Genomic DNA, 115,343 nt, shown 5'->3' with positions numbered 1-115,343 from the left:
CGGGGCGCGTCGGGCCAGGCCCTCGGCGCGCACGGCCTCCTCCGCGTACCACCGGACGTAGTCGGCCGCGTAGGCCACCTCGGCACGCGACTCGGCGAGCGGCTTGCCGCCCTCGGCGGTGACCAGCGCGGCGATGTCCTCCGTGTGCGCGGTGAGCACGTCGAAGACGGCCCGCAGGAGCTCCGAGCGCGTCCGCGGCGCGGTGGCCCGCCAGGCCGGGAAGGCGTCGTGCGCCGCGGCGAGCGCGTCGAGGGCGTCCTGCTCGTCGCCGTCGGCGACGTCGAACAGGGTCTCGCCCGTCGCCGGGTCGACGACCGGGAACGTCGCACCGCCGCGCGCCTGGCGCCACTCGCCCCCGATCAGCATCCCGGTGGGCACGTGTGCGGCGACGGACGGGGGCAGCGGCGCGGTCATGGCGCCAGTCTGGCCGCGTGCGCAGCCGGTGGCGCGTCGAGCGGGGGGCGCGCAGGCCGAAACCCGGGCGGCTGCCACGGTGGTGCCGGTCGGGCGGTAGCGTGTGCCCATGCCCACCGTCACGTCCGCGACGCACCCGTTCGGGTCCGTGCTCTCGGCCATGGTCACCCCGATGACCGCCGACGGCGCGGTCGACCTCGAGGCGACGGTCGCGCTGGCGAAGCACCTGGTGGACCACGGCCACGACGGGCTGGTGCTCAACGGCACGACCGGCGAGGCCCCGACGACGCACGCGCCCGAGAAGGCCGAGATCGTCGCGGCCGTCGTCGAGGCGGTCGGCGACCGCGCGTACGTCGTGGCCGGCGCCGGCTCCAACGACACCGCGCACGCGGTCCGCATGGCGGAGCAGGCCGCGGAGGCCGGTGCGCACGGCCTGCTCGTCGTCACCCCGTACTACTCGCGCCCCTCCCAGGAGGGCGTGATCCGGCACGTGACCGCGGTCGCCGACGCGACGCCGCTGCCCGTCATGCTCTACGACATCCCCGGCCGCACCGGCGTGCGGCTCGCACCGGCGACGATCGACCGCCTCGCCGCGCACGAGCAGGTCGTGGCCATGAAGGACGCCAGCGGGGACGTCGTCGGTGCCGCCTCGGCGATCCGGCGCACCGGCCTCGCCTGGTACAGCGGGGACGACGGCCTCGTGCTGGGCTTCCTCGCGCACGGCGCGGTCGGCCTGGTCGGGGTGACGACCCACGTGCTCGGCGACCAGTTCGCCGCCCTGGTCGACGCCTGGCGCCGCGGTGACACCGACGCGGCCCTCGACATCTTCCTCGCGGCACTGCCCGCGATCACCGCCCTCAACGGTGACGGCTTCCAGGCGGCTGCCGCGAAGGCCGCCCTCGTGGAGACCGGTGTGCTGCGCAGCCGCGCGACCCGTCTCCCGATCGTCCCCTACACCGACGACGAGGCCGCGCACGTGCGCGCCGGTCTGCAGGCCGCGGGCCTGCTGGACGTCGTCACGGCCTGATCGCACCGCTCGACGCAGCGGAGCGGGCCACGACCCACAGGAGCTCCATGAGTCACCCGCACCCCGACCTCACCCTGCCGCCGCCGCTGCCCGAGGGCGGCCTGCGGATCGTGCCGCTCGGCGGCCTGGGCGAGGTCGGGCGCAACATGGCCGTGCTCGAGCACGCCGGCCGCCTGCTCGTCATCGACTGCGGCGTCCTGTTCCCCGAGGACCACCAGCCGGGCGTGGACCTGATCCTCCCGGACTTCGACTACATCCGGGACCGGCTCGACGACATCGAGGCGATCGTCCTCACGCACGGGCACGAGGACCACATCGGGGCCGTGCCCTACCTGCTGCGCCTGCGCCGCGACATCCCGCTCGTCGGCTCGCAGCTGACGCTCGCGTTCGTCGAGGCGAAGCTCAAGGAGCACCGCATCACCCCGGTGACGCTCGCGGTGCGCGAGGGCCAGGTCGAGCAGCTCGGCGTGTTCGGCTGCGAGTTCGTCGCGGTCAACCACTCCATCCCCGACGCCCTCGCGGTCGCGGTGCGCACGAAGGCCGGCACGGTCCTGCACACCGGCGACTTCAAGATGGACCAGCTCCCGCTCGACGGCCGCATCACCGACCTGCGCGCGTTCGCGCGTCTCGGCGAGGAGGGGGTCGACCTGTTCATGGTCGACTCCACGAACGCGGAGGTGCCGGGCTTCGTCACGCCGGAGCGCGAGATCGGGCCGGTGCTCGACCAGGTCTTCGCCGAGTCGACCGGGCGCGTCGTCGTCGCGTCGTTCGCGTCCCACGTGCACCGCGTCCAGCAGGTCATCGACGCGGCCGTCGCGAACGAGCGTCTCGTCGCCCTCGTCGGGCGCTCGATGGTGCGCAACATGGGCATCGCCGCCGAGCTCGGCTACCTCAAGGTCCCGGACGGCGTGCTCGTCGACCTCAAGCAGATCGAGCAGCTGCCCGACGACCGGGTCGTGCTCATGTGCACCGGGTCGCAGGGCGAGCCGATGGCCGCGCTGTCGCGCATCGCGAACAACGACCACAAGGTGTCCGTGGGCCCGGGCGACACGGTCGTGCTCGCGTCGAGCCTGATCCCGGGCAACGAGAACGCGGTGTTCCGCGTGATCAACGGCCTGATGCGTCTCGGCGCGCGCGTCGTGCACTCGGGGAACGCGAAGGTGCACGTGTCCGGCCACGCGAGCGCCGGCGAGCTCCTCTACTGCTACAACATCCTGCGCCCGCGCAACGTCATGCCCGTGCACGGCGAGGTGCGCCACCTGATCGCGAACGCCGCGCTCGCGGTGCGGACGGGCGTGCCGGCCGACCGCGTCGTGCTCGCCGAGGACGGTGTGGTGGTCGACCTGGTCGACGGCCGGGCGCGGGTCGTCGGTGCCGTGCCGTGCGGCTACGTGTACGTCGACGGGTCGAGCGTCGGTGAGCTCACCGACGCGGAGCTCAAGGACCGCCGCATCCTCGGCGACGAGGGCTTCGTGTCGATCTTCGCGGTCGTGTCGTCCCAGGACGGCAAGGTGCTCGCCGGGCCGCAGATCCACGCCCGGGGCGTCGCGGAGCAGGACGACGTGTTCGACGAGATCCTCCCGCAGGTCACGGCGGCGCTCGAGGACGCCGTGCGCGGGGGAGCGACGGACACCCACCAGCTGCAGCAGGTGATGCGCCGGGTCGTCGGCCGCTGGGTGTCGAGCAGGCTGCGGCGCCGCCCGATGATCATCCCCGTCGTCGTGGAGGCCTGAGCCGCAGGCTCGGGCCGACCGCGGGGTCAGGGGCCTGAGCCGCAGCGCAGCGGACGGTGGGGGCGCGCAGCGCACCCGCCGGGAGCGGAGCGCAGGCTCGGGCCGGTTGCGGGTCACGGCCTGGGCTGCGCCCCCCCTCACGCCGCGTGGACGCCGCGGAACGCCGCGAGGCGTTCGTGCTCGGTGTCGACCGCGGCGCGGGTCGCGGCGTCCCACGGCTCCCACGGGTCGAGCTCGAGCGCGAGCCGTCGGCCGCGGGCGCGCGGGCGCCAGGTGCCGACGACCTCGCCGTCCCGCAGGACCGCCCCCGGTCGCCCGAGCGTGGGCCACAGGGCCCGGTGCCGGGCGGTGTCGGGGACGAGCAGCGTGCGGTCGCGCGCCTGCAGGAACAGGTCGAACGGGCCGAGCAGCCGCACGACGGGTCCGTCGGCGGCAGCGGTGGCCGTTCGCAGCGCGTCCAGGTCCTCGGCGAGCACGTCCGCGCGCTCGCCGTCGACGTCGACCTCGACGACGTCGTCCGGCCACCGTGCGGTGACGTCGCGCACGGGGGAGTCGAGGAACGCGGCGACCCGTCGCGGCGTGGTGGGGCCGAGGAACCGCAGGGCGGTCCGGACGAGGTCGTGCGGTCCGCCGGGCGGCGCGGCGTCGGTGCGGGCGACGGCGTCGTGGGGCCATCCCGGCACCCGGCGCAGCACGGGCGGTGACGTGCCGGGCTCGAGCTCGAGGCCGGCGTGCAGGGCGGCGAGCCGGAACGTCTGCTCGTACATGTGCGTCGTGCCGCAGGGACGGCACCAGCGCAGGTACGGCTCGGGCATGCGTGCGGTCATCGCGGTCGACACCTCACCCTTGGGGCGGGGCTCGTCGACGACGTCCCGCAGGGCGCGCGCGGCGGCGGCGAGGGCGTCGCGGGGGTCGATCCCCCCGGCGCGGAGCGGACGTGCCGCGTCGAACACCCGCTTCGCGGCGTCCTCGGCGGACCAGGGCCGCAGCGCCCGCTCGACGTCGACGAGGTCGGCGCGCCGGTAGGCGTGCGGCGCTCCACGGACGGTCCAGGCGAGCGCGAGCGCGTCGGGCCACGCACCGGCGCGCACGTCGAGGCCGCGCAGGGCGAGGGCCCACAGGGCGCCGTCGGGCCCGGTGTCCTGGACGCCGGCGTCGAGGACCGCGACGTCCTGCGGCCCGCGCGCGCAGGCGGGCGCGCGGTCGAGCTGCTGCACGTGCGTCCGGTACCGCAGGGCGGCGAGGCGCGGGACACGTGGTGCGGACATGCCGCCGATGCTGCCACCGGGCACCGACGCCGTCAGGGGGCCGGCGCCGGGCGTCAGGGCGGGGGCGGTCCGAGCAGCCCGGGACCGGCGGCGCGCAGCGCCGCGGCGTACCGCTCGTCGCGCTGCTCGCCGGGCCACGGCAGCAGGCCGTCGAGCTCGAGGGTGACCCAGCCGTGCGCGAGGGCCCACACGTGCGTGGCGGCCCGGGTCACGTCCGCGTCGCTCGCGCCCGCGGGCCCGTACGCGGTGGCGGCGGGGGGCTCGGTGAGGGCGTGCCGCACCGCGTCCCGCAGGACGAGGAAGGTGGGCGTCTCGGTGACGGGGCCGCTCGCGGGGTGGCCGGCGCCCGCCCCGGGCTCGTGAACATCACGCGGTAGGACTGCGGCTCCGCGAGGGCGAAGCGCCGGTAGGCGACGCCGAGCGCGAGCAGGTCCGCCGCGGCGTGCCCGGTGCGCGGCGTGGCGCGCAGGTGTACGGCGAAGCGGTCGGACGCGCGTGCGCCCACCGCCTCGAGGAGGGCGTCGCGGCCGCCGAACAGGGCGTACACGGCGCTGGAGGACGTGCCGGCGCGTGCGGCGACGTCGCGGACGGTGAGCGCACGCGTCCCGCCCTCCGCCACGACGCGCGTGGCCTCCTCGAGCAGCCGGTCGCGCAGGGCGTCGTCGTGCACGCGGGGCGGGGCATGGCACGAGGTTACGACCTTGACGGCGCGATCCGTGACGATGTTCCATAACACCGTTACGAAAGAGAGGCCCTGATGATCGAGCTCACCGAGGCAGCCCGGACCACCGCCGGCGTCGTCGCCCTCACGGTCGTCGCGATCGAGTCCGGCGGGTGGTTCCTCGTCCGCGTGGTGACCGGGCGCGTGCCGGCGACCGACTTCCAGCGGTCGTTCTTCCGCGCCGGCCACGCGCACGCGGGCGTCCTCGTCACGCTCGGCCTCGTCTGCCTGCTGCTCGGCGAGGCGACGGGTCTGGACGGGGGCTGGCGCTGGCTCGCGCAGACCGGCGTGCTCGTCGCGGCGGTCCTCCTTCCCGCCGGCTTCTTCCTCTCCGCCACGGGGCAGGGGCGCACGCGCCCGAACGGCTGGGTCGTGCTGCTGCCGCTCGGCGCGGGGTTCCTCGCCGCCGGTGTCGTGACGCTCGGTGTCGGGCTGCTGCGGGGGTGAGGGTCGCCGTCGGGCCACGGAGTGCCCGACACGGGCCCCGGGAGCGGGGGAGGCGTGCCTCGGGCGGCTACCGTGAGGACCATGGCGACCCGTACGACCCCGACCCCCGCGCGCTCGACGCGCTCCGGGGGTCGTCGTCGCGGGGCACCACGCGCGGCGGCTCGACGCGACCCGCCGGTCGTGCACCGGCCCCGCCCCCGCAGCCCGCCCTGCCGCTGCGCATCGTCCGCGGCATCTGGATGGGCGGTGCGCACCTCGTCGGCGGCACGGCGCGGCGCATCGGCCGGGGCGCGCGCGACCTGGACCCGGCACACCGCCGCGACGGGCTGGCGTTCACCCTGCTCGCGCTCGCGGTCGTCGTCGCGGCGCGCGAGTGGTGGGACCTGTCGGGGACCGCCGGGGACGTCGTGCACAACGTCGTCGCCGGCACGTTCGGCGTCGTCGGCGTGGTCGTCCCCGTGGTGCTGCTCGGCATCGCGGTGCGCCTCATGCGCCACCCCGACCGGGCCCAGGCCAACTCGCGCATCGGCATCGGCCTGACGGCGATCACCGTCGCCGTCTGCTCCATCGTGCACGTCGCGCACGGTCGCCCGGGCACGGACGACATGCCCGCCCTGCGCGAGGCGGGCGGGATCGTCGGCTTCGGCGTCGGCACCCCGCTCGCGACCCTGCTCACCCCGGTCGTCGCCGCGCTGCTGCTCGGCATCCTCGCGTTCTTCGGCGTGCTCGTCGTCACCGCCACGCCCGTGCACCAGATCGGGCCGCGCCTGTCGGCCCTCTACCGCCGGCTCACCGGCCAGCACGAGGCGGAGGCGGTCGAGGAGGACGACGACGCACCGCTCGTCATCGAGGCGCTGCACAGCGCGCGACCCGAGCCGGTGGACAAGCCGCGGCGCAAGCCGCGCCTGCTCTCGCGCCGTCCCCGGGCCGAGGAGCCCCCGGGACCCGACGACGACCGGCTGGACGAGTACGAGGGCGACGAGGCGTACCAGCGTGCCGCCGTCGTGGACCGCTCGGACGTGCCCGACGCCGTCGAGGACGCCGACGAGGCCCCGACGGCCCGCATGGCCCCCGCCCCGCCGACGGCGCCGACCGCGGCCGTGGCCGCCGTGGGGACCGCGCTCGAGGCGCCGCCCACCACGGGCGTGCCCCGCGGTGAGCAGCCGATGCTCGAGGGTGACGTCGTCTACGTGCTGCCGTCCGAGGACGCGCTCGCCAAGGGGGCGCCGCACAAGGTGCGCTCGGCCGCGAACGACCGCGTCGTCGACTCCCTCACGTCGGTCCTCGAGCAGTTCCAGATCGACGCCCAGGTCACGGGGTTCACGCGCGGTCCGACGGTCACGCGCTACGAGGTCGAGCTCGGCAACGGCGTCAAGGTCGAGCGGGTCACCGCGCTGAGCAAGAACATCGCGTACGCGGTCGCGAGCGCCGACGTGCGCATCCTGTCGCCCATCCCGGGCAAGTCCGCCATCGGCATCGAGATCCCGAACACGGACCGCGAGACCGTGGCGCTGGGCGACGTGCTGCGCTCGAGCGCGGCCAAGCGGACCGAGCACCCGATGGTCATCGGCGTCGGCAAGGACGTCGAGGGCGGCTACGTCGTCGCGAACCTCGCGAAGATGCCGCACCTGCTCGTCGCGGGCGCCACCGGCGCGGGCAAGTCGTCGTTCGTGAACTCGATGATCGTCTCGATCCTCATGCGCTCGACGCCCGACGAGGTCCGCATGATCCTCGTCGACCCCAAGCGCGTCGAGCTCACGCTCTACGAGGGCATCCCGCACCTCATCACGCCCATCATCACGAACCCGAAGAAGGCCGCGGAGGCCCTCGAGTGGGTCGTGAAGGAGATGGAGGCGCGCTACGACGACCTCGCGATGTTCGGCTACAAGCACATCGACGACTTCAACGCCGCCGTCCGCGCGGGCAAGGTCAAGCCGCTGCCGGGGTCCGAGCGCAAGATCGCGACGTACCCGTACCTGCTGGTGATCGTCGACGAGCTCGCCGACCTCATGATGGTCGCCCCGCGCGACGTCGAGGCGTCGATCCAGCGCATCACCCAGCTCGCGCGCGCCGCCGGCATCCACCTCGTGCTCGCGACGCAGCGACCGTCGGTCGACGTCGTCACGGGTCTCATCAAGGCGAACGTGCCGTCCCGGCTCGCGTTCGCCACGAGCTCGCTCACCGACTCGCGCGTCGTGCTCGACCAGCCCGGCGCCGAGAAGCTCATCGGCCAGGGTGACGCGCTGTTCCTGCCGATGGGCGCGGCGAAGCCCATGCGCACGCAGGGGCGTGGGTGTCCGAGTCGGAGATCCACGCGGTCGTCGAGCACGTGAAGTCGCAGCTCAAGCCGGTCTACCGCGAGGACGTCACCGTCCAGGCCGCGAAGAAGCAGGTGGACGAGGACATCGGCGACGACCTCGACCTGCTGCTGCAGGCGGCCGAGCTGGTCGTGACCACGCAGTTCGGGTCGACGTCCATGCTGCAGCGCAAGCTGCGGGTCGGCTTCGCCAAGGCCGGCCGCCTCATGGACCTGCTCGAGTCGCGGGAGATCGTCGGTCCGTCCGAGGGGTCGAAGGCGCGCGAGGTGCTCGTCCAGCCCGACGACCTGCCCGGCACGCTCGCGATGCTGCGGGGCGAGAGCGCCGCGCCCGCTGACGACGACGGACCCGACGACCCGGGGGAGGGCGACACCGGGTACGGGGCCGCCGACGCCGACTGAGCCAGCGGCGTGGACCTCGGCTCCCTCGCGCCCCTCGGCGCCGTCAGCACCGTGATCGCGGTCGTGGCGCTGGTCGCCCTCGTCGCGGTCCTCGTCCTGCTCCACCGCGAGCGGGCGCAGCGGCGGCGCGCGTCGGGCCTGCTGACCACGGCCCAGGAGCTGCGGCGCCGGTACGACGCCCTGCAGTCGGTGACGCGCGAGGGCGTGCTCGTGCAGTCCACGTCGGGGCACGTGCTCGACCTGTCGGAGCGGGCGGCCGAGATCCTCGGGCTCGACCGGCAGGCGGCCGTCGGCCGCCGCGTCGCCGACCTGCCCCTCGTCCTCGTCGACGAGCGCGGGCTCGCCACGAGCGCGGCGCTCGCGCTGGGCCCGCGTCCGGCGGACGACGACCCCCGCGTGGTCGGCGTCGTCCCGCCGGGACCGGGCGCGCGTCCCCGTCTCGTGCAGGTCGCGACCCTCCCGCTGCCCGAGGCCGAGGGCGCCCCGTCGGCGGTCCTGACGACGCTCGTCGACGTCACGCTGCGCCGTGAGGTCGAGGCCGCGCTGTCGCGCAGCGAGACGCAGTTCCGGGTCGCGATGGAGAACGCCCCGATCGGCATGGCGCTCGTCGACCTGGACTGGCGCGTCGCGGAGGCGAACGTCGCGCTCGCCGAGCTGCTCGGCACGCACGCGGCGGCGCTGCGGGGCTACCGGGTCGACGAGCTCACCGCGCCCGAGGACCGTGCGGCGCAGCGGCTCCAGCTCGACCGGCTGCTCAGCGGCGAGCAGCACCGCTTCTCCCTCGAGATGCGCTGCCGGCGTGCCGACGGCCAGCTCGTCTGGGTCGTGCTCGACGCGGCCCTCGTCCGTGCGCCGGACGGGCGGCCGGACCGGGTGGTCGTGCAGGTGCGGGACGCGACCGAGTCGCGCCTGCAGGCGGAGATGCTGACGCACCGGGCCATGCACGACCCGCTGACGGGGCTGGCCAACCGGACGCTGCTGCAGGAGGTGCTGCAGGCCGCGCTCGAGCAGCCCGGCGCCCTGCACCGCACGGCCGTGCTGGCGTGCGACCTCGACGGGTTCAAGGAGGTCAACGACCGGTACGGGCACGCGGCCGGGGACGCGCTGCTCGTGCACGTCGCGGGCGTGCTGCGGGCGGCGACCGGCAGCAGCGGCACGGTCGCGCGGCTCGGCGGCGACGAGTTCGTCGTCGTCGTGCAGGACGAGGACGCCGCGAAGGCCGTCTTCGACGTCGCGAACCAGATCCACGGCGGCCTGCGCGAGCCCGTGCGGCTGGGGCGTCGGCGGACGCGCGTCGCGGCGAGCGTCGGCGTGGCGCTGGCGGACGCCTCGCTCGTCGAGGGCGGTGCCCCGACGCTGCTCGCGGCGGCCGACGCGGCCCTGTACCGCGCGAAGGGCGCCGGCCGTGGTCGCACGGAGGTGTACGACCCGTCGATGGGCCTGTCCACGGCGACGACGACGCACCGCGAGCTCGTCCGGGCGGTCGAGGAGGACCAGCTGGTCGTGCACTACCAGCCGATCGTCGACCTGTCCGACGGGCACGTCGTCGGCTACGAGGCGCTCGTGCGCTGGCAGCACCCGCACCGCGGGCTCCTCCTGCCCGGCGCGTTCCTGCCGCACGCCCAGGAGGCCGGCGTGTCGGTCGCCCTCGCGCAGCTCGTGGCGACGCGCGTCGTGGAGTTCCTCGCCCGCACCGGCGACGACGGGCGGTGGGTGTCGGTCAACGTCTCCGCCGACCAGCTCGGCGACGGCGAGCTCGCGACCCGCCTGCTCGCGGAGCTGTCCCGGCACCGCGTGGCACCCGGGCGGCTCGTGCTCGAGCTGACGGAGTCCAGCCTCGTCGCGGCCGGCACCCGCATCCGGCACGAGCTGACGCAGCTGTCCGCCGCCGGCGTGCCGATCCTCCTCGACGACTTCGGCACCGGTGTCTCGCCCCTGTCCTACCTGCGCGACCTGCCCGTCGCCGGGGTGAAGCTCGACATGTCGTTCACCTCCGGCATCCCGCACGACCCGACCGCGGGCCGCGTGGTACGGGCCCTCGGGGCGCTCGCGCGCGAGCTGGCCATGGTGACCATCGCCGAGGGCATCGAGCACGAGGAGCAGGCCGTGCACCTGCGCCGCAGCGGCTGGCGGTACGGCCAGGGCTGGCTCTACGGCGCCGCGCAGCCGCAGGACTGACGCCCGCCGGGCCCCGGTGCCCGTGCACGGGAAGTGCCCCTCGCTGCAGGGGCACCCCGTCACCGGCCCTAGGCTGTGCGTCGTGGTCGGCGTCGCTGCTTCCGTGTGGACCCCGGCGAACGTCGTCACGATGCTGCGGATCGCGGTCGTGCCGGTGTTCGCCGTCGCCCTGCTGCTCGACGGCGGTCACACGGTCGGCGGCCGCCTGCTGGCGGTCGGGCTGTTCGTCGCCGCCGCGCTCACCGACCGGCTCGACGGCTGGCTCGCCCGTCGCTCGGGTCAGGTGACCGACCTCGGCAAGCTCCTCGACCCCATCGCCGACAAGCTCCTCGTGGGCACGGCGCTCGTGCTGCTCTCGTGGCTCGGGGAGCTGTGGTGGGCGGTCACGGCCGTGATCCTCGTGCGCGAGCTCGGCATCACGGTGATGCGGTTCTTCCTGCTGCGCTACGTCGTGCTGCCCGCCTCGCGCGGCGGCAAGCTCAAGACGGTCCTGCAGTCGGTCGCGATCGGCTTCTTCCTGCTCCCGCTCGACGCGCTGCCGGCGGTCGTCGGCGTGCTCGCGGCCGTGGTCATGGCCGGCGCGGTCGGGGTCACGCTCGTCACGGGTCTGGACTACGTGCGCACGGCGGTGCGGATCCGGCGCGCCGCCGGCGTGCCGCCCGCCGCGGGGCTGTGACGCAGGACCCGGCGGCGCGTGCCGCGGCGGACGCGCGGGCGCTCCTGACCGCGCTGGCCGGGCGCCGGCAGACGCTCGCCGTCGCCGAGTCGCTGACGGGCGGTCAGGTCGCCGCGACCCTGGTCGACGTGCCCGGCGCCTCGGTCGTCCTCCGCGGTGCGGTCGTCGCCTACGCGACCGACCTCAAGGCGTCCCTGCTCGGGGTCGACGCCGACCTGCTCGCTGCGCGCGGACCCGTCGACCCCGACGTCGCGCGCGCGATGGCCGAGGGCGTGCGCGCGCGCCTGGGCGCGGACGTCGGGCTGGCCACGACGGGCGTCGCCGGGCCGGGTGCGCAGGACGGGCACCCGGCGGGCACCGTCCACGTCGCGGTGGCCACGGCCGGCGGCACCGTGGCGCGGGCGCTGTTCCTGACGGGTGACCGTGCCGCGGTCCGCGCGGGCGCCACGGCCGCCGTGCTCGCGCTCGCCCTGCAGGTCGCGGGGCCCGCGTCCGACCCGGTCTGAGGGGTGGGCGCCGGTCCGGGCAGGCACGCCGCCGCGGCGGGGAACAACCGGGGGTGGCGGGGCGTTGGGAGGGACGTGATGAGCACTCGACCGCGCTTGCGCGGTGCCGACGCGCTCGTCGGCGGTGCGCGGTACGGTGGTCGTCTTCCGGCCGCACGCCGACCGGGAGCGGCAGCACGAGCGGTGGCTCCGGCCCCCGCCACGAGAGGGACGGGGACGCCGACCGCGGCTCCGTCCGGTGACCGAGGACGTGACGTGAAGGGGGGAGCCCAGATGGTCGTCCTGCGACGGGAGATCGGTGACGTCCTTCGGGACGCGCGCCAGCGCCAGGGCCGCACCCTGCGTGAGGTCTCCTCGGCCGCCCGCGTCTCGCTCGGGTACCTGAGCGAGGTCGAGCGCGGGCAGAAGGAGGCGTCGTCGGAGCTGCTCAGCAGCATCTGCGACGCGCTCGACGTCCCGCTGTCCCTCGTCCTGCGCGAGGTCAGCGACCGCGTCGCCGTCGCCGAGGGCCTGCTGGTCCCCGACACGGTGCCGGCCGACCTGGCCGCCGCGGTCGACGGGCCGTCGGACGCCGGCTGGGCGCTGTCCCGGTCGGAGCTGGCCCCCGTCGGCTGACGAGGGTTCTCAGGCCCCGGGACGGACCGGGGCCTGCACCGCGCGCCCGCGCGCCTGACACCGCGGGCACCAGAACACCGGACGCTGCATCGGCGGCGTCCCCACCTCGTCCCGGCGGATCGGTGTGCCGCAGCGGACGCAGGGTCGCCGGTCGCGCCCGTGGACGGACTCGACCGGGCGACCCGTCACCACGGACCGGCGCATCAGCTCGCGCGCGGTGCGCAGGATGCGCGCGGGGTCGTCGACCTCGTCGGCGGGCGTGAACGGCCACCACCGCTCGACGAAGAGCGACTCGGCCATGAAGATCGTGCCGATACCCGCGACCACCCGCTGGTCGAGCAGCAGCTCGCCGACCGGACGCGTGCCCTGCGCCGCCCACCGTCGCAGCGCCTCGTCGATGCCCGGTGCCGGCAGCTCGTGCACCGGGGCGCCGCCGACCGGGACCCCGGGGGTGGCGTCGAAGTCCTGGTCGAGGACGTCCGGGCCCAGGTGCCCCACGAGCGTGCGCTCGTCGCGCGTACGGACCACGTCGAGCATGCCGATGAGGTAGCCCATCGCGGTCCACCGCTCGTCGGCGAGCAGCGCCCGCAGCCGGGGCGAGCGACCGGCGGCGCGCGGGTCGTCGCTGGCGGCGACGCGCCAGTAGCCGTCCATCCGCAGGTGCGTGTGCAGCGTCGTGCCGTCGTCGAAGCGCGTCAGCAGGTGCTTGCCGTACGGACGCGTGCCGAGCACCGTGCGCCCGCGCAGGTCGACCGTCGCGGCCGTGGGCCAGCGCAGGTCCGCGCGCACGAGGCGTCGGCCCGCGAGGGCCTGGTCGAGGCGCGCCGCGGTCCGGCGCAGCACGTCACCCTCGGGCACGGCCCACCTCCGGCCGGGTCTGCGCCCTCACGACGCCTGCAGACGCAGGCCGCGCGGCGTCGTGGCGAAGCCGGCCCCGGTGAGCGCGGTGGCGGCGGGGGAGGACAGGACGTCGCCGGAGAGCACCTCGGCGCCGTCGATCCGCCCGACGGTGAGGCGGCCCGCGTGACGGCGGCGCGCGGCGTCCACGAGGGCGTCCGCCGCCGACGCGAGCACGGCCGCGTCGTCGGTGAAGGTGAGCAGCGTCCGCCCGCCGCGCTCGAGGTACAGCACGAGCGCGCCGTCGACGAGGACCACCAGCGCGCCCGCCTTGCGGCCGGGGCGGTGCCGCACGGTCACCTGCTCGGGTGGGTCCGGCCACGCGAGCGCCGCGCCGTAGGGGTTGGCAGGGTCGGTCGCCGCGAGCACGACCGCCCACGCGCCGGGCCCGACGGGCTCGTCGTCCCGGGCGGACGCCGGGTCCCACGGCGCCGGGCCCGCCGGCGCGGACCACGCCGGTGCCGGTACCTCCTGCCACGGCAGCAGCGCCGCCGCCTCGCCGGGCGCCTGCTCGCGGCGCAGCACCGCGCGCTCGCGTGCCCGGTCGACGACCTCCGCGTCGACGCGCAGCCGGTCCACCGCGCCGGGCAGCGCGAACTGCGACCCGCCCGACCGCTCGACGAAGTACCCCCGGCGCACCTGCCCCGACTGCTCGAGCGCCGACAGCACGCGGTACACGTCCGCGAACCGCCCGGCCACCTGCTCCGCCGGGGCGACGGCGCGCGTGAGCACGCCGTGCCGGTCGAGCAGCTGCGCGGCCAGCGCGTGCGCCCGCACCGTCGGGTCCGGCTCGCGCGCGGGGAGCAGGGACCAGCGCCCGGCGCCCGTGCCCGACCCACCCGCCGGGCCGGACGCGCGCGCACCCGCCGCCGAGGAGGAGCCGCCCCGCCGGGGAGCACGCCGAGCCGGGCACCGGCCCGCAGCCCGAGGCGCGGGCGCAGGGGGCGTCCGCGCGCCGGGGTCGTCCGGGTGCGGTGCGCGGTGCTGCCCGAGCCGAGCCAGGCGCGCAGCGGCCCGAGGCCGTCGTTCGTGACCCGCCCGGCCCACACGAGGTCCCACAGCGCGTCGAGGACGGCCGACGCGGGCGGGGCCACGTCCTCGTCGTCGGCGGGCAGCCAGAGCGCGGCCACACGCTCGACCAGGGGGCCGAGGAACCACGCACCGCCGCCCTCGAGCGCACCGAGCACGGCGCGGTGCACCGGACCGGAGGCCGGGGCGTCCGGGTCGTCGAGGTCGACGACGGGCGCCAGCGTCAGGTCGGCCACGGACGTCGGGTGCAGCGAGACCAGCCCGTCGTGCCCGGCGAGCGCCGCGTGCCCGGCCCACAGCACCTCGCCCGCGGCCGTGAGCTCGTCGAGCATGGCGGGCGCGTAGTCCGGCACCCGGGCCGGCAGCACGTGGGTCTCGAGAGCGGAGGCCGGGACGGCGAAGCCCGCGAGCTGCTCCACGGCGCGTGCGACGGCGTCGACCCCGCGCACGCCGCTGCCACCCCCTGCACGGCGCCCGCTCGGCTGGACGCCCTGCCACCGGGGGAGGAAGACACCGAGCGCCTGCGGGTCGACGGGCTCGACCTGCGCCCGCAGCGCCGCGAGGGAGCGCCGGCGCAGCGTGCGCAGCACGTCGGCGTCGCAGAACTCGTCGCCCGTGCCGCCCAGCACGTCGGGGCGCAGCCGGCCCTGCACGAGCACCCCCTGCGCCTCCAGCCGGCGCAGCGCCTCGGCGACGACCGCCACGCCGAGACCGAGTCGCGCGGCGACGGCGGTCGCGGGGAACGGCCCGTGCGTCCGGGCGTGCCGGCGCAGCAGGTCCCCGAGCGGGTCGGGCAGGACCTCGGTGAAGACCTCCGGCACCCCGACGGGCAGGGCGACGCCGAGCGCGTCGCGCAGCCGTCCCGCGTCCTCCACCGCCGCCCACTGCTCGGCGCGCTCGGGGGCCAGCCCGCCGAGGCGGACACGGATGGCACGCCGCGCCGCCTCGAGCTCCCGCAGCCACGCGGGTGCCTCGTCGCGCACCTCGGCACGGGTCCGCGCCAGCACCCCCGCGAGCGGCAGGGGGCCGTGCCGGCGCAGGACGTCCGCGAGCTGCTCAAGCGTGCCCGCCTGCCGGTCCGGCGCCGTCCCCGCGAGCTCGGCCTCCGTGCGCTCGACCGCCTCCGGGTCGAGGAGGTCCGCGAGCTGGGACTCCCCGCCCTGCCCCAGCAGCTCCGCGAGCAGCGTCGGGTCCAGGGTCAGCGCGGCGGCGCGCCGCTCCGCGAGCGGCGCGTCCCCCTCGTAGAGGAACTGCGCCGTGTAGCCGAACAGGAGGGACTGCGCGAACGGGCTCGGGTGCGGGGTGGTCACCTCCACGACCCGCACGCGACCGGTGCCGATGTCGCGCATGAGGGCCGTCAGGGCCTCGGTGTCGAAGTCGTCCTGCAGGCACTCGCGCACCGCCTCGAGCAGGATCGGGAAGTCCGGGTAGCGCGACGCCACCCCCAGGAGCTGCGCGGACCGCTGTCGCTGCTGCCACAGGGGCTGGCGCCGGTCCGGCCGGCGCCGGGGCAGCAGCAGCGCGCGTCCGGCGGCCTCGCGGAACCGTGCGGCGAACATGGCCGACGCGCCGAGCTCGTCGCGGACGGACGCGACCACCTCGTCGGGCTCCAGCAGCAGGTCCTCGAGGCGGACGGCGGGACCGTCGTCACGCCCGGTCGGCACGTCGCCCCACGGGTCGCCGGCGCCGTCGAGCAGGTCGGGCAGCCGCAGCACGATGCCGTCGTCGGCGTGCATGACGGCGGCGTCGACCCCGTACCGCTCCCGCAGGCGCGTGCCCAGCACCAGGGCCCACGGCGCGTGCACGCGGGCGCCGTACGGGGAGTGCACGACGATGCGCCAGTCGCCGAGCTCGTCCCGGAAGCGCTCGACCACCACGACCGTGTCGCTCGGCACCTGGCCGGTGGCCTCCTGCTGCTCGCGCAGGTACGCGAGGAGGTTGTCCGCCGCCCAGGGGTCGAGCCCCGCGCCCTCCACCCGGGCCCGCGCCCCCGCCGGCGGCAGCGCGAGCACCTCGCGCACCCACCCGCCGATCGCCCGGCCGAGCTCGGCGGGGCGGCCCGCCGCGTCGCCCTTCCAGAACGGGAGCCGTCCGGGCAGCCCCGGCGCGGGCGTGACGAGCACGCGGTCCGGGGTGATCTCCTCGATGCGCCACGTGCTCGACCCCAGGGTGAACGTGTCGCCCACGCGCGACTCGTAGACCATCTCCTCGTCGAGCTCGCCGACGCGCTTGCCGCCGCGCAGGCGCCCGCCCGTGCGCTCGGGGTCGACCGGCACGTCCGACGCGCCGCCGTCGCCCGCGAGGAAGACGCCGAACAGCCCGCGGTCGGGGATGGTCCCGCCGCTGGTCACCGCCAGGCGCAGCGCACCCGGCCGTCCGCTGAGCACGTCGCGCACGCGGTCCCACACGACGCGCGGGCGCAGCTCGGCGAACTCCTCCGAGGGGTAGCGGCCGGCGAGCATGTCGAGCACCGCGCGCAGGGTCGCCTCGCCGAGCGTCGCGAACGGCGCCGCCCGGCGCACCACGCGCGCGAGGTCGTCGACGGTCCAGTCCTCGACCGCCACCATCGCCACGACCTGCTGGGCCAGCACGTCCAGCGGGTTGGTCGGCACCGAGAGCGCCTCGAGCTCGCCCGCGCGCATCCGCAGCGCGGTCACGGCCGCGGGTACGAGCTCGCCCCGGTAGGTGGGGAACACCACGCCGTGCGACACCGCGCCCACCTGGTGCCCGGCGCGCCCCACGCGCTGCAGCCCGCTGGCGACCGACGGCGGCGCACCCACCTGGACGACGAGGTCCAGCGCGCCCATGTCGATGCCGAGCTCGAGCGAGCTCGTCGCGACCACCGCGGGCAGCCGCCCGGCCTTCAGCTCGGACTCGGTGCGGGTGCGCTCGGCGCGGCTCATCGACCCGTGGTGCGCGCGCGCGACGATCGTCGCCGCGTCGCGCGTGTCGACGCCCACGGCGGTGCCGCTCTGCGCGGGCGCCGCCGCGGGCTGCAGCACCCCGGGGTCCGGCACGTCCGCGCCCTGGCGCTCCGCCCAGACCTCGTTGATGCGCGCGGTGAGGCGCTCGGCGCCGCGCCGGGAGTTGGTGAACACCAGCGTGGACCGGTGCTGCGCCACGAGGTCGACCACGCGCTCCTCGACGTGCGGCCAGATCGAGGCGCGCGGGGCGCTGCGGTCGGCGTTCCCGCTGAGGTCGACGTCCCCGAACCCGTCGTCGCCGCTCGGCGCCGTCGGGGCGTCGCCCCGGGCCGCGGACGCCAGGTCCCGAGGTCGGGCACGGGGACGACGACGTCGACGTCGATGACCTTCTGCGACGGCGGCTGCACGACGCGCACGGGGCGCCCGCCCTCGGCGGGGGTGCGCGCGCCGCCGAGGAACGACGCGACCGCGTCGACGGGACGGACGGTGGCCGACAGCCCCACGCGCTGCGCCGGGCCGGGACCGCCCTCGCGCTCGAGCAGCGCGTCGAGGCGCTCGAGCGACAGCGCGAGGTGCGCACCCCGCTTGGTGCCGGCGACCGCGTGGATCTCGTCCAGCACGACGGTGCGCACGCCCGCCAGGCCCGCGCGCGCCCCGGAGGTCAGCACCAGGTACAGCGACTCGGGGGTCGTGATGAGGACGTCGGGCGGCGACGTCGCGAACGCCCGCCGCTCCGCGGGCGGCGTGTCGCCCGTGCGGATGCCGACGGTGACGTCCGGGAGCGTGCGGCCCTGGCGCGTCGCCGCCTGCCGGATGCCGACCAGAGGGGAGCGCAGGTTGCGCTCGACGTCCGTCGCCAGGGCCTTGAGGGGCGAGACGTACAGCACCCGGCAGCGCTGCGTCGGGTCCTCGGGAGGGGCGTCCGTGAGCAGGCCGTCGAGCGCCCACAGGAACGCCGCGAGCGTCTTGCCCGAGCCGGTGGGCGCCACGACGAGGGCGTGGTCGCCGCCCGCCACCGCCTCCCAGGCGCCGGCCTGCGCGGCCGTGGGCGCCGCGAACGCGCCGGTGAACCAGTCGCGCGTCGGGGCGGAGAAGCGGTCGAGCACCACCGGGCCATTGTGGTGGCAGGGTCCGACACGCGCGCGGGCGTGCCCCCGGCGGCGGTCCCGGCGGGCGCTCCCCGGGGGCGCGGTCGCGGCGACGCGTCGTCGCCGCCGGTGGCAGGCTGGTGGCGTGAGGTACCGCGAGCTGACCGACCTCGTCGACGACGTGCTGGGCCCCGTGCAGGGGCGCCTGCTGCTCGACGAGCTCGTCCTGGACGCGCTCGGCAACCGGACCGGGGCGCAGGCGCTCGCCGCGGGCGTCGAGCCCCGCGCCGTGTGGCACGCGCTGTGCGACGCGCTCGACGTGCCCGACGCCCGACGCTGGGGCACCGACCCGCACCGGCAGGCGCCGCCGCGACCCGCTGACCGCTGAGACCCGCCGAGCGCTGGGACGCGCTGACGGCTGGGACCCGCTGGTCCCCGCGACCCGCTGGTCCCCGGGACCCGCAGGTTCCCGGGACGCGTGGCGACCCCGGCCGCACGGTCGGCGTGTCGCGCGTCCCGGTCGAACAGGTGTTCGGCTAGCCTGAGGGCAGGTGACGACGACCGAGCCGTCCCCACCCCGTGCCGGACGCGTCGTCGTCCACGGGGGGCGGGGCGCCCGGCCGGGATGTCGGTGGTCGGGCATAGCGTCGCCTGCGACACCAGGACCAGCCCCGCAGGCGCAGCGCGACGCTGCTCGAGACGACGAGGTAGACATGCCCGCTCAGGACCGCGAGAAGGCCCTCGAGGCCGCACTCAGCCAGATCGACCGCCAGTTCGGCAAGGGATCGGTCATGCGACTCGGCGAGGAGGGTCGCGCACCGGTCGAGGTCATCCCGACCGGCTCGGTCGCGCTCGACGTGGCGCTCGGGATCGGCGGCCTGCCCAAGGGCCGCATCATCGAGGTGTACGGGCCGGAGTCGTCCGGCAAGACGACCGTCGCGCTGCACGCCGTGGCGAACGCGCAGAAGGCCGGCGGCATCGCGGCGTTCATCGACGCCGAGCACGCGCTCGACCCGGAGTACGCCAAGAAGCTCGGTGTCGACACCGACGCCCTCCTCGTCGCCCAGCCGGACAACGGCGAGCAGGCGCTGGAGATCATGGACACCCTGATCCGCTCCGGCGCGATCGACATCATCGTCATCGACTCGGTCGCGGCGCTCGTGCCCAAGGCCGAGATCGAGGGTGAGATGGGCGACTCGCACGTCGGCCTGCAGGCCCGCCTCATGTCGCAGGCCCTGCGCAAGATCACCGGTGCGCTCAACGCCTCCGGCACGACCGCGATCTTCATCAACCAGCTGCGCGAGAAGATCGGGGTGTTCTTCGGCAGTCCCGAGACGACGACCGGTGGCAAGGCGCTGAAGTTCTACGCCTCGGTCCGCATGGACATCCGCCGCATCGAGACCCTCAAGGAGGGCACCGACGCGGTCGGCAACCGCACGCGCGTCAAGGTCGTGAAGAACAAGATGGCCCCGCCGTTCAAGCAGGCGGAGTTCGACATCCTCTACGGCGTCGGCATCTCGCGCGAGGGCTCGCTGATCGACCTCGGCGTCGAGCACGGCTTCATCCGCAAGTCCGGTGCGTGGTTCACCTACGAGGGCGACCAGCTCGGGCAGGGCAAGGAGAACGCGCGGCGGTTCCTGCGCGACAACCCCGACCTCGCCGAGGAGATCGACAAGAAGATCAAGGAGAAGCTCGGCATCGGGGCGAAGGTCGACGCGCCCGCCGAGGTCGACTTCTGAGCCCGCGGACGGGCGAGGGGGAGGGGCGGCCCGCGGCGGCACGACGCCGCGGGCGGCCCGCCCCCGAGCCGCCCGACAGCGGCTCCGCAGCGGTCGACGCCGAGCCCGACCCGGAGCAGGTCGCGCGCGCGATCGTCCTGCGTCTGCTCACCGGTGCGCCGCGGAGCCGGGCCCAGCTCGAGGAGGCCCTCGCGAAGCGGGAGGTCCCAGCGGACGTGGCGGCGCGCGTGCTCGACCGGTTCACCGAGGTGGGGCTGGTCGACGACGAGGAGTACGCACGCATGCTGGTGCGCTCCCGGCACCGGGAGCGTGGCCTGTCCCGACGGGCCCTCGGCACCGAGCTGCGCCGCAAGGGCATCGACGACGAGGTCGCGGCCGCCGCGCTCGAGGAGGTCGAGCCCGAGGACGAGGAGTCCGCGGCGCGTGCGCTCGTGGTGAGGAAGCTGCGCGCCACCGCGTCCCTCGACACGGACGTACGCGTGCGGCGCACGTACGCGGCGCTGGCGCGCAAGGGGTACCCCCGGGTCTCGTGAGCCGTCTCGTCCGCGAGGCGCTCGCGGACGAAGGGGCGTCCGACGGTGCGCCGGACTGGTCCGACGCCGAGGGGTGATCGCTGGACGACGGGTGCTTCCCGGTCCTGCGCGACGCGCGGAGGCTCGGTGCCGGCCACGCTCGTGACCTGCGCGAGAATGGCACCACCCGTCGGCGCCCGGCCGGCCGGTACGGGAGGGCGCGTGGAGCAGGCAGCGATCGTCATCGTCGTGGGGCTGCTCGGCGCGTGCCTCGTCGCCCTCGTGCTGGTCCTCGTCGCCCGGCGCGAGGCCGATGCCCAGCGCCGGCAGGCTGCCGAGGACGTGGCGCGCATCAAGGACGAGGCGCGAGCGCTGCTCGCCGACGCCGAACGCCGCCAGCAGCGCATCGCGGACCGGGAGCGCGAGCTCGCGGCGGAGCGGAGCGAGCTCGTCGATCTGGAGCGCCGGGCCCGGAGCCAGGCGGACGCCGCCGCGGAGGCGCAGCGTGCCGGTGCCCGCGCGGTCGACAAGGCGGAGCGGGCCGCCGCGCGCACGCTCGCCGACGCCGAGCGCGCCGCCAACGAGCGGCTCGCCGCCGCGCGCGAGCAGGCCCGGCAGGAGCTCGAGGCCGCGAGCGGGCTCACGGAGGAGGAGGCGCGCGCCGAGCTGACCCGTCGCATCGCCGACCAGGCCGCCAACGACGCCGCCGCGCAGGTGCGACGCGCCGAGGCGGCCGCCCGCCGGACGGCGGACGCCCGCGCCCGGCGCATCGTCAGCGCGGCCGTGCAGCGGCTGGCCGTGCCGACGAGCGCGCAGCACGTCGTCTCGATCCTGCCCCTGCCCTCGGACGAGATGAAGGGCCGGATCATCGGCAAGGAGGGGCGCAACATCCGCCACTTCGAGGCCCTGACCGGCGTGAACGTCCTCATCGACGAGACCCCGGACTCGGTGGTCCTGTCCTGCTTCGACGCCGAGCGGCGCGAGGTCGCCCAGATCGCGCTCGAGGCGCTCATGGCCGACGGGCGCATCCACCCGCAGCGGATCGAGGCGGCGTACGCCGACGCGCTCGCCGGTGCCGACGAGCGGCACGACGCCGCCGGGCACGACGCCGCGGAACGCGCCGGGGTCGGGGGCCTGCACCCGGAGCTCGTGCGGACCATGGGGCGGCTGCGCCTGCGCACGTCCTACGGGCAGAACGTGCTCGAGCACCTCGTCGAGAGCGCGCAGGTCGCCGCCGTGGTCGCGGCCGAGCTCGGTGCCGACGTCGAGGTGGCGCGCCGCGGGGCCTTCCTCCACGACGTCGGGAAGGCGCTCACGGCCGAGGTCCCCGGGACGCACGCCACGGTCGGTGCGGACCTCGCCCGCCGGTGCGGTGAGTCGGACGCCGTCGTCAACGCGATCGCCGCGCACCACGACGAGGTACCGCCCGCGACGATCGAGGCGGTGCTCGTGCAGGTCGCGGACGCCGTCTCGGCGTCCCGTCCCGCCGCCCGCCGGCAGGACGTCGACCAGTACGTGGAGCGCATGGGCAGCCTCGAGGCGCTCGTCGCGGAGCACGACGGCGTCCGCCGCGCCCTCGCGATGGCGGCGGGGCGGGAGGTCCGCGTCGTCGTCGAGCCCGAGCAGGTGGCGGACCGCGACCTGCCGCAGCTCGCGACCGCGATCGCCCGGCACATCGAGTCCGACCTCACCTACCCGGGCGAGATCAAGGTGACGGTCGTCCGCGAGCTGCGCGCGAGCGCGACGGCGGGCTGAGCCCGGCCGCGCGGCCGTCGCTCAGAGCGGGACCGACCCCTTCGGGTCCAGACCCGTCGCACCGTCGCCCACCACGGCCGCGGGGGCGGCCGGCGTCGCCGTGCGACGCGTCCGTCCCTGCAGCCGCATCGCGAGGCGCGACAGGCTGATGTTGACGGCCAGGTAGACGCCGGCGCCGACGACGAACAGGGCGACGACGGACGCGTTGCCGAAGAAGTACGTGTTGTTCTGGATCGTCTTCAGCAGCTCCGGGTAGCCGACGATGAACCCGAGCGAGGAGTCCTTGAGCAGGACGACCATCTGGGCGACGAGGCTCGGCAGCATCGTGCGCAGCGCCTGCGGAAGGAGCACGAGCCGCAGCGTCTGCGCCCGCGACAGGCCCACCGCGTACGCCGCCTCGGTCTGGCCCTTGGGCAGCGACGCGAGCCCGGCGCGCACGATCTCCGCGATGATCGCCATGTTGTAGACGACGAGACCGAACACGACGGAGCCGAAGGCGTCCCACCCGAACGCGAGCAGCGCGAAGAACATGACGAGCAGCACGGGCAGCCCGCGGAACAGCTCGATGACCGCGGAGGTCAGCCCGCGCACCCACGCGAGCCGGCTCGTGCGGACGACGGCCAGCAGCAGGCCGAGCAGCAGCGCCAGGGGTGCGGCGACGACGGCGGCGCGCAGCGTCGCACCCAGGCCGTCGAGGAGCAGGTTCCGCCAGACGGCGGCCGCAGTCTGCCCCATCGGCGGGTCGTAGAGCACCGCCCAGCGCTCCGCCGTGAAGATGCCGCGCCCGGCCGCGTACCACAGGCCGAACGCGACGAGACCGAGGACGACGAGGCCGCCGACGACCGAGCCGATCCGCTCGCGGCGGCGGGCGACGGGGCCCGGGGTGTCGTACAGGACGGATGTCATCGCGCGAACGCCACCCTCCGCTCGAGGACCCCGGCGAGCTGCCCCGCCGGGATCGTGATGACCAGGTAGCAGATCGCGACGCCCACGAGGACCGTGATCACGTCCGCGGGGTTCCCCTGCGCGAGCCGGCGCCCGGTGGCGACGAGCTCGACGACCGCGAACCCGGCCGCCACCGAGGTGTTCTTCGCCAGCGCGATGAGCACGTTGATGAGCGGCGGCACCACCGAGCGGACCGCCTGCGGCAGCACCACCGACGTGAGCGTCTGGCCGAACGTCAGGCCGATGGCCCGCGCGGCCTCGGCCTGGCCCACGCCCACCGAGTTGATGCCCGACCGCACGGCCTCCGCGACGAACGCGGACGTGTACGCGGTCAGGCACACCACGGCCGCCCAGTACCCGATCGGGAGCACGGGGCCGAACTGGGGCAGCACGATGATCGTGAAGAAGAAGACGAGGGTGAGCGGCATGTTCCGCAGCACCTCGGTGTAGACGGCCGCCGCCCCGCGCAGGGAGCCCAGCGGGGCGACGCGCATCGCCGCGACGAGCAGGCCGATGACGAGCGCGCCGGCGCCGGCCACGACGGTGAGCTGCAGCGTCATGCGGAAGCCGGCGAGGTAGGCCGGCATGTTCTCGACGATGACCGTGGGGTCCACGCGTCCTCCGGGTGGTGTCTCGGCGGGCCGGGGGCGGCCCGGGGCGTGCGCGGCACGCGGGGGAGCGGCACCGCGCGGGCCGGCACACCGGTGCCGGCCCGCGCGCGCTCGGGTGCCGACGGCCAGGGCCGCCGGCACCGGGGTCAGTAGCGGTCGACCGCGGGCGGCTCCGGCGTGTCGAGGACGGTGCCCGCCGTCTCCTCCCACGCCTGCTCCCACGAGCCGTCCTCGTACGACTGCTCGAGGACGTCGTTGATCCACATGCGGAAGTCGGTGTCGTCGAGCGCGAGGCCGATCCCGTAGGGCTCCTGCGTGAAGGGCTCGCCGCGCACCTCGAGGTCGTCGTTCTGCGCCGCGAAGCCGGCGAGGATGACGTTGTCGGTGCTGATCGCGTCGACCTGGCCGTTGCGCAGCGGCTCGATGCAGTCGGAGTACGCCTGCAGCGCCTGGACCTGCGCCTCCGGGTAGTTGTCCAGCAGGTTCTTCTCCGGCGTCGAGCCGGACACGGTGCAGACGCGCTTGCCCGCGAGGTCGTCGGGGCCCTGGATGTCCTCGTTCGACTTCAGCGTGAGGATCGACTGCCCGGCCTCGTAGTAGGGGCCCGCGAACGACACGACCTCCTTGCGGGTGTCGTTGATCGTGTACGTCGCGATGACGATGTCGACCTGCCCGGACTGGATGAACTGCTCCCGGTTGGCGGAGATCGTCTCCACCCACTCGATGTCGTCCTCGGCGATGCCGAGCTCGCCGGCGATGATCTTGCCGATCTCGACGTCGAAGCCGGTGGGGACGCCGTCGGGCCCGACCAGCCCGAACAGCGGCTGGTCGAACTTCGTGCCGATCGTGATCGACCCCTCCTCGGCGAGGCGGGCCATCGTCGAGCCCTCGGGGAAGTCGGCGGCGGCCGTCTCGGTCCCGCCGCCGGCGGTGTCCTCGGTCTCCTGCCCGCCCGCGTCACCGCCGCCGGAGCAGGCGGCGAGGGCGAGCGTGGACGCGGACAGCAGGGCGATGAGCCCGGTGCGAGCGGATCGCATGTGCTTCTCCTTCGGTCGCGGGTGCGCGGTGGCGCCCCGGTCGGGGACGGGTGCGGCGAGTCGGTGCCGTCGGTGCGGGAGGCGCGGGCGGGTCGCCCGCGGGCCGCGTCAGTGGGTGAGGATCTTGGACAGGAAGTCGCGCGCCCGCTCGCTGCGGGGCGCGGTGAAGAACGTCTCCGGGTCGGCCTCCTCGACGACCTGGCCGGCGTCCATGAAGACGACGCGCTGCGCGGCGCGCCGCGCGAACCCCATCTCGTGCGTGACGACGACCATCGTCATCCCCTCGCGTGCGAGGCCGACCATGACGTCGAGGACCTCGTTGATCATCTCGGGGTCGAGCGCGGACGTGGGCTCGTCGAACAGCAGGGCCTTCGGCTTCATCGCCAGTGCCCGCGCGATCGCCACGCGCTGCTGCTGCCCGCCGGAGAGCTGCGCGGGGTACTTCTCGGCCTGGTTCGCCACGCCGACGCGCTCCAGGAGCTCCATCGCCGTGGTCCGGGCCTGTGCCGGCTTGACCTTCTTGGCCTTCACCTGACCGAGCGTGACGTTCTCCAGCACGGTCTTGTGCGCGAAGAGGTTGAACGACTGGAACACCATCCCGACGTCGGCCCGCAGCCGTGCGAGCGCCCGGCCCTCCGCGGGGATCGGTTCGCCGTCGATCGTGATCGTCCCCGAGTCGATCGTCTCGAGCCGGTTGATCGTCCGGCAGAGCGTCGACTTGCCGCTGCCCGACGGCCCGATGACGACGACGACCTCGCCGCGGTGGACCGTCAGGTCGATGTCGCGCAGGACGTGCAGGCTGCCGAAGTGCTTGTTCACACCCGACAGGAGGATGAGGGGCTCACCCGTCCGACGGGTGGCCGGAGGGGTCGCGGGGTCGGCGGTCACGCTGTCGGCCATCCCCTGAACCTATGCGGGGGATGTTGCCGACGCCACGGGGTGACGTCACGAAGACGTAACGTCCTGGTCATACGTCCTGCCGGTGCGGGCGCTCCGCCGCGCTCGCCCCGGTGCGTGTGTCGGAGACGCCCCGTCGCCGGACGTACCCTGGTGGACGATGTCCACGACCCTGCCCGCACCGCTCGCCGCGCCGGCCGACGACACCGTCGCCGACGCGCCGCGCCAGGCCCGCACGTACCTGGTGAAGACGCTGGGGTGCCAGATGAACGTGCACGACTCCGAGCACATGGCCGGCATGCTCGAGGAGGCCGGCTACGTGCCCGCGAGCCCCGCCGACGCGGCCGCGGAGGACGTCGACGTCATCGTCATCAACACGTGCGCCGTGCGCGAGAACGCGGCCGACAAGCTGTACGGCAACCTCGGCCGGCTGGCGGGGCAGAAGCGCGCCCGTCCCGGCATGCAGATCGCCGTCGGCGGCTGCCTCGCGCAGAAGGACCGCAGCGGCATCGTCGAGCGCGCGCCGTGGGTCGACGTCGTCTTCGGGACGCACAACCTCGACGTCCTGCCGACGCTGCTCGAGCGCGCGCGGCACAACGCGCGCGCGGAGGTGGAGATCGCCGAGTCGCTGCAGGTCTTCCCCTCGACCCTGCCCACCCGCCGCGAGTCGGTCTACGCCGGCTGGGTCTCGATCAGCGTCGGCTGCAACAACACCTGCACGTTCTGCATCGTGCCGCACCTGCGCGGCAAGGAGCGCGACCGGCGCCCGGGCGAGGTGCTCGCGGAGGTCGAGGCCCTGGTGGGCCAGGGGGCCATCGAGGTCACGCTGCTCGGCCAGAACGTGAACTCCTACGGGGTCGAGTTCGGCGACCGGCAGGCGTTCGCGAAGCTGCTGCGTGCCGCGGGCGCCGTCCCGGGCCTCGAGCGGCTGCGGTTCACGTCGCCGCACCCCGCCGCCTTCACCGACGACGTCATCGAGGCGATGGCGCAGACGCCCACGGTGATGCCGCAGCTGCACATGCCGCTGCAGTCCGGCTCGGACCGGGTCCTGCGGGCCATGCGCCGCTCCTACCGCTCCGAGCGCTTCCTCGGCATCCTCGACCGGGTCCGTGCGGCGATCCCGGACGCCGCGATCACGACCGACATCATCGTCGGGTTCCCCGGCGAGACCGAGGAGGACTTCGCCGAGACGCTGCGCGTCGTCGAGGCGTCCCGGTTCTCGTCCGCGTTCACGTTCCAGTACTCGCCGCGGCCCGGCACCCCGGCCGCCGACCTGCCCGACCAGCTGCCGAAGCAGGTCGTGCAGGAGCGCTACGAGCGCCTGGTGGCGCTGCAGGAGCGCATCTCCTGGGAGGAGAACCAGCGGCAGGTCGGCCGGACGGTCGACGTGCTCGTCGCCGAGGGGGAGGGGCGCAAGGACGGTGCCACCGCCCGCCTGTCCGGCCGCGCCGCGGACAACCGCCTCGTGCACCTCTCGCTGCCCCCGGGCCTGCCCGTCGCCGACGCGCCGCGTCCCGGCGACCTGGTCCGCGTCGAGGTCACGCACGCCGCGCCGCACCACCTCGTGGCCGACTCGGCGCTCACGGGGGGCACGTTCGCCGTGCGGCGCACGCGGGCGGGCGACGCGTGGGAGCGGCGGGCCACCGGTGCGCAGGAGCACGCGCACGGAGGTCCGGGCGGCGGCTGCGGCACGGGGGCGGCGCCGGCGGGTCCCGTCGTGCTCGGCCTGCCGACCGTCGGGGCGCCCGCGCGCTGACCCGCTGCGGGCGGGCGGCGGACCGGCCCCCGGCGACGTCAGTTGTCGGGCACGTCCGGTGCCGGCCCGGTCTCGCCGGGCACGACCGGGTCGAGCGCGGCGAACAGCTGCACGCCGGTGCCGAGCCCGCACGCGAGCAGCTGGGCGAGCTGCACGTCCGTGACCCCGGGCTCGAGGTCCGCGGAGACCTCCGAGTACACGGCGAGCACGCCGTCCTCCTCGCGCACGTACGCCTTGGGCCAGATGCGCTCGCGGTTCCAGTCGTTGATCGCCAGCGCCAGGGCGCGCCGCTGCTCGAGCGGCAGGGTGCGGTGCCAGCGGCCGCGCACCTGCAGGATCTCGTCCTGCTCACCGAGCAGCAGGAACCAGAACCGGTTGCCGTCCCACGTGCCGGTGAGGTCGCCGTCCTCGTCGACGACGAAGCGGTAGCCCCGCGCCAGCAGGTAGTCGGCCACCCGGTCCCGCGTCAGCGGGCGGGGGACCTCGTCGTCGGAGGACACCTGCTTGGTCGGCTTCGGCAGCCCGCCCAGCACGCGCAGCAGCCAGCCCGGCCCCGTCACGGTGCCATCCCCGCGGGGTCGGGGTACCGCTCGTCGAGCGCGTCGAAGAGCATGCTGCCCGTCGACAGGCCGCAGAACAGGATCTGGCTCAGCTGCGCGTCCGTCGCGCCGTGCTCGAGGTCGGTGGCGACCTCGCTGACCACGTGCACGCGGCCGTTGTCCCGCACGCGCACGTAGGCCTTCGGCCAGATGCGCTCGGCGTTCCACTCGTTGCACACGTCGAGCACCTCCTCCAGGCGTTCGATGGCGAGCTCGCGGTGCCACTGCCCGCGGACCTGCAGGATCTCCGCCTGCTCCCCGAACAGGAAGAAGTAGAAGAGCCGGCCGCGCCAGAGCCCGCCGAGGTCGCCGTCGTTGTCGACGAAGTAGCTGAAGCGGTTCTCGGTCATCCACGCCGCGATCCGCGCGGGCGTCACCGGGACCGGCAGGTCCGCGCCCTGCTCGGGCGACCCCAGCTCGCGGGCGAGCAGCTCCGCCACGCGGGCGTGGAGCTCGCCGTCCTCGACCGGGGCCACGGACACCTCGGCGCGGGTCCTCGGCCGTCCGCGCCCCCACCACCGGCGTGCGCGCTCCCCGAACGACACCATGCGCACGACCCTACCCGGCGGCACCGACGCCGCATGGCGCCCGGGCGGGTGGCCCGGCGGCCGGGCGCGGCGGGTGCACCCGGGCCGGGCGGCTACGGTCGTGGCGTGCTCGTCGCCGCCGCGCTCGTCCCCGACACCGTGCTGCTCCTGCCCGGCGTCGCCGGTGGGGCGTCGCACGCCCCGGCGCTCGCGGGCCTGCGCGACGCGGCGCTCGCCGCGGTGGCCGCCGCCGTCGATCCCGCGGAGCGCGTGGTCGTGGTCGCGCCCGGACGCGCGGACCGGGCCGTGGCCGGGCGCGTGCGACCCGGGGCGGCCGCCGCCGGCGTCCCCGACCACCTGCTGACCTGGCCCGTCCCCGCGCTCGACCTCGAGCCGGCCCCGGGCGGACCCGTCGCCGTGCCCGGTCCGCCCGGCCCGGCGGCGGCCGTCGGGCTCCAGCTGGTCGTGCGCGCGGGACGGGGGGCGGGGGACGGGCTGCACGTCGTCGAGGTCGCCGCCCGCGACGTCGACGCCCTGCGCCGGCTGGGCGCCGCCCTGACCGGCGACGGACGGACCGCCCTCGTCGTGGTCGGCTCCGGCTCCGCACGGCACGGGCCGGACGCCCCGCTCGCCGACGACCCGCGGGCGCCCGTGCTCGACGACCGCCTCGCACGCGCCCTCACGGACGGCGGGACGGGCGGGCGCGACGTGCTCGCGGCCCTCGACCCCGCGCTCGCGGACGCCCTGGCCGTCAGCGGCTGGGGCCCCTGGCAGGTGCTCGTCGGCGCGCTCGACGCAGCGGGCGCGGCACCGCGGGCCGTGGGCGGACGCGCCGACGTCGTCCACGGCGCGGCCCACGCGGTCGCGTGCTGGCAGCTCGGGCAGGAGGCGCGGTGACCCTCGTCGTGGCGGTGGTCGGCCCCACCGCGACCGGCAAGTCCGACCTCGGCATCGCGCTCGCGCAGGCCCTGGGCGGACAGGTCGTCAACGCGGACGCGCTGCAGCTGTACCGCGGCATGGACGTCGGCACCGCGAAGGTGCCGCCGCACGAGCGGCACGGCGTCCCGCACCACCTGCTCGACGTGCTCGACCCGCGCGAGGAGGCGTCCGTCGCCGACTACCAGGTGCAGGCCCGGGCCGTCGTCGCCGACCTCCTCGCGCGCGGTGTGCGGCCCGTCGTCGTGGGCGGGTCGGGGCTGTACGTGCGCGCGCTGCTCGACCAGCTCGACTTCCCCGGCACGGACGCGGACGTCCGCGCGGCCCTCGAGGCACGCGTCGAGGCGGAGGGCACGCGGGCGCTGCACGACGAGCTCGCCGCGGCCGACCCCGCCGCGGCCGAGAGCATCGGGCCCCGCAACGCCCGGCGCATCGTGCGCGCGCTCGAGGTCATCGCGCTCACCGGTCGCCCGTACTCGGCGTCGCTGCCGCGGCACGAGTACGCCGTGCCGGCGGTGCAGATCGGCCTGGACTGCGCGCGCGAGACGCTGGACGCGCGCGTCGCCGGCCGCGTCGACCGGATGTGGGACGGCGGGATGCTCGCAGAGGTCGAGGCCCTCCTCGCGCACGGGCTGGGCCGGACGGCGGCGCGCGCGGTGGGGTACGCGCAGGCGGTCGCGCAGCTGCGGGGCGAGCTGGACGACGCCGGAGCGCGGGCCGCGACGACCGCGGCCACGCGTCGCCTCGCGCGCAAGCAGATGGGGTGGTTCGGCCGGGACCCGCGCGTGCGCTGGCTCGACGCGCAGGACCCGGCCCTGGTGGGGCGGGCGCTGGAGGTCGTGCGGCAGGCGGACGCGGGGGAGCCGGCGCCCCCGGACGCGGGTCCCGTGCGCCGTACCCTGGGCTCATGACCCGTCCCGCGACCGCCCCCGCACCCGCCCCGACCACCGCCGGCCTCGGCCGCGTCGGGGTGACGAAGGGGCACGGGACGCGCAACGACTTCGTCTTCGTCGACGACCGGGACGGTGCGCTCGACGTGTCCGCCGAGCTGGTCGCGCGGCTGTGCGACCGGCGTGGCGGGCTCGGCGGGGACGGCCTGATCCGCCTGGTCGCCACCGGCCGCGTGCCGGACGCACCCGCCGCGACCCGCACCACCGCCTGGTTCATGGACTACCGGAACGCCGACGGCTCCGTCGCCCAGATGTGCGGCAACGGCGTGCGGGTCTTCGCGCGCTACCTCGAGAGCCTGGGCCTGTGGGACCCGACCACGGGTGAGCTGGCGGTCGGCACGCGTGCCGGGGTGCGCACGGTCCGCGCCGTCGACGTCCCGTCCGGGCTCGGGGGCGGCGCGTGGTTCGCGGTCGGCATGGGGCCGGTCACCCTGCCGGGCGGTGCCGACGCCGTCGCGGCGGGCGGGGACGCCGAGGTCGCCGTGCCGGGCCTCGCGGTGACGCGTCCCGGTCTGGGTGTCGACGTGGGGAACCCGCACACGGTCGTCGTGCTGGCGGACGTCGACGACCTCGCCCGGGTGGAGCTCGTGCACGCGCCGGACGTCACGCCCGTCCCGGCGCAGGGCACGAACGTCGAGCTCGTCGTGCCGCTCGGCGAGGAGACGCTCGACGACGGCACGGTGGCCGGGCGCGTGCGCATGCGCGTGCACGAGCGCGGTGTCGGCGAGACGCAGTCGTGCGGGACGGGCGCCGTGGCCGCGGCGGCGGCCGTCCGGGCGTGGGGCGGCACCGGTGCGCCCGACGTGTGGTTCGTCGAGGTCCCCGGCGGCACGCTGCGGGTCACGTTCACGGCCGCCGCGGACGGCACGCACGCCGAGCTGGCCGGCCCAGCCGTGCTCGTCGCCGAGGGGTCCGTCGACCTGGCGGCGCTGCTCGCGTGAGCGCGGCGGCGGTCCCGTCCGGCGGCCCGGGCGACGTGGTCGGCGCCGCGGACCTCGGCGAGCCGCTGGGGGAGCGCGCGACGCTCGTGCAGGTCTCGAGCGCGTTCTGCGCGCCGTGCCGTGCCACGCGCCGCGTCCTGGCCGCGGTGGCGGCGAGCGTGCCGGGCGTCGTCCACGTCGAGCGCGACGTCGCGGACGCCCCCGCGCTCGCGGCCCGGCTCGCGGTGACGAGCACCCCGACCGTCGCGGTGCTGGACGCCGCGGGCCGCGTGGTCCGGCGCGCGGAGGGCGTGCCGACGTCCGGTCAGGTGCTCGCGGCCGTGGCCCGCGCGCTGCCCCCGAGGGCTGATCCGGTCCGGCCACGTCGGCCGTGCCCGCCGCGTCGGCCGTGCCCGCCGCGTCCGCTGTGCCCGCCGCGTCCGCCACGTCCGCCTCGTCGGGCGGGACCTCGGTGGGGGGTGTGCCGACCCGCGGCGCGGTGAGGGCCGCGCCGACCGCCAGGACGGCCGCGAGCCCGAACGCCGCCGCGAGCCCCGCGGGGGCCACCGCCGCACCCGGTGGGGCGGCCGCCGCGGTGACGAGGGCGACGACGACCCCGCTGACCGCGAGGGCCACGGCGGAGCCGACGGCGTCCGCGATCGAGAGCGCCGAGCTGTTGGTGCCCTGCCGGCCCGGCACCGAGTACCCGAGGACGAGCACGTTCAGCCGTGACGACGCCAGGCCCATGCCCGCTCCCGCGAACGTCCACGCCGCCACGAGCCCGGTGGGTGGCAGGTCCGCGGCCGCCGTGACGAACGACCCCGCCGTGCCCACCGCCACGAGCGCCGTGCCGACCCGGACCGCGTCGCGGCTGGTGAGGCGGTGCCCGAGGCGCCCCTGCACGGCGGACATGCCGGACCACGCGAGAGCCGCCGTCGTGAGCGCGAGACCGCTCGCCGTCGGGCTCCAGCCCTCGCGCTGCGTCAGCAGGTACGGCACGTACGCCTGCGCGCCGAAGAACGCGCCGGACACGAGCGCACGCGTCGTGACGACGCTCGGCAGCCCGGGACGCGCGCGGCGCGCCCCTGCGGGCAGGAGCGGCCCGACGACGACGAGCGCGGCGGCCCCGGCGAGCGCCGCGAGCACCGCGGAGGGCACGGGCGGCAGCTCGACGGCGAGGTTCAGCGCGAGCACGGCCGTGGCGACCAGCACGGCCAGCACCACCCGCCGTCGTCCGTCGGCCGGTGCCGGGCCGGCCGCGTCCGGCGGGCCGAGGGGGCGCAGCGTGCGCAGCAGCGGCAGGCTCGTCGGCACCACGAGCAGCGCGACGCCGAGGAAGACCCAGCGCCAGCCCGCGACCTCGGCCACGAGGCCCGCGACGGTGGGCCCGACCAGCGAGGGCAGCACCCAGGCGGCGGAGAACCAGGCGAACGCGCGCGGGTGCAGCGCGGGCGGGTAGGCGCGCGCGAGCGTGACGAGCAGCGTCACGTTCACCGCGCCGCCGCCGAGGCCCTGCGCGAGCCGTCCGACGACCAGCACGGGCATGGCCTGCGCCAGGCCGGCGACCACGAGGCCGGCGACGAACAGGACGGACCCCGCGAGGAACGGCCGGAACGGGCCGGTGCGGTCCGACCAGGTCCCCGCGACCACCATGCCGACGACCCCGGTGGCGAGCGGTCCGGCGAACGCGAAGGCGTACAGCGCGTGGCCGTCCAGCAGGTCCGCGACGCCGGGCATGACCGTCGTCACCGCGAACGACTCGAACGCGACGAGGACGACGAGGGTGACGAGCGCCGCCGTGGTCGTGCGGCGCTCGCGCCACAGCTCCTGCGCGCCGGCCGTCAGCGCGCTCACCGCGTCACCCGCAGCACCCGGAAGCCCTTGGCGCTCGCCACCCGCTCGACGGCGACGCCGAGGCCGGCCCCGTCCGGCGCGTCCGTGGCCAGCCAGCGCTGCAACGGGTCGGCGCCGAGGTTCCGGCCCACCACGAGCCACGCGTCGCCGTCCGGGGCCAGGCGGGAGAGCCAGTCCACGAGGAGGGCGTGCAGCGCGGCCTTGCCGATGCGCACGGGCGGGTTCGACCAGACGGTCGTGAACCGCACGTCGGCCGGCACCTCCTCCGGGCGCGCGGCGACGACGTTCGCCGCGCCGAGCCGCTCGGCGTTGCGCCGCACGAGGTCGAGCGCGCGCTCGTTCACGTCGACCGCCCAGACCCGTGCGCCGGGTGCGGCGAGGGCGAGCTCGAGGGCGACGGGGCCCCAGCCGCAGCCGAGGTCCAGCAGGTCCCCGCGGGGCGGCGGGGGCGGCACCGTCCGCAGCAGCACCTGGGTGCCCAGGTCCACGTGGTCGGGGGAGAAGACGCCGCCGGCGGTCTCCACGGTGACGTCGCGCCCGGCGATCCGCACGGCCACCGTGCGCCGCTCGTCGGACGACGCGGGTCGCGCCGTGAAGTAGTGGTCCGCCCCGTCCCCGCTGTGCACGCAGGCGACCCTAGCCCGCCCGCACCGCTGCGCCCGCAGCGAAAACCCTCGCCCAGCGCGTGCGCCGGTGCGACCCTGGGGAGACTGGAAGCGGACGAGAGGACACGCGTGGACGACCGACAGCACACCACCCCCGAGGCGCCGCAGGCGCCGGTGCGCAGCGCCCAGGAGGTGGCCGACGACGTCGTCGCTCGTGTGCTGGCCCGGGCCGGGACCGCTCTGCAGGCCGGCGGCACGACGCACACGACGTACGACGGCGACCAGCTCGACCTGGAGGAGCGCACCTCGCTGCGCCGCGTCAGCGGGCTCTCGACGGAGCTCGAGGACGTCACCGAGGTCGAGTACCGGCAGCTGCGCCTCGAGCGCGTCGTGCTGGTGGGCCTGTGGGGCGCGGGCACGGCCGAGGAGGCCGAGATCTCGCTCCGCGAGCTCGCCGCGCTCGCGGAGACGGCCGGCTCGCAGGTGCTCGACGGGGTCCTGCAGCGCCGGCGCACCCCCGACCCCGGCACGTTCCTGGGCTCCGGCAAGGCCGCGGAGCTCGCGACCGTGGTCGCGGCCGTCGGCGCCGACACCGTCGTGGTCGACGGCGAGCTCGCACCGTCCCAGCGCCGTGCGCTGGAGGACGTCGTGCGGGTCAAGGTCATCGACCGCACCGCCCTGATCCTCGACATCTTCGCCCAGCACGCGAAGTCGAAGGAGGGCAAGGCGCAGGTCGAGCTCGCGCAGCTCGAGTACCTGCTGCCGCGCCTGCGCGGCTGGGGCGAGTCGATGAGCCGCCAGGCCGGTGGCCAGGTCGGCGGCGCGGGTGCGGGCATGGGCTCGCGCGGTCCCGGCGAGACGAAGATCGAGCTGGACCGCCGCCGCATCCGCAACAGGATGGCGAAGCTGCGGCGCGAGATCGCGGCCATGGCACCGGCACGGCAGACGAAGCGGGCATCCCGCAAGCGCAACGCGATCCCGTCCGTGGCGATCGCCGGGTACACCAACGCCGGCAAGTCGTCGCTGCTCAACCGGCTGACGAACGCCGGGGTCCTCGTCGAGAACGCCCTGTTCGCGACGCTGGACCCCACCGTCCGGCGCGCCGAGACCGCGGACGGGCGCGTGTACACGCTCGCGGACACGGTCGGCTTCGTGCGGCACCTGCCGCACCAGCTGGTGGAGGCGTTCCGCTCGACCCTGGAGGAGGTCGCCGACGCGGACCTCATCCTGCACGTGGTCGACGCGTCGCACCCGGACCCGGAGGGGCAGATCGCGGCCGTGCGGCACGTGTTCGCCGACATCCCGGGCGCCATGGACGTCCCGGAGATCGTGGTCCTGAACAAGGCGGACCTCGCCGCCCCGGAGGTGGTCGCGCGGCTGCGGTCGCGCGAGGTCCACTCCGTGGTCGTCTCGGCGCACACCGGCGAGGGGGTCGAGGAGCTGCAGGCGCTCATCGCCGACCAGCTGCCCCGGCCCGGGGTGAGCGTCGACGTCGTCGTGCCGTACTCGCGCGGCGACCTGGTCAGCCGGGTGCACGAGCACGGCGACATCGACCACGAGGAGCACACGCCGGACGGCACGGCGATCCGGGCCCGCGTCGACGCCGACCTCGCGGCCGAGCTCGAGGGCGCGGCCGTCCGGCGCGGCTGACGGCACCGCGCACCGGGACCCGGCGCGCCGCCCGGACGGGCGGGGCGCCGGGTTCCGCGCGTGCGGCCCGGCGTGCCTAGGGTGCAGGGGTGATCCCCGCCGACCTGGACCTCCTGCGCACCCCTGGCGCGCCCGCCCTGCTCCCCGACGGCTCCGCCGCGGTCGTCGCCGTCGTCGGGCCCGACACGGCGCTCGACGCGTACCGCGGCGAGCTCTGGCTGGTCCCGGTGCACGGCCCGTCCGCGGACGAGACCACCGCACGGGGCGAGCACGAGCCCGGCACCGGTGCCGCGCGCCGGCTGACGCACGGCCACCGCGACACGGCGCCGCAGGTCTCGCCGGACGGCCGCTGGGTCGCGTTCTGCCGCGCACCGCTCACGGGCGGTCCCGCCCAGGCGCACCTCGTCCCCGCGGGCGGCGGTGAGCCGGTGCGGCTCACCGACGCCCCGCTCGGTGTCTCCGAGCTGCGGTTCTCCCCGGACGGCACGCGCCTCGCGTACCTGGCACGCGTGCCCGAGGAGGGGCGGTACGTCCCCGGCGGCGACCCGGCCGCGGAGGCGCCCCGGCACGTCACGACGTTCCGGTACCGCGCGGACGGCGTCGGCTTCGTGCACGACCGCCCGCAGCACGTGCACGTGCTGACGGTGCCCGCGGACCCCGGAGCGAGCGACGCGCTGCCGGAGCCGACGGCGCTCACCGCCGGTGCGTGGGACGTCACCGACCCGTACTGGCTGCCGGACGGCGAGGCGCTCGTCGCGACCTGCACACGGCACGCCGACCGCGAGCGGGACGTGCGCCGGGACGTGGTGCTCGTGCCGGCGGGCGAGCGCGGCACCGACGTCGCGGCCCTCGTCCCGCTGACCGACGCCGACGCCGGCAGCACCCTCCAGGTCGGCACCGTGCGCCCGACGGCCGACGGGGCGGCCCTGTGGCTGCAGGCGCGCGACCTCGGGTCCGACGGCCACGACACCGTCGCCGCGCTGACCGGCCTGTTCCGGCTCCCGCTCGCGGGCACCGGCACCGGGACGCGGGCGGCCGGGGCGCCCGAGCGGATCACCGACGCCGAGACGGTGGACCTGTCCGACGGCGTCCTCGTGCCGCTCGCGGACGGCGTGCTCGTCGCCGTCGAGGAGCGCGGAGCCGTCACGCTCGCGCACGTGACGGCGGACGGCACGCCGCGCACGCTGGTCGACGCCCCGCACGTGGTCCTCGGCGCCGACGCGCTGCCCGCCGGCGGGCCGGCCGTGGTCGCCGCCGCGCACCCCGTGACGTCCGGCGCGCTGCTGCGCGTCGACGTCCGGACGGGGGACGGCCCCACGCTCGCCGACTGGTCCGCGCCGTTGCGCACCACCGGGCGGGTGCGGCGGCCCGTCGACCTCGTCGCGACGTCCGCGGACGGGTACGAGGTCCACGGCTGGGTCGTGACGCCCGACCCCGAGCGGTTCGGCGCCGGTCCCCACCCGACGCTGCTGATGATCCACGGCGGCCCGTTCGCGCAGTACACGCACGCGCTGTTCGACGAGGCGCAGGTGCTCGCCGGGGCGGGCTACGCCGTGGTGCTGGGCAACCCGCGGGGGTCGGCGGGGTTCGGGCGCGCGCACGGACGCGCGATCCGGCAGGCCATGGGCACGGTCGACACCGAGGACGTCCTCGCGCTGCTCGACGGCGCCGTGGCGCAGCACCCCGACGCCCTCGACGGCACGCGCGTCGGCGTCCTCGGCGGGTCCTACGGCGGCTACCTGACCGCCTGGCTGACCACCCGCACGGACCGGTTCGCCGCGGCCGTCGTCGAGCGCGGCTTCCTCGACCCGGTGAGCTTCACGGGGTCCGCGGACATCGGGTGGTGGTTCGGCCTGGAGTACGTCGGCGACCACGGCACGCCCGAGGGCCTGGCCGCCGTGGCGGCGCAGTCGCCGATGGCGCACGTGGGCCGCGTGCGCACGCCGACGCTCGTGATCCACTCCGAGCAGGACTGGCGCTGCCCGGTCGAGCAGGGGCAGCGCTGGTTCGTCGAGCTGCGCCGCCGCGGCGTCGAGGCGGAGCTGCTGCTGTTCCCCGGCGAGGGGCACGAGCTGACCCGCAGCGGCCGTCCGCGGCACCGCGTCAGCCGCTTCGAGCACCTCCTCGCGTGGTGGGGCCGGCACCTGCCCACCGGGGTGGCGGCCGGCACCGGGGGATGACGGGCGAGGGGCGTCGGTGCGCGCGACTACGCTGACGCGGTGCACCAGGCCCGGACGTCCGACCCCTCGACCGCGCCACGCACCGCAGGGGCGACGGACGGCACGAGCGACCGCGCGGCGGCGGTCCACGCGTCCGTCGACGAGCTCCTGGACCTCGCGGTCGGAGCGCTCGGCGGCGGGCGGCGCGAGGGGCAGCGGACCATGGCGCACGCCGTGGCCGACGCGCTCGAGTCCGGCGAGCACCTGCTCGTCCAGGCCGGCACGGGCACGGGCAAGTCCCTGGGTTACCTCGTACCCGCGGTGCGCCACGCCGTGACGCAGGACGAGCGGGTCGTCGTCTCGACGGCCACGCTCGCGCTGCAGCGCCAGGTCATGACGCGGGACCTGCCGCTGGTGACGCAGGCGCTCGCGGGTCGGCTGCCGCGCCCGGCCGACATCGCGCTGCTCAAGGGCTGGCACAACTACCTGTGCGTGCACAAGGTCGCCGGGGGCTACCCGGAGGACGACCAGGGGGCGCTGTTCGACGTGCCCGAGCGTCCCGGTGCCGCCGACCACCCCGCCCCGCGGAGGACGCCGACGAGCGCGAGACGCTCGGCGAGCAGGTCGTCCGCCTGCGGGAGTGGGCGCAGGAGACCGGCACGGGCGACCGCGACGACCTGGTGCCGGGCGTCGCCGACCGCGCGTGGCGGCAGGTGTCGGTGACCGCCATGGAGTGCCTCGGGCAGACCTGCCCGATGCTGGAGGAGTGCTTCCCCGACGCGGCGCGGGCGCGGGCGCGGGAGGCGGACGTCGTCGTCACGAACCACGCGATGCTCGGCATCGCCGCCACGGGGTCGCCGAACGTGCTGCCCGAGCACGACGTGCTCGTCGTCGACGAGGCGCACGAGCTCACCGACCGCGTGACCGCGCAGGCCACCGCCGAGCTCTCGGTCGCGACGATCGAGCACGCCGCGCGCCTCGCGCGCCGGCTCGGCGGCATCCCCACGACCGACCTCGACACGGCCGCCCAGCACCTCGCGAGCGTGGTCGTCCCGCTGCCCGAGGGCCGGTTCCCCGACGGGCTGCCGGAGGGAGCGCGGCTCGCGGTGGCCGCCGTGCGGGACGCCGCCCGCACGCTCCTGACGGTGCTCAAGCCGGACGCGTCCACGAAGGGGAAGGCCGGCGCCGACGGCGGCGTCAAGATGGCCAGCGCGGCGATGCTCGCGCTGTTCGAGACCGCCGAGCGCATGGCTGCCGACCCGGACGACCTGCGCCACACCGTCCTGTGGTGCGCACGCGGGGAGGACCGCCGGGGGCAGGTCACCACGCGCCTGCACGCCGCGCCGCTCGCCGTCGACGGTCTCGTGCGCACGCAGCTGCTCGCGGGCCGCACGGGCGTGCTGACGTCGGCGACGCTGGCGCTCGGCGGGTCCTTCGAGCCCGTCGCCCGCTCGCTCGGGCTCGGCGGACGTCCCGACGCCGCGCCGACGGGCCCGACGTCCCTCCCTGCGGCAGTGGCGGCGACCCCGGTGGGGTCCGGGACGGCGACGTCCGTGGGCGCGGCGGACGTGCTGCCCGGCACCGACGCCCCGCCCCGTGCGGAACGGGCGGACACCGGACGGTGGCGCGGGCTGGACGTCGGCAGCCCGTTCGACTACCCGCGGCAGGGCATCTGCTACGTCGCCCGGCGCCTGCCCACGCCCGGCCGGGAGCCCGCGACCGAGGCGCAGCTGGACGAGATCGCGACCCTCGTCGAGGCCGCCGGCGGGCGCACGCTCGGCCTGTTCACGTCGCGGCGCGCCGCGCAGGTCGCGGCGGAGGCCCTGCGCGAGCGGCTCGACGTGCCGGTCCTGCTGCAGGGCGACGACCAGCTGCCCACGCTCGTCGCGCGGTTCGCCGCGGACGAGCCGACGTGCCTGTTCGGGACGCTCTCGCTGTGGCAGGGCGTGGACGTACCCGGCCCGGCCTGCCGGCTCGTCGTCATCGACCGGATCCCGTTCCCGCGCCCGGACGACCCGGTGCGCTCGGCACGCGCCGACGCGGTCGCCGCGACGGGCGGCAACGGGTTCATGGCCGTGTCCGCGACCCACGCCGCGCTGCTGCTGGCCCAGGGGGCGGGACGCCTCGTGCGGTCGGGTGAGGACCGCGGCGTCGTCGCCGTGCTCGACCCGCGGCTCGAGACCGCGCGGTACGGGGAGTTCCTGCGCCGGTCCATGCCGCCGTTCTGGCGCACGACCGACCGGGACGTCGTCGTCGCCGCGCTGCGACGCCTGTCGGCGTCGGGCTAGCCTCGCCGGGTGGGACGTGTCCGCCGGGCCGGTGCGTCCCGCGCGCACCGTGCCCGTGACGAGGGGAACCAGCTGCCATGACGCAGGACATCGAGGGCGACGACGCCACGCTCGCCGTCCCGACGCCGCAGCGCCGGACCTCGAAGGTCGGCATCGTCGGCGCGGGGGCAGTCGGGTCGACGATGGCGTACGCCGCCCTCATGCGCGGTGCGGCGCGCACCGTGGCACTGCTCGACGTCAACCGGCAGAAGGTGGACGCCGAGGTCCTCGACCTCAGCCACGGCATCCAGTTCATGTCCATGGCCGAGGTCGTCGGCTCCGACGACGTCGCGGTCCTCAGCGACTGCGACGTCGTGGTCTTCACCGCGGGGGCCAAGCAGCGGCCGGGCCAGTCCCGCCTCGACCTCGCCGAGGCGACGATCTCGCTCGTGCGCAAGGTCCTGCCGGGCGTCGTGGAGGTCGCTCCGAACGCCGTCCACGTCATGGTGACGAACCCGGTCGACGTGGTCACGTACGCGGCCCTGCAGATCTCGGGCCTGCCGCCGACGCAGCTGTTCGGCTCCGGGACCGTGCTGGACTCCTCCCGCCTGCGCTACCTCATCGCCCGGCACACGGGCGTCGCCGTGCAGAACGTCCACGCGTACGTGGCGGGGGAGCACGGTGACAGCGAGCTGCCGCTGTGGAGCTCCGCGTCGATCGGCGCGGTGCCGCTGCTCGAGTGGCCGGGCGTGGCCGGCCACGGGCCGCTGACGAGCGAGGTGCGTGACGCGATCGCGCGCGAGGTCGTGGAGTCCGCGTACCGGATCATCGAGGGCAAGGGCGCGACGAACTACGCGATCGCGCTCGCCGGCTCGCGCATCATCGAGGCGGTCCTCAAGGACGAGCGCCGGATCCTCCCGGTCTCGTCGCTGCTCGACGGCTACCTCGGCATCTCCGACGTGTGCCTCAGCGTGCCGACGGTCGTCGGGGCGTCGGGGGTCGCCGAGCGCCTGGAGGTGCCGATGTCCTCCGACGAGCTGCTGGGGCTGCGTCGGTCCGCCGAGGCCGTCCGGTCGGTCGCGCGCCGCTTCGGTTTCTGACGCGGGCACGCGGGCCGCAGGCGCGGACGGGAGCGCCCGTCCCGCACCGCACCGCGGCCCGCGGCGCGAGTCCCGTGACGGCGCCCGTGACGTCCTGCCGCGACGTCCTCAGAGGCTGCGCAGCACGCTGACGACGCGACCCAGGACGGTCGCCTCGTCCCCGAGGATCGGCGCGTACGCGGCGTTGTGCGGCAGCAGCCAGACGTGCCCGTCGGCGCGCTTGAGCGTCTTCACCGTCGCCTCGCCGTCGATCATCGCGGCGACGATCTCCCCGTTCTCGGCGACGGGCTGGCGGCGGACCACGACCCAGTCCCCGTCGCAGATCGCGGCGTCGACCATCGAGTCGCCCGCGACGCGCAGCAGGAACAGGTCGCCGTCGCCCACGAGCTGGCGCGGGAGCGGGAAGACGTCCTCGACGACCTGCTCGGCCAGGATCGGACCGCCGGCCGCGATGCGTCCGACCACCGGGACGTACGACGGTGCGGGCGCGCCGTCGCGCTCGGGGGCGTCGGCGCCGAGCGCCAGGCCGCCGGGCGGGGTGGACGTGGGCGCCGGACGCGCGTCGTCCGGCTGGACGACCTCGATCGCGCGCGGGCGGTGCGGGTCCCGGCGCAGGTAGCCCTTGCGCTCGAGCGCCGTGAGCTGGTGCTTGACGCTCGAGGGGCTGGTGAGCCCGACCGCCTCGCCGATCTCCCGCATGCTCGGCGGGTAGCCGCGCGTCTCGACGGCGACGCGGATCGTCTCCAGGACCCGGCGCTGACGTGCCGTGAGCCCGTCGCTGCCCGCACCCGCGGCGAGCGCGGCCGTGACGTCGACGACGTCCTGCACGTCCGTCCCCGACGTCCCCGTCGTCTGCCCGCCCACGGCGCCTCCCGGTCCTGCGGTCCTGACCGCCTCGCCACCGCGCCCGCCGCGTCCCCGCTGGTCGGAGCCGGGTGTCGGTGGTCGGTGGTGCACTTCCTGACGCGTCCCACCCTAGGGGCGCGGTGGTGCCGGATCAAACATCTGTTCGAGCGTGTCTCGACGGGTGTCGGTGGGTTCTGCTAGAACTCGTACAGACGTTCGACGAACAGGTGTTCGAGACGACGGAGGGCATGGGCATGAGCGCGATGGCGATCGGACCGGCGACGGTGAGCGGTGGGCGGGGCCGGGTCCCGGTGCGCGTCCACGGGGCGCCGACGGTGCGTCGTGCGCAGGAGCCGCTGCGCCTGACCCGGCGTGGTCGGGTCGTGGTGTGGCTGCTCGCGGTCGGGCTCGCGCTGGGCGTGGGCGGCACCGCTCGCTCCGCCGTCGCCGACGGTCCGCAGTCCGCGCTCGAGGTCGAGCGCGTGGTGGTGGCCCCGGGCGACACGCTGTGGGGCCTCGCCGCGCAGGTCGCTGGCCCGGAGGAGGACGTGCGTGACGTCGTGCTGCGCCTCATCGAGCTGAACGCGCTGCCCGGTGGGAAGCTGCGGGCCGGGCAGACCGTCGTGGTGCCGGTGTCGTGAGAGCAGGTCGTCGCCTGCGCGTACGTCGTGCGCGGGGGCGGGCTTGTCGGCCGGTGGTGGCACGGCTAGGTTAGGCACACCTCACTCGGCAGGCTGGGGGGCCGGCCGGAGGGGCCGCGGCGATCGGTCGCGGCGTGCTGCATCGCGGTGCCGTGGCGAGTCGGTACCGCGCGGGACGGGGGCGTCCCGGCGAGGGCGGCCGTCGTCGACGGCCGCCCTCGTGGCGTCCGCGCCCCGTGCCCGCGGCCGTGCGCGCCCGCGCTCGCGCCGCGTCCGCGCCCGTGCTCGCCGGTGTCGGCGCCCGTGCTTGCGGGCGTCCTCGCCACCGCCTACCGTCACCACGTCCGACCGGCAACTCGGCGGTCGCGTCACGCCGCTCCCGAGAGGTCTCACGTGCACTGTCCGTTCTGCCGGCACACCGACTCGCGCGTCGTCGACTCGCGCACGTCCGACGACGGGTCCTCGATCCGGCGACGGCGCCAGTGCCCGAACTGCCACCGGCGGTTCACGACGGTGGAGACGGCGAGCCTCTCGGTGGTCAAGCGCTCGGGCGCCACGGAGCCCTTCAGCCGGGAGAAGATCGCCAACGGCGTGCGCAAGGCCTGTCAGGGGCGGCCCGTGAGCGAGGACGACCTGGCGCTGCTGGCGCAGAAGGTCGAGGAGACGCTCCGTTCGGCGGGCTCGGCCGAGATCGACGCGTACGAGATCGGGCTGGCCATCCTGGGCCCCCTGCGCGAGCTCGACGAGGTCGCCTACCTGCGCTTCGCGAGCGTCTACCAGGCGTTCGACTCGCTCGACGACTTCGAGTCGGCCATCGCCGTCCTGCGTGCCGAGCGCGAGCAGCAGGAGCGTGACGGCGCGGCCTCCGGCACCGCGCCGGGCACCGCGCCGGACGCCGCCCGCTGACCGTGCCCGCGACCGCGCCGCGCTAAGCGCTGGTGCGCCGGGGCCTGCGTCCGTCACCCTGGGACCTTCCCAGCGACCACGGAGGTGCCCATGGCGAACGAGAGGCCGACCTCGGCGAGCGACGAGGCGAAGGCGCGGTTCCGCGAGGCGCTCGAGCGCAAGAAGGCCCAGGGCCACAGGACGACCGACGGCACGCGCAACACGGGTCCCGTGCACGGGTCCGAGACCGCGGGTCCGGTGCAGCGCCGGTTCCAGCGCAAGTCCGGCTCCGCCTGACCGTCGCTCGGTCCGCGGCGTCCGCGCGACGACGAGGGGCGCGTCACCTGCGTGGTGACGCGCCCCTCGTCGTACCGGAACGCCTGCCGGGACCCGCGCCGCTCAGGAGAGCAGGCGCAGGCGCAGCGACTCGGGTCGACCGGCGAGGGCCTCGACCACCGCCCGCTCGACCGGCGTGCTCACGTCCGTGACCACGTACCCGAGCTCGCCGCGCGTCGCCAGCAGCTGTCCCTCGATGTTGACGCCGTGCTCGGCGAGGGTCGCGTTGATCGTGGCGAGGACGCCGGGCACGTTGCGGTGCAGGTACGCGATGCGGTGCGCGTCCGGGCGCTGGTCGAGCGCCAGGTTGGGCAGGTTCACCGACAGGTTCGTCGACCCCGTGGCGAGGTGGTCGCGGATCTTGTTCGCCACGAACTGGCCGATCGCCTCCTGCGCCTCCTCGGTCGACCCGCCCGTGTGCGGGGTGAGGATCACGTTCGGCAGGCCGCGCAGCTCGGACTCGAACGGGTCGCCCTTGCGCTTGGGCTCCTCCGGGAACACGTCGACGGCCGCACCGACGACGTGACCGGCGAGCACCGCGTCGCGCAGCGCGGCGTAGTCGACGACGAAGCCGCGCGAGAGGTTGAGGAAGATCGAGCCGGGGCGCATCCGGGCGAACTGCTTCGCACCGAACATGCCGGCGTTGCCCGAGCGCCCGTCGACGTGCAGCGTGACGACGTCGGCCGTCTCGAGCAGCTCGTCGAGGGTGTCCATGCGGCGGGCGTTGCCGAGCGCCAGCTTCTCGGCCGTGTCGTAGAACACGACCGACATGCCGAGGTTCTCGGCCAGGACGGACAGCTGCGTGCCGATGTTCCCGTAGCCGATGATGCCGAGGGTGCGCCCGCGCACCTCGTGCGAGCCCGTGGCCGACTTGTTCCAGATGCCGGCGTGCATCTCCTTGTCGAGGACCGTCAGGCGCCGCGTGAGGGCGATGATGTCGGCGATCGCGATCTCGACGACCGAGCGCGTGTTGGAGAACGGCGCGTTGAACACGGCGATGCCGCGCGACGAGGCCGCGTGCAGGTCGATCTGGTTCGTGCCGATGCAGAACGCCCCGACGACCTCGAGGTCCGGCGCAGCGGCGAGGACCTCCGCCGAGACGTGCGTCTTGGACCGGATCCCGAGCACCTGGACGCCCGCGAGGGACTCGACGAGCTCGCCCTCGTCGAGGGCACCCGTGCGGGTCACGACGTCGAAGCCGGCGGTCTCGAGGATCTGGCGGGCCTGGGGGTGGAGGTTCTCCAGCAGCAGCGCGGTGGGCACGCTCCATGGTGCGCCCGGTCCGGCTCGTGGACCAAAGCCGTCCCGGTGACCGGACGCCGCGCCCGCCCCCGACGGACGCGGCGCCCGGGGTCACCCCGCGCCGCCCTGCGGCCTCACCACGCCGCCCTCACCGCGCCGTGCAGGTCAGGGTCGGAGTGCCGTCGCCCGTCGACGTGCCGGCGAGGAACCCGAACGTGGTCGACGCGCCGGGGCGCAGCGCACCGTTCCAGCCCGCGTCGCGCGCCTGCAGGGACGTGCCCGACCCGCTGACCGTGGCGTTCCACGACTGCTGCAGGCTCGTTCCCGACGGCAGCGTCATGCCGACGGTCCAGCCGGTGAGCGGCGTGGCGCCGGCGGTCACCGTCACCTCGCCCTGCAGCCCGCCCTGCCAGCGCGCGACGACCCGGAACGTGGCGGTGCAGCCACCGGGTGCGGCGGTCGGCGAGGCGGTGGGCGTGGGGGTCCGGGTGGCGGTGGCCGTGGGCGTCGGACCGGTCGTGGTCGTCGGGCCCGGCGTCGGCCCGGTCGCCGTCGGCGTGGGCACGGGCGTCGCCGGTGCGCCCCACGCCTGGGCGCCGTCCAGCCAGGCGGCGCGGCGCAGCGCCCAGTCCTGCACCTCCTGCACCTGGCCGCGCCACGTGCCCGTCGTGGACGTGACGAACGGCCCCACCATGCGGGTCGTCAGGTTGGGGTACCGCCGGACGTTGCGGCCCGCCGCGTCCTCCACGTGCGCGCTGAGCTCCGCGACCCGCGCGCGCAGCGACGCGTCGGACAGCGGGCCGCGGCGCAGCTCCTGCCACCGCGCCCGCACCCGGTTGGTGAACGCGGGGTCCTGCATGAGCACCGTGAACCAGTCGGTGGCCACGGGCTGGCGGGTCTGCTGGTACTGCCAGCCGGCCGTCTGGTCGTTGCCGAAGAAGCCGCCGACGCCGAACGTGAGGTCGTAGTCCCAGAGCGGACCGGCCGTCAGCTTCCCGCCGCGGTCCTTGTACAGGTAGAGGCTGCGGTAGTAGGCGTCCATGTTGCGGCTCAGCTCGTTGACGACGACGAGGTCGACGAAGGAGTCGACGTCGATCAGCGACGGGTAGCCGGTCGCGGGGTCGGCGCGCCCGGGGCCGTGCAGGACGTCGTGGACGCGCTGGACGTACTGCGTGATCCACTGCTGCTGCGCGGGGACCAGGTCGTCCGGGTCGTGCACCTCGAGGTCCGTCCAGCAGGTCGCCGCGGCGCCCGTGCAGCGCAGCGTCGTGCCCTCGGTCGCCATCCACTCGAACTTGAGGATGTAGCCCCCTCGACCGCCGGGGCGCTCACGTCGTCCGCGTCGAGCTTCTTCAGGTCGAGCCGGTTCTTCTGGTTCTTGATCGTCTCGAGCAGCAGGTACACGCCGCGGTAGTCGTCGGCGGCCACGGGCGAGGCGTCGTCGTTGACGTACACCTCGACGAAGCGGTACCGCGGGACGTCGAGGCCCAGCTCGCGCCCGATGTCGAGGACGAGCGCCTCGCGGACCAGCGACTTGTCCGCGAAGGGCCCGCGCAGGACCCAGTCGGACTCGGCGGGCATGCCGAAGAACGGCAGGTCCAGGTCGTCGCCCTCGGCGTCCCACAGCTCCAGCCGGTACGGCTTCTTGTCGAACATGCGGCTGGACTGGCCGCGCAGGCGGTACCCGGTGCGGCCGACCAGGGTCGGCTCCGCGGCGAGGGACGTGGTGCCGCCGCCGGGCTGGAACTCCATGACCGCGGCCCGGTGGTACGCGTCGCCCACCACGCCGCCGCCGAACGAGTCGACGAGCAGGACCGGCAGGTCGTGCGGGTCGGACACCGCGGTGGCGACGTACTGCGCGGCGCCCGGCGCGCCCGTGGGGGCGCCGGCGACGAACGCCTGCGCGCGCACCTCGGTGCTGCGGGTGAGCCGCAGCGGCGCCGAGTACGCCGGGGAGGAGGCCGTCGGGGCCGAGCCGTCGGTGGTGTACCGGACCAGCGCGCCGGCCACCGTGGTCCCGAGCGCCACGCTCACCTCGCCCCGGAAGGTGCCGGGCGGCACCGAGAACGTGATGTCGCCCAGCAGGCCGGTGTCGACGTCCGCTGGCGCGACGGCGGCCGGTGCGACGGCGGCCGGTGCGACGGCGGCTGGTGCGACGGCGGCGGGTGCGACGCCGGGAGCGACGGCGGCCCGCGGCGCCGCGGCCTGGGCCGTCGCGACCGGGAGGGCGAGGGCGCCGGTGAGGGCCGCGGCGACGACGGCGCGGCGGACGGGACGGGGCATGGGTGCCTCCTCGGGCCCGGGGACCGGGCGGGTGCGGGCGCCGCCGACGGCGTCGGGGCGGCGCGGGCCAGGCCGGCGAGGGTCGCCGGCGCGGTCAGTCCGGCGCGCCGGCGGGCGCGACGTGGGGGAGCAGGTGCCGGTGCAGCGTGCGGCTCCAGCGGGTGGCGGGCAGGTCGGGGCGCAGGGCGGCGAGCCCCGTGGCGTACTTCGAGATGCGGACCGGCCGGTGGCCGTGCGCCCACAGCACCCGGTCCGCGGGGGACGCCGTCGACCCGCACTTGGTCTCGACGACGGCGAGCCGGCGCAGGTGCAGGGGCGTGCGGCCGTCGTCCCAGACGAGCCCGACGTCCACCGTCAGGCGGCTGCCCGCACCCGGCAGCAGCAGCGTGGCCCGCGCGTACCGGGTGACGAGGACGGGGGAGAGCGCGACGTCGTCGAGCCCGGGCAGCCCGCGCGCGGCGAGCGTCGACGTCACGAAGGCGCGGCCGCGGGCGACGTCCTCGCGCTGCTCGAGCGGGTGCGGGACGCGCTCCTTGACCGTGGTGCCGCGCGGTCCGCGCGTCTTGACCTCCAGCCAGCAGCCCCCCGAGTCGAGGTAGGTGCGGGTGCGGACCTTGAAGCGGCGCCGGCGCCGGTGCGCGGCCAGGCGGTACGCGACCAGCTCAGGGGTGTCGAAGTAGACGGACTCGTAGTCGAACACGCGCAGGCCGTCGATCTCGAGCACGCGGGCGTCCCCGGGCAGCGCCCCCAGCAGGGTGCGCACGGCGTCGACGGGGACGAGGTACTTGCGGTCGACGCGGGTCTGCAGCGCGGCGGCCTCCAGCAGGGCGTCGAGCCCGACCGGCCGCACGCCGGCGAGCGGCGCGCCGAGCACGCCCCGCGGCGCGGGACGCAGGTCGCCCGGGGCCGTGGGCGCGGGGGCCGTCACGGCGTCGCCCCCGGTCCGAGCGACCCGGCGGGTGCCGGCAGGGCCGCACCCCGCTCACCGCGGGGCGCGGGGCGTCGTCCGCCGCGTCGACGCCCGGACGCGGGGGCGCCGACCTCGTAGCGGACGTCGACCCACGTCGTGTCGTTCACGAGGTCCACGCGCTGCACGCTGACGGCGTGGACCCGGGCGCCCAGCATGCCCTCGAGCCGCGCCACGAGCGCCACCTCGTCGACGTGCGCGCCGTCCAGGACGAGCTCCTGGCGGTGGTGGCGGTGCAGCAGGCGGGGGTGGTCGCCGACCAGCACCGCGACGAGCAGCAGCGCCATGAGGGCGGGGCCCTGCCACAGCCTGCCCGCGGGGAGCGCCCCGAGGATCCCGAGCGCGAGTGCGGCGAAGTAGTACGCGACCTCCCGCTGGTCGATCTCCGTCGAGCGCAGGCGGATGATCGACAGGACGCCGAACAGGCCGAGGCCGAGCCCGGCGCCGACCCCGCCGGCACCGAGCGACGAGGCGACGGCGAGGACGCCGACGTTGACGCCGACGAAGGCGACCACGAGGTCGCGGCGGTGGTGGCGGCGGAAGTACGTCCACGTGAGCAGGCCCACGGCGACGAGATCGGCCGCGATGAGGACGAGTCGGTCCATGCGCGGTGCACCCCCTGCGGTGTCGTCGGCCGCCCGCCGGTGAACGGCCGGTGGACGGTGTGCGAACGACAGGGACACTGGGCGCCGCGGGGCGGACCGGTCAACGTGCTAAACGATTTCCATATCGATATCGATATCGTTCTACGACGTCGTGCGACCGGACGTCCGCCCGGCCCCGTCAGTCCTCGGGACCGGGCTCCAGCCCGGGCGGCAGCGGCCTCGCGTGGACCACCTGGAGCACGCGCGTGGGACGCGTCATCGCGACGTACAGGTCGCCCGCGGACGCGTCGAGGACCTCGGCCGGCTCCACCAGGACCACCGCGTCGAACTCCAGGCCCTTCGCCTGCCCCGGCGTGAGCACGACCACGGGGGCGTCGAGGTCGACGACGTCCCCCGAGGGCGGTGTGCGGCCGAGCGAGTGCAGGGCGTCGAGCAGCGCCGCCGTGCGCCCTCGCACCGCCACGACGGCGGTGCGGCCGCTGCCGGACGCGCCGCCGACCTCGTCCGCGAGGGCGTGCGCTGCCGCGGCGGCGTCCGCCACCAGGCGGTCCGCCGACGCGCTGCGCGCGACGCGCAGCGCGTCGGGCACGTCCCGCGCGGAGGTCTGCGCGCTGACGGGCAGGCCGGCCGCCCGCGCCATGCGCTGCGCCGCCGCCGCGACCGTCCCGGGGGTCCGGTAGTTGACCGTGAGCTCGGCGAGCCGCCAGCTCCCGCGCAGCACCGGGTCGAGGGTGCGCGCCCAGTCCCGGGCGCCGGCGGCGGACGACGTCTGCGCCACGTCGCCGACGATCGTCAGGGACCGCGTCGGCACGCGCCGCAGCAGGGCACGCCACGCCATCGGGGACAGCTCCTGCGCCTCGTCGACGACGACGTGCCCGTAGGCCCACGTGCGGTCGGCGGCGGCCCGCTCGGCCGTGGTGAGCGAGGGCCCGCTGCTGGCGAAGCGGTCCGCCAGCACCTCGGCAGAGACCATGTCGCCCGCGCCCGTCGAGCGCAGCACGTTGCGCGCGTACTCCACCTCGGCGGCGCGGCGCTCGGCGTCGGCGCGGGCCTGCGCCCGTGCCGCCTGGTCGTCCTCGCCGAGCAGCTCCGCGGCCTCGTCGAGCAGCGGGACGTCCGCGGGGGTCCAGGCTGCGTCCGCCGGCCGTGCGAGCAGCGCGCGCTCGGCGGGGGACAGCTCCGGTGCGGCGGCCTCGAGGCGGTGCGGGCGGCTCCACAGGTCCGACAGGAGCTTCTGCGGCGTGAGCGGCATCCAGGCGAGGTTGAGCGCGATGCGGATCTCCCGCGTCGTGCGCAGCTCCTCGACGATCTCCGCGCGGTCCTCCGGCGGCACGTCCCACGCGAGCTGGGCGACGTACTGCTCCGCGAGGCGGGACAGCATGTCGCGGACGAACGTGACCCGGGCCTGGTTGTGCGGCTTGTGCTGGCGGCGCGCGCGGTTGATCGCGGCCGCGACGTCGCGCGGGCGCACGACGACGGTGCGACCGTCGACACGCACGCGCACGGGCTCGGCCGGCACCCGCTGGCGCTGGCGCACGGCGCGGGCCACCACCTTCGCCATCACCGCGCGGCCCTTCACCGCCGCCACGGCGTCGTCCTCGACCCCGCGCGCCTCGACCCCGGGCACCAGCTCGGCGACGGTCGCCGTGACGACGCCCGTCTCACCGAGCGACGGCAGCACCTGGTCGATGTACCGCAGGAACGTGCGGGACGGGCCGACGAGCAGCACGCCCGAGCGCTCGAGCAGCCGGCGGTGGTGGTACAGCAGGTACGCGGCACGGTGCAGCGCCACGGCGGTCTTGCCCGTGCCCGGGCCGCCCTGCACCACGAGGGCCCCGGCGAGGTCCGAGCGGATGATCGCGTCCTGCTCCGCCTGGATGGTGGCGACGATGTCGCCCATGCGCCCCGTGCGACCCGCGGCGAGGGCGGCGAGCAGGGCGCCCTCGCCCGACAGGCCGGTGAGCGTGTCGGGGTCCACCCCGGAGGCGGCCAGCGCGTCGAGGTCGAGCACGTCGTCCTCGAGCCCGGTGACCTTGCGGCCGGACGTGACGAGGTGGCGTCGCCGCACGACCCCGTCGGGGCGCGCGGAGGTCGCGCGGTAGAACGACTGCGCCGCCGGCGCCCGCCAGTCGGTGAGCAGCGGGGACTGCTCCTCGTCCGTCAGGCCGATGCGGCCGATGTAGCGCCGCTCGCCGTCCACCAGGTCCAGGCGGCCGAAGGCGAGCCGCTCCTCCACCGCCTCGAGCTGCGCCACGCGGTCCTCGTACAGGGTGGCGAACGCGTCGCGCTCGGACCGGTTCTGCGGCGACCCCGACGGGCCCTGGCGGCGCACCGCGGCCAGCCGCCGGCGCGCGTGGGCGCGCAGCTCGTCGAGCCGTGCGTACAGGCCGTCCACGACCTCCTGCTCGGCGTCCAGCTCCCGCTCGCTGCCTGCCACGTGCCTGTCCACCCCCGGGTCGTCCGCCGTGCGGGCGCACGGGCGGCCGACCATTATCCGACGGTGCGGGGGCGGCCCGTGCCGCGGCCCGCCGGGTGGGCGAGCAGGACGCACGACCAGGTGACGCGGTCGCGCGTGGCCTACAGTTCACCCAGCCGATCCCGCGCACGCGGGCAGACCTGCGGGAAGGACGGGTGTGACCAGCTCCCCGGCCACGACCGACGACGTGCGCGGCGTCGCCGGCGTCGACGGTCACCTGCGCATCCTCCTGGTGGAGGACGACGAGGGCGACGCGCTCCTCGTGCAGGAGCACCTCGCGGACGCCGGCCTCGCGGACGACATCGTCTGGGCCCGGTCGGTCGACGAGGCGCTGACCCACCTCGACGCCGACTGCGTCCTGCTCGACCTCGGCCTGCCCGACGCGATGGGGCTCGGTGCGCTCGAGCGCGTGCTCGCCGCGGGTGCCCCGCCGATCGTCGTGCTGACGGGCCTGACGGACACCGACGCCGGCCTCGCCGCGCTCGCGGCCGGGGCCCAGGACTACCTGGTCAAGGGTGACGTCGAGGGCGACAGCCTGGCGCGGGCGGTGCGCTACGCCGTCCAGCGCCGCCGGCTCGAGGACACCGACCGCGCCCTCTACCGCAGCCTCGTGCGCGCGGCGGAGAACACCCGTCTCGAGCGCGCGCTGCTGCCGCGGCCCGCCGTGGCCGACCCGCGCCTGGAGGTGCGCGTCGGGTACCGCGCGGGGCGGCAGGGGCTGCTCGGCGGTGACTTCTACGACGTGGTCGAGCGCCCCGACGGGACCGTCCTCGCGATGGTCGGCGACGTGTGCGGGCACGGTCCCGACGAGGCCGCGCTCGGCGCGACGCTGCGCACGGCGTGGCGCACGCTCGTCCTCGCCGACGTGCCCGCCGACGACGTGCTCGGGCTGCTCGAGCGCGTGCTCGCCGCCGAGCGGGCGCGGCCCGAGGTGTTCACCACCGTCTCCATGCTGGCCATCGCGCCGGACCGCCGCGCGGCGGACCTGTACCTCGCGGGGCACCCCGTGCCCCTGCTGCTGGGCGACCGGGCGCACGGCGACCGCACCCGGCTGCTGCCGTCCGACGCCCGGGGGCGCGCCCTCGGCATCCCCGTCGGCGGCGGCTGGCCCGCGCGCCGCCTCGACCTCGGCCCGTCCTGGCGCGTGCTCATGTACACCGACGGCCTGCTGGAGGCCACCATCGGCGACGGCACCGAGCGGCTCGGCAAGGCCGGGCTCGTCGAGGTCGCCGACGCCACCCTGCGCGCGACGCGGGACGCACCGGCGCCCGTCCCGGGCGAGGAGGAGGACCCTGTGCTCGGCCACCTGATCGGCGCCGTCCGGACGCTGCACGGCGGCGACCTCGTCGACGACGCGGCCGTCGTGCTCGTGGGGTGGGACGCGTGAGGGCGCCGGCCGCCCCGGCGACGCTGCGCCGCCGGCTCGCCGTGCTGTTCGCGTCGGCCGGCCTGGTGCTGGGCCTGGTGGTCCTGCTCACGGGCATGGTGTTCGCGCGCACGCTCGCGCTGCAGGACGCGGTCACCCAGGAGTTCTTCGACGCGGTCACGCAGACCGACCGGGCGTTCGTGTCGATGGTGGACGCCGAGACGGGACTGCGCGGGTACGCGCTGACCGGTGACCCGGTGACTCTCGAGCCGTACGAGCGCTCCCTCGAGGGCGGCGTCGCGTTCGAGGAGACGGCGCGGGCCGTGGCCGAGCTGTCCGGCGACGACACGATCCTCGAGGACTACGCCGCCGCCGCCGAGGCTGCCCGTGCCTGGTACAGCGGCCACGCCGAGCCGCTCATCGCGCAGATCGAGGCGCAGGGGGCCGGCTCCGTGCAGCCGGAGCAGGTCGAGCGCGGACGGCTGCTCTTCGACGACGTCCGGGCCTCGGTCGGTGCGTACCTCGACCACCTGCGGGACGTGCGCACGGACGCCGTCACGGACCTGCAGCGGATGACGAGCCTGTCGGCCCTGCTGCTCACCACCGTCGTGCTCACGTCGGTCGTGGTCGGGATCCTCATCTGGGCGGCCCTGCGTCGCTGGGTCGTGGCGCCGCTCGACGCGCTGGCGGCCGACGCGCGGGCGGTCGCCGAGGGCGACCTCGAGCACGGGGTCGCCGGCAGGGGCCCCGGCGAGATCGTCGAGCTCGCGGACGACGTGGAGCAGATGCGCGTGGCGCTCGTGGCCCAGCTCGGCGAGCTGCGTGCGTCGCGGGCCGAGATCGCGGACGCGCACGACCGCCTGGCGGAGCAGGCCGAGGAGCTGCGCCGCTCCAACCGGGACCTCGAGCAGTTCGCCTACGTGGCGTCGCACGACCTGCAGGAGCCCCTGCGCAAGGTCGCGAGCTTCACGCAGCTGCTGCAGAAGCGGTACGGCGGCCAGCTCGACGAGCGCGCGGACCAGTACATCGAGTTCGCGGTCGACGGCGCCAAGCGCATGCAGCGCCTCATCCAGGACCTGCTCGGGTTCTCCCGCGTCGGCCGGCTCGGCGGCGAGGTCGTGGACGTCGACCTGGGCAAGGCGCTCGAGCGCGCCCTCGACCAGCTCGAGGAGCGCGTCGAGGAGGCCGGGGCCACCGTCACGCACGACCCGCTGCCCGTCGTGCGGGGCGAGGAGGCGCTGGTCGTGCAGCTGTTCCAGAACCTCGTCGGCAACGCGGTGAAGTTCCGTCACCCGGAGCGCGCGCCGCGCGTCCACATCGGGGTCCGCCGCGTGGAAGACTCCTGGGAGCTCGAGTGCCGGGACAACGGGATCGGCATCGACCCCCAGTACGCCGAGCGCGTCTTCGTGATCTTCCAGCGGCTGCACGCCAAGGACGTCTACGAGGGCACGGGCATCGGCCTGGCGCTGTGCAAGAAGATCGTCGAGTTCCACGGCGGTCGGATCTGGATCCCCGAGACCGAGGGGGAGGGCACCACCATCCGGTGGACCCTCCCGGCGGTCGAGGGCTGACACCCCGTGTGGGGACGGACGGAGCGGTACGTGGCGGACCAGAAGACCATCGAGGTGCTCCTCGTCGAGGACGACCCGGGTGACGTCCTCATGACGCGCGAGGCCTTCGAGCACAACAAGGTCCGCAACCGGCTGTCCGTCGTCTCCGACGGCGTCAGCGCCATGGAGTTCCTCCGCAAGGAGGGCGAGCACGCCGGCGCACCGACGCCGGACCTCATCCTGCTCGACCTCAACCTCCCGCGCATGGACGGCCGCGAGGTCCTCGAGGCCCTCAAGTCCGACGCGAAGCTGCGGGCGATCCCCGTCGTCGTGCTGACGACCTCGGAGGCCGAGGAGGACGTCCTGCGCATGTACTCGCTGCACGCGAACGCGTACGTGACGAAGCCCGTGGACTTCGACCGCTTCATCGACGTCGTCCGCCAGATCGACGAGTTCTTCGTCGAGGTCGTCCGCCTGCCCACCCGCTGACGTCCCGCGCGCGGCGGGAAGAGCGGGGGGCACCGCCGCGTTGCACCCGGTGAGTAGGGACGACGCGACGAGCGAGTGGAGCGACATGCTGGACCCCCGGGGCATCTACGACGTGGACGTGGAGGTCGCCGAGCGCCTGGACGCGCGCGCGGCGGCCGGTGCGGGCCCGGTGCTGCTGCACGCGGTGCGCGGGTTCGTGGACGCCGGCCAGGCCGGCCAGGTCGCGGTCGAGCACCTGACGTCCGCCGGCACCGCGCAGCGGCTGGTGACGTTCGACGTCGACCAGCTGGTCGACTACCGGTCGCGCAGGCCGGTCATGACGTTCGACGGCGACGGCTGGACCGAGTACGCGGCCCCCGAGCTGGTCGTCGACCTGCTCGAGGACGCCGCGGGCGTGCCGTTCCTGCTGCTGCACGGCGTCGAGCCGGACGTGCAGTGGGAGCGCTGGGTGGCCGCGGTGCGCCAGGTCGTCGAGCGGTTCGACGTGTCGCTCGTGGTCGGCGTGCACGGCATCCCGATGGGTGTCCCGCACACGCGACCCGTCTCGCTGACCGCGCACGCGACGCGGCACGAGCTCGTCGCCGACCACACCTCGTTCTTCGGCACCGTGCAGGTGCCGGCCAGCGCGAGCGCGCTGCTCGAGCTGCGCCTGGGGGAGCAGGGCCACGACGCGATCGGCTTCGCCGTGCACGTGCCGCACTACCTGGCCCAGTCGGCGTACCCGGCCGCGGGGCTGGCCGCGCTGCGGCAGGTCGAGCGCGCGACGGGCCTCGACCTGCGCGCGGCGGACCTGGAGCCCGCGGCCGAGGAGGCGATGCGCGAGGTCGAGCGGCAGGTGGCGCAGTCGCCGGAGGTCGCGGCGGTCGTCGAGGCGCTCGAGGAGCAGTACGACGCGTTCACGCGCAGCATCGGTCGCACGAGCCTGCTCGCGCAGACGACCGACCTGCCCACCGCCGAGGAGATCGGTGCCGAGCTCGAGCGGTTCCTGGCCGAGCAGGCCGACGGCGGACCCGAGCGCTGAGTCTCCCGCGGAGGACGGCCCGCGGGGACGGGCCGGCCGGCACGACGGCTGACGGACGCTCGTCCACCAGACGTGGCGTGCGCCACATCCGCCGTGCAAGGATGCAGCCGTTGCAGTGACGTACGGACGCTCGACCGGACCCGTGGTCGCCCCCCGCCCCGGCGGGACCCGCGGAACCGTCGGCCCTCGGGTCGGACCACCCGGTGCAGGACGTGAGGCATTGCGGCGCGGCACGGGCACGGGGCCCGCGCCGTTCACCCGGTGGGACACGAAGGAAGCACGACATGGCACAGGGCGCGGTCAAGTGGTTCAACTCCGAGAAGGGCTACGGGTTCATCGCCCAGGACGGCGGCGGCGCCGACGTCTTCGTCCACTACTCGGCCATCGACACGCAGGGCTACCGCACGCTCGACGAGGGGCAGCGCGTCGAGTTCGAGATCACGCAGGGCGCCAAGGGTCCGCAGGCGGAGCACGTCCGCCCGCTGTGACCCACTCGGGCACGGCCTGAGGGATGCCGAGGACGGGGCCGCACCCGCACGGGTGCGGCCCCGTCGTCGTGCCGGCGTCCCGGCACCGGTGCCGACTCCGGTGCCGGTCAGGGTGCCGTCGAGCTCGTGGGCACCAGGCCGCCCCTGAGGGGCGTCAGCCGGGCGACGCGGGACCCGCGTCTGCCCTCTCGTGCTGGTCGGGGGCGTCCGCCGGCTCCGCGGGGCGCCACGGCTCGGGGTCCGTCCGCACGGTCGCGGCGCCCGTGAACGCCTCCAGCTCGGGCCCGACGAGCACGCGTGCGGGCACGGGCAGCGTGCGCAGCGTGCGCGCGAGCGACGGGTCGTCGAGGAGACCGTCCTCGTCGGTGCCGGCCAGGACGAGGTTGCCGTAGTGCCGTCCGCGCAGCTGCCCGGGCTCCGCGACGACGGCGACGTGACGGAACACGGCGCGCAGCGTCGCCGCCTCCGCCCGCGCGAGGCCCAGCGGAGGTCTGTCCGCGCAGTTGGCGAGCAGCACCCCGCCCGGGCGCAGGACGCGTGCCGCCTCGCGCGCGGCCTCGAGCGTCGTGAGGTGCTCGGGGGTGCGGTCGCCGGCGAACACGTCGCGGACGACGACGTCGAACGAGGCGTCGGGCAGACGCGCGAGCTCCGTGCGCGCCTCGCCCGTGCGCAGCCGCAGCCGGGGGGCGCGGGGCAGCGCGAACCAGGTGCGCACCAGCCGGGCGAGCTCGCCGTCGAGCTCGACCGCGAGCTGACGGGCGCCGGGGTGCCGGTGCGCGACCGCGCGCGCCAGCGCGCAGCCGCCCCCACCCAGGTGCAGCACGGCCGGGTCCGGCCGCGCGGCGGCCAGCAGGTCCACGACGGCACCCATCTGCTGCATGTACTCGAAGTCGAGCAGGTCGGCGTCGTCGAGGTCGACGAACGAGCTGGGCACACCGTTGACGAGCAGCGTGGCCGCGCGCGGGCGTCCCGGCTCCGGGACGACCTCCGCCGTCCCGGTCGCGACGGTCACGGGCCCGGACGGCCAGGGTGCCGGCTCCGGACCCGGTGTCGGTGGTCGGCGGGAGGATGCGGGTCGACGGGCCACGCGGTCACCGTAGACGCTGCGGAGCCGAGCGGACCGGGGGATTGCGTCGATCGAACACATGTTCGATCATGGTGTGCGGCGGGACGTCCGCCGTGACGGGAGGTGGGTGGGATGACGGGCCACGTGAGCGTCCTGCGGACCGGTGCGACGGAGGCGTTGCCCCCGCAGACCGCCGACCTTCTCGCGCGGGCCGACGCCGAGCTCCTCGCGGCCCAGTTCTCCGGTGAGCCGTGGGAGAGGTTCACCCACGCCCACCTGGCGGGTCTGCGCGCCGGTGCCGCCCTCGTCGCGGCGCGTGGGCGTCCGACCGGCCGGGGCGCGCCGCGGACGGTGTGGGGGATGCTCGACGCGGTGGCGCCGGAGCTGCACACCCACTCGGCGTTCTTCGCCCAGTCCGCGCCGCTGCGCTCCGCCGTGGACGCCGGACGGCTCGAGCTCGTGTCGGACGCGCGCGCCGAGCGGGCGCTGTGCGCGGCCGAGGACCTCGTGGACGCCGTGCGCGCGCTGCTGGCCGGCGACGCAGGTGCGACGCCGGCGGCACCCGTCGCGGCCCTGCGGTGAGCGGCCCCCTCGTGGAGGAGGACTGCCACGTCCTGCACGTCACCGTCCCGGCCCTGCCCGTCCAGGCCGAGGTCGCGCGTCGGCCCGAGCTGGCGGGGTTGCCCGTGGTGGTGCACGCGGACGGCGCGGTGCTCGCGGCGTCGGCACAGGCGCGGGCGTGCGGCGTGCGTGCGGGGCAGCCGGTCGAGGCGGCGCTCGTGCGCTGCGGACGCGCCGTGCCGGTCGCCGCGGACCCCGCGACCTACGAGCGCCTGCGTGCCGGCGTGCTCGCGGTGCTCACCGAGATCACGCCGCTGGTGGAGCCCGTGGGTGAGGAGGCCGCGTTCGTCGACGTCGGCGGAGCGGTGCGCCGCCACGGGAGCCCGGCGCGGATCGCGTGGCTCGTGCGGGACCGCCTGCGTGCGCGGCACGGCGTGGGGGCGGCCGTCGGCGTGGGGGCGTCCAAGGTGGTGGCCCGGCTCGCCGCCGCGGCCGTCGGCGACGACGGCGTGCTCCTCGTGCCGCGAGCCGCGTCCGCGCGGTTCCTGGACCCCCAGCCGGTCACGGCGCTGCCCGAGGTCTCCGGCGCCGTGGAGGTGGCGCTCGCCGCGCAGGGGATCCGCCGGCTGGGCCAGCTCGCCGCAGCACCCGCGCCCGGTCTGCGTCAGGTCCTCGGTCCGGCCACGGGGAGGTGGCTGCAGGACCTCGCCTGGGGCCGCGACCCCCGGCCTGTGGTGCCGCCGGAGGCGAGCACGGACGGGGACGGCAGCGGCGTGAGTGTGGAGGCGGGGTGTGCGCAGGCGCGCGGCGACCGCACCGCCCTCGAGCGGTGCCTGCGGGTGCTCGCGCGGGACGGCGCGGCGGCGCTGCGCGCCCGAGGGCGGGCGACGTGTCGGCTCGGCCTCACCGTCGTCACGGCCGACGGCGCCGAGCTGACCCGCTCGCGGACGCTCGTCACACCGACCCGGGGGGAGCACGAGCTCCATCTCGTCGCCCGGTCCCTGCTGGCCGCGGCGACGTGGACGTCGGTGCCCGAGCGGCTGCGGATCGACCTGGACGCCCTCCGCGAGCTCCCGGGTGGCACCGCGGCTGCGGGGGGTGCCGGCACCCGTGCACACCCTCCCGGGGAGCGGCGCGCCGGGTCTGCGCGAGACCCGGCAGGCCCGGCACCGCTCGGGCCGCCCGCCCGATCGCCCGGAGTCACCCTCGTGCCCCGCCCCTCGACTACCACCATCGTCACCGCCGACATATCCTGAACGCCACACACAGTCCACCGGAGTGCGACGGGGGTCGGGATGCCACTCTCCGAGTACGAGCAGCGCGTTCTGGAGCAGATGGAACGTCAGCTCACGTCTGACGACCCTCGGCTCGCCAACACGCTGACGAGCCGCGGCGGCCGCCGACCCGTGACGCGTTACGTCGTCGCCGGGGCGGGTGCCGTCGTCGGTCTTCTGCTTCTGGTCGTCGGGGCCGCGTCGTCGCTGCCGTGGCTCGGCGCCCTCGGTTTCATCGTCATGTTCGCGGCGGTCGCGTTCGCCTTCGCCGGGCCGCGGCGGTCCCGCTCCGGCCCTCAGGGCGCGGTGCGACCCGACGGCTCGGTGCGCAAGCCCGCAGCGGGTCGGCACCCGAGCCGCAAGCAGGGCTTCATGGCCCGGATGGAGGAGCGCTGGGACCGGCGCCGGCACGAGGGCGGTCGCTGACCAGGTCACCCGCTCGGCCCCGCACCTCCGACACCCACCCGTCCAGCGCCGCCGGCCCCACGGCCGGCGGCGTCGGTGCGTAACGGCTGCTCTCGACGGCTGCGACGAGGCGCTCGAAGGCCACCAGCGCCGACCCGTCGAGCTCGCTCTCGGTGCGCAGCAGCAGCGTGCGCTGCACCTCGCGCAGGGCGCCCCGCGGCGTGGCCGCGTCCGACCACGTGAGACCCACGCGGGCGAGCTCCCGCCGGAGACGTGCCCATGCGCGCTCCGGCGTCGTCGGCTCCACGGTCCGGCGACGGCGCGCGAGCAGCAACGCGGCCGCGGCGCCCCCGAGGACGAGGACCGCCAGCCCCACGGTGACCGCGACCGCCGTCCAGGACGGGGACGCGTCCGGGCCGGCCGGAGCCGGGGCGGCCGGCACGGGAGCGCTCGCGCTCGCCGCGGGGACGGGCGCGGCCTGGCCGGGCTCGACCTCCTCGGGCGGGCCACCCGCACCCAGGACACCGGTGAACGGGTCCGCCCAGACCGGCGGAGGACCCGTCTGCGACGCGGGCGTCGGCTCGAACCGCACCCACCCGCGGCCCTCGAAGTACAGCTCGGGCCACGCGTGGGCGAGCCGGCCCGTCACCACGTAGGTGCCGTCCTCGGCGCGCTCACCCGGCAGGAAGCCCACGCCGACGCGCGCCGGGATGTCGAGCATGCGCGCCATCACGGTCATCGCCGTCGCGAACTGCACGCAGTAGCCGCGGCGGGACTCCAGGAAGTCCCACACGGCGTCCGACGTGCGCGCCGGCGGCACCCGCGTGTCGTAGGTGAAGTTGCTGGCCGACCGGAACCAGCTCTGCAGGGCCATCGCCTGCGCGTACGGGGTGTCGGCGTCCGCCGTGACGTCGGCGAGCAGCTGCTCGACGTCCGCGCGGTGGTCCGTGTCCGGGACGGACGTGTACAGGTCGGCGTCGGGCGGGGTGCCGACGGACGCGCCGCGCAGCGCGGCGGCCGTCAGGTCCGGCACCTGCACCAGCATCGAGTAGCTGAGGTCCGCGTCCGTGCTGCGCTCGCCCACGACCTCGTCGCGGTCCGGGTCCCAGCCCCACGTGCCGGGCACGTCCAGCGTGCGCGGGTGCGTGCTCACCGGCAGGCGCCGCTCGCGGAGCGAGCCGACCGCGACGTCGACCTGGGCGAGCGTCCCCGCGGACGCGTCGGGCTCGGCGCCGCTGACCGACGCGTCGGACGACAGCAGCGTCCCCGCCTCCCACGAGCGCACCGCCTCGGGTTCCGTGCGCTCCCACGTCCTGCCGTCGAACGTGGCGAGCGTGAAGGCGCGCAGCGGCCCCACGAGACGCGCGTCCACCGCGCGCGCGGCGGGTGCGGACGCCGTCGGGGAGGGCTCGACGCCGGCGGTGCCCGTGCCCTGCGAGTCCGTGCCCTGCGTGTCCTCGCCCTCCGCGCCCTCGCCCTGGGGGTCCGTCGGGTCGGTCACGCGGTAGCGCAGCACCTCCTGGCCGGAGCGTGCGCCGAGGCTCTCGCGCAGGTCCAGCTCGTCGCTGAGCTCGAGGGGCCCGACCGGTGCGGCACCGAGCTGGGGGAGGCGCACCGAGGCCCACCCGGGCACCTCCATGAGGGGCGGACCCGCGACGAGGCCGACGGTCGCCAGCAGGCCCGCGGCCGCGCCGGCGGTGACGACGCGTCGGGCGCGCCCGGCGCGGGCGTGGTGCGGCGCCGCCCCGTACGCGAGCAGCGCGAGGTAGGCGACCGCCGTCCAGAACACCGGCGCCGCGCCCGCCGGGAAGCCCAGCACGATCGGCGGGACCCACAGCGGCAGGACCGCCAGGCCCGCCACGGCGGGCACCCGCAGCCCGAGCACGGCCAGGTCGACGAGCAGGACCACCGCGACGGCCCCCGCGACCACGAGCAGCTCCCCGGGTCGCACGTCCGGCATGGGCACGAACGAGTCGTTGACGAGCGCGACCCCCTCGCGCGCCTGCGCCCACGTGCGGCGCAGCGCGTCGAGGTCCGGCAGGAACTGCGGCCTGCCGGGCGGACCGCCGTAGCGCAGGACGAGGCCGACGGTGGCGACCGCGCCCGCCACCACCGTCGGCGCCCACCACGTGCGCGTGAGCGCACGTGCTGCGGCCGCCGCAGCGGCGACGAGGAGCACCGCGACGCACGCGACGACCAGCCACCGTCGCCCGTCGATGAGGCCGGTGAGCGCGAGCAGGCTCGCCCAGGTGACGCCGACCGCGAGGGCGGAGCCCAGCAGGGCGCGCCCGCCCTGCTCCGGCCCGGTCGGGCGGTTCACCGCGCACTCCCGAGCAGCCGGAGCCAGCAGGGGACGAGGTCCTCGCCGGCGGTCGCGGGGGCGGCCCGCCAGCCCGCGCGCACCAGGGCCGACTGGGTGTGCCGGGCGTCGCGCTCGTCGCCCGCGTGCCGGCCGTCCGCGCGCACCAGCGCCCACCCCTGCCCCGCGTCGCTCACGTGCGCGAGGGCCGCGCGCGCGGCCGCCGAGAGCGGTCCGAGGACGGCGAGGACGATCTCGCCGCCGGCGTCCGCGGCGTGCAGGAGCCGCGCCGCGTCGAGCAGCTGGGTCTCGGCCTCGGTGGAGGAGCGCGGCGGCTCGAGGTCGATGGTGAGGTCGAGCAGCGCCGCACGAGCCTCGGGGCCGGAGCGGCCGTGCACGAAGGGGGAGGCCCCCGCGGGCCCGCGCGTCGTGCCGAGCCCCGCCCCGACGAGCCGGACCGGGTGCCCGCCGTCGAGCATCGCGAGCGCCATCGACGCGGCCAGCGAGATCGTCCACTCGGCCGCGCTCGCGCGGACCGGCAGGTCGACGAGCACGGTCACCGGTCGCATCCCCGCGCGCTCGTCCGAGCGCACCAGGAGGGCGCCGCGGCGTGCGCTCGAGCGCCAGTGCACGCGGCGCAGGTCGTCGCCCTCGCGGTAGTCGCGCAGGCTCGCGTCGTCCGGCGAGGGGGTGCGCGCGCCGAGCGCGACGCGGTCCGGCTCGCCCACGAGGACGTCGCCGGGCGCCGGCAGCGCGGTCACGGCGGGCCAGACGGCGACCTCCGAGTCCGCGCCCAGCGTCGTGCGCGCGCGCACGACGCCGAACACGTCGGTGCGCGTCACGACGAGAGGGCCCAGGGGCCAGCGTCCGCGCTGCGTGCCCCGCACCGGGTACGTCACCGTCACCCGGTCCGCCGTGCGGCGCACGCGCGCGCGCAGCGGACGGCCGCCGGACAGCTCGACGGCCGCCTGCTCGGCGAACCGCAGCCCGGCGAGCCGCGCACGCCCGCCGGCGTCGGCCGCCCGCACCACGACGTGGACCTGCGCCTCCTCGCCCGCGTGGACCGGGTTCGGGCTGACGTCGCGCTGCACCTCCAGCCGCCGGCCGCGCGCCGGGTCGCCCAGTGCCACGACGGCGACCGCGACGAGCACCAGGACGAGCAGCAGCACCCCGACCCGCGCCAGGTCGAGCGCCCCCAGCGAGATGCCGACCTGGAGCGCGATCATGCCGGCGGCGGCGAGCGCCCCGCCGCGGAGGGTCGGCCGCAGGCGCATCAGCCCAGGAGGCGCCGCACGCGTGCGGGCGGGTCGAGGGACGGCACGGACGTGCGCGCGACGAGGTCGGTGACCACGTCCTGCGTGGAGCGGCCCGACAGGCGCGACTCGGTGCTCGGCAGCAGGCGGTGCGCGAGCACGGGGACGGCGAGCTCCTGCACGTCGTCGGGCAGCACGTGGTCGCGTCCGCTCATGGCGGCGAGCGCCTTCGCCGCACGCAGCAGCTGGATGGCCGCGCGGGGCGAGGCGCCCAGGCGCAGGCCCGGCTCCTCGCGCGACGCCGCGACGAGGTCGACGACGTACCGCTTGATGCCGGCGGCGGCGTGCAGGCGCCGCGCGACGTCGATGAGACGCGCCACCTGCGGCGCGTCCGTCGCGGGACGCAGCCGCGCGAGGGGGTCGGCCGACTCCTGCACCTCGAGCATCGCCATCTCGGCCTCGACGCTGGGGTAGCCGACCGTCAGCCGTGCCATGAAGCGGTCGCGCTGCGCCTCGGGGAGCGGGTAGGTGCCCTCCATCTCCACCGGGTTCTGCGTCGCGACCACCAGGAAGGGGCGGGGGAGCGGGTAGGTGCGGCCGTCGACCGTCGCCTGCGCCTCCTGCATGCACTCGAGCAGCGCGGACTGCGTCTTGGGCGAGGCGCGGTTGATCTCGTCCCCGATGACGACGTGCGCGAACACGGGGCCGGGCCGGAACTCGAACTCGTGCGTCTGGGCGCGGAAGATGTTGACGCCGGTGAGGTCGCTCGGCAGCAGGTCGGGCGTGAACTGGATCCGCCCGACGGGCGCGTCGATGCTGCGCGCGATCGCCTTCGCGAGGGTCGTCTTGCCGACGCCGGGCACGTCCTCGAGGAGCAGGTGGCCCTCGGCGAGCAGCACCGCGAGCGCGACGCGCACGAGCTCGGGGCGGCCCGTCACGACCGACTCGACGCCGGCGCGCAGCCGGGCGGTGACGGCGACGAGCTCGTCGAGCTCGTCCGAAGACGGCAGTGCCTGCATCACAGCTCCCTCGGCGGACTGGGGACGAGCGTACGTGGCGCAGGACACGTGAGGGAGCACTCGTCCGCACTTCGCCCGCACGGACGTCCCCGGAACCCGCCGCCGCGCCGCCCCACGTCCCCCCACCGGCCCGCCCCACGTCCCCCCACCCGCCCGCCCCACTTCCCTCCACCCGGCCGTGCCGGTCCCTCCACGCCCCTCCCCGGCCGCGCGCCCCGGTGCCCGGATCGCCCCCGATCGGCGCGTTTCGTCCCAGCCGGTGAATCCGTCGCGCTTCTGCGACACGACGGTCACGCCCTGTGTCCTCCACTTCGCTCCACCGCCCCTGACCTGCGAGAACGCGGCTCAACTGGGTGAACTTGCGCGCCTTTCCGGATGCGCGTGGAGGGAAGTGGAGTACCGTGGAGGCACGTGGAGAGACCGGGAGCGACCGGTCCGCCACCGCGGCCGAAACCGGCCGCGGACGCCGACCAGGAGGGGAGTGAGGTGTCGCATGACTCGACCGGCGCCTTCGGCTCCTTCGCGCCCTTCCTCGGCACCTACACGCCGCGCCTGGACGACAAGGGGCGGCTCATCCTCCCGGCGAAGTTCCGGCCCCAGCTCGCCCCGGGGCTCGTCATGACGCGGGGTCAGGAGCGCTGCCTGTTCCTGCTCCCGATGGACGAGTTCCGGCGCATGCACGACCAGCTGCGGCAGGCACCCGTCACGAGCAAGCAGGCGCGTGACTACCTGCGCGTCTTCCTGTCGGGTGCGAGCGACGAGCTGCCCGACAAGCAGGGCCGCATCTCGATCCCGCCGATGCTGCGCAAGTACGCGGGCCTCGATCGCGACGTCGCCGTGATCGGCACCGGCACCCGCGTCGAGATCTGGGACCTCGCCTCGTGGGAGGCCTACCTGGCCGAGCAGGAGGCGGGCTACGCCGACACGACCGAGGAGGTCTTCCCGAACGGCCCGTTCTGAGCCGTCCGCCGACCGCCCGGTCCGTACCCGCCCCGGCACGTCCGCACCACCGCCCTGCCGGGGCGGTGAGACCCCGTACACCCTGCTCCGCCCGACGAGACCTCCTCCCGTCCGCTCTGACGCACTTCCCCGGCGCCAGAGAGGTCGGTGGGGGATCTGGCCGGACGGGGGAGGGCCCGACCGGCCACCACCGCCCCCGCCGCGACGGGGAGCGCACCGCACGACGACGACGCCACCGCAGGAGGGAGGGGCAGCATGGGCGAGCCGACGGACGTCGACCCCGCGTCGCGGCACGTCCCCGTGCTCCTGCAGCGCTGCCTCGACCTGCTCGGGCCGGCCCTGACCGCACCGGGCGCCGTCCTCGTGGACGCCACGCTCGGGATGGGCGGGCACACCGAGGGCGTGCTGCGCGCGTTCGCCGGCGCCCGCGTGGTCGGGATCGACCGGGACCCGCAGGCCCTCGCGCTCGCGAGCCGGCGCCTCGCGGGGTTCGGCGACCGCTTCACGGGCGTGCACGCGGTGTACGACGAGATCCCGGACGTCCTCGAGCGTCTCGGCCTGCCGTCCGTGCAGGGCGTGCTCATGGACCTCGGTGTCTCGTCGCTGCAGCTGGACGAGGCCGAGCGCGGGTTCGCGTACGCGCAGGACGCGCCGCTGGACATGCGGATGGACCCGACCCGGGGGCAGACCGCTGCGGACGTGCTCAACACGTACGACGAGCGTGCGCTGGCCCGCGTCCTGCACGTGTACGGCGAGGAGCGCTTCGCCGCGCGGATCGCCCGTGCGGTCGTCCGGCGCCGCGAGCAGACGCCGCTGACGCGCACCGGCGAGCTCGTCGACCTCGTGCGCGCGAGCATCCCCGCCGCGACCCGCAAGACCGGCGGCCACCCGGCCAAGCGCACGTTCCAGGCGCTGCGGATCGAGGTGAACGGGGAGCTCGCCGCGCTCGAGCGGGCCCTGCCGGCCGCCATCGAGGCGCTCGCCGTCGGCGGCCGGATCGTCGTCGAGTCGTACCAGTCGCTCGAGGACCGCCTCGTCAAGCGCGCGCTCGCCGCCGGTGCGACGTCCAGCGCGCCGCCGGACCTGCCCGTCGAGCCCGCGACCCACGCGCCGTACCTGCGCCTGCTGACCCGGGGCGCGGAGGAGGCCGACGCCGAGGAGCTGGCCCGCAACCCGCGGGCGCAGTCGGTCCGGCTGCGCGCCGCCGAACGCGTCCGACCCACCCCCGACCACCTGCGCACCGCGAGGAGAGCCGCATGAGCGCCCTGCCTGCCAGCGCCGCACGCACCGCCCGTGCGTACCCGCTGCCCGCCCGCCCGGCCGCCGCGCCGCCCCCGCGCCTGCGGGTCGTCCGCGCGCCCGAGCAGGCCCGCTCGCGCGTGCCGTTCGTCCTCGCGTGCATGGCCGTGCTGGCCGGTGCGCTGCTCACCGCGCTGCTGCTGAACACGCAGATGGCGTCGCTCGCGTTCGAGCGGTACGAGCTGTCGAACGAGCTGAGCCGTCTCGAGCAGGACCGCATGGACCTCGTCGCCGCGCTCGACCAGCGCTCGTCGCCCGCGCGCCTCGCCGAGGCCGCCACGGCCCTGGGCATGGTCGAGGCGAACGGCACCGGCTGGCTGCGCCTGGCGGACGGCAGCGTCCAGGGGGCGCCGGCACCGGCGGACGGATGAGCACCGACGTTCGCCCGGCCGCGGGACGCGCCGGGGCCGGACGGTCCGGGCGTCAGCGCGTCGCCCCGGCGCGGACCGGCGCGCGTGGCACCGTGGGCGGCGTGAGCGAGCGCACCGGCACGGTCCCGCGCCGGGCACCCGCCCCCGACGCGGACGGCCGCCGCGCGGGCGCACCCGCGCCCGGCACCGGCCGTGCCGCGGGCGGCCGCCCGGCGGCGACCCGGACGGCGCCCGTGCGTGCCGCACGCGGCGCGGGTCGCGTCCCGGCGGGTCGGCGTCCCGCGGCGTCCCCGGCCGTCGCGCGCGCGCTGCGTCCCGAGCCCGCGCGCCCCGTCGAGCCGGCCTCGCGCGGGCGGGTCCTGACCCTCGTCGTGCTCTTCGCGCTGCTGTTCGTGCTGTTCGCGGGCCGGCTCGTCTACGTGCAGGTGATCCGTGGGCCGGAGATCGCGGCGCAGGCGCAGGCGGAGCGCATGTCCACGCAGCAGGTGCTCGGCGCGCGCGGGGAGATCACGGACGCCGACGGCGTCGTGCTCGCCACGTCCGTCGAGCGCTACACGATCTCGGTCAACCAGCGCCGCGTCGCGCAGTACAAGGCGCGGGGGTCGGACGGTCTCGACGGCGCCGCGGGCGTGGCCGCCCGGCTCGCGCCGCTGCTCGGCGTGAACCCCGCGGAGCTCGGCGGCCGGCTGGTGGGGGACCGCGGCTACGTCGTCGTGCAGAAGAACGTGCTGCCGGAGGTCGCGCGGGACATCCGCGCGCTGCGCATCGACGGCGTGAACGTCGACAAGGTCGCCGACCGGGTCTACCCGAAGGGCGCCGTGGGCGGGAACATGCTCGGCTTCGTGAACTCCTCGGGCACGGGTCTGCAGGGCCTCGAGCTGACGCTCGACGAGCGGCTGCAGGGCGAGGCGGGCGAGGAGCGCTACGAGCGCGGCCGCGGGGGGCAGCCCATCCCCGGCGGCGTGTCCGAGGGCACGCCCGCGCGGCAGGGCGACTCGGTGCGGCTGACGATCAAGTCCGACCTGCAGTGGAAGGCCCAGTCGGCGCTCGACGCGCAGGTGGCGGCCACGGGCGCCACGGGCGGTGCGATCGTGGTGATGCGCCCGAACGGGGAGGTCCTCGCGCTGGCGGACTCGGGCTCCATCGACCCGAACGACCCCGGCGAGGCGGGCGCGGGCGCGCTGTCACCGGCGGTGACGCAGGTCTTCGAGCCGGGCTCGACGAGCAAGGTGGTCACGATGGCCGGCGCGCTCGAGCTCGGGCTCGTCACGCCGACCGAGCAGTTCCGCGTGGCGGACCGCTGGCAGACGCCCCACGGCGAGACGATCAAGGACTCGCACGACCACCCGGTGCAGCAGCTGACCGCGACCGGCATCTTCGCCGAGTCCTCGAACGTCGGGACCATCCTCATCGGCGAGCGCATGAGCAAGGAGCAGCGCTACCAGTACATGTCCGCGTTCGGCTTCGGCCAGCAGACGGGCATCGAGCTGCCGGGCGAGTCCGCCGGGCTCCTGCGCACGCCGGACCGCTGGCAGGGCCGCGACGAGTACGCCGTGCTGTTCGGGCAGGCGGTGTCCGTCAACGCGCTGCAGGCGGCGAGCGTCTTCGCGACCATCGCGAACGACGGTGTCCGGGCGCAGCCGCACCTCATCGCGGGGTGGACGTCGCCGGAAGGGGAGTTCGAGCCGCAGACGCCGGCCGAGGGGACGCGGGTCGTGTCGTCGCAGACGGCGGCCGCGGTGCTGTCGATGCTGGAGAGCACGGTCGTGGACGGCACGGGCTCGAGCGGGGCCATCCCCGGCTACCGCGTCGGCGGCAAGACGGGTACCGCGCAGAAGTTCAACCCGTCCGGGTACACCTCGTCCTTCATCGGCGTCGCGCCGGTCGACGACCCGCAGGTCGTGACGGCCGTGATCCTGCACGACCCCAAGACGTCCATCTACGGCGGCACGGTGGCGGCGCCCGTCTTCAGCACCGTCACGCAGTACGCGCTGCAGCAGCTCGGCGTGCCCCCGTCGGGGGCGCCGGCGACGCTGCACCCGACGACGTGGTGACGACCGACCGGGGTAGATTCCTCCCCATGACGTCCCCCTGGGCCGGCTGCGCCCCGAGCACCCGCCGGTCCGCAGGGTCGGCGACCTCGTGGCCGCGGTCGGCCTCTCCCTGGCGGCCCCCGGCGGCGAGGACGTGACCTTCACGGGCGTGACGATGTCGAGCGCGGACGTCGAGCACGGCGACCTCTTCGTCGCGGTGCCGGGCCTGAAGGTCCACGGCGCGCGGTTCGCGCGCGACGCCGTGGCCGCCGGCGCCGTCGCGGTGCTGACCGACCGTGCCGGCGCCCGGCTCGTGGCCGAGCAGGTCGGCGCCGACGCGGTGCCCGTCGTCCTCGCGGACGAGCCGCGCGCCGTCGCCGGGCCGGTCGCCGCCTGGACCCACGACCACCCCGCGCGCCGGCTCGTGACCGTCGGCGTGACCGGGACCAACGGCAAGACGACGACGACCTACTTCGTCGACGCGGCGCTGCGCGCCGCGCACGCGCGGACCGCGGTGCTCGGGACGGTCGAGCTGCGCGTCGGCGACGAGGCGGTGGAGAGCCCGCGCACGACCGTCGAGGCGCCGGTGCTGCAGTCGCTGCTGGCGCTCGCGCACGAGCGCGGCGCGACCGCCCTGACGACCGAGGTCTCCTCGCACGCGCTCGCGCTCGGGCGCGTGGGCGGCGTCGAGTTCGACGTCGTCGGCTTCACGAACCTCCAGCGCGACCACCTCGACTTCCACGGCGACATGGAGACGTACTTCCGGGACAAGGCCCGCCTGTTCGCCGCCGGTCAGGCGCGCCGTGGCGTCGTGGTGGTCGACGACGTGTGGGGGCAGCGGCTCGCCGCGGAGGCGCCCGTGCCGGTGCAGACCGTGGCGACGCACGTGGGGTCGCCGCAGGCCGAGGGCGCCGACTGGGCCGTCGTCAGCGCGGACGTGGGCCTCGACGGCGTCGGCTCGCGGTTCACGCTGCGCGGTCCCGACGGGGCCGAGCACGAGGCCGCCAGCCCGCTGCCCGGACTCGTCAACGTCTCGAACGCGGCGCTGGCCGTCGTGGTCGCCCACACGGCCGGGGTGCCGCTGGACGTCGCCATCGCGGCCGTCGGCGGCGCGCACGCGATCCCCGGTCGCATGGAGCGCGTCGTCGAGCGCGGGGACGGGTGGCCGCTGTGCCTCGTCGACTACGCCCACACGCCCGACGCGCTCGAGCTCGCGCTCGAGGCCGTGCGTCCCATCACGCCGGGGCGGCTGGTCATCGTCTTCGGCTCCGACGGCGACCGCGACCGGGGCAAGCGCCCGATCATGGGCGCCGTCGCCGCACGGCTCGCCGACGTCCTCGTCGTGACCGACGAGAACCCCCGCTCGGAGGACCCCGCCGCGATCCGCGCGGCGATCCTCGCGGGCGTGCGGGACGTGCGACCCGACCTGACCGACGTGCACGAGGCGACCAGCCGTGCGCAGGCCATCCGCGACGCCCTCGCCCTCGCCGGTGACCGGGACACGGTCATCGTCACGGGCAAGGGCCACGAACCGACCCAGGAGATCGCCGGGGTGTTCCACCGTTACAACGACCGCGACGTGTTCCTCGCCGCGCGGCACGAGCAGGACCGGCGCCAGGAGCAGCACGCGTGATCGCGCTGACTGCGGCCGAGATCGCGGCCGCCACGGGCGGAGCGCTGTCCGGGGTGGCGCCCGCGACCGTCGTCACCGGCCCCGTCGTCGTCGACTCGCGCGAGGTGCTGCCGGGCGGGCTGTTCGTCGCACTGCCCGGCGAGAACGTCGACGGGCACGACTTCGCCGCGGCCGCGGTCGGGTCCGGGGCCGCGCTCGTGCTGGCCGCGCGCGCGCTCGAGGGCCCCGACGGGCCGCTGCCGTGCGTCGTGGTGCCGGACGTCGAGCGCGCGCTGGGCGACCTCGCGCGCGACGTCCTGGTCCGGCTGCGCGAGGCGGCGGTCGAGCCGGGCGGCAGCGGCCTGCGGGTCGTCGGCGTGACCGGCTCGGTCGGCAAGACCACGACCAAGGACCTGCTCGCGCAGCTGTGCGGCGCGGCCGGGCCGACCGTGGCCCCGGTGCGCTCGTTCAACAACGAGATCGGGCTGCCGCTGACGGTGCTGCGGGCCGACGAGAGCACGCGCTTCCTCGTGCTCGAGATGGGCGCGAGCGGCCCCGGTCACCTCACCTACCTCACCGACATCGCCCCGCCCGACGTGTCGGTCGTGCTCGTGGTCGGGCAGGCGCACCTCGGCGGCTTCGGCGGCATCGAGGCGGTCGCGCGGGCGAAGTCGGAGATCGTCGCGGGCCTGGTGCCCGGTGGCACGGCGGTGCTCAACTCGGACGACCAGCGGGTGCGGGCCATGGCGACGCTCGCCCCAGGGCCGGTGGTGCTGTTCGGCGCGTCGTCGGACGCGGACGTGCGTGCGCTCGACGTCCGCCTCGACGGTCTGGGACGGGCGCGCTTCCGGCTCGTCCACGTGCCGGCGGGCGAGGAGCGCGAGGTCACGCTGCGCCTGGTCGGCGAGCACCACGTGCACAACGCGCTGGCCGCCGCGACGGCGGGCCTGGCGGTCGGGCTGTCGCTCGAGGAGGTCGCGGCCGGGCTGAGCGCGGCGGACGCGCTCTCGCCGCACCGCATGCACGTGGTCGAGCGGCCCGACGGCGTCACCGTCGTGGACGACTCCTACAACGCCAACCCCGACTCGATGCGCGCGGCGCTCAAGGCCCTCGCGGTCATCGCCGGGCGTGAGCGGCGCTCCGTCGCGGTGCTCGGGGAGATGCTCGAGCTCGGCGACGAGCACCGGACGGCGCACGACGCGATCGGCCGCCTCGTGGTGCGCCTCAACATCGACCTCACGGTCGTCGTGGGCGACGGTGCGCGGGCCATCCGCGACGGGGCGAACCACGAGGGCTCGTGGGGTGACGAGGTGGTGCTCGCGGACGACGTCGACGCCGCGGCCGCGTTCCTCGAGCAGGAGCTGCGCCCCGGGGACGTCGTGCTCGTCAAGTCCTCCTACGGCGCGGGCCTGTGGCGGCTCGGCGACCGGCTCGCGGAGGCCGGCGCATGAGGGCCGTCCTGATCTCGGGCGGCCTCGCGATGCTCGTGGCGCTGCTCGGCACGCCGCTGTTCATCCGGTTCCTCGTCAAGCGCCAGTACGGCCAGTTCATCCGGCAGGACGGGCCCACCGCCCACTTCACCAAGCGCGGCACGCCGACCATGGGCGGCGTCGTCATCATCGGGGCGACGCTCATCGGCTGGCTCGCGGGACTCGCGCTGACGGGGACGGCACCGAGCGCGTCCGCGGTGCTCGCGCTGTTCCTCATGACGGGGCTCGGCGTCGTCGGCTTCCTCGACGACTTCATCAAGATCTCCCGCCAGCGCAGCCTCGGCCTGTCGCCGCTGTGGAAGATCGTCGGGCAGGGCGTCGTCGGCGTGACGTTCTCGGTGCTCGCGCTGCAGTTCCCGAACGAGCAGTTCCGCACGCCGGCGTCGACGCGGATCTCGTTCATCCGCGACACGGACCTCGACCTCGCGTTCGCGGGTGCCACGGTCGGGCTGATCCTGTTCGTGATCTGGGCGAACTTCCTCATCACGGCCTGGTCCAACGCGGTGAACCTCACCGACGGTCTGGACGGGCTCGCGACGGGCGTCTCGCTCATCGTCTTCGGCGCGTACGTGCTCGTCGGCGTGTGGCAGTTCAACCAGACGTGCCAGTCGGTGCTGACCGCAGGGCCGCGCTGCTACGAGACGCGCGACCCGCTCGACCTCGCGGTCGTCGCGGCGGCCATCACCGGCGCGCTGTTCGGGTTCCTGTGGTGGAACGCGAGCCCGGCGAAGATCTTCATGGGCGACACGGGCTCGCTCGCGCTCGGCGGCGCCCTCGCGGCGCTGACGATCCTCACGCGCACCGAGATCCTCGGCGCGATCATCGGCGGCCTGTTCGTGCTCATCGTGCTGTCCGACGTCATCCAGATCGGCTTCTTCAAGATGACCGGCAAGCGGGTGTTCAAGATGGCGCCGCTGCACCACCACTTCGAGCTGTCGGGGTGGGGCGAGGTCACGATCGTCATCCGGTTCTGGATCATCGCCGGCCTGTTCGTGGCGCTCGGCGTCGGCATCTTCTACGCGGAGTGGGTGGCGGGCTAGGTGGACGCACGGTTCGACGGCCGCACGGTCCTCGTCGCAGGGCTCGGCGTCTCCGGACGGGCCGCGGCGCAGGTGCTCGCCGACCGCGGGGCGCACGTCGTCACGTTCGACGACCGCGCCCCGGAGGCCGACCACCACGACGTCGCCGCGCTCGTCGCCGAGCGCCTGGGGGGTGCCGACCTCGTCGTCGCCTCGCCCGGCATGCCGCCGCACCACCCGCTGCTGGCCGCCGCGCGCGAGCACGACGTCCCGGTGTGGAGCGAGGTCGAGCTCGCGTGGCAGGTGCGGGTGCCGCGCGACGGCGGCGACGGGGAGCCCGCGCCGTGGCTCGCGGTGACCGGGACGAACGGCAAGACGACGACCGTGGGCATGCTGGAGTCGATCCTGCGCGCCGCCGGCCGGCGCGTGCTGGCGGTGGGCAACGTCGGCACGCCGGTCGTGCTCGCCGCGGTCGACCCCGAGGTCGAGGTGCTGGCGGTCGAGCTCTCGAGCTTCCAGCTCCACCACACGTTCTCGATGTCCCCGCAGGCCGCGGCGGTGCTCAACGTCGCGCCCGACCACCTGGACTGGCACGGCTCGCTCGAGGCCTACGCGAGGGACAAGGGACGCATCTACGAGCGCACGCGCGTCGCGTGCGTCTACAGCGCGTCGGACCCCGTGACCGAGCAGCTCGTGCGGGACGCGGACGTCGAGGACGGCGCCGTCGCCGTCGGTTTCACCCTCGGGACGCCGTCGGTCGGCCAGCTCGGGCTCGTCGACGACGTGCTCGTGGACCGCGGCTTCGCGCGCCTGCGGCACACGCACGCCGCCGAGCTCGGCACCCTGGCGGACCTCGCCCAGCTCGCGGGGCCGGCCGGCGTGGTGCCGCCGCACGTCGTGCGCAACGCGCTCGCCGCGGCCGCCCTCGCCCTCGCGCACGGGGTCGAGGCGGTGCACGTGCGGGACGGCCTGCGCGCGTTCGCGCCGGGTGCGCACCGCATCGTCACCGTCGGGCACCTCGACGGCGTGGCGTACGTCGACGACTCGAAGGCGACGAACGCGCACGCCGCGTCGGCGTCCCTCGCCGCGTTCGGCGAGGGGTCGGTCGTCTGGGTCGCCGGCGGGCTGGCTAAGGGCGCCGCCTTCGACGAGCTCGTGCGCACGCGGCGCGACCGGCTGCGCGCGGTCGTGCTCATCGGGGTCGACCGGGCGCCGCTGCGCGACGCCCTCGCCCGACACGCACCGGACGTCCCGGTGATCGAGGTCGTCGCCGGTGAGACTGAGCCGGTGATGACCCGTGCCGTGCAGGAGGCGCGCCGGTTGGCCGCCGGTGCGCCCGCGGGCGTGCCCGTGACCGTGCTCCTCGCGCCGGCCAGCGCCTCCATGGACCAGTTCGCCTCCTACGCCGCCCGGGGGGACGCCTTCGCGGCCGCCGTGCGAGCCCTCGGCGCGGACGGGGTGAGCCCGCGCGACGACGGCCCGGAGGCCGGGTCGTGACCGCGACGCAGGACCGGCGTCCCGGCGTCGGCACCCGCACACCGGGCCGCGGGACGCCGCTCGCGGGTCGCGAGCCGTCGTTCCTCGGCGCGTGGAACTCCGCGGTGACGAGCTACTACGTGCTGGTCGGCGCGAGCGCGCTCCTCGTCGTCGTGGGCCTGGTCATGGTGCTGTCGAGCTCGAGCGTCGAGTCGCTCGCCGACGGTGACTCGCCCTACACCGTGTTCCTGGACCAGGCCAAGTACGCGCTGATCGGGCTGCCCGCCCTGCTCGTGCTCTCCCGCACGCCCGTGCGCCTCATCCGGGCGGCGGCCTGGCCGGTGCTCGGGGCGGCCGTCCTGTTCCAGATGCTCGTGTTCACCCCGCTGGGGTGCGGCGCGGGCGGCAACCGCAACTGGGTCTGCCTGCCCGGGTTCTCCGCGCAGCCGTCGGAGACGGTGAAGCTCGCCCTCGCGGTGTGGCTCGGCGCAGTCCTGACGCGCAAGCTCGCCCTGCTGCACGAGTGGAAGCACGCGCTGGTGCCCGCCGTCCCGGTCGCGGGCGTGGCGATCGGCGCCGTCCTGCTCGGCCACGACCTCGGGACGGCGCTGGTCCTGGTGCTCCTCGTCGCGGGGGCGATGTTCGTCGCCGGCGTGCCGCTGCGGGTGTTCGCGGTGGCGGGCGCGGTCGCGGCGGCCGGTGTGGCGGTGCTCGCGATCGGCAGCGAGAACCGCGTCAACCGCATCATGTCCTGGCTCTCGGCGACCTGCGACGTCACCAACGAGTGCTACCAGACGCTGCACGGCGGCTGGGGCCTGGCGACCGGCGGCCTCGGCGGCCTCGGGCTGGGGGAGAGCCGCGAGAAGTGGTCCTACCTGCCGGCCGCCCACAACGACTTCATCTTCGCGATCCTCGGCGAGGAGCTCGGCCTGGTCGGCACGCTGCTCGTGCTGGGTCTGTTCGCGCTGCTCGCGTTCGCGATGGTCCGCGTCATCCGGCGCCACCCGGACCCGTTCGTCAAGATCACCACGGCCGGGATCTGCGCATGGGTCGTCGGTCAGGCGACCATCAACATCGCCGTCGTCATCGGGCTCGCGCCGGTCATCGGCGTGCCGCTCCCACTCGTCTCCGCAGGAGGGTCCGCACTCATCGTGACCATGGCCGCGCTCGGCGTCCTCATCTCGTTCGCCCGGTCCGAGCCGGGCGCGGCCGAGGCGCTCGCCGCCCGGCCGTCCGTCGTCCGGCGCTCGCTCGCGGTGATCGGGCGGACCCGTGGCTGACGCGCCCGCGGTCCTGCTCGCCGGCGGCGGCACCGCCGGGCACGTCAACCCGCTGCTCGCGGTCGCGGACGAGCTGCGCGCGCGCCACCCGGGTGCGGCGATCACCGTCCTCGGCACGGCGGAGGGCCTCGAGGCACGGCTGGTGCCCGAGCACGGGTACCCCCTCGCGGTGGTCCCCCGCGTCCCGCTGCCGCGGCGCCCGACGGCGGACTGGTTCCGGCTGCCGGGCCGGCTGCGCGCCGCCGTCGGGGCGGCGCAGGACGCGATCGACGCGATCGGCGCGCACGTGGTCGTGGGCTTCGGCGGGTACGTCGCGACCCCGGCCTACCTCGCCGCCCGGCGCCGGGGCGTCCCGGTGGTCGTGCACGAGCAGAACGCGCGGCCGGGGCTGGCCAACCGGCTCGGGGCGCGGGGAGCCGCGGCGGTCGCCGTGACCTTCCCGGGCACGGCGCTGCCGGGGGCACACGTCACGGGCCTGCCGCTGCGTCCGGCGATCCAGGAGCTCGTGGCGGCCCGCGCCGACGACGCCGCCGGGACGCGGCGTGCGGCCGCGGCCGTGCTGGGGCTCGACCCGGACGCGCCGACGCTGCTCGTCACCGGGGGCTCGCTGGGGGCGGTGAGCGTCAACCGCGCGGTCGCCGGCGCGGCCGCGGACCTGCTCGCGACGGGTGCCCAGGTGCTGCACCTGACCGGGCGCGGCAAGGACGGCGAGGTCCGCGCGGCGGTGTCGGGCGTGCCCGGTGCGGAGCGGTACCACGTGCTGGAGTACCTGACGGCGATGGAGCACGCCCTGGCCGTCGCCGACGTCGTGGTCGGCCGCGCGGGGGCGGGGACGGTCTGCGAGCTCGCCGCGCTCGGCATCCCGGCGGTCTACGTGCCGCTGCCCGTCGGCAACGGCGAGCAGCGGCTCAACGCGGCGCCCGTGGTCGCGGCGGGGGGCGGCGTCCTCGTCGACGACGCCGACCTCACGCCCGACTGGGTGCGCGCGCACGTCCCGGTGCTGCTGGGCAGCGGCGACGCGGCGGAGGCGCGCCTGCGGATGGGCGCGGCGGCGGCGGCCGTCGGCGTCCGTGACGGTGCGGCGCGGGTCGCGGACCTCGTCGAGGCGCTGCTGCCGGTGGCGGTGCGCCGCGCCGGCTCCGGCGACGCGCACGGCGCCGCGGAGCCGGGCCGCGCGGCGGACGCCGGGGGCGGTGCTCCCGTCGGGCCTGCCGTCCCGCACCCGGGTGCCCGCGGTGCGGTCCCGCTCGCGGACCTGGGACGCGTGCACCTCGTCGGCGTCGGGGGCGCCGGGATGTCCGCGATCGCCCCGCTGCTCGCCGCGCGCGGGCTGGCCGTGAGCGGCTCGGACGCGCAGGACGGGCCTGCCCTCGCGGGGCTGCGCGCGGCCGGTGTGCGCGTCCACGTCGGGCACGCCGCCGCGCACGTGCAGGACGTGGACACGCTCGTCGTCTCGTCCGCGGTCCGCGCCGCGAACCCGGAGGTCGTGGCGGCACGCGAGCGCGGCCTGCCCGTCCTGCACCGCTCGGAGGCGCTCGCCTCGCTCATGGCGGGCCGTGACGCGGTCGCGGTGGCCGGGGCGCACGGCAAGACGACCACGTCGGCGATGGTCGCGACCGCCCTCGTGCACGCCGGGGCCGACCCGGCGTTCGCGATCGGCGGCGTCGTCCGGTCGGTCGGGGGCACGCTCGGCGGGGCCCGGCACGGCGACGGTCCGTTCGTCGCCGAGGCGGACGAGTCCGACGGCTCCTTCCTCGCCTACGAGCCCCTCGTCTCGGTCGTCACGAACGTCGAGCCCGACCACCTGGACCACTACGGCTCGCGTGAGGCGTTCGAGGACGCGTTCGTCCGCTTCGTCGACCGGGTGCGTCCGGGCGGCCTGCTCGTCGCGTGCGCCGACGACCCCGGCGCGGCGCGCCTGGTCGCGCGATCCCGCGAGGACCTGCGCCGACGGGACGCGGACGTCGTCACCTACGGCGTCGGCCAGGACGCCGACGTCCACGTCGGCGCCAGCCGTCCCACGCCGGACGGCCGCTGGGAGGTCGTGCTCACCCCGCGCGACGGCGCCCCCGTGACGCTGCGGCTGCGGGTACCGGGTGCGCACAACGCCCTCAACGCCGCGGCTGCCTGGTGCGTCCTGCGCCGCCTGGGCGTCCCGCCGGAGGCGGCGGCGGCGGGGCTCGACGACTTCGCCGGGACGGGCCGGCGGTTCGAGGACCGCGGGACGGCCGCGGGCGTGCGCGTCGTGGACGACTACTCCCACCACCCGACGGAGGTCGCGGCGCTGCTCACCGCGGCTCGCCAGGTGGTGGGGGAGGGCCGCGTGCTCGCGCTGTTCCAGCCCCACCTGTTCTCGCGCACCCGCACCTTCGCCACGCAGTTCGGTGCGGCGTTCGACCTGGCCGACGCCGTCGTGGTGACGGACGTCTACGCCGCGCGGGAGGACCCCGACCCCGCGGTGACGGGCGCCCTGGTCGCCGACGCCGTGCCCACGCCGGGCAAGGCGCGCTTCGTGCCGGACCGCCACGCCGCCGCGCACGCCGTCGCGCGGCTGGCGCGCCCGGGGGACCTCGTGCTCACGGTGGGCGCGGGTGACGTGACCGAGCTGGCTCCCGTCGTGCTCGCCGCTCTCGAGGCGGGCGGGGCCGCGGCGGACGTGCCCGGCGAGGCTGCCGTGGACGGTCCGCTGCCGTGAGCCCGGACCGGCCGCCCGCGCCCCGCCCGCGTCGTCCGGCCGGCCCGGCACGGCCGGCCCGCCCGGCCCGGGGCGACCGTCCGGGCGGGACGCGGCGCGCCTCGGCACGCCCCGAGGACGGCGAGGCGACGCCCCGCACGGGCCCCTCGGCCGTCGTGCCGCCGGCCGACCCGTCCCCGCGTCCGCAGCGACCCGCACGTCCCGAGGCGCGCCCGACGAGCGGCGCGGTGCCCACGTCGCGCCGTGCGTCGCCCACCGGTCCGGTGCGCACGACCGGTCCGGTGCCCACGACCGGTGGGACCGGTCCGGTGCCCACGACCGGTCCCGTCCCCACGACCACGGGCGGGACGTCGCGCGTCGTGGCGGGTCCGACGACGGCCACCGGGCCGACGCGCACGGTGACCACCTACACCGTCGGGCGGTTCTCCGGACCCGTGCGTCCCGCGGTGGTCTCCACCACCTCCCGGGAGCGCTTCGCGGAGCGCGCGCGGGCACGGCGGGCGCTCGCGCGCCGGCAGGTCCTGCTCGTCGTCGCGGGCGTGCTCGCCGCGGGCGGCGTCGGCTGGCTCCTGCTGCTGTCCCCGGTGCTGGCGCTGGACCCGGCGGAGGTCGAGGTGACCGGCGCGGGCACGGTCGTGGCGGTCGACCAGGTCCTCGGCGTGGTGGCGGAGCACCACGGCGTCCCGCTCCCGCGGCTGGACACGGTGCGGCTGCGTGACGAGGTCCTCGAGGTGCCCGGCGTGCGCGAGGCGCGGGTCGTGCGCGAGTGGCCGCGCGGGCTCGCGGTGCAGCTCGTGTCGCGCGAGCCCGTGGCGGCGGTGCCGGAGGAGGCGTCGCCGGCGGGCGGTCCGGCCGGGTTCGCCCTGCTGGACCAGGAGGGCGTGCAGGTCGGCCGCGCGGACGTCGCGCCGGAGGGGCTGCCGGTCGTGGACGTCCCGGTCGGCGACGAGCGGACGCTCACCGCGGTGCTGCACGTCCTGGAGCAGCTGCCGCCGGACCTGCTCGCGCAGGTGGCGGGCGTGTCGGCGCAGACGCAGGACACGGTGACGATGCAGCTGCGCGACCCCGGCGCGGCGGACGGGCTGGGCCCCCGGGTGGACTGGGGGAGCGCGGACGAGACACCGCTGAAGGTGGCCGTGCTGGCGGCCCTGCGTGCGGCGCCGACCGCCGCGGGGGCGAGCGTCTACGACGTCTCGGCGCCTCGCATGCCCATCACGCGGTGAGCCCGCGGCACCCGGCGTGCGGGCGTGACGCACGTCGGCACGGCGAAGCGCGACACGCGCACGCCGGTCGTTGATCGCGGGCAGGGCGGCACCTAGCGTCACGACCCGACAACGCGCCTGACATAACTCTAACCCTCAACCTGAGGGTGAAGGTTGAAGAGCGGGGCACGCACGCCGCGTGTCGCGCACGAGCACCGAGCAGCGGCACCCCGGAGCCGCGACCCACGAACGAGAGGCACCCACCGTGGCAGCTCCCCAGAACTACCTGGCGGTCATCAAGGTCGTCGGCATCGGCGGGGGCGGCGTCAACGCCGTGAACCGCATGATCGAGGTCGGTCTCAAGGGTGTCGAGTTCATCGCGGTCAACACCGACGCCCAGGCCCTGCTCATGTCCGACGCGGACGTCAAGCTCGACGTCGGCCGCGAGCTCACGCGCGGCCTCGGCGCCGGTGCGGACCCCGAGGTCGGCAAGAAGGCGGCGGAGGACCACGCCGAGGAGATCGAGGACGTCCTGCGCGGCGCGGACATGGTCTTCGTCACCGCGGGCGAGGGCGGCGGCACCGGCACGGGCGGTGCCCCGGTCGTCGCGCGCATCGCGCGCTCGCTCGGTGCCCTGACCATCGGTGTCGTCACGCGTCCGTTCACGTTCGAGGGACGCCGCCGCTCGGTGCAGGCGGACGCCGGCATCGACGCGCTGCGTGCCGAGGTCGACACGCTCATCGTCATCCCGAACGACCGCCTGCTGTCGATCTCCGACCGCTCGGTCTCGGTGCTCGACGCGTTCCACTCCGCCGACCAGGTGCTGCTGTCCGGTGTCCAGGGCATCACGGACCTCATCACGACGCCCGGCCTGATCAACCTCGACTTCGCGGACGTCAAGTCGGTCATGCAGGGCGCCGGGTCCGCCCTCATGGGCATCGGCTACGCGCGCGGGGAGGACCGCGCCGTGCAGGCCGCGGAGATGGCGATCTCGTCCCCGCTGCTGGAGGCGAGCATCGACGGCGCCCACGGCGTCCTGCTGTCGATCCAGGGCGGGTCCGACCTCGGTCTGTTCGAGATCAACGAGGCGGCGCGCCTGGTCCAGGAGGCGGCGCACGCCGAGGCGAACATCATCTTCGGTGCGGTCATCGACGACGCCCTCGGGGACGAGGTCCGCGTGACCGTGATCGCCGCAGGCTTCGACGGCGGTGGTCCCGTGCGGCGCGACGCACGTGCGCTCGGGCAGGTCGGCGGCGCGCCCGCGCGGCAGGTGCCCGCCGTGGCCCCCGCCCCGGCGCAGGTGCCGACGCCGCGTCCCGTGCAGGTGCAGGACGAGGACCTGGTCCCGCTCGGCACGCTGCGTGCCGCGCCCGCCCCGGCGCCCGAGCCGCGGGGCGAGGTGCCGGCGTTCCTGTCGACCCAGCCGGAGCCGGCGACCCACACGGGCCCGCTCGAGGTCCCGCGCGTCTTCACGCAGGAGCCCGCCCGGCGGGAGCGCGACGAGCTCGACGTCCCCGACTTCCTCAAGTAGCACGCCCGTGGCGCGGCTGCCGTTCGACGCGGTCGACCTCGGCCCGGGCGTGCGGGCCGGCTTCACGCGGCGGGACGGCGGCGTGAGCGCGCCGCCGTGGGACGGCCTCAACGTCGGCCTCGCCGTGGGCGACGACCCCGCAGCCGTCGCCGTGAACCGCCGCCGCCTCGCGGAGGCGGTGGCGGCTCCGGTGCTGTTCGCCACGCAGGTGCACGGGCGCGGCGTCGTCGTGGTCGAGGAGCCGCCTGCCGTCGACCCCGCCACCACCGGCGTCGGTCGGGCCGACGCCCTCGTGACCACCCGGTCGGACGTCGCACTGGGCGTCTACGCGGCCGACTGCGTCCCCGTCCTCCTCGCGGACCCGGCGGCGCGCGTCGTCGGGGCCGCGCACGCCGGGCGCCAGGGCCTGGTGGCGGGTGTCCTCGAGGCCGCGGTCGAGGCCCTCGTGGGGCTCGGCGCGCGACCCGACCGGCTCGTCGCCGTGGTGGGGCCGTGCATCGCGGCCGCCTCCTACGAGGTCCCGGCCGCCCTGCGCGACGAGGTCGCCGCCGTCGTGCCGGCCGCCGCGGGCACCACCCGCGACGGGACGCCCGCCCTCGACCTCGCGGCGGGCGCCCGTGCCGTGCTCGCCGCGTGCGGCGTGGGTGCGGTCCGGGTGGACGGCCGGGACACGTACACGGACCCGGCGCTGTACTCCCACCGTCGCGCGGTGCACACCGACCCGGCCGCGCCGCGCACCGGACGCCTGGCCGGGGTCGTGCGGCTCCTGCCCTGACCTGCCGGGACGTGGCGCAGGACGAGTTGCGACACGCCCGCGTGTCGTGCGGCGGCGCGGGGCGCGCGTTGCTAGCGTCACCAGCGCACCGACCTGCGGCGGCCCTGTCCCGCCGGACGCGGTGCGGCTCGAGGCAGCCGGGTGGTCCGGCGGATGGGAGACGACGCGATGGCCGGAGCGCTGCGCAAGACGATGCTGTACCTCGGCCTGGCCGACGACCGGACCGAGCACGAGGAGTACCTCGACGAGTACGAGGAGCCGGAGGTCGTCGACGTGCCCGAGGAGCCCTACGAGGCGCAGGTGACACCGCTGCACCGCACGCCGCGCGTGCAGCCCGCACCCGCGCCGCGCGAGCAGGCGGACCTGCGCCGCATCACCACGATCCACCCGCGCTCGTACAACGACGCGCGCAAGATCGGCGAGGCGTTCCGTGACGGCACGCCGGTGATCATGAACCTGTCCGACATGGACGACGCGGACGCCAAGCGTCTGGTCGACTTCTCGGCGGGCCTGATCTTCGGCCTGCACGGCGCGATCGAGCGCGTGACGAGCAAGGTCTTCCTGCTCTCGCCGGCCCACGTCGAGCTCGCCGGCGACGCGTCCGCGACGGACGCCTCGACACGCTCCGGCTTCTACAACCAGAGTTGACGCGTGCGTCTCCTGGCCAACCTGCTCTATCTCGTCGTCCTCGTCTTCTTCCTCCTGCTGCTCGTGCGGCTGGTGCTGGACTGGGTCCAGTTCTTCGCACGCGAGTGGCGGCCGACGGGCGTCGCGCTCGTCGTCGCCGAGGTGACGTACTCCGTGACCGACCCGCCGCTGCGCGCGCTGCGCCGAGTCCTGCCCCCGGTGGGTATCGGGCAGGTCCGGTTCGACCTCGCGTTCCTCGTCCTCGCACTGGGCTGCTCGCTGCTGCTGTCGGTGCTGGGCCGGGTGTGACGAGGGTCCCCACGACCCCGTCCGCCGCCCTCCGGGGGCGGTCCGGGGGGACGTGCGACGCTTGTTTTCTCCGCTACGGTGGCCCGAGGCGGTCGGTGGACTGACTGCCGCCGGCCAGAGCCAGCACGACCGACAGAGGTGACGACGATGGCACTGCTGACCGCAGACGACGTCCTGAACAAGAAGTTCCAGGCGACCAAGTTCCGCGAGGGGTACGACCAGGACGAGGTCGACGACTTCCTGGACGAGGTCGTCAACACCCTGCGGGACCTGCAGGGCGAGAACGAGGACCTCAAGACGAAGCTGGCGGCGGCCGAGCGTCGGATCGCCGAGCTCAGCCGTGCCGGTGCCCAGCAGGCCGCCCCCGCCCCGAAGCCCGAGCCGGCCCCCGTGCCCGAGCCGCAGCCCGCGCCCGTGCCGGCGGTCGCGCCGCAGCCGCCCGTCGTGCAGGCGCCCGCCCCCGCCCGGACGAGCGAGCCGGAGTCCGCCACGGGCATGCTCGCGCTGGCGCAGAAGCTGCACGACGACTACGTGCGCAGCGGCCAGGAGGAGTCGGACCGCCTGATCAACGAGGCGAAGTCGCGTGCCAACCGGATCGTCCGGGAGGCGGAGGAGACCTCGCAGCGCACGCTCGGCCAGCTCGAGCAGGAGCGCTCGCTGCTCGAGCGCAAGATCGACGAGCTCCGCGTCTTCGAGCGCGACTACCGCACGCGCCTCAAGAGCTACCTCGAGAACCTGCTCGGCGACCTCGAGAACCGCGGCAACGCGCTGCCGCCGCGCTCGGGCCAGGGCCAGCCGGTGCCGGAGAAGCAGAGCATCTGACGCGTCACGTCGCCGCCGGTCGCCACCTCGTGTGCGCGGGCCGGCGGCGTCGGCATGCCCGCCGCGGTCCGCCGGTGCCGGCGGGCCCCGGTGCGGAGGGCGCCGCGCGTGCGGGCGACCCGTCCGGTGCGCCGGCCCGGGGCGGCCGTGCCGCCCGGCCGCCGTGCGTGCCGTGTTGTGCCCCGACCCGTGCGCGCATACAGTCGCGGCACTCGAGACGGGGGGAACGTCCGTGACCATGAACGACGCACCGAGCACATCGACGGGCACGCTGACCGCCGGCACCGACGCCGGTCCGCTGACCGTCACCCGTGCACTGCCGGTCCGCGACGGCGAGGAGCCGTGGACGCAGGCGGAGGTCCAGGAGGTGGCGGACGAGCTGACCGCCGACCGCGAACGGCTCGCCGGCGAGCTGCTGGAGGCCGGCGCCGAGCTGTCCGAGCTGCTGCGCAACTCCGGCGACGGCGCGGGCGACGACCAGGCGGACTCGGGGTCCTCCGCGCTGGAGAGGGAGCACGAGCTGACGCTCGTGAACAACACGCGGGACCTGCTCGAGCAGACCGCCCACGCGCTCGACCGGCTCGAGGCCGGGACGTTCGGCGTGTGCGAGTCGTGCGGGCGGGCGATCGGCAAGGCCCGCCTGCAGGCGTTCCCGCGCGCGACCCTCTGCGTGGAGTGCAAGCAGCGCGAGGAGCGTCGCTGACGCCCCCGTAGACTCCTGCGGTGCCCACGACGGACGGAACGCCGGCCCAGCCCGACCTGCCCCAGGAGCCGGCGTCCGGCCGGCTGCCGTGGACGCGGCCGCCGGTGTCGCGGCGTCGGCGCCTGCTGACGCTGCTCACGGGGCTCACGCTCGGCGTGCTGGCCGTCGACCAGGCCACCAAGGTCTGGGCGGTGGCCTCGCTCGCACCGGGGGAGCGCGTCGCGCTGCTCGGCGACCTGTTCGGGCTGCAGCTCGTGCGCAACCCCGGGGCGGCCCTGTCCATCGCGACGGGCATGACGTGGGTGCTCACGCTCGTCGCGGTGGTCGTCGTGGTCGTCGTCGTGCGCGCGTCCCGGCGGATCGGGTCGACCGGGTGGGCGCTCGCGCTGGGGCTCCTGCTCGGCGGTGCCCTCGGCAACCTCGTGGACCGCATGGTGCGCGAGCCGGGGCCGGCCCGCGGGCACGTCATCGACTTCCTGGCGTACGGGGACCTGTTCGTCGGCAACGTCGCGGACATCGCGATCGTGGCGGCGGCGATCCTGGTCGTCCTGCTCACCGCGCGGGGCGTGCACCTCGACGGCACGCGTGACGGCACCGGGGAGGCCGCGGACGCGGCGCCCGCGGTCGCCGACGGCGACGCCGCGGACGGGGCGCAGCGGGCGCACGACGGTGGTGCGGCGTGAGCGACCAGCGTGCGCTGCCGGTCCCGGACGGGCTCGCCGGCGAGCGCGTCGACGCGGCGCTGGCGCGGCTGCTCGGGCTCTCGCGCACCCGCGCCGCCGAGCTCGCCGCCGACGGGTCGGTGCGCGTCGACGGCCGCGAGGTGGGCAAGTCCGACCGGCTGACGGCCGGGGCGTGGCTGGAGGTCGACCTGACGCCGACCGCGCCACCGGCCCCCGTCGTCGTCCCGGAGCCCGTGCCGGGCATGCGGATCGTGCACGACGACGACGACCTCGTCGTCGTCGACAAGCCGGTCGGCGTGGCGGCGCACCCGTCGCCCGGCTGGACGGGGCCCACCGTCGTCGGCGCGCTCGCAGCGGCCGGCTACCGGATCTCGACGTCGGGTGCGGCGGAGCGGCAGGGGGTCGTGCACCGCCTGGACGCGAACACGACCGGGCTCATGGTCGTCGCCAAGAGCGAGCACGCCTACACCGTGCTCAAGCGCGCGTTCAAGGAGCGCACGGTCGAGAAGGTCTACCACGCGCTCGTCCAGGGGCACCCGGCCCCGACGACCGGGACGATCGACGCGCCCATCGGGCGGCACCCGTCGTCGGACTGGAAGTTCGCCGTGGTGGCGGACGGCAAGCCGTCGGTGACGCACTACGAGGTGCTGGAGATGCTGCCGGGTGCCTCGCTCGTCGAGGTGCACCTGGAGACCGGGCGCACGCACCAGATCCGGGTGCACATGGCGGCGCTGCGCCACGCGCTCGTGGGCGACCTCACGTACGGCGCGGACCCGTCGCTGGCGGCGCGTCTGGGCGTGCAGCGGCAGTGGCTGCACGCGGTGCGCCTCGGCTTCGAGCACCCCGGCACGGGGCAGTGGCTCGAGGTCGGCAGCGACTACCCGGAGGACCTCGTCGTGGGGCTGGAGAGGCTGCGCGCGGCCTACGGGTGAGCAGGCTCACGGGCCCCTCCGGCGTGTCGCCGGACACGGGTCGCGGGGGTCTCGGAGGTGTCGGTGGAGGCACGTAGGATCGCCCGCATGGCATCTGCTGGAGGCTCCGACTTCGTCCACCTCCACGTGCACACCGAGTACTCGATGCTCGACGGCGCGGCCCGTCTGCCCGACCTGTTCGCCGAGGTGCAGCGCCTGGGCCAGACGGCCATCGCGACGACCGACCACGGGTACCTGTTCGGCGCGTACGACTTCTGGGCGAAGGGCACGGCGGCCGGCATCAAGCCGATCATCGGCGTCGAGGCCTACGTCACGCCCGGCACGAGCCGGTTCGACCAGACGCGCGTGCGGTTCGGCGGGCAGGGCCAGGAAGCCGACGACGTGTCCGCCCGCGGCGCGTACACGCACATGACGCTCCTGGCCCGGAACAACGAGGGCCTGCACAACCTGTTCCGCGCGAGCTCGCTGGCGTCGCTCGAGGGGCAGATGGGCAAGTGGCCCCGCATGGACCGCGACCTGCTGCAGCGCTACGGAAAGGGCCTGATCGCGACCTCGGGGTGCCCGTCCGGGGAGATCCAGACGCGGCTGCGGCTGGGCCAGTGGGACGAGGCGGTCCGCGCGGCCGGCGAGCTGCAGGACATCTTCGGCAAGGAGTTCTTCTACATCGAGCTGATGGACCACGGGATCGAGATCGAGACCCGTGTCCTCAAGGACCTGCTGCGCCTGTCGGAGCACCTCGGCGCACCGCTCGTCGCGACGAACGACCTGCACTACGTCAAGCGCGAGGACAGCGCGTCGCAGGAGGCGCTGCTGGCGATCAACTCCGGCTCGACGCTGTCCGACCCGGACCGCTTCAAGTTCGACGGCGACGGCTACTACGTGAAGTCCGCCGAGGAGATGCGCCGGATCTGGGCCGAGCTGCCCGAGGCGTGCGACAACACGCTGCGGATCGCGGAGCAGTGCGAGGTGTCCTTCAACACCTCGGCGAACTACATGCCGAACTACCCCTGCCCGCCCGGCGAGGACGAGACCAGCTGGTTCGTCAAGGAGGTCGAGAAGGGGCTGCACCAGCGGTACCCGGCCGGCATCCCGGACGAGGTGCGCAAGCAGGCGGAGTACGAGACCCAGGTCATCACGCAGATGGGCTTCCCGGGGTACTTCCTCGTGGTCGCCGACTTCATCAACTGGGCCAAGGACAACGGCATCCGGGTGGGGCCCGGCCGTGGCTCCGGTGCCGGCTCGATGGCCGCCTACGCCATGAAGATCACCGACCTCGACCCGCTGCGGCACGGCCTGATCTTCGAGCGGTTCCTCAACCCCGACCGCGTCTCCATGCCCGACTTCGACGTCGACTTCGACGAGCGCCGGCGCGGCGAGGTCATCCGGTACGTGACGGAGAAGTACGGCGAGGACCGCGTCGCGCAGATCGTCACGTACGGCACCATCAAGGCCAAGCAGGCCCTCAAGGACTCCGCGCGGCTGCTCGGCATGCCGTTCGCGATGGGGGAGAAGCTCACGAAGGCGATGCCGCCCGCGATCATGGGCAAGGACATCAGCCTCACCGGCATCTTCGACCCGTCGGACAAGCGGTACCACGAGGCCGAGGAGTTCCGGCAGCTGCACGCGGCCGACCCCGACGCGCAGCGCGTCGTCGAGCTCGCCAAGGGCATCGAGGGGCTGAAGCGCCAGTGGGGCGTGCACGCGGCGGGCGTCATCATGTCGAGCGAGCCGCTCATCGACATCATCCCGATCATGCGCCGCCCGCAGGACGGCGCCGTGATCACGCAGTTCGACTACCCGACGTCCGAGGGCCTCGGCCTGATCAAGATGGACTTCCTCGGGCTGCGCAACCTCACGATCCTCGACGACGCGCTCGAGAACATCGTGATGAACGGCAAGGAGCCGGTCGAGCTCGAGAAGCTCGAGCTGACCGACCGGGCCACGTACGAGCTGCTCGGACGCGGCGACACCCTGGGCGTGTTCCAGCTCGACGGCGGCGGCATGCGGACCCTGCTGCGCCTCATGCGGCCCGACAACTTCGAGGACATCTCCGCCGTCGGCGCGCTCTACCGCCCCGGCCCGATGGGTGCGAACTCGCACACGAACTACGCGCTGCGCAAGAACGGCCAGCAGCCGGTGACGCCCATCCACCCGGAGCTCGAGGAGCCCCTGGCGGACATCCTCGGCACGACCTACGGCCTGATCGTCTACCAGGAGCAGGTCATGGCGATCGCCCAGCGCGTCGCCGGGTACTCGCTCGGACAGGCCGACATCCTGCGCCGCGCGATGGGCAAGAAGAAGAAGGCCGAGCTCGACAAGCAGTTCGAGGGCTTCTCGGCCGGCATGCGCGAGCGCGGCTTCTCGATGGAGGCCGTCCAGACGCTGTGGGACATCCTGCTGCCGTTCTCGGACTACGCGTTCAACAAGGCGCACTCGGCCGCGTACGGCGTCGTGTCCTACTGGACCGCCTACCTCAAGGCGAACTACCCGACCGAGTACATGGCCGCGCTGCTCACGAGCGTGCGCGACGACAAGGACAAGTCGGCGCTCTACCTCAACGAGTGCCGGCGCATGGGCATCACGGTCCTGCCGCCGGACGTGAACTCCTCGTCCGCGAACTTCACCGCCGTCGGCAAGGACATCCGGTTCGGCCTCACCGCGGTGCGCAACGTCGGCGCCAACGTTGTCGACGCGATCGTCGCCGCGCGCGAGGAGAAGGGCGCGTTCACGTCCTTCACGGACTTCCTCGACAAGGTGCCCGCGGTGGTCTGCAACAAGCGGACCATCGAGTCGCTCATCAAGGCCGGTGCGTTCGACTCCCTCGGGCACGCGCGGCGTGCGCTGCTGCTGGTGCACGAGCAGGCCGTGGACTCGGTCATCAGCGTCAAGCGCCGGGAGGCGGAGGGCCAGTTCGACCTGTTCGCGGACCTGGGCGGTCCCGGCGACGGCGGGGGCGTCAGCGTCACGATCCCCGACCTGCCGGACTGGGAGAAGAAGCAGCGCCTGGCGTTCGAGCGGGAGATGCTCGGGCTGTACGTGTCCGACCACCCGCTGTCGGGCATCGAGCACGTGCTCGCCGCCGCCGCGGACGTCTCCATCGCGACGCTCAACGCGGACGAGGCGCGTCCCGACGGCTCGACCGTGGTGGTCGCAGGCCTCGTGACCGGTCTGCAGCGCAAGATGTCGAAGCAGGGCAACCCGTGGGCCGCCGTGACGCTGGAGGACATGGAGGGGTCCGTCGAGATCATGTTCTTCGGCGAGACCTACCTCGCGTACTCGACGGTGCTGGCCGAGGACGCCGTGCTCGTCGTGCGCGGCCGCGTCCGCCGGCGCGACGAGACGATGCAGCTGCAGGCCATGGAGGTCTCGATCCCGGACGTCTCGCAGGCGGCGGACGCCCCGGTCGTCGTGTCGCTCGCCGAGTCGCGCTGCACGCCGCCGGTGGTCGAGCGCCTGCGTGAGGTGCTCTGCACGCACCCGGGCGTCACCGAGGTGCACCTGCGCCTGACGAACCCGGGCAAGGTGACGGTCATGCGGCTCGACGACGGCCTGCGCGTCGAGCGCTCGCCGTCGCTGTACGGCGACCTGAAGGCGCTGCTCGGACCGAGCTGCCTCTCCGCGTAACCGGGACGGCTCTCCGTGTGAGGCGGCCGGCGCCGCGCGCCGTCCGCCTCACACGACCGTGAAGGAGACGACCCCGGTCGGCAGGTCGACCTCGACGACGGCGCCGCGGGTCACCTGCCGGCCCCGGCGGTTCTCCGGCTCGCCGTCCACGCGGACGGCGTCGTCCTCGAGGAGCGCGCGCGCCTCCGCGCCGGAGTCCGCGACGCCGGCCAGCTTCAGCAGCTGACCGAGCCGGATGACGTCGTCGCGCACGTGCACCTCGTCCATGCGCCCCATGATCGCGCACCCCGGGCCGCACAGGGACCGGTGGCCGCTACCGCCCGTGGACGTCACGGTCGCGGCGGCGGCGCCCGCCTAGACTCGGCACGTGATCTCCCGCATCGACCTGCGTGGCCGCCGTCCGTCCCGTCGTGAGCTGCTCGCCGAGCTGCCGCGTGCGGAGCTCGACGTCGAGCACGCGGCCGCCGCGGTCGCGCCGATCCTCGAGCAGGTGCGCACCGACGGTGCCCGTGCGCTGCGCGACCTGTCCGAGCGGTTCGACGGCATCCGTCCCGAGCACGTGCGGGTCCCGGCGGCGGCGCTCGCGCAGGCGCTCGCCGCGCTCGACCCGCGGGTCCGGGCGGCGCTGGAGGAGACGGTCCGCCGGGTGCGGCAGGTGCACGCGGCCCAGCGGCCGCAGGACTTCACGGTCGACGTCGCACCCGGTGCGCGGGTGCGGCAGCGGTGGCTGCCCGTGCGTCGGGTCGGCCTCTACGTCCCCGGCGGGCTCGCGGTCTACCCGTCGTCCGTGGTGATGAACGTCGTCGCCGCGCAGGAGGCCGGCGTCGGCTCGCTGGTCGTCGTCTCGCCGCCGCAGAAGGACCGGGACGGGCTGCCCGACCCGGTGGTGCTCGGCACGTGCGCGCTGCTCGGCGTGGACGAGGTCTACGCGGTCGGCGGTGCGCAGGCCGTCGCCATGCTCGCGTACGGCGCGGCCGGCAGCGACGAGGTCGACGGCGAGACGCTCTGCGAGCCGGTGGACGTCATCACCGGCCCGGGCAACGTGTACGTCGCCGCGGCGAAGCGGCTGGTCCGCGGGCTCGTCGGCATCGACGCCGAGGCCGGGCCGACCGAGATCGCGATCCTCGCGGACGGCACCGCCGATCCCGTGCACGTCGCCGCCGACCTCGTGTCGCAGGCCGAGCACGACCCGCTGGCGGCGGCCGTGCTCGTCACCCCGTCGGTCGAGCTGGCCGGCGCTGTCCAGGCCAAGCTCGTCGACCTCGCCGAGGCCACGATGAACCGCGACCGCGTGCTCACCGCCCTGAACGGCTCCCAGTCGGCGATCGTCCTGGTGGACGACCTCGAGGCGGGGCTCGACGTGGTGAACGCCTACGGTGCCGAGCACCTCGAGATCCAGACCGTGGACGCCGCGACGTGGGCGGACCGGGTCACGAGCGCCGGCGCGATCTTCGTCGGGCCCTGGTCGCCGGTGTCGCTCGGTGACTACATGGCCGGGTCCAACCACGTGCTGCCGACCGGGGGGTGCGCGCACTTCGCGAGCGGCCTCGGCGTGCACTCGTTCGTGCGGGCCGTGCAGGTCGTCGAGTACGACGCCGACGCGCTCGCACAGGTGGCCGACCGGGTCGTGGCGCTCGCGGACGCCGAGGGTCTTCCCGCGCACGGCGAGGCGGTCCGCGCCCGGTTCTGACGACGCCGGCCGCGACGCCGCGCCCGTGCGCCGGGCGCCGACGGCGCCCGGGCGGCTGGTGTGGGGGCGGCCGGCGTGGGTGGAGGCCGTGGCGTCAGCCGACGCCGAGCACGAACGGCAGGACCTCGCTCGCGCCGGCGCGGCGCAGCAGCCGCCCGGCGACCGTGAGCGTCCAGCCGGTGTCGGTCCGGTCGTCGACGAGCAGCACGCGTCGGCCCGCCACGGCGGCGGCCACGTCGTCGGGCAGGGCCAGGTGCCGTACGACGTCGGCGAGCCGTTGGGCCGAGTTCACGTCGTGCCGCGGCGGCGCGCCGAGAGCCGTCAGGGACCCCGCCGCGGGGACGCCGAGCAGGCGTGCGGTGCCGGCGGCCAGGTGCGCGACGAGCGCACCGCGGCTCGCCGACCCGACGGCGACGACCACGTCCACCTGCGGCCGCCACGCCTCGAGGACCTCGCGGACCGCGCCGCGCAGGGTGGTCGGCAGCTCGGCGGGAACGTCGTCGAGCAGCGCGGCGCGCAGCGGACCGCCCCACCCGAGCCCGTCGAGGCGACCGACCGCCCGCCCCTCCGCGACCTGCTCCTTGGCGGGCAGCCGTCCCCGCAGGTCGAGCCCGAGGGACGCCAGACCGGTCGGCCACTGGCGCCGGGCGGACACGGGCTCACCGGGGACGGCCAGCAGCGACCGCGCCGACGCCACGGCGTCCTGGTCGGGCACCGCGCCGACCGTCGTGCCCGTGCAGGTGTCGCAGCGCCCGCAGCGCCACCCGTCCTCGAGCGCGGGGTCGTCGAGCGCCGCCCGCAGGTAGGCCATGCGGCACGCGTCCGTGCTCAGGTACTCGAGCATCGTGGCCTGCTCGGCGCGGCGGGCCGCCGTCACGCGCGCGTACCGCTCCGCGTCGTACGACCACGGCTCGCCCGTCGACTCCCAGCCGCCCCGCACGCGGCGCACGGCGCCGTCCACGTCGAGGACCTTGAGCATCCCCTCGAGCCGCGTGCGGCGCAGGCTCACGAACGTCTCGAGGTTCGCCGTGGAGAGCGTGCCGTGCGCGTCGAGGGCCGCGAGCGTGGCGCGGACCTCCTGCTCGGGCGGGAAGGCCGTCGAGGCGAACCACTCCCAGATGGCGCGGTCGTCCTGACCGGGCAGCAGCACGACGTCGGCCCGCGCGGTGGCGCGCCCCGCACGCCCGACCTGCTGGTAGTACGCGATCGGCGAGGACGGCGCGCCCACGTGCACGACGAAGGCGAGGTCGGGCTTGTCGAAGCCCATGCCGAGCGCCGACGTCGCCACCAGCGCCTTGACGCGGTTGGCCAGGAGGTCGGCCTCCGCGGCCTCGCGCTCGCCCGGGTCGGTCTGCCCGGTGTAGGTGCGCACGTCCAGCCCGGCCGCGCGCAGGTGCTCGGTGACCTGCTCGGCGGCGGCGATCGTGAGGCAGTAGACGATGCCGGAGCCCTCGAGCGCGGGCAGCGTCGCGGCGAGCCACGCCAGCCGCGTCGCGACGTCGGGCAGCTGCGTGACCTGCAGGCGCAGGGACGGCCGGTCGAGCGAGCCGCGCAGGACCAGCGGTGCCACCGCGTCGTCCCCGCCGAGCTGCTCGGCCACGTCCGCGGTCACGCGGGCGTTCGCGGTCGCGGTCGTCGCGAGGACCGGCACGCCGGCGGGCAGGTCACCGAGCAGGGTGCGGATGCGCCGGTAGTCGGGGCGGAAGTCGTGGCCCCAGTCCGAGATGCAGTGCGCCTCGTCGACCACGACGAGCCCGGCGTCCTGGGCGAGCCGGGGCAGCACCTCGTCCCGGAAGCCCGGGTTGTTCAGCCGCTCCGGGGAGACGAGCAGGACGTCCACCTCGCCGGCGGCGACACGCGCGTGCACGTCCGCCCACTCCTGCACGTTCGCCGAGTTGAGGGTCTCGGCCGCGATCCCCGCCCGTCGTGCGGACTCCACCTGGTTGCGCATGAGCGCCAGCAGCGGCGAGACGATCACGGTCGGTCCGCGGCGCGCGCCGCCCGCCCCCGCGCGCAGCAGCGCGGTGGCGACGAAGTACACGGCGGACTTGCCCCACCCGGTGCGCTGCACCACGAGGACACGCCGGTGGTCGGCCACGAGCGCCTCGATCGCCTGCCACTGGTCCTCGTGCAGGCGCGCGTCCTCGCGGCCGACGAGCCGTCGCAGCACCTCCTCGGCCCGGGCGCGCAACGCCGCGCGGTCGACGGGGGAGCCGGACGGGGAGTCGGGCGGGGCGGGCACGGCGGAGTCGGGCACGACCGGCAGCGTAGGCCGCGCGTCCGACAGCGGCCCGGCGCGGGCGGGTGCACGGGACGTCGTCGCGGGGTCAATAGACTCGGGGACCGTGACCTCCGCCCCCGACCGCCCCGCGGCGGCCCTGCCGCTGCGGCCCGAGCTCGCCGGCATCGAGCCGTACGGCGCGCCGCAGCTCGACGTGCCGGTCCTGCTCAACGTCAACGAGAACCCGTACGCGCCCTCCGAGCAGGTCGTGGCCGACGTGGCCGCCGCCGTCGCGGAGGCCGCGCGCGGGCTCAACCGCTACCCGGACCGCGACTTCCTCGCGCTGCGCACCGACCTGGCCGACTACCTGGCGACGGAGTCCGGTGTGCGCCTGGACCCGGCCCAGCTGTGGGCGGCGAACGGGTCGAACGAGATCATGCTGCACGTCCTGCAGGCGTTCGGCGGGCCCGGCCGCACGGCGCTGTCGTTCGCGCCGACGTACTCGATGTACCCGGAGTACGCGCGCGACACGTCGACCGCGTGGGTCGTCGGCCGGCGCGCCGAGGACTTCACGATCGACCCCGGGCACGCGCGCGCGGCGATCGCCGAGCACGCGCCGAGCGTCGTGCTGCTGGCCAGCCCGAACAACCCCACGGGCACGGCGCTGCCGGCCGACACGGTCCGGGTCGTGCTCGACGCGGCCGCCCAGGTGCCCGGCGGCTGCGTCGTGGTCGTCGACGAGGCCTACGGCGAGTTCCGTCGCGCGGGCACGCCCTCGGCGCTCGAGCTGCTCGCCGACCACCCGCACCTCGCGGTCAGCCGCACCATGTCGAAGGCGTTCGGGCTCGCCGGGGCGCGCGTCGGCTACCTGGCCGCGAGCCCCCGGCTCGTCGACTGCCTGCGCGTCGTGCGCCTGCCGTACCACCTGTCGGCGGTCACGCAGGCCGTGGCACGGGCCGCGCTCGCGCACGCGCCCGAGCTCATGGCGCAGGTCGGCTCGCTGCGCGAGGAGCGCGACGACCTCGTCGCGTGGCTGCGCGCACGCGGGTTCACCGCGTGCGACTCCGACGCGAACTTCGTGCTCTTCGGCACGTTCGACGACCGCCAGGCGGTCTGGCAGGGTCTGCTCGACCGGGGCGTGCTCGTGCGCGTGACCGGTCCGGAGGGATGGCTGCGGGTGTCGGTCGGCACCCCGGCGGAGACGGCGGCGTTCCGCGACGCCCTGGTGGAGGTGACGGGACGATGAGCCCGCAGCAGGACGCGCCGGTGGCCCGGCGCACGGCCCGCGTCGAGCGGTCGACGAGCGAGTCCACGGTCGTCGTCGAGGTGGACCTCGACGGCACGGGGCGCACCGAGATCGACACGAGCGTGCCGTTCTACGACCACATGCTCACCGCCCTGGGCAAGCACTCGCTCATCGACCTCACGGTGCACGCGAAGGGCGACACGCACATCGACGTGCACCACACGGTCGAGGACACGGCGATCGTCCTCGGGCAGGCGCTGCGTCAGGCGCTGGGCGACAAGCGCGGCATCGCCCGCTACGGCGACGCCACCGTGCCGCTCGACGAGGCGCTCGCGCACGCGGTCGTCGACGTGTCCGGGCGTCCCTACCTCGTACACACCGGCGAGCCCCCGGGGCAGGAGTACCACCTGATCGGGGGCACTTCACCGGGTCCCTGACGGCCCACGTGCTGGAGTCGATCGCGCACCACGCCGCGTTCACGGTGCACGTGCGCGTGCTCGCCGGCCGCGACCCGCACCACATCGTCGAGGCGCAGTTCAAGGCCCTCGCGCGTGCCCTGCGCGCCGCCGTCGCCCTCGACCCGCGGGTCGAGGGCGTGCCGTCGACGAAGGGCGCGCTGTGAGCGGCGAGCGACCCGGCGGCGGCGAGGACGACCTGTCGTTCGAGGTCCCGGACGACCTGTCGTCCCTCACCACGCCGCGGGCGCCGACGCTGGCCGTCCTCGTCACGCAGGTCGCGACGGCCGAGGCGCTCGCGGCGGCGTGCGCGCTCGCGAAGCTCGACGTCGACGCCGTGCCGTCGTCCGTCGGCGCGATCGCCGTGCCCCGCTCGCCCGCGGACGGTGCCCGGACGGCCGCCGCGGTGTCGCAGATGCTCCGGCAGGTGCCGGTCGTGCTGCTGGAGAAGCGCGAGGGCCGCGTCGACGCCGGCCAGTGGGTCGCGGGGACGCGGGAGAAGGACCTGCCGGCGGGTCTCGTGCTCTCGGGCGCACCGGCGGTGCTCGAGGACCTGCTGCTCGGCGACGTGCCGGTGGGCGAGGTCGAGGGCGTCGTGACGTCGGTCGGCATCTCCCGGCTCAAGGCGATGCGCCTGCTCGCGCAGAACCGCCGCTGACCCCCGCCGCTGCTGCAGCGCTGACCACCGCCGCCGACCCTCGCCGCAGACCGTCGCCGCCGGCCACCGCGCGGACCGACCGACGGGTGGCACGGCCCGCGCGGGTAGACTCGGGGGGTGCCTTCGTCCCCCGCGTCGTCGTCCTCGACTACGGCTTCGGCAACGTGCGCTCCGCCGTGCGTGCCCTCCAGCGCGTGGGCGCCGACGTCGAGCTGACCGGTGACAAGCAGGCCGCGCTGGAGGCGGACGGTCTCGTCGTCCCCGGTGTCGGCGCGTTCGCGGCCGTCATGGACGGCCTGCGCGGCGTCGGCGGCGACCAGGTCGTGGACCGCCGCCTGGCCGGCGGCCGGCCCGTGCTCGGCATCTGCGTCGGCATGCAGGTCATGTTCGCCGAGGGCGTCGAGCACGGCGTGCACGCCGCGGGCCTGGGGGAGTGGCCCGGCGTGGTCGACCGCCTGGAGGCCGAGGTCGTGCCGCACATGGGGTGGTCGACCGTGGACGCCCCCGAGGGCACGGTGCTGTTCGACGGGCTCGAGGACGAGCGCTTCTACTTCGTGCACTCCTACGCGGCCCGGTCGTTCCCGCTGGCCGACGCGCCCGCGCCCGGCGAGCACCCCATGGCGCCGCCGCTCGTGACGTGGTCCGAGCACGGCTGCCGCTTCGTCGCCGCCGTCGAGAACGGCCCGCTGTCCGCGACGCAGTTCCACCCCGAGAAGTCCGGCGACGCCGGCGCCCAGCTGCTGTCGAACTGGGTCGGCTCGCTGCGCTGAGCCGCGTGCCGCCCGCCCCACCCGCGCACGCCGGGCCCCGGTACGCGCACGGCCACGAAGAGGATCCATGACCGACACCCCCCGGCTCGAGCTCCTGCCCGCCGTCGACGTCGCCGACGGCCAGGCCGTCCGCCTCGTGCAGGGCGAGGCAGGCTCGGAGACGTCCTACGGCGACCCGCTCACCGCGGCCCTCGACTGGTACGACGGCGGCGCCGAGTGGATCCACCTCGTCGACCTCGACGCGGCGTTCGGGCGCGGCTCCAACGCGGCCCTGCTGGCGGACGTGACGCGAGAGCTGGCGGGGCGCGGGGTCAAGGTCGAGCTGTCCGGCGGGATCCGCGACGACGCGTCGCTCGAGCGCGCGCTGTCGACGGGCGCGACGCGCGTGAACCTCGGCACGGCGGCCCTCGAGGACCCCGAGTGGACCGCGAAGGTCATCGCCTCGCACCGCGAGCAGGTCGCCGTCGGCCTCGACGTGCGCGGCACCACGCTCGCCGCACGCGGCTGGACCCAGGAGGGCGGGGACCTCTGGGACGTCCTGGCCCGTCTGGACGAGGCCGGCTGCTCGCGCTACGTCGTCACCGACGTGACGAAGGACGGCACGCTGCGCGGCCCGAACCTCGACCTGCTGCGCGAGGTCTGCGCCCGCACGTCGGCGCCGGTCGTCGCGTCGGGCGGGGTCTCGAGCCTCGACGACCTGGCGGCGCTGCGCACGCTCGTGCCCGTCGGCGTCGAGGGCGCCATCGTCGGCAAGGCCCTGTACGCCGGCGCGTTCACCCTGCCCCAGGCGCTCGACGTCGCCGGACGTCCGTGACGGGGCGCGCGCTGCCGCCGTCGTCGCCGTTCGCCGGTGACGACGGCACCGCGGACCCGACCCTGGCCGCCGTGCTCGCGCGCCACGCGGCCGGGGACGCGGACGTCGCCGCCGTCGTCGCCGCGCTGCCCGGCACGCGCGTGCTCGTCCCCGTGCTCGCCGAGCTCGAGGTCGCGGACGTCGTCGAGCACGCGGGGCAGGCGCACACGGTCGACAAGGAGGCGTCGGCCGGGGTCGTCGCGCTGCGCACGCCCGACGGGCGCACCGCGCTGCCCGTGTTCACGGCCGTCGACAGCATGCGCCGCTGGCGCGCGGACGCCCGGCCCGTGCCGAGCGACGTGCCGCGGGCGGCGCTCTCCGCGGTGGCGGAGGGCTGGGAGGTGCTCGTCGTGGACCCCGCCGGGCCGGTCCCGGTCGTGCTGCCCCGCACCGCGGTCGAGGCGCTCGCCCGCGGCGAGTCCTGGCGCCCCGCCGTCGTCGACGGCGTGGTCGACCCCGAGGTGCGCGCGGCGGTGGCCGCCGCCCTGGCGGGCGTCCGCCTCGTGCGCAGCGTCGACGCGGTGCCCGGCACGCGTGCGGAGGTCGCGGTGCAGCTGGGCCTCCTGCCCGGTCTCGACCGCGCGGGACTCGACCGGGTGCTGGTCCAGGTGAACGCGGCGCTGGCGGGGGACCCCGTCGTCACGGCGCGGGTCGACTCGCTCGAGCTGCGCCTGCGCGCCGCGACCTGACCGCCCCGCGATCCCGGACCGCTCCTCAGCGGCGGCGACGCACGGCCCACGCGAGCGCCCACGCGCTCGCCACGACGGCGACGAGCACCTGGCCGCCGAGGATCGCCCGGTCCACGCTCACGACGGGCGACCAGCGCGCGCCGTCCCGGTCCACGACGAACACGCCCAGCGGCCGCACGTGCGTCGTCCAGCCGCCGCCACCGCCGTCGCCGGACCCGCCCGCGGCGTCCCCGGCGGCCGCGCCGCCCGCACCCGTGCCGGCGGCGCCGGTCGCCCGCGCCACGGGGACGACCAGCACGCCGTCGTGCTCGTACGCCTCCCCGAACACGCGGCGCACCGTGAACGTGTCGGCGGCGGCGCGCACCAGGGCGGCGGGGTCGAACGCGCGGTCGGGCATGGCTCCTCCGGGTGGGTCGGCGTGCGGTCCGGTCAGCCGCACGAGGGCGCGGGGGCGAAGGCGGCGCTGTCCGCGAGCAGGGTGCGCAGCGTGCTGACGGGCACGACGAAGCTGAGCCCGAGGGAGTTCTTCGCGTACACGACCCCGATCACGCGTCCGGACGCGTCCAGCGCGGCGCTGCCGGACGAGCCGGGCTCGACGGGCGCGTCCGTCACGAGCACCTCGCCCAGGTTCTCGTGCAGCGGGTCGGTCACGGTGGCGACGACACGACCGTCGGTGACGGTCAGCTGCCGGCCCAGCGGGTAGCCGACCACGGTCACCGGGTCCCCGACCGCGGGGTCGGCGTCCGCGAGGACGGGGGCCTGCGGCAGCGGGTCGACGGTGCGCACGACGGCGAGGTCCGCCAGCGCGGCGGTGCTCGCGGCCTCCGCCGCGAGGTCCCGCCCGTCGTACGTGCTCAGCTCGAGCTGCGCGGAGTCGGCCACCACGTGCCGGTTCGTCACCAGCGTGTGCTCGTCGATCGCGAAGCCCGACCCCGTCGAGAGCGCGCCGCAGCCGATGTTGCGGATCCGCACGGCCATGCGCTGCGCCGCGTCGAAGCCGTCGGGGGACAGCTGGGTCGCGTCGGCCGTGGCGACCGGGACGGGCACCGCCGTCGGCACGACGCTGGTCGGGACCGGGGCCGGCGGGGCGGGGAGGAGGGCGCAGCCGGCGAGCACGGCGGGGGCGACGAGCAGGGTCGCGCAGCGGGCGGCGCCGCGGGCGGTGCGCGGTGCGCTCACCGGGCCAGCTCCCGCTGCAGCGCCGCGTTCGCCTCGGTCGCGGCGCCGCACACGCGCTCCACGTCCGCCCGGAAGCGCGCCAGGTCCGCGGCGTCCCACCGGGCCGCGTCCTCGAGGTATCCGATGAGCGTCTCCTGGCCCTCGACGCAGTTCGACAGGGCGGTCGCGACGTTCCCCGCCGCCTGGGAGACGCGCGCCTGGTAGTCGGCCAGCTGCTGCTGCGCCGCCGTGCTGTCACCGAGCTGCGCCTTCTCGTCGGCGAGCTCGGTGATGCGGGTCTGCGCCGTCGCCAGCTGGTCGCGGGTGGCCTGCAGGTCCCCGGTCGTCGCCTCGAGCTCGGCCTGCGCCTGCGCGAGCTGCTCGCCGTGCGAGCGCGCCAGGGCCTCCCAGTCCGCGGCCGCCTGCTCCCACCGCTGCGTCGTGCTCCACAGCCGGGCGCCGACGAGGCCCGCCGCGACCAGCACCCCGACGAGCACGAGCGCGAGGACGACGACGGCGCGGCGGCGTCGCGGCGGCGGGTCGGTCGGGACCAGGAGCGTGGTGGGTGCGGACGCGGCCGGCGGGACGTCGCCCGTCGTCGGCTGCGGGCCCCACCAGGACGCGGGCGCCGCGCCGTCGTGCCGTGCAGCGGGCGGCGGGACGGCCGGCGCGGGGCGCGGGTGCTCGGGGCCGAAGGAGGGGACGGGTCCGCCGGTCATCCGGCCAGGATAGGTCCCGGGGGGCCGCCGGCCGGGCGGCGTGCCGTGGATCACCCAACCGCACGTCAACGGCAGGAAAACGATGCCGCCCGACGGTCCGGCGCGTGTGACCATCGGCAGCCGTGCGGTCCTCCTACTCCGACGTCCTGCGCCTGCCCGGCGTGCTGCGCCTGTTCGTCGTCGCCCTCGTCGCGCGCGTCCCCCACGCGATGAGCGGGGTCGTGCTCACGCTGCACGTCGTGACCGCCCTGGACGAGGGCTACGCGCGCGCCGGCGTGGTGGCCGCGTCGATGACGATCGGCGTCGCGGTCGGTGCCCCCTGGCGCGGACGGCTCGTCGACCGGGTGGGCCTGCGTCGTGCGCTGCTGCCGTCGGTGCTCGTGGAGTCGGCCGTGTGGCTCGCGGCGCCGCACCTGTCGTACACGCCGCTGGTGGCCGTCGTCTTCGTCGGCGGCGTCTTCCTCGTGCCCGTGTTCTCGGTGGTGCGCCAGTCGCTCGCCGTGCTCGTCCCGCCCGCGCAGCAGAAGGCCGCGTACGCGCTCGACTCGGTCTTCACCGAGCTGACGTTCATGCTCGGCCCGGTGGTCGGCACGCTGCTGGCCGTGCAGGGCTCGACGGTCCTCGCCCTCACGGTCGTCGGCGTGGCGACGGTGGGCGCCGGGGTGCTCCTGCTGTGGGCCGACCCGCCCACCCGCAGCGCACCCGGCACCGTGCAGTCGTCGGCCGTCGGTGCGACGCGCGTGCTGACGCCGCAGCTCGTCGTCGTCCTGCTCGCCGCCGTCGCGGCGGCGTTCGTGCTCGTCGGGACGGACGTGTCGCTCGTCGCGGCGCTGAACGACAGCGGGCGCGCGGCGGACGTGGGGTGGATGGTCGCGCTGTGGGCCGGGGGCTCGGTCGTCGGCGGTCTGCTCCACGGCACGAGCGCCCGTCAGCCGTCGCCGCTCCTGCTCGTCGCGCTGCTCGCGCTCGCGACGGTGCCCGCCGCGTTCGTGCCCGGCCCGGTCGCGCTCGCGGTGGCCGTGTTCGTGGCGGGCCTGCCGTGCGCACCCGCCCTGGCGTCGATCAACGCGACGCTCGTGCGCCTCGTGCCCGAGCACCGCCGCGGCGAGGTCATGGGCTGGAGCGGCACGATGCAGACCGTCGGCAACGCCCTCGGGGCGCCGCTGTGCGGCTGGACGATCGACCGCGCGGGTGCCGGTGCCGGCTTCCTCACGGCGGCCACGGTCGGCGGCGGGGTCGCGCTCGTGGGTCTCGCGGTCACCGCCCTGGTCCGTCGGCGCCGTGCTGCGGCGGGTGTCGCCGACGGCCCGGGGGAGCCGGCGGCGACGGCCGCCGCACCCGTGCCGTCAGGAGACGGGGCCGGTGAACTTCTCGCCGGGCCCCTCGCCGGGGGCGTCGGGGAAGGGCGAGGCCTCGCGGAAGGCCAGCTGGAGGGACCGCAGCCCGTCGCGCAGGGAGCGGGCGTGCTGGTTGCCGATGTCCGGGGCGGACGCGGTGACGAGGGCGGCGAGGGCGGTGATGAGCTTGCGGGCCTCGTCGAGGTCCCGGTGCGCTGACCCCGGCGCGTCGGGCCCGTCCTCGGCGAGCCCGCACTTGACGGCCGCGGCGCTCATGAGGTGGACCGCGGCGGTCGTGATGACCTCGACCGCCGCCACGTCCGCGATGTCGCGCACGGCCTCGGCGGTGCGCTGGTCCTGCTCGGTGGGCTCGCTCATGCTCCCGATCCTCTCACCGCGGTGGGCCCCGCCCGCCGGCACAGGCACGACGGCCCCGTCCCGCGGGAGGGGGCGGGACGGGGCCGTCGTCGTGGCCGTGGGGGGCCGGCCGGGTGACCGGCGCCGACGCGGGGGCCGTCGGCGCCGGTCGTACCGGTCGAGGGGCGACCGGTACGTCGTGACGTGACCGTCGGTCGTGGCGTCGCCCGTCAGGCGACGGGCACGCTCACGGTGCCGGGCTCACCGGTCTCGACCGGCGCGCCGATCGCCGCGAGGGACTCGCGCAGGGCGGCGCCGAGGCCCGCGTCCACGTTCGTCCAGTACTGCACCGCACGGGCGCGGATGTCGTCGTTCTTCACGGCGCCGACGTGCCCGGTGATCGTCTCGAGGAAGCGGGCGCGCGCCGCGTCGTCGAAGACCTCGCGGTACAGCGTGCCCGCCTGGCCCCAGTCGTCGTCCTGCGGGTGCAGGGTCGCGGCGGCGCGCACCATCTCGCCGTCCGACTCCCAGCCGCCCGTCTCACCGGCACGCGCCGGGTCGGCCGCCGGGCCGCCGAACGAGTTCGGCGCGTAGACCGGGCGGTCGGCCGACGGGAACGTGTAGCGCCCCTGGCCGTCCTTGGAGTAGGAGTGCACCTCGGACTTCGGCGCGTTCACCGGCAGCTGCGCGTGGTTCGTGCCGACGCGGTACCGGTGGGCGTCCGCGTAGGAGAAGATCCGCGCGAGCAGCATCTTGTCCGGGCTCGGGCCGATGCCGGGCACGAAGTTGCTCGGCGCGAACGTCGCCTGCTCGATCTGCGCGAAGTAGTTCTCCGGGTTGCGGTTGAGCTCCATCACGCCGACCTCGATCAGCGGGTAGTCCGCGTGCGGCCACACCTTGGTGAGGTCGAACGGGTTGAAGCGGTACGTCTTCGCGTCCTCGTATGGCATGACCTGGACGCTCATGGTCCAGCGCGGGAAGTCGCCGTCCTGGATGTGCTCGTACAGGTCGCGGATGTGGTGGTCCGCGTCCGAGCCCGCCAGCTGCGCGGCCTCGTCGGCCGTCAGGTTGTCGATGCCCTGCTGGGTCTTGAAGTGGTACTTGACCCAGAAGCGCTCGCCCGCGGCGTTGACCCACTGGTACGTGTGCGAGCCGAAGCCGTCCATGGTGCGCCACGAGCGCGGCAGGCCGCGGTCGCCCATGAGCCACGTGACCTGGTGCGCCGACTCGGGCGACAGGGTCCAGAAGTCCCACTGCATGTCGTTGTCGCGCAGGTTCGAGCCCGGCAGGCGCTTCTGCGAGCGGATGAAGTCGGGGAACTTGATGCCGTCGCGCAGGAAGAACACCGGGGTGTTGTTGCCGACGAGGTCGTAGTTGCCCTCGGACGTGTAGAACTTCAGCGCGAACCCACGCGGGTCGCGCCACGTGTCGGGGGAGCCGTTCTCACCCGCCACGGAGGAGAAGCGCGCGAGCATCTCGGTCGCGGCGCCCGGCTGGAAGACCGCGGCGCGCGTGTAGGCCGACACGTCGTTGGTCACCGTGAACGTGCCGAACGCGCCGCCGCCCTTGGCGTGCACGACGCGCTCGGGGACGCGCTCGCGGTTGAACTGCGCGAGCTTCTCGACGAGGTAGTGGTCGTGCAGGACGATCGGGCCGTCGGCGCCGACGCTCAGGGCGTGGGCGTCCGAGGCGACCGGGGCGCCCGAGTTGGTCGTGGTGGGGGGCACGTGGGACAAGCGGGTTCCTCTCCTCGGCCCGGGCGCGCAGCCCGGGGTGCAGCGACCCGCCGCGCGTGGCGACGGGGGTTCGTGGCAGCAGGGGCGTCAGCCGGCCTGCCGGCAGGCGGGGCACAGGCCCCAGAAGGTGACCTCGGCGCTCTCGACCGCGAAGCCGGACGTGGAGCTCGGCACGAGGCAGGGCGCGTGGCCGACGACGCAGTCGACGTCGTCGACCGCGCCGCAGCCGCGGCAGACGACGTGGTGGTGGTTGTCGCCGACGCGCCGCTCGTAGCGGGCAGGGTGCCCCGCCGGCTCGATCCGCCGCAGCAGACCGGCGCCGGTGAGGGCGTGCAGCACGTCGTACACGGCCTGCACGGACACGGTGGGCAGCGTGGTGCGCACGCGGCGCAGGACCTCGTCGGCGTCGAGGTGGCCGTGGCCGCCCAGCGCGTCGAGGACGGCGAGGCGCGGCGCGGTCACGCGCAGGCCTCGCTCGCGCAGCAGGTCGGTGTCGGGCACGGCCTCACTCCAGCACGTTTTCTGGAATGGTTCAAGTATCGACACGCGTATGCCGGCAGGTGCGAGAGCGATACGGGGACGTGCCCCCTCGGCGCCCGGGGGAGGGGTGGTACAGTCGTCGGTGACTGACCCGCGCTGTCGCGCGCCCTCGTCCCGCCGCACGGCCACCCCCGGGTGTCCGTGCCGGAGTCGGGGGTGCGTGATGGAGCGGGTGCACAAGTGGAGTCCTTCCCACCTGGGTCCCGCCCGTCCGGCCTCGCGCCGGCGACAGGGACCGGGTCCCAGTCCTCGGGTCGGCGGCACGTCCGTCGGCCCGGTCGGTGGTCGCCGTGCGCACCGCCGTTCGGACGTGGCCTCCGCCTGTGCCCAGGGCGGGGGCCTTCCTCGTTCCTGGGGTCCACCACGACGAACCCGAGGAGCACCACATCAGCGAGCCCCGCATCAACGATCGGATCCGCGTCGCCGAGGTCCGACTCGTCGGACCCAACGGCGAGCAGGTCGGCATCGTGCGCCTGGAGGACGCCCTGCGTCTGGCCCAGGACGCGGACCTCGACCTGGTCGAGGTCGCGCCCACGGCCCGTCCGCCCGTGTGCAAGATCATGGACTTCGGCAAGTTCAAGTACGAGGCCGACATGAAGGCGCGTGAGGCCCGGCGGAACCAGGCCAACACCGTCCTCAAGGAGATCCGCTTCCGGCTCAAGATCGACCCGCACGACTACGGCACGAAGAAGGGCCACGTCGAGCGGTTCCTCAAGGCCGGCGACAAGGTCAAGGTCATGATCATGTTCCGCGGTCGCGAGCAGTCGCGCCCGGAGATGGGCGTGCGCCTGCTGCAGCGGCTCGCCGCCGACGTCGCCGAGCTCGGCTTCATCGAGAGCATGCCGAAGCAGGACGGCCGCAACATGATCATGGTGCTGGGGCCGACGAAGAAGAAGGCGGACCAGCAGAAGGAGCAGCGGCGCGCGGCCGCGGCGCAGCAGCGCGAGGAGCAGCCGGCCGAGCAGGCCGACGGCGCCCCCGCCGCCGAGGCGGCGTCCGCCCCGGCCGCCGCCCCGGCACGTCCGGCGCAGGCCCCCGCGACCCAGGCCCCCGCGGCCCAGGCCCCGGCCGTCGAGGCCCCCGTCGAGCAGGCTCCTGCCCCCGCGCTCCCGAGCCGCAGGCGCCCGCCGAGCCGGCCCCGGCGCGTCCGGCCCGTCCTGCCACGCCCGCGTCGCGTCCTGCGTCGCCGGCGCGACCGGCGACGCCGGCCCGTCCCGCCACGTCCGCCTCGCGTCCCGCCGCCGCCCCGCGCGACCGGCGGCGCCCACCGCGACGCCCCGTCCGCAGACGCCGCGCCCGCCGGCGCCCCGGCCCGCCGCGCCGCGTCCGGCCGCGCCCTCGACGGCGACGCCGTCGGCGGCCCGTCCGGGCCCGCGTCCCGGCGGTGCCCCGAAGCCGGCCCCGCGGCCCGGTCCGCGCGGGTCGGGCGACGACGCCAGCTGACCGACCCGGCACGTCCGCCAGGACGTCCCGCACGCCCCGAGTCGCACGACCGTGCGATGCGAACGACAAGGAGAGACGGCAGCCATGCCGAAGAACAAGACGCACTCCGGTGCCAAGAAGCGGTTCCGGGTCACCGGCACCGGCAAGGTCATGCGCGAGCAGGCCGGCGGCCGCCACCTGCTGGAGCACAAGTCGAGCCGCCGCACCCGCCGCATCGCCGGTGACGTCGTCGTCTCGCCCGCCGACACCCCGAAGATCAAGAAGCTGCTCGGCCGCTGACCCCAGCGGCGCCCACGTGGCGCCGCGGGGAGCGCCGGGCCCCGGACCCGAAGCAAGGAGCATCACGTGGCACGCGTGAAGCGGGCGGTCAACGCCCAGAAGAAGCGCCGCTCGACCCTCGAGAAGGCCAGCGGCTACCGCGGTCAGCGGTCGCGCCTGTACCGCAAGGCGAAGGAGCAGGTCACCCACTCCCTCGTCTACGCCTACCGCGACCGCAAGGCGCGCAAGGGCGACTTCCGCAAGCTGTGGATCCAGCGCATCAACGCCGCCTCGCGCGAGAACGGCCTGACCTACAACCGCCTCATCCAGGGCCTCAAGGCCGCGGGTGTCGAGGTCGACCGTCGCGTGCTCGCCGACCTGGCCGTGAACGACGCCGCCGCGTTCGCCGCGCTCGTCCAGGTCGCGAAGGACGCCCTCCCCGAGGACGTCAACGCTCCGGCCACCGCCGCCTGAGCCGACGCACCGCTCGCACCGCCCCCGCCGTCCTCGTGACGGCGGGGGCGGTGGCGTCTGCGGGCAGGTGCGCGCCGGGTGCGCGCCGCCGGGTGAGCACCGCGGGGTGCGCGCAGCCGCGGGACCGGGAGCGCACGGGCGCGGGGCCCGCGCGGCACACGGGAGAATGACCCGGTGCCCGACGAGACGATGACCAACCCGCGCGCCGACCGGGTCAAGCACGTGCGCTCGCTCGCGCAGCGGTCCGTGCGCCGCCGCACCGGGACGTTCCTCGTCGAGGGCCCGCAGTCGGTGCGCGAGGCCGTCGCCGAGGTTCCCGACCAGGTCCGGGAGGTGTACGTGGGCCCCGACGCGGCCGACCGGTACGCCGACGTCGTGGCCGCCGCCGCGGCGGCGGGCGTGCGCGTCCGGCGCGGCAGCACCGAGGTCCTCGACGCGATGAGCCCCGACGCGCAGCAGCTCGTCGCGGTCGTGGACGCCGCGCTGCCGGGTCGCGCCGAGGTGCTCGCGCACGCACCGCGGCTCGTCGCGGTGCTGTCCCAGGTCCGGGACCCGGGGAACGCGGGCACGGTCGTGCGGACCGCCGACGCCGCCGGCGCGGACGGCGTCCTGCTCACCGGCGCGAGCGTCGACGTGCACAACCCCAAGGTCGTGCGCTCCACCGCGGGGTCGCTGTTCCACCTGCCCGTGGCCACGGGCGGGGAGCTCGCCGACGTCGTGGCCGACCTGCGGGCGGCCGGCCTGTGCGTGCTGGCGGCGGACGGCCGGGGCGAGCACGACCTCGACGCGCTGCTCGACGTCGCCGGCGCCGCACCGGCGGGCGTGCCGGACCTCGCGGCCCCCACGGCGTGGGTGTTCGGCAACGAGGCCTGGGGCATGAGCGACGACGACCGGGCGCTCGCCGACGCCGTGGTGCGCGTGCCCATCCGGGGCCGTGCGGAGTCGCTCAACCTGGCGACCGCCGCCGCGGTGTGCCTCTTCGCCTCGGCGCGCGCACAACGCCGCTGACGAGTCCGGCCGCGTGGGCGCCGACCTGGCAGGCTGACGCCATGCGTCTGTTCGCGGCGGTGTGGCCCCCGGCCGACGTCCTGGACCACCTGGACCTCGCGCTCGCCGCGGTGCGCCCACGGGGAGGGCCCGAGGAGCCCGTCCGCTGGACGGCCCGCGACGCCTGGCACCTGACCGCCGCGTTCTACGGCGCGGTGCCCGACGCGCTGGCCGACGACCTCGCCGCCGACCTGGAGGCGCTGGCCGGGGTGACGGCGCCGTTCGAGCTCGCGCTGCGCGGGGCCGGCGTCTTCTCCCACCGGACCCTGTGGGTCGGCGTGGGGGGCGACGTGGACGCCATGTCCCGGCTGTCCGCGGGTGCGCGGGCGGTCGGCGACGCGCTGGGCGCGCGTCCGGACGACCGTCCTCGCAACCGGCCGCACCTGACCGTCGGACGTGCGCGCCCGGGGTCGCGTCCCCCGCGCCGGCGCGGGGCACCGCACGGCGCGCGCGGCCCCGGCGGGCGCACCGCCGCGGCCGGTGAGCCGGACCCCGTCGACGCCCTGGCGCAGGCGCTCGCCGTGTACGACGGTCCCGCGTGGCAGGTCGCGGCGGTGACGCTCGTCGAGTCCCGCCCGGGCGAGGGGCGCGGCGGGGGGCCGCTGTACCGCACGGTGGGGGAGTGGGCGCTGGGGGGATGAGCCCGGCGCGGGACGGACGGCACCCGAGGTGCCGGTCGGCTGCGGGCGCGGTGCGCGGGGTGGCACCATGGACGGCATGTCCGCAGCCCTCGCACGCACCGGCGTGCGCCCGACGGCCGTCGGTGGTCGTCGATTCGCCCGGCCCGTCCCCGGGCCGCGCCGATGAGCCGCTGAGCGGCGGGCTGCGACACGGGGTCGGGCGACGCGCGCGGGCGCGGACGCCGACCCCGGCCCCGGGACGGGCGCCACTAGACTCCCCGACCGGTCGACCCGTGCCCCGCGGCGCGGCCCGACCGCCGGCCGCCACCGTCGCACGCGGGTGACGGCCGCCCGGAACCGTCCTGGAAGGTCCTGATGACCGACGACACACCCCTGTCCCCGCTCGACGCCGACGGCGTCGCCGCCGCCGTCGACGCCGCGCTCGCCGACGTCGCCGCGGCGGGCGACCTCGACGCGCTCAAGGCCGCCCGTCTCGCCCACACGGGCGAGCAGAGCGCCCTGGCCCGGGCGAACCGCGCCATCGGCGCCCTGCCCGGCCCGGACAAGGCCGCGGCCGGCAAGCTCGTCGGCCAGGCCCGCGGCCGCGTGAACGCGGCCGTCGCCGCACGGACGGCCGAGCTCGAGGCCGAGCGCGACGCGCGCGTCCTCGTCGAGGAGGCCGTGGACGTCACGCTGCCCGCCGACCGGCGGCCCGCGGGTGCGCGCCACCCCCTGAGCACGCTCTCGGAGCGCATCGCCGACGTCTTCGTCGCGATGGGGTGGGAGATCGCCGAGGGCCCGGAGCTCGAGGCGGAGTGGTTCAACTTCGACGCGCTGAACTTCGGCGTCGACCACCCCGCGCGGCAGATGCAGGACACGTTCTTCGTCGCGCCGCAGGACCCGGACGTGCCGGCGGACGCGTCCGGCCTCGTGCTGCGCACGCACACGTCGCCCGTGCAGGCGCGCACGCTGCTCGAGCGCGGGGTCCCCGTCTACATCGCCTGCCCCGGCAAGGTCTTCCGCACGGACGCGCTCGACGCGACGCACACGCCCGTGTTCCACCAGGTCGAGGGCCTCGCGATCGACGAGGGCCTGACGATGGCGCACCTCAAGGGCACGCTCGACCACTTCGCGCGGGCGATGTTCGGACCGGAGGCGCGCACGCGACTGCGGCCGTCGTTCTTCCCGTTCACCGAGCCGAGCGCGGAGATGGACCTGTGGTTCCCCAGAAGAAGGGCGGACCCGGCTGGATCGAGTGGGGAGGGTGCGGGATGGTCAACCCGAACGTGCTGCGCGCCTGCGGCGTGGACCCGGAGCGCTACTCCGGGTTCGCGTTCGGCATGGGCATCGAGCGCACGCTCATGCTGCGCCACGGCATCGCGGACATGCGCGACATGGTCGAGGGCGACGTCCGCTTCTCCACGCAGTTCCGGGCGGTGGTCTGAGATGCCGCGCATCCCGCTGGGCTGGCTCGCCGAGCACGTCGCCCTGCCCGCCGGCCTCACGGCCGAGCAGCTCGCCGCCGACCTCGTCCGCGTCGGGCTCGAGGAGGAGGCCGTCCACACGTCGGGCGTCACCGGCCCTGTCGTCGTGGGGCAGGTCGTCGACCTGACGCCGGAGCCGCAGAAGAACGGCAAGACGATCAACTGGTGCCACGTGGACGTCGGCGCGCACAACGCGCTCGACGCCGACGGGAACCCGACCGTGCCGCGCGGCATCGTCTGCGGGGCGCACAACTTCGCCGGGGGCGACCGCGTCGTCGTCGCGCTGCCGGGCGCCGTGCTGCCGGGGCCGTTCCCGATCTCCGCGCGCAAGACGTACGGGCACGTGTCGGACGGCATGATCTGCTCGGCCCGCGAGCTCGGGCTGGGCGAGGACCACGCGGGCATCATCGTGCTCGAGCGGCTCGGCTACGGCGCGGACGTGACGGCCCCCGGGACCGACGCGCTCGCCCTGCTCGGGCTGGGCGAGGAGGTCCTCGAGATCAACGTGACGCCCGACCGTGGCTACTGCTTCTCCCTGCGGGGCGTCGCACGCGAGTACGGGCACTCCACCGGGGCGGCGTTCACCGACCCGGGCCTGCCGACCGCGGCCGACCTCGCCGAGCGGCCCGCGGGTTTCGCGGTGGAGATCGACGACGAGCGGCCCGTGCACGGCGTGCCGGGCGCCGACCGGTTCGTCGCGCAGGTCGTGCGCGGCGTCGCGGCGCACGGCCCGTCCCCGGCGTGGATGCAGCAGCGCCTGACCCGTGCCGGCATGCGCCCGATCAGCCTCGCGGTCGACGTCACGAACTACGTGATGCTCGACCTCGGGCAGCCGATGCACGCGTACGACCTCGGGACGCTGACGGCGCCGGTCGTCGTGCGGCGCGCGCGTCCCGGCGAGCGGCTCACGACGCTCGACGACGTCGACCGCGAGCTCGACCCCGAGGACCTGCTGGTCACCGACTCGACCGGTGGGCGCGGCGCGCGGGTGCTCGGCATCGCGGGCGTCATGGGCGGTGCGGAGACCGAGGTCGGCCCCGCGACGACGGACCTGCTGCTCGAGGCGGCGCACTTCGACCCGGTGTCGGTCGCCCGCTCGTCGCGGCGGCACCGGCTGTCGTCGGAGGCGTCCAAGCGGTTCGAGCGGGGCGTCGACCCGCAGCTGCCGCGCGTCGCCGCGGCCCGGGCCGCCGCGCTGCTCGTGCAGTACGGCGGCGGCACGGTCGAGGACGCGCTGACGGACGTCGACACGACGAGCCCGCCGGCACCGGTGCCGTTCGACCCGACGCTCCCCGCACGGCTGGTCGGGGTGCCGTACACGGCGGACGAGGTGCGGGCGACGCTCGAGGCGATCGGCTGCACGGTCGACCCCTCGGACGGCACGTGGACGGTGCACGTGCCGACGTGGCGCCCGGACCTGCAGTCCGGGGTGGACCTGGTCGAGGAGGTCGCACGTCTGCGGGGGTACGACGCGATCCCGTCCGTCGTGCCGCCGGCGCCGGCGGGGCGCGGGCTCACGCGGCAGCAGCGCGCGCGCCGCGCGGTGGCCGACGCGCTGGCCGCCGCCGGCCTCGTGGAGGTGCTGAGCTACCCGTTCGTGGGCCGGGCCCAGGTGGACGCGCTGGGCCTGCCGCCGGACGACCCGCGGCGGCGTGCCGTCCGGCTCGTCAACCCGCTCGCGGACTCCGAGCCGCTCCTGCGCACGGACCTGCTGGTCACGCTGCTCGACACGGCGCGGCGCAACGTCAGCCGGGGCACCGGCGACCTCGGCGTGTTCGAGGCGGGTCTCGTCACGCTGCCCGCCGACGGGCCCGGCGTCGCGCCGCGTCTGCCCGGCGGGGTGCGCCCGTCCGACGCCGACCTCGCCGCCCTCGAGGCGGCGGTGCCGGCGCAGCCGCTGCACGTCGCCGGCGTCCTCGCCGGGCACGTCGAGCCGGGCGGCTGGTGGGGGAGCGGCCGGCGTGCGGACCACACCGACGCGATCGCGCTCGCGCGCCGCGCGGCCGAGGTCGTCGGTGTCGAGCTCGTCGCCGCGGCCGACACGGAGCGCGCGCCGTTCCACCCCGGCCGGTGCGCACGGCTGAGCACGGCGGACGGCGTCCTCGTCGGGCACGCGGGCGAGCTGCACCCGCACGTCGTCGCCGCGCTCGACCTGCCGGCGCGCGCGGTCGCGTTCGAGCTCGACCTCGACGCGCTGCTCGCCGCCGCGCCGGCCGAGCCGGTGCAGGCCGTGCCGGTGTCGACGTTCCCGGTCGCCAAGGAGGACGTCGCGCTCGTCGTCGACGCGTCGGTGCCCGCCGCGGACGTGCTCGCCGCGGTGCGCGCCGGGGCGGCGCAGAGCCCCGCGGGCGACGTGCTCGAGGACGTGCGCCTGTTCGACGTGTACACCGGGGACCAGGTGGGCGAGGGGCGCAGGTCGCTGGCGTTCGCGCTGCGGCTGCGCGCCGCGGACCGCACGCTCACGGCGGAGGAGACGGCCGCGGTGCGCGAGGCGGTCGTCGCCGAGGCGCACGCCCGCGTGGGGGCGCAGCTGCGGGCCTGAGCGCACGCACCAGGACGACGGCGGCGGCCGGGGAGCGATCCCCGGCCGCCGCCGTCGTCGTCGGTGCCGGCGTCCGCCGACGTCCGGACCCCGTGCGCCGCCGTCGCCGCGGGGCGAGGCGCGGATCCGGCACATGGGACGAGTTCACCGAATGGTTACTGTCGGGTAGTTGCGGCGGACCGGACCAACCACGCAGGGTGGACCCGGCCGCCACGAGCGGCCGTTTCGCTGCGCAGCGTCGCGCAGCACCCCTCACGCGGCGTCGGCGCCGCACCCGCAGCACCCGCAGCACCCGCACGAGCCTGTGCCCCGACGAAGGAGACTCGCGTGCACGCACGAGGACGGACGACCACCGGGGCGCTGACCGCGCTCGGGCTGATGCTCACCGGTGGCGTCGTCACGGCAGGGGCGGCCCAGGCCGCCGTCTCACCGGACGCCCCGGTGGTCATCTCCGAGGTCTACGGGGGCGGCGGCAACAGCGGCGCCACCCTGACCCAGGACTTCGTCGAGCTGTACAACCCGGGCGACGCGCCCGTCGACGTCTCCGGCTGGGCGGTCCAGTACGCGTCCGCGACCGGTGACACCTGGCAGGTGACGCCCCTGACGGGCGCGAGCGTCCCGGCCGGCGGGCACCTGCTCGTCGGGCAGGCCCGCGGTGCCGGCGGCAGCGTGGAGATCGAGCCGGACGTCACCGGGACGATCCCGATGAGCGGGTCGACGGGCAAGGTCGCGCTGACGTCGTCCGCGCAGGCGCTGTCCTGCGGCACCGGCTGCGCGGACGTGCCCGCCGTGGTCGACCTCGTGGGATTCGGTCCGCGCGTCTCGTCGTACGCCGGGTCGGGGCCCGCGCCGGGCACGTCGAACACGACGTCGGTCCAGCGCGACGCCGCGGGGACCAACACGGCGGACAACGCGGCCGACTTCGTGCTCGGCACGCCCACCCCCACGGCGTCCGGCCAGGAGCCCGGGCCCAGCCCGACGCCGACCCCCACGCCGACCCCCACGCCGACCTCGTCCGACCCGGCCGAGCGCACGATCGCGCAGATCCAGGGCACCGGTGCGGCGTCGCCCGTCGTCGGCCGGCGCGTCACCACGACGGGCGTCGTCACTGCGGCGTACCCGACCGGCGGGTTCCGGGGCTACGTCCTGCAGACGCCCGGCACGGGCGGCGGTGCACCCGCCGGCCGCTCAGCCTCCGACGCGATCTTCGTCTACTCGCAGGCCACGGTCGGCGCGGTGGAGGTCGGGCAGCACCTGCGCGTGACGGGCGAGGTCGCGGAGTTCAACGGGCTCACGCAGCTCACCGTCGGGTCCCTCGCCGACGTCACCGTGCTCGACCCCGCGCCGGCTCCGGTGCCGGTCGAGGGCGCATGGCCGGCCGACGACGCCACGCGCGAGGCGCTGGAGTCGATGCTCTTCCTGCCGACGGGCGACCTCACCGTCTCCAACACGTACACGACCAACCAGTACGGCGAGGTGGGGCTGGCGACGGGCACGACCCCGCTGCTGCAGCCGACCGAGGTGGCGCGGCCCGGCACGCCCGAGGCGGCCGCCGTCGTGGCCGACAACGCCGCGCGGCGGGTCACCCTGGACGACGGCGCGACGACGAACTTCCTGGGCGACAACGGGCACGAGCTGACGCCGCCGTACGTGTCGACCCAGAACCCGGTGCGCGTCGGTGCCGCGGTGCAGTTCGTCGAGCCCGTCGTCGTCGACTACCGCAACAACGCCTGGAAGCTCAACCCGACGGCCCCGCTCGTGGCGGGCGGCCCGGCCCCGGCGACGTTCGAGAACGACCGGACGCCCGCCCCGAGGCGGTCGGCGGCGACGTGTCCGTCGCGTCGTTCAACGTGCTCAACTACTTCACGACCCTCGGCGCGCAGACGCCGTCGTGCGTCCCGTACACGACCCCGGACGACGAGCCGGTCACGGTCGACGAGGGCTGCGACCAGCGCGGGGCCTGGGACCCGGACGACCTCGCCCGGCAGCAGGAGAAGGTCGTCGCCGCGATCAACGGGCTCGACGCGGACGTCGTCGGCCTGCTCGAGATCGAGAACTCGGCGCGCGTCGACGGCGTCGCGGACGAGGCCCTCGCGACGCTCGTCGAGGCGCTCAACGCGGCGGCCGGCGAGGAGCGCTGGGCGTATGTGCCGTCGTCGGACGAGCTGCCGGACCCGTCCGGTCAGGACGTCATCACGAACGCGCTCATCTACCAGCCCGCGGCGGTCACCCCACGGGGGCGTCGCGCGCCCTGGGGGACCAGAGCGACGAGGGCGAGGCGTTCCAGAACGCGCGGGAGCCCATCGCGCAGGCGTTCACGCCCGTCGGCGGCGGGGAGCCCGTGCTCGTCGTGGTGAACCACTTCAAGTCGAAGGGCTCGGCGGGTCCCTGGCCGGGCGACCGTGACGCGGGCGACGGCCAGGGGGCGTCGAACGAGTCGCGGGTGCGGCAGGCCACGGCGCTGCGCGACTGGGTGCCGACGGTGCAGGGCGACGCGGAGGCGGTCGCGCTGGTCGGCGACTTCAACGCGTACACGCAGGAGGACCCGCTGCGCGTCCTCTACGACGCCGGCTACGTCGACGCCGTGAGCACGCTGGCGCCGGGCCAGTGGAGCTACTCGTTCCAGGGCCTGTCCGGCTCGCTCGACCACGTCCTGCTCAACGAGGCGGCCGCCGCGCGCGCCACGGGCGCGGACGTCTGGGAGATCAACGCGGGCGAGTCGATCGCGCTCGAGTACAGCCGCTACGGCTACCACGCGACGACCTACCACGACCCGGGCCCGTACCGGTCCTCCGACCACGACCCCGTGGTCGTCGGGCTCACCGCGGGCGACGCGAACGAGGGGCCGGTCGACCTGACGTTCCTCAACGTCAACGACTTCCACGGCCGCATCGACGCGAACACGGTCAAGGTGGCCGGGACGGTCGAGCAGCAGCGGGCGGCGGCGGAGGCCGCCGGCGGTGCCGCGGCGTTCCTGTCCGCCGGTGACAACATCGGCGCCTCGCTGTTCGCGTCCTCGGTCCAGCAGGACCAGCCGACGATCGACGTGCTGAACGCGCTCGACCTGGCGGCGTCGGCGGTCGGCAACCACGAGTTCGACGGCGGGTACGACGACCTCGTCGACCGTGTCATCGCGGGCGGCGAGAACGCGCGGTTCCCGTACCTGGGTGCGAACGTCTACCGCGCGGGCACCACCACGCCGGCGCTCGAGGAGTACGCGCTGCTCGACATGGCGGGGGTGACGGTCGGCGTCATCGGCGCGGTCACGCAGGAGACGCCGACGCTGGTGAGCCCGGGCGGCGTGGCGTCGCTCGAGTTCGGCGACCCGGTCGAGGCGGTCAACCGCGTCGCGGCGCAGCTGACCGACGGCGACGAGTCGAACGGCGAGGCCGACGTGGTAGTCGCCGAGTACCACGAGGGCGCCGGCGCCGGCACGCCGGACGGCTCGACGCTCGAGGAGGAGGTCGCCG

Annotated in this window: 92 protein-coding genes and 9 pseudogenes (2 of these 101 running past the window's edge); 68 read left to right on the top strand and 33 right to left on the bottom strand. The window is 75.8% G+C overall.

Annotated elements, in window-relative coordinates:
* A protein-coding gene (locus GC089_RS10900) for an NAD-dependent succinate-semialdehyde dehydrogenase (RefSeq protein WP_155377696.1) crosses the window boundary here: on the bottom strand, nucleotides 1-414 show its 5' portion. 1,056 nt of this gene lie to the left of the window's left edge; the window shows 414 of its 1,470 coding nt (coding positions 1-414); its start codon is at nucleotides 412-414; its stop codon lies off the left edge, out of view.
* Between the two features lie 109 nt (nucleotides 415-523).
* Between GC089_RS10900 and dapA the strand changes: the two genes are divergently transcribed.
* Both dapA and GC089_RS10890 read left to right on the top strand, forming a co-directional pair.
* Nucleotides 524-1,441, top strand: coding sequence for a 4-hydroxy-tetrahydrodipicolinate synthase (dapA, locus tag GC089_RS10895; RefSeq protein ID WP_155377695.1), 918 nt, complete (start codon nucleotides 524-526; stop codon nucleotides 1,439-1,441).
* A 47-nt stretch (nucleotides 1,442-1,488) separates the two neighbouring features.
* On the top strand, nucleotides 1,489-3,174 hold the full coding sequence (locus tag GC089_RS10890; protein ID WP_155377694.1) for a ribonuclease J: 1,686 nt from the start codon (nucleotides 1,489-1,491) through the stop codon (nucleotides 3,172-3,174).
* 137 nt (nucleotides 3,175-3,311) lie between these two features.
* Here GC089_RS10890 and GC089_RS10885 read toward each other — a convergent pair whose 3' ends face one another.
* The 3 genes from GC089_RS10885 to GC089_RS10880 are packed head-to-tail and all read right to left on the bottom strand — an operon-like array spanning nucleotide 3,312 to nucleotide 5,112.
* Nucleotides 3,312-4,442 carry a DNA glycosylase AlkZ-like family protein gene (locus GC089_RS10885; RefSeq protein WP_155377693.1) on the bottom strand — a complete coding sequence of 377 codons (1,131 nt, stop codon included), beginning with the start codon at nucleotides 4,440-4,442 and terminating at the stop codon, nucleotides 3,312-3,314.
* 53 nt (nucleotides 4,443-4,495) lie between these two features.
* A complete protein-coding gene (locus GC089_RS20100; protein WP_370513990.1) occupies nucleotides 4,496-4,654 on the bottom strand; it encodes a WHG domain-containing protein in 159 nt (52 codons plus the stop codon).
* The gene (locus GC089_RS10880; protein WP_370513989.1) at nucleotides 4,651-5,112 is read right to left on the bottom strand and encodes a TetR/AcrR family transcriptional regulator; all 462 of its coding nucleotides are present in this window, start codon (nucleotides 5,110-5,112) and stop codon (nucleotides 4,651-4,653) included. The genes GC089_RS20100 and GC089_RS10880 overlap by 4 nt, the downstream gene beginning before the upstream one ends.
* A gap of 87 nt (nucleotides 5,113-5,199) precedes the next feature.
* Between GC089_RS10880 and GC089_RS10875 the strand changes: the two genes are divergently transcribed.
* The 6 genes and pseudogenes from GC089_RS10875 to GC089_RS10850 all read left to right on the top strand — a co-directional run bounded on the left by GC089_RS10875 (nucleotide 5,200) and on the right by GC089_RS10850 (nucleotide 12,304).
* On the top strand, nucleotides 5,200-5,610 hold the full coding sequence (locus GC089_RS10875; RefSeq protein ID WP_155377692.1) for a hypothetical protein: 411 nt from the start codon (nucleotides 5,200-5,202) through the stop codon (nucleotides 5,608-5,610).
* 239 nt (nucleotides 5,611-5,849) lie between these two features.
* Nucleotides 5,850-8,329 (top strand): annotated as a pseudogene (locus tag GC089_RS10870) (DNA translocase FtsK 4TM domain-containing protein).
* A gap of 9 nt (nucleotides 8,330-8,338) precedes the next feature.
* A complete protein-coding gene (locus tag GC089_RS10865) occupies nucleotides 8,339-10,507 on the top strand; it encodes a bifunctional diguanylate cyclase/phosphodiesterase (RefSeq protein WP_155377691.1) in 2,169 nt (722 codons plus the stop codon).
* A gap of 82 nt (nucleotides 10,508-10,589) precedes the next feature.
* Complete coding sequence (gene pgsA, locus GC089_RS10860; RefSeq protein WP_255449010.1) at nucleotides 10,590-11,183, top strand: CDP-diacylglycerol--glycerol-3-phosphate 3-phosphatidyltransferase; 594 nt, start codon at nucleotides 10,590-10,592, stop codon at nucleotides 11,181-11,183.
* On the top strand, nucleotides 11,180-11,689 hold the full coding sequence (locus GC089_RS10855) for a CinA family protein (protein WP_155377690.1): 510 nt from the start codon (nucleotides 11,180-11,182) through the stop codon (nucleotides 11,687-11,689). The genes pgsA and GC089_RS10855 overlap by 4 nt, the downstream gene beginning before the upstream one ends.
* A gap of 273 nt (nucleotides 11,690-11,962) precedes the next feature.
* Nucleotides 11,963-12,304, top strand: coding sequence for a helix-turn-helix domain-containing protein (locus tag GC089_RS10850; RefSeq protein WP_135972540.1), 342 nt, complete (start codon nucleotides 11,963-11,965; stop codon nucleotides 12,302-12,304).
* A gap of 9 nt (nucleotides 12,305-12,313) precedes the next feature.
* On the opposite strand, the gene GC089_RS10845 is transcribed toward GC089_RS10850, so the two are convergent.
* Both GC089_RS10845 and GC089_RS10840 read right to left on the bottom strand, forming a co-directional pair.
* Nucleotides 12,314-13,162, bottom strand: coding sequence for a DNA-formamidopyrimidine glycosylase family protein (locus GC089_RS10845; protein WP_155377689.1), 849 nt, complete (start codon nucleotides 13,160-13,162; stop codon nucleotides 12,314-12,316).
* A 27-nt stretch (nucleotides 13,163-13,189) separates the two neighbouring features.
* Nucleotides 13,190-18,263 (bottom strand): annotated as a pseudogene (locus tag GC089_RS10840) (DEAD/DEAH box helicase).
* Between the two features lie 124 nt (nucleotides 18,264-18,387).
* On the opposite strand from GC089_RS10840, the gene GC089_RS10835 reads away from it, so the two are divergent.
* The 4 genes from GC089_RS10835 (at nucleotide 18,388) to rny (ending at nucleotide 22,248) form a co-directional block, all read left to right on the top strand.
* Nucleotides 18,388-18,630 carry a DUF3046 domain-containing protein gene (locus GC089_RS10835; protein ID WP_155377688.1) on the top strand — a complete coding sequence of 81 codons (243 nt, stop codon included), beginning with the start codon at nucleotides 18,388-18,390 and terminating at the stop codon, nucleotides 18,628-18,630.
* Nucleotides 18,631-18,955: 325 nt separating this feature from the next.
* On the top strand, nucleotides 18,956-19,981 hold the full coding sequence (recA, locus tag GC089_RS10830; RefSeq protein WP_136520370.1) for a recombinase RecA: 1,026 nt from the start codon (nucleotides 18,956-18,958) through the stop codon (nucleotides 19,979-19,981).
* 215 nt (nucleotides 19,982-20,196) lie between these two features.
* Entirely contained in the window at nucleotides 20,197-20,514 is a 318-nt protein-coding gene (locus tag GC089_RS20095) for a regulatory protein RecX (protein ID WP_370513988.1), read from the top strand.
* A 201-nt stretch (nucleotides 20,515-20,715) separates the two neighbouring features.
* Nucleotides 20,716-22,248 carry a ribonuclease Y gene (rny, locus tag GC089_RS10820; protein WP_230684743.1) on the top strand — a complete coding sequence of 511 codons (1,533 nt, stop codon included), beginning with the start codon at nucleotides 20,716-20,718 and terminating at the stop codon, nucleotides 22,246-22,248.
* Between the two features lie 21 nt (nucleotides 22,249-22,269).
* Here the strand turns inward: rny and GC089_RS10815 are convergent, their stop codons facing one another.
* The 4 genes from GC089_RS10815 to GC089_RS10800 all read right to left on the bottom strand — a co-directional run bounded on the left by GC089_RS10815 (nucleotide 22,270) and on the right by GC089_RS10800 (nucleotide 25,741).
* The gene (locus tag GC089_RS10815) at nucleotides 22,270-23,154 is read right to left on the bottom strand and encodes an amino acid ABC transporter permease (RefSeq protein ID WP_155377686.1); all 885 of its coding nucleotides are present in this window, start codon (nucleotides 23,152-23,154) and stop codon (nucleotides 22,270-22,272) included.
* Nucleotides 23,151-23,780: an amino acid ABC transporter permease gene (locus tag GC089_RS10810; RefSeq protein WP_155379140.1), complete on the bottom strand. Its 630-nt coding sequence runs from the start codon at nucleotides 23,778-23,780 to the stop codon at nucleotides 23,151-23,153. The genes GC089_RS10815 and GC089_RS10810 overlap by 4 nt, the downstream gene beginning before the upstream one ends.
* Nucleotides 23,781-23,950: 170 nt before the next feature.
* Entirely contained in the window at nucleotides 23,951-24,841 is an 891-nt protein-coding gene (locus GC089_RS10805; RefSeq protein WP_155377685.1) for a glutamate ABC transporter substrate-binding protein, read from the bottom strand.
* Between the two features lie 108 nt (nucleotides 24,842-24,949).
* Nucleotides 24,950-25,741, bottom strand: a complete 792-nt coding sequence (locus GC089_RS10800) for an amino acid ABC transporter ATP-binding protein (RefSeq protein WP_155377684.1) — start codon at nucleotides 25,739-25,741, stop codon at nucleotides 24,950-24,952.
* A 157-nt stretch (nucleotides 25,742-25,898) separates the two neighbouring features.
* Between GC089_RS10800 and miaB the strand changes: the two genes are divergently transcribed.
* A complete protein-coding gene (gene miaB, locus GC089_RS10795) occupies nucleotides 25,899-27,494 on the top strand; it encodes a tRNA (N6-isopentenyl adenosine(37)-C2)-methylthiotransferase MiaB (RefSeq protein WP_155377683.1) in 1,596 nt (531 codons plus the stop codon).
* Nucleotides 27,495-27,532: 38 nt separating this feature from the next.
* Here miaB and GC089_RS10790 read toward each other — a convergent pair whose 3' ends face one another.
* Together GC089_RS10790 and GC089_RS10785 are read right to left on the bottom strand one after the other, a co-directional pair.
* Nucleotides 27,533-28,054, bottom strand: coding sequence for a YbjN domain-containing protein (locus GC089_RS10790; protein WP_155377682.1), 522 nt, complete (start codon nucleotides 28,052-28,054; stop codon nucleotides 27,533-27,535).
* Nucleotides 28,051-28,641: a YbjN domain-containing protein gene (locus GC089_RS10785; RefSeq protein ID WP_155377681.1), complete on the bottom strand. Its 591-nt coding sequence runs from the start codon at nucleotides 28,639-28,641 to the stop codon at nucleotides 28,051-28,053. Before GC089_RS10785 ends, GC089_RS10790 begins: the two co-directional genes overlap by 4 nt.
* A 105-nt stretch (nucleotides 28,642-28,746) precedes the next feature.
* Between GC089_RS10785 and GC089_RS10780 the strand changes: the two genes are divergently transcribed.
* From GC089_RS10780 to GC089_RS20090, 4 genes are read left to right on the top strand one after another with little or no spacing between them, the layout of a single operon-like run.
* Nucleotides 28,747-29,517: a hypothetical protein gene (locus GC089_RS10780; protein ID WP_155377680.1), complete on the top strand. Its 771-nt coding sequence runs from the start codon at nucleotides 28,747-28,749 to the stop codon at nucleotides 29,515-29,517.
* Nucleotides 29,514-30,467, top strand: a complete 954-nt coding sequence (miaA, locus tag GC089_RS10775) for a tRNA (adenosine(37)-N6)-dimethylallyltransferase MiaA (RefSeq protein WP_155377679.1) — start codon at nucleotides 29,514-29,516, stop codon at nucleotides 30,465-30,467. The genes GC089_RS10780 and miaA overlap by 4 nt, the downstream gene beginning before the upstream one ends.
* Nucleotides 30,464-31,447 carry a diaminopimelate epimerase gene (dapF, locus tag GC089_RS10770; RefSeq protein ID WP_155377678.1) on the top strand — a complete coding sequence of 328 codons (984 nt, stop codon included), beginning with the start codon at nucleotides 30,464-30,466 and terminating at the stop codon, nucleotides 31,445-31,447. Before miaA ends, dapF begins: the two co-directional genes overlap by 4 nt.
* Nucleotides 31,444-31,929, top strand: a complete 486-nt coding sequence (locus tag GC089_RS20090) for a thioredoxin family protein (protein ID WP_155377677.1) — start codon at nucleotides 31,444-31,446, stop codon at nucleotides 31,927-31,929. The genes dapF and GC089_RS20090 overlap by 4 nt, the downstream gene beginning before the upstream one ends.
* 187 nt (nucleotides 31,930-32,116) lie before the next feature.
* On the opposite strand, the pseudogene GC089_RS10760 reads toward GC089_RS20090, so the two are convergent.
* Together GC089_RS10760 and GC089_RS10755 are read right to left on the bottom strand one after the other, a co-directional pair.
* Nucleotides 32,117-33,163: pseudogene (locus tag GC089_RS10760) on the bottom strand (MFS transporter); the annotation flags it as partial.
* A 113-nt stretch (nucleotides 33,164-33,276) separates the two neighbouring features.
* Nucleotides 33,277-33,906, bottom strand: coding sequence for a class I SAM-dependent methyltransferase (locus GC089_RS10755; RefSeq protein WP_155377676.1), 630 nt, complete (start codon nucleotides 33,904-33,906; stop codon nucleotides 33,277-33,279).
* A 108-nt stretch (nucleotides 33,907-34,014) separates the two neighbouring features.
* On the opposite strand from GC089_RS10755, the gene hflX reads away from it, so the two are divergent.
* The 4 genes and pseudogenes from hflX (at nucleotide 34,015) to GC089_RS10735 (ending at nucleotide 41,061) form a co-directional block, all read left to right on the top strand.
* The gene (hflX, locus tag GC089_RS10750) at nucleotides 34,015-35,535 is read left to right on the top strand and encodes a GTPase HflX (RefSeq protein WP_155377675.1); all 1,521 of its coding nucleotides are present in this window, start codon (nucleotides 34,015-34,017) and stop codon (nucleotides 35,533-35,535) included.
* An 89-nt stretch (nucleotides 35,536-35,624) separates the two neighbouring features.
* Entirely contained in the window at nucleotides 35,625-37,715 is a 2,091-nt protein-coding gene (locus tag GC089_RS10745; protein ID WP_155377674.1) for a S9 family peptidase, read from the top strand.
* Between the two features lie 39 nt (nucleotides 37,716-37,754).
* A pseudogene (locus GC089_RS10740) lies at nucleotides 37,755-39,982 on the top strand (ATP-dependent DNA helicase).
* A gap of 77 nt (nucleotides 39,983-40,059) precedes the next feature.
* On the top strand, nucleotides 40,060-41,061 hold the full coding sequence (locus GC089_RS10735; RefSeq protein ID WP_155377673.1) for an L-lactate dehydrogenase: 1,002 nt from the start codon (nucleotides 40,060-40,062) through the stop codon (nucleotides 41,059-41,061).
* A 108-nt stretch (nucleotides 41,062-41,169) separates the two neighbouring features.
* Here GC089_RS10735 and lexA read toward each other — a convergent pair whose 3' ends face one another.
* Complete coding sequence (gene lexA, locus GC089_RS10730) at nucleotides 41,170-41,889, bottom strand: transcriptional repressor LexA (RefSeq protein WP_155379138.1); 720 nt, start codon at nucleotides 41,887-41,889, stop codon at nucleotides 41,170-41,172.
* A gap of 245 nt (nucleotides 41,890-42,134) precedes the next feature.
* Here lexA and GC089_RS10725 point away from each other — a divergent pair, with 245 nt between their 5' ends.
* From GC089_RS10725 to GC089_RS10715, 3 genes are all read left to right on the top strand, one after another.
* Complete coding sequence (locus GC089_RS10725; protein ID WP_155377672.1) at nucleotides 42,135-42,548, top strand: LysM peptidoglycan-binding domain-containing protein; 414 nt, start codon at nucleotides 42,135-42,137, stop codon at nucleotides 42,546-42,548.
* A gap of 393 nt (nucleotides 42,549-42,941) precedes the next feature.
* Nucleotides 42,942-43,454 (top strand): transcriptional regulator NrdR, encoded by a 513-nt coding sequence (gene nrdR / locus GC089_RS10720; RefSeq protein ID WP_155377671.1) that lies wholly within the window; start codon nucleotides 42,942-42,944, stop codon nucleotides 43,452-43,454.
* 90 nt (nucleotides 43,455-43,544) lie between these two features.
* Entirely contained in the window at nucleotides 43,545-43,730 is a 186-nt protein-coding gene (locus tag GC089_RS10715; RefSeq protein WP_136520351.1) for a DUF5302 domain-containing protein, read from the top strand.
* Nucleotides 43,731-43,832: 102 nt separating this feature from the next.
* Here the strand turns inward: GC089_RS10715 and serA are convergent, their stop codons facing one another.
* The 6 genes from serA to GC089_RS10690 all read right to left on the bottom strand — a co-directional run bounded on the left by serA (nucleotide 43,833) and on the right by GC089_RS10690 (nucleotide 51,303).
* Nucleotides 43,833-45,032 carry a phosphoglycerate dehydrogenase gene (gene serA, locus GC089_RS10710; RefSeq protein ID WP_155377670.1) on the bottom strand — a complete coding sequence of 400 codons (1,200 nt, stop codon included), beginning with the start codon at nucleotides 45,030-45,032 and terminating at the stop codon, nucleotides 43,833-43,835.
* Between the two features lie 127 nt (nucleotides 45,033-45,159).
* Nucleotides 45,160-46,188: a CotH kinase family protein gene (locus GC089_RS19665; protein ID WP_370514110.1), complete on the bottom strand. Its 1,029-nt coding sequence runs from the start codon at nucleotides 46,186-46,188 to the stop codon at nucleotides 45,160-45,162.
* A complete protein-coding gene (locus GC089_RS19660) occupies nucleotides 46,107-47,294 on the bottom strand; it encodes a CotH kinase family protein (protein ID WP_255449009.1) in 1,188 nt (395 codons plus the stop codon). The genes GC089_RS19665 and GC089_RS19660 overlap by 82 nt, the downstream gene beginning before the upstream one ends.
* 94 nt (nucleotides 47,295-47,388) lie before the next feature.
* Nucleotides 47,389-48,222 (bottom strand): polyphosphate polymerase domain-containing protein, encoded by an 834-nt coding sequence (locus GC089_RS10700; RefSeq protein WP_230684742.1) that lies wholly within the window; start codon nucleotides 48,220-48,222, stop codon nucleotides 47,389-47,391.
* Nucleotides 48,219-48,866, bottom strand: coding sequence for a DUF4956 domain-containing protein (locus GC089_RS10695; RefSeq protein ID WP_155377669.1), 648 nt, complete (start codon nucleotides 48,864-48,866; stop codon nucleotides 48,219-48,221). The genes GC089_RS10700 and GC089_RS10695 overlap by 4 nt, the downstream gene beginning before the upstream one ends.
* Before the next feature lie 178 nt (nucleotides 48,867-49,044).
* Complete coding sequence (locus GC089_RS10690; protein WP_155377668.1) at nucleotides 49,045-51,303, bottom strand: AAA family ATPase; 2,259 nt, start codon at nucleotides 51,301-51,303, stop codon at nucleotides 49,045-49,047.
* A 196-nt stretch (nucleotides 51,304-51,499) separates the two neighbouring features.
* Between GC089_RS10690 and GC089_RS10685 the strand changes: the two genes are divergently transcribed.
* The 5 genes from GC089_RS10685 to GC089_RS10665 all read left to right on the top strand — a co-directional run bounded on the left by GC089_RS10685 (nucleotide 51,500) and on the right by GC089_RS10665 (nucleotide 56,256).
* Nucleotides 51,500-52,729: a PP2C family protein-serine/threonine phosphatase gene (locus tag GC089_RS10685; RefSeq protein WP_155377667.1), complete on the top strand. Its 1,230-nt coding sequence runs from the start codon at nucleotides 51,500-51,502 to the stop codon at nucleotides 52,727-52,729.
* Nucleotides 52,726-54,279 carry an ATP-binding protein gene (locus GC089_RS10680; protein ID WP_230684741.1) on the top strand — a complete coding sequence of 518 codons (1,554 nt, stop codon included), beginning with the start codon at nucleotides 52,726-52,728 and terminating at the stop codon, nucleotides 54,277-54,279. Before GC089_RS10685 ends, GC089_RS10680 begins: the two co-directional genes overlap by 4 nt.
* Before the next feature lie 30 nt (nucleotides 54,280-54,309).
* A complete protein-coding gene (locus GC089_RS10675; RefSeq protein ID WP_155377666.1) occupies nucleotides 54,310-54,747 on the top strand; it encodes a response regulator in 438 nt (145 codons plus the stop codon).
* Nucleotides 54,748-54,832: 85 nt separating this feature from the next.
* Nucleotides 54,833-55,768 (top strand): PAC2 family protein, encoded by a 936-nt coding sequence (locus tag GC089_RS10670; RefSeq protein WP_155377665.1) that lies wholly within the window; start codon nucleotides 54,833-54,835, stop codon nucleotides 55,766-55,768.
* Between the two features lie 284 nt (nucleotides 55,769-56,052).
* Nucleotides 56,053-56,256, top strand: coding sequence for a cold-shock protein (locus tag GC089_RS10665; RefSeq protein WP_155377664.1), 204 nt, complete (start codon nucleotides 56,053-56,055; stop codon nucleotides 56,254-56,256).
* Nucleotides 56,257-56,410: 154 nt separating this feature from the next.
* Here GC089_RS10665 and GC089_RS10660 read toward each other — a convergent pair whose 3' ends face one another.
* Nucleotides 56,411-57,268, bottom strand: a complete 858-nt coding sequence (locus GC089_RS10660; protein ID WP_230684740.1) for a spermidine synthase — start codon at nucleotides 57,266-57,268, stop codon at nucleotides 56,411-56,413.
* 186 nt (nucleotides 57,269-57,454) lie between these two features.
* Between GC089_RS10660 and GC089_RS18440 the strand changes: the two genes are divergently transcribed.
* From GC089_RS18440 to GC089_RS10650, 3 genes are read left to right on the top strand one after another with little or no spacing between them, the layout of a single operon-like run.
* Nucleotides 57,455-57,904, top strand: coding sequence for an SAV_6107 family HEPN domain-containing protein (locus tag GC089_RS18440; RefSeq protein WP_196250682.1), 450 nt, complete (start codon nucleotides 57,455-57,457; stop codon nucleotides 57,902-57,904).
* On the top strand, nucleotides 57,901-59,139 hold the full coding sequence (locus GC089_RS10655) for a DNA polymerase IV (RefSeq protein ID WP_196250681.1): 1,239 nt from the start codon (nucleotides 57,901-57,903) through the stop codon (nucleotides 59,137-59,139). Before GC089_RS18440 ends, GC089_RS10655 begins: the two co-directional genes overlap by 4 nt.
* A gap of 39 nt (nucleotides 59,140-59,178) precedes the next feature.
* Complete coding sequence (locus GC089_RS10650; RefSeq protein WP_155377661.1) at nucleotides 59,179-59,583, top strand: DUF3040 domain-containing protein; 405 nt, start codon at nucleotides 59,179-59,181, stop codon at nucleotides 59,581-59,583.
* On the opposite strand, the gene GC089_RS10645 is transcribed toward GC089_RS10650, so the two are convergent.
* From GC089_RS10645 to GC089_RS10635, 3 genes are read right to left on the bottom strand one after another with little or no spacing between them, the layout of a single operon-like run.
* Nucleotides 59,528-61,882, bottom strand: a complete 2,355-nt coding sequence (locus GC089_RS10645) for a DUF3488 and transglutaminase-like domain-containing protein (RefSeq protein ID WP_155377660.1) — start codon at nucleotides 61,880-61,882, stop codon at nucleotides 59,528-59,530. The genes GC089_RS10650 and GC089_RS10645 overlap by 56 nt on opposite strands.
* Nucleotides 61,879-63,135 (bottom strand): DUF58 domain-containing protein, encoded by a 1,257-nt coding sequence (locus GC089_RS10640; protein WP_155377659.1) that lies wholly within the window; start codon nucleotides 63,133-63,135, stop codon nucleotides 61,879-61,881. Before GC089_RS10640 ends, GC089_RS10645 begins: the two co-directional genes overlap by 4 nt.
* Complete coding sequence (locus tag GC089_RS10635) at nucleotides 63,135-64,133, bottom strand: MoxR family ATPase (protein WP_155377658.1); 999 nt, start codon at nucleotides 64,131-64,133, stop codon at nucleotides 63,135-63,137. The genes GC089_RS10640 and GC089_RS10635 overlap by 1 nt, the downstream gene beginning before the upstream one ends.
* Nucleotides 64,134-64,619: 486 nt before the next feature.
* Between GC089_RS10635 and mraZ the strand changes: the two genes are divergently transcribed.
* From mraZ to dnaE, 20 genes are all read left to right on the top strand, one after another.
* Nucleotides 64,620-65,093: a division/cell wall cluster transcriptional repressor MraZ gene (mraZ, locus tag GC089_RS10630; RefSeq protein WP_155377657.1), complete on the top strand. Its 474-nt coding sequence runs from the start codon at nucleotides 64,620-64,622 to the stop codon at nucleotides 65,091-65,093.
* Between the two features lie 255 nt (nucleotides 65,094-65,348).
* Entirely contained in the window at nucleotides 65,349-66,353 is a 1,005-nt protein-coding gene (rsmH, locus tag GC089_RS10625; protein ID WP_155377656.1) for a 16S rRNA (cytosine(1402)-N(4))-methyltransferase RsmH, read from the top strand.
* On the top strand, nucleotides 66,350-66,763 hold the full coding sequence (locus GC089_RS10620; protein ID WP_155377655.1) for a hypothetical protein: 414 nt from the start codon (nucleotides 66,350-66,352) through the stop codon (nucleotides 66,761-66,763). The genes rsmH and GC089_RS10620 overlap by 4 nt, the downstream gene beginning before the upstream one ends.
* A 101-nt stretch (nucleotides 66,764-66,864) precedes the next feature.
* On the top strand, nucleotides 66,865-68,817 hold the full coding sequence (locus GC089_RS10615; RefSeq protein ID WP_230684739.1) for a penicillin-binding protein 2: 1,953 nt from the start codon (nucleotides 66,865-66,867) through the stop codon (nucleotides 68,815-68,817).
* Between the two features lie 88 nt (nucleotides 68,818-68,905).
* Nucleotides 68,906-70,429 (top strand): UDP-N-acetylmuramoyl-L-alanyl-D-glutamate--2,6-diaminopimelate ligase, encoded by a 1,524-nt coding sequence (locus GC089_RS10610; RefSeq protein ID WP_230684738.1) that lies wholly within the window; start codon nucleotides 68,906-68,908, stop codon nucleotides 70,427-70,429.
* Nucleotides 70,426-71,859 (top strand): UDP-N-acetylmuramoyl-tripeptide--D-alanyl-D-alanine ligase, encoded by a 1,434-nt coding sequence (gene murF, locus GC089_RS10605; RefSeq protein WP_155377652.1) that lies wholly within the window; start codon nucleotides 70,426-70,428, stop codon nucleotides 71,857-71,859. The genes GC089_RS10610 and murF overlap by 4 nt, the downstream gene beginning before the upstream one ends.
* On the top strand, nucleotides 71,856-72,938 hold the full coding sequence (gene mraY / locus GC089_RS10600; protein WP_155377651.1) for a phospho-N-acetylmuramoyl-pentapeptide-transferase: 1,083 nt from the start codon (nucleotides 71,856-71,858) through the stop codon (nucleotides 72,936-72,938). The genes murF and mraY overlap by 4 nt, the downstream gene beginning before the upstream one ends.
* Nucleotides 72,939-74,414, top strand: a complete 1,476-nt coding sequence (gene murD / locus GC089_RS10595) for a UDP-N-acetylmuramoyl-L-alanine--D-glutamate ligase (RefSeq protein ID WP_155377650.1) — start codon at nucleotides 72,939-72,941, stop codon at nucleotides 74,412-74,414.
* Complete coding sequence (ftsW, locus tag GC089_RS10590; protein WP_155377649.1) at nucleotides 74,411-75,673, top strand: putative lipid II flippase FtsW; 1,263 nt, start codon at nucleotides 74,411-74,413, stop codon at nucleotides 75,671-75,673. Before murD ends, ftsW begins: the two co-directional genes overlap by 4 nt.
* On the top strand, nucleotides 75,666-78,368 hold the full coding sequence (gene murC / locus GC089_RS20085) for a UDP-N-acetylmuramate--L-alanine ligase (RefSeq protein WP_155377648.1): 2,703 nt from the start codon (nucleotides 75,666-75,668) through the stop codon (nucleotides 78,366-78,368). The genes ftsW and murC overlap by 8 nt, the downstream gene beginning before the upstream one ends.
* A 281-nt stretch (nucleotides 78,369-78,649) precedes the next feature.
* On the top strand, nucleotides 78,650-79,591 hold the full coding sequence (locus tag GC089_RS10580) for a cell division protein FtsQ/DivIB (RefSeq protein WP_230684737.1): 942 nt from the start codon (nucleotides 78,650-78,652) through the stop codon (nucleotides 79,589-79,591).
* A gap of 244 nt (nucleotides 79,592-79,835) precedes the next feature.
* Nucleotides 79,836-81,101: a cell division protein FtsZ gene (gene ftsZ, locus GC089_RS10575; RefSeq protein ID WP_155377647.1), complete on the top strand. Its 1,266-nt coding sequence runs from the start codon at nucleotides 79,836-79,838 to the stop codon at nucleotides 81,099-81,101.
* Between the two features lie 7 nt (nucleotides 81,102-81,108).
* Nucleotides 81,109-81,876, top strand: coding sequence for a peptidoglycan editing factor PgeF (gene pgeF, locus GC089_RS10570; RefSeq protein ID WP_230684736.1), 768 nt, complete (start codon nucleotides 81,109-81,111; stop codon nucleotides 81,874-81,876).
* A 168-nt stretch (nucleotides 81,877-82,044) separates the two neighbouring features.
* Nucleotides 82,045-82,524 carry a cell division protein SepF gene (locus tag GC089_RS10565; RefSeq protein ID WP_136520769.1) on the top strand — a complete coding sequence of 160 codons (480 nt, stop codon included), beginning with the start codon at nucleotides 82,045-82,047 and terminating at the stop codon, nucleotides 82,522-82,524.
* A gap of 3 nt (nucleotides 82,525-82,527) precedes the next feature.
* A complete protein-coding gene (locus tag GC089_RS10560) occupies nucleotides 82,528-82,812 on the top strand; it encodes a YggT family protein (RefSeq protein WP_136520326.1) in 285 nt (94 codons plus the stop codon).
* A gap of 147 nt (nucleotides 82,813-82,959) precedes the next feature.
* Nucleotides 82,960-83,634, top strand: a complete 675-nt coding sequence (locus tag GC089_RS10555; RefSeq protein ID WP_155377646.1) for a DivIVA domain-containing protein — start codon at nucleotides 82,960-82,962, stop codon at nucleotides 83,632-83,634.
* A gap of 238 nt (nucleotides 83,635-83,872) precedes the next feature.
* Complete coding sequence (locus GC089_RS10550; RefSeq protein ID WP_155377645.1) at nucleotides 83,873-84,337, top strand: TraR/DksA C4-type zinc finger protein; 465 nt, start codon at nucleotides 83,873-83,875, stop codon at nucleotides 84,335-84,337.
* Between the two features lie 20 nt (nucleotides 84,338-84,357).
* Nucleotides 84,358-85,020, top strand: a complete 663-nt coding sequence (locus GC089_RS10545) for a signal peptidase II (RefSeq protein ID WP_155377644.1) — start codon at nucleotides 84,358-84,360, stop codon at nucleotides 85,018-85,020.
* The gene (locus tag GC089_RS10540) at nucleotides 85,017-85,952 is read left to right on the top strand and encodes an RluA family pseudouridine synthase (protein WP_155377643.1); all 936 of its coding nucleotides are present in this window, start codon (nucleotides 85,017-85,019) and stop codon (nucleotides 85,950-85,952) included. Before GC089_RS10545 ends, GC089_RS10540 begins: the two co-directional genes overlap by 4 nt.
* 87 nt (nucleotides 85,953-86,039) lie before the next feature.
* Entirely contained in the window at nucleotides 86,040-89,576 is a 3,537-nt protein-coding gene (gene dnaE / locus GC089_RS10535) for a DNA polymerase III subunit alpha (protein WP_155377642.1), read from the top strand.
* Nucleotides 89,577-89,624: 48 nt separating this feature from the next.
* Here the strand turns inward: dnaE and GC089_RS10530 are convergent, their stop codons facing one another.
* Complete coding sequence (locus GC089_RS10530; protein ID WP_155377641.1) at nucleotides 89,625-89,843, bottom strand: RNA-binding S4 domain-containing protein; 219 nt, start codon at nucleotides 89,841-89,843, stop codon at nucleotides 89,625-89,627.
* A gap of 100 nt (nucleotides 89,844-89,943) precedes the next feature.
* Here GC089_RS10530 and hisD point away from each other — a divergent pair, with 100 nt between their 5' ends.
* Nucleotides 89,944-91,266: a histidinol dehydrogenase gene (gene hisD, locus GC089_RS10525; protein WP_155377640.1), complete on the top strand. Its 1,323-nt coding sequence runs from the start codon at nucleotides 89,944-89,946 to the stop codon at nucleotides 91,264-91,266.
* 94 nt (nucleotides 91,267-91,360) lie between these two features.
* Here hisD and GC089_RS10520 read toward each other — a convergent pair whose 3' ends face one another.
* Complete coding sequence (locus tag GC089_RS10520; protein ID WP_370513987.1) at nucleotides 91,361-93,523, bottom strand: RecQ family ATP-dependent DNA helicase; 2,163 nt, start codon at nucleotides 93,521-93,523, stop codon at nucleotides 91,361-91,363.
* 88 nt (nucleotides 93,524-93,611) lie between these two features.
* Between GC089_RS10520 and GC089_RS10515 the strand changes: the two genes are divergently transcribed.
* The 6 genes and pseudogenes from GC089_RS10515 (at nucleotide 93,612) to GC089_RS10490 (ending at nucleotide 98,158) form a co-directional block, all read left to right on the top strand.
* Nucleotides 93,612-94,733 (top strand): histidinol-phosphate transaminase, encoded by a 1,122-nt coding sequence (locus GC089_RS10515; RefSeq protein WP_155377638.1) that lies wholly within the window; start codon nucleotides 93,612-93,614, stop codon nucleotides 94,731-94,733.
* A pseudogene (gene hisB, locus GC089_RS10510) lies at nucleotides 94,730-95,355 on the top strand (imidazoleglycerol-phosphate dehydratase HisB). The gene GC089_RS10515 and the pseudogene hisB overlap by 4 nt, the downstream one beginning before the upstream one ends.
* Nucleotides 95,352-95,846 carry a hypothetical protein gene (locus GC089_RS10505; RefSeq protein WP_155377637.1) on the top strand — a complete coding sequence of 165 codons (495 nt, stop codon included), beginning with the start codon at nucleotides 95,352-95,354 and terminating at the stop codon, nucleotides 95,844-95,846. Before hisB ends, GC089_RS10505 begins: the two are co-directional and overlap by 4 nt.
* An 86-nt stretch (nucleotides 95,847-95,932) precedes the next feature.
* On the top strand, nucleotides 95,933-96,616 hold the full coding sequence (hisH, locus tag GC089_RS10500) for an imidazole glycerol phosphate synthase subunit HisH (RefSeq protein ID WP_155377636.1): 684 nt from the start codon (nucleotides 95,933-95,935) through the stop codon (nucleotides 96,614-96,616).
* 67 nt (nucleotides 96,617-96,683) lie between these two features.
* Complete coding sequence (gene priA, locus GC089_RS10495; protein ID WP_155377635.1) at nucleotides 96,684-97,430, top strand: bifunctional 1-(5-phosphoribosyl)-5-((5-phosphoribosylamino)methylideneamino)imidazole-4-carboxamide isomerase/phosphoribosylanthranilate isomerase PriA; 747 nt, start codon at nucleotides 96,684-96,686, stop codon at nucleotides 97,428-97,430.
* Complete coding sequence (locus tag GC089_RS10490; RefSeq protein WP_155377634.1) at nucleotides 97,427-98,158, top strand: SseB family protein; 732 nt, start codon at nucleotides 97,427-97,429, stop codon at nucleotides 98,156-98,158. Before priA ends, GC089_RS10490 begins: the two co-directional genes overlap by 4 nt.
* A 25-nt stretch (nucleotides 98,159-98,183) precedes the next feature.
* Here the strand turns inward: GC089_RS10490 and GC089_RS10485 are convergent, their stop codons facing one another.
* Genes GC089_RS10485 through GC089_RS10475 form a run of 3 tightly spaced genes read right to left on the bottom strand, consistent with a single transcriptional unit; the run spans nucleotide 98,184 to nucleotide 100,035 of the window.
* Nucleotides 98,184-98,555: a spore germination protein GerW family protein gene (locus GC089_RS10485; RefSeq protein WP_155377633.1), complete on the bottom strand. Its 372-nt coding sequence runs from the start codon at nucleotides 98,553-98,555 to the stop codon at nucleotides 98,184-98,186.
* Between the two features lie 32 nt (nucleotides 98,556-98,587).
* Entirely contained in the window at nucleotides 98,588-99,337 is a 750-nt protein-coding gene (locus GC089_RS10480) for a S1C family serine protease (protein WP_155377632.1), read from the bottom strand.
* A complete protein-coding gene (locus GC089_RS10475; protein WP_155377631.1) occupies nucleotides 99,334-100,035 on the bottom strand; it encodes a hypothetical protein in 702 nt (233 codons plus the stop codon). Before GC089_RS10475 ends, GC089_RS10480 begins: the two co-directional genes overlap by 4 nt.
* 122 nt (nucleotides 100,036-100,157) lie before the next feature.
* Between GC089_RS10475 and GC089_RS10470 the strand changes: the two are divergent.
* Nucleotides 100,158-101,345, top strand: a pseudogene (locus GC089_RS10470) (MFS transporter); the annotation flags it as partial.
* A 36-nt stretch (nucleotides 101,346-101,381) separates the two neighbouring features.
* Here GC089_RS10470 and GC089_RS19120 read toward each other — a convergent pair.
* From GC089_RS19120 to GC089_RS10455, 3 genes are all read right to left on the bottom strand, one after another.
* Nucleotides 101,382-101,750: a DUF1844 domain-containing protein gene (locus GC089_RS19120; RefSeq protein ID WP_155377630.1), complete on the bottom strand. Its 369-nt coding sequence runs from the start codon at nucleotides 101,748-101,750 to the stop codon at nucleotides 101,382-101,384.
* A 209-nt stretch (nucleotides 101,751-101,959) separates the two neighbouring features.
* The gene (locus GC089_RS10460; protein WP_155377629.1) at nucleotides 101,960-103,465 is read right to left on the bottom strand and encodes a catalase; all 1,506 of its coding nucleotides are present in this window, start codon (nucleotides 103,463-103,465) and stop codon (nucleotides 101,960-101,962) included.
* Between the two features lie 87 nt (nucleotides 103,466-103,552).
* Nucleotides 103,553-103,966, bottom strand: coding sequence for a Fur family transcriptional regulator (locus GC089_RS10455; protein ID WP_155377628.1), 414 nt, complete (start codon nucleotides 103,964-103,966; stop codon nucleotides 103,553-103,555).
* A 320-nt stretch (nucleotides 103,967-104,286) separates the two neighbouring features.
* Between GC089_RS10455 and infC the strand changes: the two are divergent.
* The 8 genes and pseudogenes from infC to GC089_RS20080 form a co-directional block, all read left to right on the top strand.
* Nucleotides 104,287-104,838, top strand: a pseudogene (infC, locus tag GC089_RS19115) (translation initiation factor IF-3); the annotation flags it as partial.
* A 694-nt stretch (nucleotides 104,839-105,532) separates the two neighbouring features.
* Nucleotides 105,533-105,727 carry a 50S ribosomal protein L35 gene (gene rpmI, locus GC089_RS10445; protein ID WP_046528208.1) on the top strand — a complete coding sequence of 65 codons (195 nt, stop codon included), beginning with the start codon at nucleotides 105,533-105,535 and terminating at the stop codon, nucleotides 105,725-105,727.
* 66 nt (nucleotides 105,728-105,793) lie between these two features.
* Nucleotides 105,794-106,180, top strand: a complete 387-nt coding sequence (gene rplT, locus GC089_RS10440) for a 50S ribosomal protein L20 (RefSeq protein ID WP_155377627.1) — start codon at nucleotides 105,794-105,796, stop codon at nucleotides 106,178-106,180.
* 189 nt (nucleotides 106,181-106,369) lie between these two features.
* Complete coding sequence (locus GC089_RS10435; RefSeq protein WP_155379129.1) at nucleotides 106,370-107,188, top strand: RNA methyltransferase; 819 nt, start codon at nucleotides 106,370-106,372, stop codon at nucleotides 107,186-107,188.
* Nucleotides 107,189-107,229: 41 nt separating this feature from the next.
* Entirely contained in the window at nucleotides 107,230-107,868 is a 639-nt protein-coding gene (thpR, locus tag GC089_RS10430) for an RNA 2',3'-cyclic phosphodiesterase (protein WP_155377626.1), read from the top strand.
* 354 nt (nucleotides 107,869-108,222) lie between these two features.
* Nucleotides 108,223-109,292, top strand: a pseudogene (gene pheS, locus GC089_RS10425) (phenylalanine--tRNA ligase subunit alpha).
* 1 nt (nucleotide 109,293) lies between these two features.
* Entirely contained in the window at nucleotides 109,294-111,873 is a 2,580-nt protein-coding gene (gene pheT, locus GC089_RS10420; RefSeq protein ID WP_155377625.1) for a phenylalanine--tRNA ligase subunit beta, read from the top strand.
* 378 nt (nucleotides 111,874-112,251) lie between these two features.
* Nucleotides 112,252-115,343: pseudogene (locus tag GC089_RS20080) on the top strand (ExeM/NucH family extracellular endonuclease); it runs 1,877 nt beyond the window's last position.

Origin of the sequence: Cellulomonas sp. JZ18 (genome assembly GCF_009720485.1) — a bacterium.
Taxonomy (GTDB): domain Bacteria; phylum Actinomycetota; class Actinomycetes; order Actinomycetales; family Cellulomonadaceae; genus Cellulomonas.
This window is presented reverse-complemented; position numbering and strand designations above follow the sequence as displayed.

Bases quoted from the DNA above. Each gene is read 5' to 3' on its own strand.
- GC089_RS10620 (WP_155377655.1), top strand. From the start codon at position 66,350: ATGAGCGCCCTGCCTGCCAGCGCCGCACGCACCGCCCGTGCGTACCCG.
- GC089_RS10435 (WP_155379129.1), top strand. From the start codon at position 106,370: ATGACCAACCCGCGCGCCGACCGGGTCAAGCACGTGCGCTCGCTCGCG.
- dapA (WP_155377695.1), top strand. From the start codon at position 524: ATGCCCACCGTCACGTCCGCGACGCACCCGTTCGGGTCCGTGCTCTCG.
- GC089_RS18440 (WP_196250682.1), top strand. From the start codon at position 57,455: ATGACGGGCCACGTGAGCGTCCTGCGGACCGGTGCGACGGAGGCGTTG.
- GC089_RS10715 (WP_136520351.1), top strand. From the start codon at position 43,545: ATGGCGAACGAGAGGCCGACCTCGGCGAGCGACGAGGCGAAGGCGCGG.
- GC089_RS10695 (WP_155377669.1), bottom strand. From the start codon at position 48,866: ATGGACCGACTCGTCCTCATCGCGGCCGATCTCGTCGCCGTGGGCCTG.
- GC089_RS10475 (WP_155377631.1), bottom strand. From the start codon at position 100,035: ATGACCGGCGGACCCGTCCCCTCCTTCGGCCCCGAGCACCCGCGCCCC.
- dnaE (WP_155377642.1), top strand. From the start codon at position 86,040: ATGGCATCTGCTGGAGGCTCCGACTTCGTCCACCTCCACGTGCACACC.
- rsmH (WP_155377656.1), top strand. From the start codon at position 65,349: ATGGGCGAGCCGACGGACGTCGACCCCGCGTCGCGGCACGTCCCCGTG.
- thpR (WP_155377626.1), top strand. From the start codon at position 107,230: ATGCGTCTGTTCGCGGCGGTGTGGCCCCCGGCCGACGTCCTGGACCAC.
- GC089_RS10670 (WP_155377665.1), top strand. From the start codon at position 54,833: ATGCTGGACCCCCGGGGCATCTACGACGTGGACGTGGAGGTCGCCGAG.
- GC089_RS19660 (WP_255449009.1), bottom strand. From the start codon at position 47,294: ATGCCCCGTCCCGTCCGCCGCGCCGTCGTCGCCGCGGCCCTCACCGGC.
- pheT (WP_155377625.1), top strand. From the start codon at position 109,294: ATGCCGCGCATCCCGCTGGGCTGGCTCGCCGAGCACGTCGCCCTGCCC.
- GC089_RS10550 (WP_155377645.1), top strand. From the start codon at position 83,873: ATGAACGACGCACCGAGCACATCGACGGGCACGCTGACCGCCGGCACC.
- GC089_RS10635 (WP_155377658.1), bottom strand. From the start codon at position 64,133: ATGCAGGCACTGCCGTCTTCGGACGAGCTCGACGAGCTCGTCGCCGTC.
- GC089_RS10650 (WP_155377661.1), top strand. From the start codon at position 59,179: ATGCCACTCTCCGAGTACGAGCAGCGCGTTCTGGAGCAGATGGAACGT.
- GC089_RS10810 (WP_155379140.1), bottom strand. From the start codon at position 23,780: ATGCCGGCCTACCTCGCCGGCTTCCGCATGACGCTGCAGCTCACCGTC.
- GC089_RS10785 (WP_155377681.1), bottom strand. From the start codon at position 28,641: ATGGTGTCGTTCGGGGAGCGCGCACGCCGGTGGTGGGGGCGCGGACGG.
- GC089_RS10850 (WP_135972540.1), top strand. From the start codon at position 11,963: ATGGTCGTCCTGCGACGGGAGATCGGTGACGTCCTTCGGGACGCGCGC.
- GC089_RS10890 (WP_155377694.1), top strand. From the start codon at position 1,489: ATGAGTCACCCGCACCCCGACCTCACCCTGCCGCCGCCGCTGCCCGAG.
- GC089_RS10885 (WP_155377693.1), bottom strand. From the start codon at position 4,442: ATGTCCGCACCACGTGTCCCGCGCCTCGCCGCCCTGCGGTACCGGACG.
- GC089_RS10555 (WP_155377646.1), top strand. From the start codon at position 82,960: ATGGCACTGCTGACCGCAGACGACGTCCTGAACAAGAAGTTCCAGGCG.
- priA (WP_155377635.1), top strand. From the start codon at position 96,684: ATGACCGACACCCCCCGGCTCGAGCTCCTGCCCGCCGTCGACGTCGCC.
- GC089_RS19120 (WP_155377630.1), bottom strand. From the start codon at position 101,750: ATGAGCGAGCCCACCGAGCAGGACCAGCGCACCGCCGAGGCCGTGCGC.
- miaB (WP_155377683.1), top strand. From the start codon at position 25,899: ATGTCCACGACCCTGCCCGCACCGCTCGCCGCGCCGGCCGACGACACC.
- rpmI (WP_046528208.1), top strand. From the start codon at position 105,533: ATGCCGAAGAACAAGACGCACTCCGGTGCCAAGAAGCGGTTCCGGGTC.
- recA (WP_136520370.1), top strand. From the start codon at position 18,956: ATGCCCGCTCAGGACCGCGAGAAGGCCCTCGAGGCCGCACTCAGCCAG.
- GC089_RS10735 (WP_155377673.1), top strand. From the start codon at position 40,060: ATGACGCAGGACATCGAGGGCGACGACGCCACGCTCGCCGTCCCGACG.
- GC089_RS10565 (WP_136520769.1), top strand. From the start codon at position 82,045: ATGGCCGGAGCGCTGCGCAAGACGATGCTGTACCTCGGCCTGGCCGAC.
- GC089_RS10875 (WP_155377692.1), top strand. From the start codon at position 5,200: ATGATCGAGCTCACCGAGGCAGCCCGGACCACCGCCGGCGTCGTCGCC.
- GC089_RS10485 (WP_155377633.1), bottom strand. From the start codon at position 98,555: ATGCCCGACCGCGCGTTCGACCCCGCCGCCCTGGTGCGCGCCGCCGCC.
- GC089_RS10665 (WP_155377664.1), top strand. From the start codon at position 56,053: ATGGCACAGGGCGCGGTCAAGTGGTTCAACTCCGAGAAGGGCTACGGG.
- GC089_RS10805 (WP_155377685.1), bottom strand. From the start codon at position 24,841: ATGCGATCCGCTCGCACCGGGCTCATCGCCCTGCTGTCCGCGTCCACG.
- GC089_RS10815 (WP_155377686.1), bottom strand. From the start codon at position 23,154: ATGACATCCGTCCTGTACGACACCCCGGGCCCCGTCGCCCGCCGCCGC.
- GC089_RS10530 (WP_155377641.1), bottom strand. From the start codon at position 89,843: ATGGACGAGGTGCACGTGCGCGACGACGTCATCCGGCTCGGTCAGCTG.
- GC089_RS10640 (WP_155377659.1), bottom strand. From the start codon at position 63,135: ATGCGCCTGCGGCCGACCCTCCGCGGCGGGGCGCTCGCCGCCGCCGGC.
- dapF (WP_155377678.1), top strand. From the start codon at position 30,464: ATGACCCGTCCCGCGACCGCCCCCGCACCCGCCCCGACCACCGCCGGC.
- GC089_RS10800 (WP_155377684.1), bottom strand. From the start codon at position 25,741: ATGGCCGACAGCGTGACCGCCGACCCCGCGACCCCTCCGGCCACCCGT.
- mraY (WP_155377651.1), top strand. From the start codon at position 71,856: ATGAGGGCCGTCCTGATCTCGGGCGGCCTCGCGATGCTCGTGGCGCTG.